The following is a 115,343-nucleotide window of genomic DNA, read 5'->3' on the forward strand; positions in this document are numbered from 1 at the left end:
CCCGCGCCGGGACCGATGTCGACGATCCAGTCGGCGGTGCGGATGGTGTCCTCGTCGTGTTCGACGACGATCAGCGTGTTGCCGAGGTCGCGCAGGGCCACGAGGGTCTCGATGAGACGGCGGTTGTCGCGCTGGTGCAGGCCGATGCTCGGTTCGTCGAGGACGTAGAGCACGCCGGTGAGTCCCGAGCCGATCTGCGTCGCGAGGCGGATGCGCTGCGCCTCACCGCCCGAGAGGGAGCCGGCGGTCCGGGCTAGGTCGAGGTAGTTGAGTCCGACCTGGATCAGGAAGTCGAGTCGGACCTTGATCTCGCGCAACACCTGCGCGGCGATGTGGGCCTCGCGGTCGCTCAGCTCGAGGCGGTCCATGAACGCGCGGGCGTCGGAGAGGCTCAGTTCGGCGACCTCGGCGATGTTGTGCTCGTGGATCAGGACGGAGAGGACCTCGGGCTTGAGGCGACGACCGCCGCAGACCTGGCACGGGACTTCGCGCAGGTACTCGGACCAGCGCACGCGCTGGCTGTCGGTGTCGGCCTGGAGGTACTGACGCTCGATGTACGGGATGACGCCCTCGAAGCCCGAGGAGTAGCTCATCTCGCGGCCGAAGCGGTTCTTCCACTTGACCTTGACCTTGAAGTTGTCGCCGCGGAGCACCGCCTCCTGGACCGACGCCGGCAGGTCGCGCCAGGGGGTGTCGAGCGAGAAGTCGAGGTCGCGGGCCAGCCCGTCGAGCAGCTTCTCGTAGTACTGGTAGAGCCCCTTGCCCTGGGTGGTCCACGGGACGATGACGCCCTCGTTGATGCTGAGCTCCTCGTCGCCGAGGAGCAGCTCCGCGTCGACCGACATGCGCGTGCCGAGGCCCGAGCACTCCGGGCAGGCGCCGAACGGGGCGTTGAACGAGAACGTCCGCGGCTCGATCTCGGTCAGCTGCAACGGGTGGTTGTTCGGACAGGAGAGCTTCTCGGAGAAGGTGCGCCAGGCGTCGTCGCCCTCCTCGTCGACGAAGTTGATCGTCACGAGGCCGTCGGTGAGCTGCAGTGCCGTCTCGAGGGAGTCGGTCAGGCGACCGAGGATCTCGGGCCCGGCGACGAGGCGGTCGACGACGACCGCGATGTCGTGCTTGACCTGCTTCTTGAGGGTCGGCGGTTCCGCGAGCTGGATCGCCTCGCCGTCGACGATGGCGCGCGCGAAGCCCTTGGCCGAGAGCTCCTTGAAGAGGTCGACGAACTCGCCCTTCTTCTGGCTCACGACGGGGGCGACGATCTGGTAGCGGCGTCGCTCCTCGAGCTCCATCAGCTGGTCGGCGATCTGCTGCACCGTCTGACGCTGGATGACCTCGCCGCAGACCGGGCAGTGCGGGACGCCGATGCGCGCCCAGAGCAACCGCATGTAGTCGTAGACCTCGGTGATCGTCCCGACGGTCGACCGGGGGTTGCGGTTCGTGGACTTCTGGTCGATCGAGACCGCGGGGCTCAGGCCCTCGATGAAGTCGACGTCCGGGCGGTCCACCTGACCGAGGAACTGGCGGGCGTACGCCGAGAGCGACTCGACGTAGCGTCGCTGGCCCTCGGCGAAGATCGTGTCGAAGGCGAGTGAGGACTTCCCCGAGCCCGAGAGACCCGTGAAGACGACGAGCGAGTCGCGAGGGATCTCGAGGTCGACGTTCTGAAGATTGTGGACGCGGGCACCGCGGACGCTGAGCGTGGAGTGGTGATCTACCTTGGCAATTGACACCCTTCGAGTCTACGCAGCACCACCGACACCGGACTCCCGAGCGGTGTCTGTGGTACTGCGCTCTCAGCGAAGCGGCGGACTAGATGTGCCCGGCCTTGGCCATCTGTCGAAGTTCCTGCTTGAGTTCGGAGACCTCGTCGCGGAGACGGCCGGCGAGTTCGAACTTGAGCTCCGCCGCGGCGGCCAGCATCTGCGCGTTGAGGTCCGCGATGATCGACTCGAGGTCGTTCGCGCCCTCGGCGGCGATGCCCTCCCGCCGCAGGTTCGGCGTCGGGCTCTTCTTCTTGCCGTTGTCGCGTCCGGCGAGCAGTGCCGCGGTGTCCGCGCCTTCCCGGGCGAGCGCCTCGGTGATGTCTGCGATCCGCTTGCGCAGCGGCTGCGGATCGATCCCGCGCTCCTCGTTGTAGGCGACCTGCTTCTCGCGGCGACGGTCCGTCTCCTCGATCGCGCGCTTCATCGAGTCGGTCAGGACGTCGGCGTACATGTGGACCTCGCCGGACACGTTGCGGGCGGCGCGACCGATCGTCTGGATGAGCGACGTGGACGAGCGCAGGAAGCCCTCCTTGTCGGCGTCGAGGATCGCGACGAGCGAGACCTCCGGGAGGTCGAGGCCCTCTCGCAGCAGGTTGATGCCGATGAGGACGTCGTAGACGCCCTGCCGGAGTTCGCTCAACAGCTCGACCCGCCGCAGGGTGTCGACGTCGGAGTGCAGGTAGCGGACGCGCACGCCGGCCTCGGTCAGGAAGTCGGTGAGCTCCTCCGCCATCTTCTTGGTGAGGGTGGTGACGAGGACGCGTTCGTCGCGCTCGGCGCGGACCCGGATCTCCTCGAGGAGGTCGTCGATCTGGCCGTTGGAGGGCTTCACGATGATCGCCGGGTCGACGAGGCCGGTCGGGCGGATGATCTGCTCGACGATGCCGTCCGCGATGCCCATCTCGTACTTGCCCGGCGTCGCCGAGAGGTACACCGTCTGGCCGACGCGGTTCTTGAACTCGTCCCACCGGAGCGGGCGGTTGTCCATCGCACTCGGGAGTCGGAACCCGTGCTCGACGAGGGTGCGCTTGCGGGAGGCGTCGCCCTCGAACATCGCGCCGATCTGCGGGACGGTGACATGCGACTCGTCGATGACGGTGAGGAAGTCGTCGGGGAAGTAGTCGAGGAGGCAGTTCGGTGCCTCGCCGGCCGAGCGGCCGTCGATGTGGCGCGAGTAGTTCTCGATGCCGGAGCAGAAGCCGATCTGCTGCATCATCTCGAGGTCGAAGGTGGTGCGCATGCGGAGCCGCTGGGCCTCGAGGAGCTTGCCCTCGCGTTCGAGCGACTGGAGCCGCTCCGCCAGCTCCTCCTGGATGGTGCCGATGGCGCGCTGGATCGTCTGCGGGCTGGCGGCGTAGTGGGAGGCCGGGAACACCGACACCGCGTCGAGCTTCTTCACGACGTCGCCGGTGAGCGGGTGCAGGGCGTAGAGGGCCTCGATCTCGTCGCCGAAGAACTCGATGCGGATCGCGAGCTCCTCGTAGACCGGGATGATCTCGATGGTGTCGCCGCGCACACGGAAGTTGCCGCGCGAGAAGTCGACGTCGTTGCGGTTGTACTGCATACCGACGAACTTGCGGATGAGTCGGTCGCGCCCGATGTTCTGCCCGACCTGCAGCGCCGCCATCGCCTCCAGGTACTCCTCCGCCGCACCGAGGCCGTAGATGCACGACACGGTCGACACGACGATGACGTCGCGACGGCTCAGCAGCGAGTTGGTGGTCGAGTGCCGCAGCCGCTCGACCTCGGCGTTGATCGACGAGTCCTTCTCGATGAAGGTGTCGGTCTGTGGGACGTAGGCCTCGGGCTGGTAGTAGTCGTAGTAGGAGACGAAGTACTCGACCGCGTTGTTCGGCATGAGCTCGCGGAACTCGTTCGCCAGCTGGGCCGCGAGCGTCTTGTTGTGCGCCAGGACGAGCGTCGGGCGCTGGACGGCTTCGATGAGCCAGGCGGTCGTCGCGGACTTGCCGGTACCTGTGGCGCCCAACAGGACGACGTCGGTCTCGCCGGCGTTGATGCGCCCGGACAGCTGCTCGATGGCGGCGGGCTGATCGCCGCTCGGCTCGTACTCGCTGATCACCTCGAAGGGGCGGACGGCGCGTGTTGGTTCCATGCTCCGAGTCTACGGAGGGCCACCGACACCACTGCCCCGCTTCGCCCACAGCGGAGCGGGCGACGCGCTCAGACGCCGTCCTGACGGTCGGGCGCCCGTACAGCGGCCGCCGCGGCGCGGTGCCAGACCGCGTCGACCTGGCTGAGGGTGTGCTCGAGCGAGCCGGCGGTGTCGATCACCACGTCGGCGACGGCGGCGCGCTGCTCCTCGGTCGCCTGGGCCGCGATCCGTCGTTCCGCCTCGCCCCGGTCGAGCCCGCGGAGGTCGACGAGCCGACGGGCGCGCTCCCCCTCCGGAGCTGCGGCGACGACCACGAGGTCGAACTCGTCGGCGCGGCCGGTCTCGACGAGCAGCGGGACGTCGTAGACGACGACGGCGCCGGGGTCGCTCGAGGCTTCGGCGATCCGGGCCTGTGAACGCCGCTTGACCTCCGGGTGCACGATGGCGTTGAGGTCGGCCCGCGCCTGGTCGTCGGCGAAGACGATGGAGCCGAGCGCAGCTCGGTCGAGTGCTCCGTCGGGCCCGATCACGTCGGCACCGAAGCGCTCCGCGATGGCGGCCAGTCCCGGGGTCCCCGGCTCGACGGCCTCTCGTGAGAGGACGTCCGCGTCGATGACGACGGCGCCGTGTTCAGCGAGCCGGGCAGCGATGGTCGATTTGCCGGAGGCGATCCCGCCGGTGAGGCCGATGAGGTACATGTCAGCCAGCGTACCCGCGGAGCGTGCAGCGCCTTCGACGAGCGCCCCTCGCACAACGCAGCAGGGGGCCGCCCGAAGGCGACCCCCTGCTGGACACCGACGCTGGTCGGTGCTGGTGGGACTAGTTGCTCGAGAGCTTCTCGCGGAGGGCCGCGAGGGACTCGTCGTCAGCGAGCGTGCCGCCGCCGGCGGAGTCGCTCGAGAACGAGGAACCGGCCGACGAGGACGCGGTCGACGAGGAAGCCTGGTTGGCCTCTTCGACGGCTGCGGCAGCGACCTGCTTCTTGTGCGCTTCCCAACGAGCCTGGGCGGCAGCGTAGTCCTGCTCCCACTTCTCGCGCTCGGCGTCGAAGCCTTCCTTCCACTCCTGCGTCTCGGCGTCGAAGCCCTCGGGGTACTTGTAGTTCCCGAGCTCGTCGTACTCCGTGAGCATGCCGTAGAGGGCCGGGTCGAACTCGGTGCCCTCGGGGTCGACACCCTCGTTGGCCTGCTTGAGGCTCAGCGAGATGCGGCGACGCTCGAGGTCGATGTCGATGACCTTGACGAAGACCTCTTCGCCGACCGAAACGACCTGCTCGGCGAGCTCGACGTGCTTGCCGGAGAGCTCCGAGATGTGCACGAGGCCCTCGATGCCGTCTGCGACGCGGACGAACGCACCGAACGGGACGAGCTTGGTGACCTTACCCGGTGCAACCTGGCCGATGGCGTGGGTGCGGGCGAAGACCTGCCACGGGTCCTCCTGGGTCGCCTTGAGCGACAGCGAGACGCGCTCGCGGTCCAGGTCGACCTCGAGGATCTCGACGGTGACTTCCTGACCGACCTCGACGACCTCGCTGGCGTGCTCGATGTGCTTCCAGCTGAGCTCGGAGACGTGGACGAGACCGTCGACGCCGCCGAGGTCGACGAACGCGCCGAAGTTGACGATCGAGGAGACGACGCCCTTGCGGACCTGTCCCTTCTGGAGGTTGTTGAGGAAGGTGGTGCGGCTCTCGGACTGCGTCTGCTCGAGGAGCGCACGGCGCGACAGGACCACGTTGTTGCGGTTCTTGTCGAGCTCGAGGATCTTCGCCTCGATCTCCTGGCCGAGGTACGGCGTGAGGTCGCGGACGCGGCGCAGCTCGATGAGCGAGGCCGGGAGGAAGCCACGGAGGCCGATGTCGACGATGAGGCCGCCCTTGACGACCTCGATGACCGAACCGGTGACGACGCCGTCGGATTCCTTGATCTTCTCCACGTCGCCCCAAGCACGCTCGTACTGTGCGCGCTTCTTCGACAGGATCAGACGGCCTTCCTTGTCCTCCTTCTGGAGAACGAGAGCCTCGATCGTGTCGCCGACGTTGACGACCTCGGAGGGGTCGACGTCGTGCTTGATGGAGAGTTCACGCGAGGGGATGACACCCTCGGTCTTGTAGCCGACGTCGAGGAGGACCTCGTCGCGGTCGATCTTCACGACGGTGCCCTCGATGAGGTCGCCGTCGTTGAAGAACTTCAGAGTCTTTTCGACCGCTGCGAGGAAGTCCTCAGCAGATCCGATGTCGTTGATTGCGACCTGCTTGGGGGCGGTCGTTGCGCTTGTCATGTAGTAATTGCTCCAGGTGGACAATGATTCAGGCCGGCCTCGCGCACGGCTCCGGATCCGTGGATGACCACGGACGTTGATCGAAGCGATGCTGTTGTGTGAACCGATCCGGGGATCGGTGTCGCTCTGCGAGACGGGCAGGCGGATAGGACGTCACAATTGTGACAGTCCAGTCTAGCGATTTTCCGGGTGTGCAGGCAAGCCGCGGTCGGAGAGGATGTCCCGCAGCGCTGGATCGAGCGTCGGGTGCTCGAACCGGTAGCCCGCCTGCAGCAACCGCTCCGGCATCGCCCAGCGACTCTTCAGGACCAGCTCGCTCTCGGTCCGCAGGATGGACATCCCGGTCTCCAGCAACCAGCGGGGCGCGGGGAGGCCGACCGGCATCCCGAGCGCGTACCGCAGAGTCCGCATGAATCCGCGGTTGTCGGTGGGGTTCGGGGACGTCACATTGACGACGCCGTCGAGTTCGGGACGGCCACGGGGGAACCGGACGATGCCGACGACGTCGTCAAGATGGATCCAGCTGAACCGCTGCCGTCCGCCCGGCGTCCCGAACAGGTGATCCGTGCCGGCGGCACGACGCGATCGGGAACTGGGCCAGTGACCGTCCAGTTGGGGTCCGCCGAGGCCGAGACGCGCCAGCCAACGGAGCGGGGTGAGCGCTCCGCCGTCGCCCAGGACGATCGCGATGCGGAGGGCGACCCGTCGTGTCCCGGGCAGCTCGTCCGCGAAGAACGCCTGCTCCCAGGCGGTCGCGACGTCGACGGAGAACCCGGAACCGATCTCGCCGTCGTCCTCCGTCATCGGGCGGTCGTCGGCATGCCGGTAGATCGTGGCGGTCGACGAGTTGATCCACAGCGGCGGAGGCGAGGCGGCTGCACGCACCGCCCGCGCCAGCTCCGTCGTCGTGTCCACGCGGGACCGGAGGATCTCGGCGCGGTTCGACGGGGTGTAGCGACAGTTCACACTCTTCCCGGCGAGGTTGACCAGGAGGTCCGCGCCGTCGACCAGCCGGGCGATGCCCGTGTGGTCACCCCACCGCGCGTCGGCGGCACCGCGCCCGATGACGGAGACGGTGGCGCCGTCGGCCCGGAACGACTCGACCAGACGACGCCCGATGAACCCGGACGCGCCGGCGACGACGATCCGTTCGGTCGTCATCCGAGCATCGCCGACCGCAGCGTGTCGAGCCCGACGCCACCGAGGTCCAGTGCCCGACGGTGGAAGTCCTTGATGTCGAAGGCGTCCCCGGCGCGGCGGGCCGCGTCGTCGCGGAGCTGTTCCCAGATGCGCTGGCCGATCTTGTACGACGGCGCCTGGCCGGGCCAACCGAGGTACCGGTTGACCTCGAACCGGACGAATTCCGGCGACATGTTGACGTTGCGACCCATGAAGTCGAAGGCGTACTCGGCGGTCCAGGTCCCGCTGCCGTCCGGGAGCGGCTTGCCGAGGTGCACGCCGATGTCGAGGACGACGCGGGCAGCGCGCATCCGCTGACCGTCGAGCATGCCCAGGCGGTCCGCCGGGTCGTCGAGGTATCCGAGCTGTTCCATCAGGCGCTCGGCGTAGAGCGCCCAGCCCTCGGCGTGGCCGGAGGTGCCGGCGAGCTGTCGACGCCAGAGGTTGAGCGTCTTCCGGTTGACGACGGCCTGCCCGATCTGCAGGTGATGTCCTGGCACACCCTCGTGGTAGACGGTCGTGAGCTCGCGCCACGTGTCGAACTCGGTGACGCCGGCGGGGACGGACCACCACATGCGGCCAGGGCGTGAGAAGTCGTCCGTCGGGCCGGTGTAGTAGATCCCGCCCTCCTGCGTCGGCGCGATCATGCACTCGAGCGCACGGATCTCCTGCGGGATGTCGAAGTGCGTGCGCCCCAGCTCCTCGACCGCACGGTCGCTCGTCTCCTGCATCCACCGCTGGAGCGCGTCGGTGCCGTGCAGCTTGCGCGCCGGATCCTGTTCGAGGAAGGCGACCGCCTCCTCGACGGACGCGCCGGGGAGGATCTCGTTCGCGATCGCCTCCTGCTCCGACACCATGCGCGCCAGTTCCTCGATGCCCCACTCGTAGCTCTCGTCGAGGTCGACCGTCGCGCCGAGGAAGCGGCGGGACTGCAGCGCGTAGAGTTCGCGGCCGATGGCGTCCTCATGGGTTGCAGCAGGCAGCAGTTCGTGCGCGAGGAAGTCCGCCAGACGGTTGTAGGCGACGGCTGCGGCGCCGGCACCCGTCGAGAGTTCGGCGGCGAGGGACGCCGGGAGCTGGCCGTCCGCCGGACCGGCGTTGGCGGCGAAGCCGATGAAGAACCCGTCGTCGGCGCCGGTGCGGAGGACCTGCTCGTACACCTCGGCCACCTGGCGGCGTGCCGGGGTGATCCCCCGGGCGATGCCCTCGCGCAGGGTCTCGATGTACCCGTCGACCGCGTCCGGCAACGCGCCGAGGCGGGTCCGGATGGTGCTCCAGTCGTCGACCGTCGCGGTCGGCATCAGGTCGAAGACGTCGCGCAGCTCCTGCGACGGCGACGCGATCACGTTGAGGTCGCGGTATTGGAGACCGGCCTCCGACGAGGCGAGGTCGAGCTCCAGCTCCGCCGAGAGGTCGGTCTGGGTGACGCGGTCGACGGCGTCGACCGGTGCGGCGGACCGCAGCTCGCGAAGCGTGCGCGACGCGGCTTCGATGTACGCCTCGTGCCCGGCCGGCGAGTAGTCGCCGTACCGTCCGCCGACGTCCGTGCGGCCGATGTAGGTACCGACCTCCGGCTTCAGCTGGACGAGGGTCTCCACCCAGCTCTCGGCGATGACGTCGATCGGTGTGCTCTGACGAGGTTCTTCGTGGGACATGACGTCGAGCCTAGTCCGCACCCGTCCGGCGCCGGGTGCGGACCCGCAGCGCGCTCAGTGGGCTGCGGCGTCCCAATCGTGCCCGCGGCCGATCTGGACCTCCAGCGGCACCGACAGCTCGGCGGCACCCGCCATCTGTGCTCGGACGATGCGCTCCAGGGCGTCCCACTCCCCTTCTGCGACCTCGAAGATCAGTTCGTCGTGCACCTGCAGCATCATCGGCGAGCTGAGGGATTCGGAGCGCAGCTCTGACTCGATGCCGATCATGGCGCGCTTCATGATGTCGGCGGCCGAACCCTGGATCGGGGCGTTCAGCGCCTGACGTTCGGCGTTCTCCCTGACCAGTCGGTTGGGGCTCGAGAGCTCGGGGAAGAGCCTCCGACGACCGAAGATCGTCTCGGTGTAGCCGTCGAGCTTCGCCTGCTCGACGACGTTGCGCAGGTAGTCGCGGACCGCACCGAAGCGCTCGAAGTAGTCGACCATGAGCTGCTTCGCCTCAGCGCTCGAGATCCGCAGCTGCTTCGAGAGCCCGAACGCGCTCAGACCGTAGGCGAGTCCGTACGACATCGCCTTCACCTTGTTGCGCATCGCGGGCGTGACGTCCTCGGCGGCGACGCCGAAGATGCGCGCGCCGACGAAGCGGTGGAGGTCCTCGCCGGATTTGAACGCCTCGATGAGGCCGGCGTCGCCGGAGAGGTGCGCCATGATCCGCATCTCGATCTGCGAGTAGTCGGCGGTCAGCAGGGTCTCGTACCCGGAGCCGGCTTGGAAGGCGGCACGGATGCGGCGTCCCTCCTCGGTGCGCACGGGGATGTTCTGCAGGTTCGGGTCGGTCGAGGAGATCCGACCGGTGCTGGTCCCGATCTGCACGTACGTCGTGTGGATGCGGCCGTCGGGCGTGATCGCCTTGTCGAGCGTCTCCACGATCTGGCGGAGCTTCGTCGCATCGCGGTGTTCGAGGAGAAGCCCGAGGAACGGATGCGGGCTCTTCTCCTGGAGATCGGCCAGGGCGCCGGCGTCCGTCGAGAAGCCCGTCTTGTTGGCGCGTGTCTTCGGCATGGCGAGCTGGTCGAAAAGGACCTCCTGCAGCTGCTTCGGTGATCCGAGGTTGACCTCGCGGCCGATCTCCGCATACGCGTTGCTCGCGAGCTCCGCGGCCCGGTTGCCGAGCTGCTCGGACAGGCCGCTCAGGATGTCGTGGTCGACCGTCACGCCGGTCAGCTCCATGTGGGCAAGCACCTGGAGGACCGGCAGCTCCATGTCGAGCAGGACGCCGAGCGACCCGGCGTCGAGCGCCGTGCGGGTGGCCTCGGCGACCCGGAGGGCGTACCAGGCGGTACCGCCGGCCCCCACGGGGTCGGTTTCGGGGACGAGCTGGTTCGGGTCGGCGACGGGCATCGTCTCGTCGAGATACCGCGTGATGAGGTCGGCGATGGTCTTGTCGCCGCCGCTCGGACGCAGGAGCCAACCGGCGACCGCGGTGTCGTAGCCGAGTCCGCCGACCGTCAGGCCGGCGCGCGTGACCGCCTGGAGCTGTGGCTTGGCGTCGTGCATGATCTTCGGGGCGTCGCTCGCCAACCATGCTTCGAGCGGGGCGTAGTCGGCTTCGCCGGGACGCCAGGCGAGCGAGACGATCTCCGTGGGCGTCGCGAGGCCGGCTGCGACCGGCAGGCCTCCGTCGAGGTCGAGGTGGAGACCGATCCCGGCGGGATGTGCGGCGACGGCACGGGTGATCCACGCCTCGAGCTCTTCGTCGAGCAGCTCCTTCTGCGGTGGCATGACCACGCCGCCCGCCTGCGGTGCGGACACATCCGTGTTGGCCTCGAGTCCGTCGAGTTTGAGGACCCGATCGAGCAGCGTGCGGAACTCGAGCCGCCCGAAGACGGCCGCCACCGCGTCCGCGTCGATCGGTCGGCGTTCGAGGTCCTTCGGTCCGACAGGCAGTTCGACGTCGGTGAGGAGCCGGTTGAGGCGGCGGTTGCGGACCGCGTTCTCCTTGTGCTCGCGGAGGCTCTCCCCCACCTTGCCGGTGATCTCGTCGGCGCGCTCGAGGATCTGCTCGAGGGAGCCGAACTGGTTGAGCCACTTCACGGCGGTCTTCTCGCCGACCTTCGGGATGCCCGGGAGGTTGTCGCTCGTCTCGCCGACGAGCGCCGCGATCTCCGGGTACTGCTCCGGCCGGATGCCGTAGCGCTCGAAGACCTTGGCGCCGTCGTACCGGGTGAGCGCGGAGACGCCCTGGCTCGACGGGTACAGCAGGGTGACGTCGTCGGTGACGAGCTGGATGGTGTCGCGGTCGCCGGAGACGACGAGCACGCGGAAGCCGTCCTCAGCGCCCTGCTTGGCGAGGGTGGCGAGGATGTCGTCGGCCTCGTAGTCCTCTTTGCTGATCGTCGTGATGTTCATCGCCTTGAGCGCCTCTTCGAGCAGCGGCACCTGCCCCTTGAACTCCGGCGGGGTCTCGCCGCGTGTGCCCTTGTACTCGGGGTACTCGCGGGTGCGGAAGGAACGGCGCGAGATGTCGAACGCCACGGCGATGTGGCTCGGATTCTCGTTCTTGAGCAGGCTGATCAGCATGGAGATGAAGCCGTGGATGGCGTTCGTGTGCTGACCGTCGCGGGTTTGGAAGCTGTCGACCGGCAGGGCGTAGAACGCCCGGAATGCGAGCGAGTGGCCGTCGACGACGAGGAGGGTAGGCTTTTCTGATTCCGACACGCGCCCAGCCTACAAGCCGGTGCCGACACGGCTCAGGCCCGATCCGAAGGTGGACATGACGAACGAGACCGACGACGCACTCGAGTTCCTGCGGACGAGGGGCAGTGGCGCACTCGCCGCCAAGATGGGCATCGAGTTCACCGAGTTCACGGTGCAGCGATCCGTCGCCACCATGCCGGTGGAGGGCAACACCCAACCCGCGATGCTGCTGCACGGTGGGGCGTACGTCGTGCTCGGCGAGTCCCTCGGCTCGATGGCCGCCAACCTCTTCGCGGGCCCGGGCAAGCTCGCGGTCGGTATCGACATCAACGCGACGCACACCAGATCCGCCACCGAGGGCATCGTGACGGGTGTCTGCACGCCGATCCACCTCGGTCGCTCGCTCACCGTGCACGAGATCGCCGTCACCGACGAGCAGGGACGACGGTGCTCCACGATCCGCATCACGAACCTCATCAAGGACGCACCGACCGGCTGACGAGTCCGGCACCGGACACAGCAGAGCGGCCCGCCCCCGAGGGGACGGGCCGCTCTTGCGACGAGGGAGGAGCGCTACTTCTTGGCGCTGAGCTGCTCGATGATGGCCTGCGCGACATCGTGCATGGTGAGGCGGCGATCCATGGAGGCCTTCTGGATCCAGCGGAACGCCTCGGGCTCGGTGAGGCCCATCTTCTCGTTGAGGAGGCCCTTCGCCCGGTCGACGAGCTTGCGGGTCTCGAACCGCTCGACCATGTCGGCGACCTCGGCCTCGAGGGTGATGATCTGCTGGTAGCGCGAGAGGGCGATCTCGATCGCGGGAAGGAGGTCGTTCGGCGTGAACGGCTTCACGACGTAGGCGAGGGCACCTGCCTCACTCGCCCGCTCGACGAGCTCCTTCTGGCTGAAGGCCGTGAGGAGGACCACCGGGGCGATGTGCGCCTTACCGATGCGCTCGGCCGCGGAGATGCCGTCGAGCTGAGGCATCTTGACGTCCATGATCACGAGATCCGGACGGAGTTCCGTCGCGAGGGCGACAGCGGTCTCGCCGTCGCCGGCCTCGCCGACGACCTCGAAACCGTTGTCGCGGAGGATCTCGACGATGTCGAGGCGGATGAGGGATTCGTCCTCAGCGACGACGACGCGCCGTGGGGCTGCGGGAGGGGTCTCTTGCTCGGTCACCCTCAAATCCTACGGTACTCTGATGCAGGTTGCTGTTCGCCGTGCGGCGGACGCGCCGGTGTGGCGGAATGGCAGACGCGGAGCACTCAAAATGCTCTGTCGAAAGACGTGTGGGTTCGAGTCCCACCACCGGTACCGCGATGAGTGGGAAAGCCCTCCGGGCCACTCAACATGCTTTGTCGAAAGACGTGTGGGTTCGAGTCCCACCACCGGTACCGCGATGAGTGGGAAAGCCCTCCGGGCGCACTCAACATGCTTTGTCGAAAGACGTGTGGGTTCGAGTCCCACCACCGGTACCGCGAACGAGTGGAGTCCCAGTTGGGTGCACTCAACATGCTCTGCCGACACAGCTTGCGCAAGCCCCTGCGGGAGGTGTCGGCGACGCCGTAGCGTACCGTCGAGAGCACGGCGTACCTCACGTCGTCCGACACGATGGGACCCGACACCATGACCGCAGAGCACACCGACCCACGCCAGGACGTCCACGACGCCAGCACCGACGACCGGCTCCAGGGCATCCTCGTGCAGGTCGCGGCCGACCGGTCCCTCACTCCCGACCTCGACGTCCGGGCAGCGCTGGCGGACCGTCTCAGCGACCAGGGCATCGACGTCGACGCCGCCGAGCTCGACCGTCTCGTCGGCTCACTCCCGGGTCAGCCCGGCGAAGAGCCCGGACCGTTCCTCACGGACGGCGCGACCTCGGCCGACGACGCGAACTGATCAGAAGCCGCGCTCGACGGCGGCGGCCGGACCGTCGGCCTCCGTCGTCAGCTCCGGTCCGCCGACGGCGTCGCCCGTCCACGTGTCGACCCGCCAACCGGTGGTCGTGTCCCCGCCGACGATGATGACGCCCGTGTTCGTGATGGGGTGCGTGCCGATGAAGTGTCCGTCGACGTTCGCCCCGCGCAGCCCGAGCCAGGACCGGAGCATCGCTCCGTGGCTCACGACCACCACGCTCTCCAGTCCGGAACCCTCGAGCTCCTCGATCACGGCGTCGAAGCGCGCGAACACCTCGTGGCCGTTCTCGCCGCCCGGCATCCGGGTGTCGAGGTCGCCCATCGCCCACGCCACGATGGTGTCGATGTAGACCTGGACGGCCTCGGGCGACCCGAGCATCTCGTTGTCGCCGGCGCTGATCTCCCGGAGTCCGTCACGGACGGTCACGGGAAGCCCGCTGACCTCGGCGACGGGTGCGGCGGTCTGTTGCGCCCGCACCGCGGTGGAGGCGTAGACCGCGTCGATCCGCTCCCCCACGAGCGCTTTGGGGAGGGCGGCCGCCTGCGTCTCGCCGAGGTCGGTGAGGACGGCGCCGGGGATCGCGGTGTCGAGCAGGCCGGCGACGTTGGACGAGGTCTGACCGTGTCTGATGAGGATGAGGCGCATACCTCCAGGGTAGGCGAGCGACCGGACGGCGGTCATCTCCCGGTGCGGAGTGTGCCGGGATCAGCTGCGCGGGGTCCACTGCGGTTCGGCGCTCCCCAGGACCGCCGCCGGGGACGCGTGGTCGTCGAAGGCGCTGAGCCCGGGGCGGGCCGTCGTCACCGCACCGTGGGTCACCAGGCACCGCGCTCCCGGGAGGTCCGACGGCGGGCGTCCCTCGGATCGTGGCAGTCGCTGGAGCGCCGCACCGACGCGGGCGAGCGACACCGACGACCGGCCGGCATCACCGCCGCCGACGACCGCCGCCACGTCGTCGACGATGGCCGCCGCCAGCAGGTATCCCGCGCTGTGGTCGAGCGCCTGAGCCGGCAGGGCACCCGGGGCGCCGTCCTCCCCTTCGACCAGCGCGATGCCCGTGGCGGCCTGGACCAGGCTGTCGAAACCGCGTCGATCACCCCAGGGCCCCGTCGTACCCCAGGCGTCGACGGAGCCGGTGACCAGACCGTCGCGACCTCGCAGATCGAGGCGCTCGAGGGCGTGTGGTCGGTACCCCGTCACCAGGATGTCGGCCTCGTCGCTCAGCGTCTGCAGTGTCGCGAGGCCGCGCGGTGTCGACGCGTCGAGCGTCGCCGTCCGCTTCCCCTGGCCGCTGTCGGTGTGCTGCCACGGGATCTCGGGGACCTGCGGTGGATCCACGCGCAGGACGTCCGCGCCGAGAAGCGCGAGGGTCCTCGTGGACACCGGACCGGCGATCACCCGCGTCAGGTCGAGGACGCGGAGGCCGCGCAAGGGTTGCCGCCTCGTCGGCCGCACCCGCGAGGCGATCGTCGAGCCGACGGAGCCGCCATGACGCCTGACGAGCGGTCCATCACCGACGGCGGCCTGTGGTGTGGACGACCACTCGGCAGCGCTCCGGACGGCGACGAGGAGTGCGCCGACTCCCGCGGCCTCCGATTCCAGGTCGAGAGCCGAGCGGGAGGCGATCGCCGAGGCGAGCTCTGCGCGGGTGGCCTCGTCGCCGATCCCGAGCATGGCGCTCAGGCGGCGACGATGGTGGGGGTAGTTCGCGTGCGTGCGCACCCAGCCGTCGGCCGCGGCGAAGAAGCCGGACAGTGGCGCGAACGCGTCCACGGCTGCTCCGTCGATCCGCAACAGGCGGTCGCTCTGGTAGGCCGCGGCGATCCGCTCGAGGTCGAGAGCCGTGTGCATCGGCTCGTATCCGAGGGCGATGCGGAGTCGGTCGGCGGCATCCTCCACGGCGCCGACGGCGACCGCGGCGAGCTCCAGGACCGCGAATCGGGAGGCCAGGAGTCCCGCCGACCCGGTCGCCTCACGGTCGACGCCTCCCGGCTCCAGGCCCACTGCGCTGCGGAGGGTGTCGTCGACGAGGACGGAACGGTTCATGGGGATCAGGCTAGACCCACGGCGCCCGGAATCGCGGTGCCACCGCACCCCCGGCGGACGACGAAGGCCGTGGTCCCCGTACGGGAGGACCACGGCCTTCGCTGCTGTCGACGACTAGAGGACGTCGCCCACCTTGTGGACGCGGATGTCGTTCGTCGTCCCGGGGATGCCGGGAGGGGAACCGGAGATGATGATGACCGGCTCACCGACGGCGGCCTTGCCCGTGGCGACGAGGACCTCGTCCACCTGGGCGACCATCTGGTCGGTGTGCGTGACGCGCTCGACGACGAAGGACTCGACGCCCCAGTTCAGCGCCATCCGACGACGGATGGCCGGGTCGGGCGTGAACGCCAGGATCGGGATCCGGTTGCGGAGACGGGCCATTCGGCGGACCGACTCGCCCGACTCCGTGAAGACGCAGAGGAACTTCGCCTCGACGAAGTCCGCCACCTCGACGGCCGCCAACGTGATCGCTCCGGCCTGGGTGCGCGGCTTCGTGCCGAGCGGCGGAACGCGGTCGAGACCGTGGATCTCGGTCGACTCGACGATCCGGGCCATGGTCTGCACCGTGATCACCGGGTAGGCGCCGACACTCGTCTCGCCACTGAGCATGACCGCGTCAGCACCGTCCAGCACCGCGTTCGCGACGTCGGAGGTCTCCGCGCGGGTCGGGATGGGGCTGGAGATCATCGACTCGAGCATCTGCGTCGCGACGATGACCGGCTTCGCCATGCGGCGGGCGAGCTCCACCGCGCGCTTCTGCACGATCGGGACGGCCTCGAGCGGGAGCTCGACGCCGAGGTCGCCACGGGCGACCATGATCGCGTCGAACGCCTCGACGATGCTCTCGAGGTTCTCGACGGCCTGCGGCTTCTCGATCTTGGCGATCACGGGGACCTTGCGGCCCTCCTCCGCCATGATCTCGTGGACGCGGTCGATGTCGGCCGCGTCGCGCACGAAGGACAGGGCGATGAGGTCGGCGCCGAGACGCAGTCCCCATCGGAGGTCCGCTTCGTCCTTCTCGCTGAGCGCGGGGACGTTGACGGCGACACCGGGGAGGTTGATGCCCTTGTTGTTCGACACGGGGCCGGCGACGATGACGCGAGTGGTCACGACGGTGTCGTCCGCTTCAACGACCTCGACCTTGACCTTGCCGTCGTCGATCAGGAGGAAGTCGCCCGGCTTGACGTCCTGGGGCAGGCCCTTGAACGTCGTCGAGGAGATCTCCTTGGTACCGAGGATGTCCTCGATGGTGATCTTGAAGATGTCGCCGACGGCGAGGTCGTACGGGCCGCCCTCGAACTTGCCGAGGCGGATCTTCGGGCCCTGCAGGTCGACCAGGACGGCGACGGCACGGCCGGAGTCCTCGGTGGCCTTGCGCACGTTGGCGTAGATGGCCTCGTGCACGTCGTAGCTGCCGTGGCTCAGGTTCATCCGGGTGACATCGACCCCCGCATCGATGATGGCCCGGATGTTCTCATAGCTGGAGACTGCAGGCCCCAGCGTTGCGACGATCTTGGCTCGTCTCATGTGTGTGTGTTCTCCATGGTTTCTGCGCACGAGGCGCTTCGGTACTCACTGCTCGGCATGATGCGTCCGACGCTTGTCGTCCGCCTGAAAGCCTAGAGGGAGATGGGCTGGTCCGTGGGACGGACCGGGAAGGGAAGCTGGGTCTCACCCTCGAGGTACTGGTCGACGGCCGACGCCGCAGCGCGGCCCTCGGCGATCGCCCAGACGATGAGGGACTGGCCACGACCGGCGTCACCCGCGACGAACACGCCGGGCTGGTTGGTCTGGTAGTCGTGCTCCCGTGCCACGTTGCCGCGCCCGGTGAAGGGGAGCTTGAACTGCGACTCGAGGGTCTCGCCCTCCGGGCCCGTGAACCCGAGTGCGAGCAGGACGAGGTCGGCGGGGATCTCCCGCTCGGTGCCGCTCTTCGGCACGCGACGGCCGTCGACGAACTCCGTCTCGGCGACGCGGATCGCCCGCACCTCGCCGGCCTCGTTGGCGAGGAACTCGACGGTCGACACCAGGTACTCGCGGTTGCCGCCCTCTTCGTGCGCACTCGCGACCTCGAAGAGCGTCGGCATCATGGGCCACGGCTGGTGCTCGGGCCGCTCCCCCGCCGGCTGCGTGCCGATGGCGAGGTTCGTGACGGAGGCGGCACCCTGACGGTGCGCCGTGCCGATACAGTCGGCACCGGTGTCGCCGCCGCCGAGGACCACCACGTGCTTGTCCTCCGCCGTGATCTGGTCGGAGACCATGTCGCCGGCGCCGACGCGGTTGGCCTGCACGAGGTACTCCATCGCGAAGTGGACCCCGGAGAAGTCACGACCGGGGATCGGGAGGTCGCGCGGCACCATGGCACCGGTGGCGATGACGACGGCGTCGTAGCGGGCGCGAAGCTCGTCCCAGCTGATGTCGACCCCGATGTTCACACCGGCGCGGAACCGGGTGCCCTCGTCCTGCATCTGCTTCAGCCGGATGTCGAGGTGCTTCTTCTCCATCTTGAAGTCGGGGATGCCGTAGCGCAGCAGACCACCGATGCGGTCGTCGCGCTCGTAGACCGCGACCGTGTGCCCCGCACGCGTCAGCTGCTGGGCCGCGGCGAGGCCGGCCGGACCGGAACCGACGACGGCGACCGTCTTGCCCGTCAGCCGCTCCGGCGGGTGGGACTCGACCCACCCGTTGGCGAACGCCTGGTCGATGATCGACACCTCGACCTGCTTGATGGTCACGGCGGGCTGGTTGATGCCCAGCACGCACGAACTCTCGCACGGCGCCGGGCAGAGACGACCCGTGAACTCCGGGAAGTTGTTCGTGGCGTGCAGCCGCTCGATGGCCGAGCGTCCCTCGCCTCGCCACATGAGGTCGTTCCACTCCGGGATGAGGTTGCCCAGCGGGCAGCCCTGATGGCAGAACGGGATGCCGCAGTCCATGCAGCGACCAGCCTGCTTGCGGACGGTCGCGGGGTCGCTCTGCTCGTAGACCTCTTTCCAGTCCATGATGCGGACCGGCACAGGCCGGCGCTTCGGGAGCTCGCGCTCCGGTACCTTCAGGAATCCCTTGGGATCAGCCACCGGTCACCTCCAGGATTCGGTTCCATACGATGTCGCCGTCGGGGTCGAGCCCCTCGTCGAGTGCGGTCTGTCGGGTCGCCAGGACTGCCGCGTAGTCACGCGGCAGGACCTTGACGAAGCGGGCGAGTGAGTCCTCGATGTCGGCGAGCAGGCGCCCGGCCAGCGGAGAACCGGTCTCCACGACGTGCCGCTCGAGGAGGTCGCGGACGATCTCGGCGTCGGCACTGTCGAGTTCGGACAGGGTGAGCTCCCCCGATGCGAGGGAGTCGCGGTTGACCTGGTCGCGTTCGAGGTCGAACACGTAGGCCGTGCCGCCGGACATGCCCGCGCCGAGGTTCCGGCCGGTCTGACCCAGGATGACGGCGAGACCACCCGTCATGTACTCGAGCGCGTGGTCACCGACGCCTTCGACGACCGCCGTGGCGCCGGAGTTGCGCACCAGGAACCGCTCGCCGACGATCCCGCTCAGGAACATGGTGCCCTGGGTCGCGCCGTAGCCGATGACGTTGCCGGCGATCACGTTCTCCTCGGGCGCGAAGGCTGCGCGCTCGGATGGCCGGACGACGATCTGTCCACCGGACAGGCCCTTGCCGACGTAGTCGTTCGAGTCGCCGATGAGCCGCAGGGCGATGCCGCCGGGGAGGAACGCACCGAAGGACTGCCCGGCCGAGCCACGCAGGGTGATGTCGATGCTCCCTGCCGGGAGCCCGTTCTCGCCGTGTCGTCTGGTGACCTCGTGGCCGAGCATGGTGCCGACCGCCCGCTCCGTGTTGCGGATGGGCAGGTCGACCGAGAAGTGGCCGCCGTGTTCGAGCACGTCCGAGGCGGCCGTGATGAGCTGCTGGTCGAAGTGCTTCTCGAGCTCGTGCTCCTGCGGCCGGCGGTTGATCCGCGGCTCGTCGTCGGCGAAGACGGGACCCACGAGGACCGGGGCCAGGTCGAGCCCGGACGCCTTCCAATGGTCGATCGCCCGGTCGGCGTCGATCAGTTCGTTGTGGCCGATCGCCTCCTCGAGCGTCCGGAACCCGAGCTCGGCGAGGTACTCGCGCACCTCCTGGGCGATGAACTCGAAGAAGTTCACGACGAACTCCGGCTTGCCGGTGAACCGCTCGCGCAGCACCGGGTTCTGCGTCGCGACGCCGACCGGGCAGGTGTCGAGGTGGCACACGCGCATCATGACGCACCCGGAGACGACGAGCGGTGCCGTCGCGAAGCCGAACTCCTCCGCGCCGAGCAGTGCGCCGATGACGACGTCGCGTCCGGTCTTCATCTGACCGTCGACCTGCACCACGACGCGGTCGCGCATGTTGTTGAGCATGAGGGTCTGCTGCGTCTCAGCGAGGCCCAGCTCCCACGGTGTGCCCGCGTGCTTCAGGGAGTTCAACGGGCTCGCGCCGGTTCCGCCGTCGTGACCGGAGACGAGGATGACGTCCGAGAGCGCCTTCGCGACGCCCGCGGCCACCGCACCGATGCCGGACTGGCTCACCAGCTTGGTGTGGATCCGGGCTTTCGGGTTCGCGCGCTTCAGGTCGAAGATGAGCTGCTTGAGGTCTTCGATGGAGTAGATGTCGTGGTGCGGCGGCGGCGAGATCAGCCCGACGCCCGCCGTGGCGTGCCGCGTCCGCGCCACCCACGGGTAGACCTTCGTCGGCGGCAACTGCCCGCCCTCACCGGGCTTCGCGCCCTGGGCGAGCTTGATCTGGATGTCGTCGGCGTGCGTGAGGTACATGCTCGTCACGCCGAACCGGCCGGAGGCGACCTGCTTGATCGCGCTGCGGCGCGTCGGGTCGAGGAGCCGGTCGACGTCCTCGCCGCCCTCACCCGTGTTCGACTTGGCACCGATGCTGTTCATCGCGATCGCCAGCGTCTCGTGCGCCTCGCGCGAGATGGAACCGTAGCTCATCGCCCCGGTCGAGAACCGCTTCACGATCGACTCGACCGACTCGACCTCGTCGAGCGGGACGGGCGGGCGGGCACCGGCGCGGAGCGTGAACATCCCGCGGAGCGTCATGAGCTGCGCCGCCTGGGAGTCGACCATGTGGGTGTACTCGCGGAAGATGTCGTACCGGCGCGTCTTGGTCGCGTGCTGCAGCTTGAAGACCGTCTCCGGGTTGAAGAGGTGCGGCGAACCGTCGCGACGCCACTGGTACTCGCCGCCCGACTGCAGGCGCTCGTGGGCCGTCGATGCGGCGTCCTCGGGGTAGGCGTACCGGTGACGCTTCGCGTTCTCCTCGGCGATCACCTCGATGCCGACACCGCCGAGCTTCGTCTCCGTACCGGTGAAGTAGCTGTCGACGAGCTGCTGGCTCAGGCCGACGGCCTCGAAGGCCTGTGCTCCGGCGTAGGAGGACACCGTGGAGATGCCCATCTTCGACATGATCTTGAGTACGCCCTTGCCGAGCGCCTTGATGACGTTCTTGACGGCCTGCTCGCGGGTGACGCCCTGGATGAGGCCGCTGCGGACGAGGTCCTCGCAGCTCTCCATGGCCAGGTACGGGTTGATCGCGGAGGCGCCGTAGCCGATGAGCAGCGCGACGTGGTGGACCTCGCGCACGTCGCCGGCCTCGACGACGAGCCCGACCTTCATCCGGTTCTCGGCGCGGATCAGGTGGTGGTGCACGGCGGCGAGCGAGAGCAGCGACGGGATCGGCGCGAGGTCGGAGTTCGAGTCACGATCGCTCAGGACGATGAACTCCGAGCCGGCGAGGATCGCCTGGTCGACCTCGTCGCACATCTCGCGCAGGCGCGTCTCGAGTCCGGCCGAGCCGTCCTCGACGCGGTACAGCGCCTTGACGGTCGTCGTCAGCGGGCTCGCCGGGTTCGGGTCGATGTGCTGGATCTTGGCGAGCTCGTCGTTGTCGATGACCGGGAAGTCGAGGACGACCTGCTTGGCGTGCTCGGGGCCCCACGAGAGGAGGTTGCGCTCCGGGCCGAGCCCGAGCTTCAGCGAGGTGACGACCTCCTCGCGGATCGAGTCGAGCGGCGGGTTGGTGACCTGGGCGAACTGCTGCACGAAGTAGTCGAACAGGAGCCGAGGGCGGTCGGAGAGCACCGCGATCGGGGTGTCCGACCCCATCGCGCCGAGCGGCTCCGCACCGTTCTGGCCCATGGGCTGCAGGAGGATGCGCACCTCCTCCTCGGTGTACCCGAAGGTCCGCTGACGGCGAGTGACGGATGCCGGCGTGTGCACGATGTGCTCGCGCTCCGGCAGGTCGCTCAGGTTGATGCGTCCGGCGTCGAGCCAGTCGCCCCAGGGCGCCGAAGCCGAGAGCTCGTCCTTGATCTCGTCGTCCTCGATGATCCGCCCGGCCTCGGTGTCGACAAGGAACATCTTTCCGGGGCGCAGGCGGCCCTTGCGCTTGACCCGGCTCGGGTCGACGTCGAGGACGCCGATCTCGCTACCCAGGACGACGAGGCCGTCGGTCGTCTCCAGCCAGCGACCGGGACGCAGGCCGTTCCGGTCCAGGGTCGCGCCGACGAGTGAGCCGTCCGTGAAGGTGAGGGCGGCCGGACCGTCCCACGGTTCCATCTGCATGGAGTTGAACTCGTAGAAGTCGCGTCGCTCCTGCGACAGCCCGGTCTGCTTCTCCCAGGCCTCGGGCACCATCATCATCATGGCGTGCGGGAGGGACCGTCCGGTCAGCGTCAGCAGCTCCAGGACCTCGTCGAACGAGGCGGAGTCGCTCGCTCCGGGCGTGATGATGGGGAGCAACGGGCGGATGTCGCCGATGAGCTCGGACTCGAGCTGCGACTGCCGCGCGCGCATCCAGTTGCGGTTGCCCTCGACCGTGTTGATCTCGCCGTTGTGCGCCATCATGCGCAGCGGCTGGGCGAGCGGCCAGGACGGGAACGTGTTGGTGGAGTACCGCGAGTGGACGATGGCGAGCTTGGTCGCGAACCGCTCGTCGGACAGGTCGGGGTAGAACGGTTCGAGCTGGAGCGTCGTGACCATGCCCTTGTAGACGAGCGTGCGGCTCGACAGGGAGATGAAGTACGCCCCGAGCTCGCGCTCCGCCCGCTTCCGGAGCCGGAAGGCGAGTCGGTCGAGGGCGATCCCGGTCGGCGTGGAGGCGCCGGACCCGGTGACGAACAGTTGCTCGAACGCCGGCATGGCCGCACGGGCGAGCTTCCCCAGCTCGTCGGGGTCGACCGGCACCTCGCGCCAGCCGAGGACGGTGAGTTCCTCCTCCGCGGCGATCGCGGCGATGCGCGTCTGGAGCTGTGCGCGCTCTGAGGCGTCGGTGGGCAGGAAGGCGATGCCCACGGCGTACGCACCGAGCGGCGGCAGGTCGAATCCGGCGACGCCGCGCAGGAAGGCGTCGGGCATCTGGGTGAGGATGCCAGCGCCGTCGCCGGTCCCGGCGTCGGATCCGATCGCGCCGCGGTGCTCCAGGTTGCGGAGCGAACCGAGCGCCGCGTCGATGATGCTGTGCGAGGCCTCGCCCGTCAGGGTCGCGACCATCGCCAGGCCACAGGCGTCCTTCTCGTTCGCCGGGTCGTACATGCCCTGCTTGGGCGGAACCGAGCTGAACGAAGCGTACGGTGCATGCGCCATGGAATTACCGTCCTCACGAAAGGGGATCAGAAGGGGGACGTCGCTGGCCCTGGGACGAAACGGGTGATGGATCCCCTGCTGAGCCGGGATCCACCGGGCCGACGAGGGTGCGTTCAGCCTAGGAGCGAGAGCCGGTCTTGCTTGTGGCGACCGTGGCTTCGGACGACGGAGTGGATGACGCAGTGCGGTCTGATCCGTCGGCATCGTCGTCGGCGGAGGCACTGCGCAGCCCCAGGTTCTCCGCGTCGGTGTCGTAGTAGTCTACCGCAGCCTTCGGATCGGCCCAGGAACGGCCGGGGACGTACGGCGACGGCTCGGCACCCGTGTGGCGACGCGACTGGATGACGATGATCGCGAGTCCGACGACGATCGCGAGGATCGCGGCCCAGACGTTGGCGCGGATGCCGAAGAGGTACTCGCTCGGGTCGATCCGGATGGTCTCCCAGACCGTGCGACCGGCGCCGTACCAGATGAGGTAGACACCGAACAGGCGGCCCCACTGCGGGTTGAAGCGGTGTCCGATCCAGAGGATGACGGCCACCCCCAGCAGGTTCCAGATGATCTCGTACAGGAACGTGGGGTGGAACAGCGTGCCGGCGGGCAGACCGATCGGGAACGCGGGGTTGCTGGCCTCGATCTCGAGGCCCCAGGGCAGGTCCGTGGGGAGCCCGTAGAGCTCGTGGTTGAAGTAGTTGCCGAGGCGACCGAACGCCTGGGCGAGCAGCAGGCCGGGCGCGAGGGCGTCGGCGAAGGTCCAGAACCGGATCCCGGTCATGCGGCAGCCGATGTAGGCGCCGACCGCTCCACCGATGAGCGAACCGAAGATCGCGATGCCGCCCTCCCAGATGTAGAGCGTCCGCAGGAGGTCGGCACCCGGGTAGAAGTAGTCGCCGGGGTGGGTCAGGACGTGGAAGATCCGCGCACCGATGATCCCCAAGGGGATGGCCCACAGGATGATGTCGAGCACGATGCCCGGCTCGGCACCGCGCTTCGTCAGCCGGCGGGAGGTGAGGATGGTGGCGGCGATGATCCCGGCGATGATGCAGAGCGCGTACATGTGCACCGTGAACGGGCCCACGCTGAAGGTCGCGATGTCCGGGTTCGGGCTCGGGATGCTGAGGGGTGCAATCACTGCAGTGGTCGCCTTTCGTTACGAACTCTGATCGAGTGTACGGCTTTCAGCATCGCGGACGTGGTGAGGATACCCTCAGCGGGCGGTGCCGGCCGCGAGTGAACGGGCGACCTCGGTGATCGCCGGGACGCCGCCGTCGGCGAGAGCCTTGACGAAGACGGAGCCGACGATGGCTCCGTCGGCGTACTCGAGGACCGAGCGGACCTGCTCCGCGGTCGAGATGCCGATGCCGACGCACGCGTGCTGTGCCCCCGCCGTGCGGAGACGACCGACGAGGGTCTTCGCGGCCGCGTCGAGGTCCTGCCGGGCACCGGTGATGCCCATCGTGGAGACGGTGTACACGAAGCCGCGGGAGCGCTCGGTCACGAGCGACAGGCGCTCGTCGCTCGAGGTCGGTGCTGCCAGGAAGACCCGGTCGAGACCGTGGCGTTCACTGGCGTCCAGCCAGTCCGCCGCGGCGTCGGGGGTGATGTCGGGGGTGATGAGCCCGGCTCCGCCGGCCGCGGCGAGGTCGGAGGCGAAGCGCTCGACGCCGTACTGCAGCACCGGGTTCCAGTACGTCATGACGAGGATCGGGACGTCCACGGCGGCGCGGATGGCGCTGATCGCCGTGAAGACGTCGCGCAACCGGAACCCCTCCGCGAGGGCGGTCATGGTCGCAGCCTGGATGACCGCTCCGTCCATCACGGGGTCGGAGTAGGGCACGCCGAGCTCGAGTACGTCGACGCCGTTCTGCGCGAGCGCGATGGCGGCGTCGATACTCGTCTGGAGGTCGGGGAACCCGACGGGGAGGTACCCGATGAGGGCGCCGCGGCGGTCGACGGCGGCGGCGTCGATCGCCGAGGCGACCGGTGAGACCGTCGTGTGGTCGGTGGCCGGGGCGGTCATGCGTTCCGCCCGGCTTCGTCGAGGAGTCCGAAGTAGGTGGCAGCCGTCTCGACGTCCTTGTCTCCGCGCCCGGAGAGGTTGATCAGGATGGTCGCCTCGGGGCCCAGCTCCTTGCCGAGGACGATGGCCCCGGCAAGTGCGTGGGCGGACTCGATCGCCGGGATGATCCCCTCGGTGCGGCTCAGGAGCCGGAAGGCCTCCATCGCCTCGGCGTCCGTCGCGGGGACGTACGTCGCCCGCCCGGTGTCGGCGAGCCAGGCGTGCTCCGGTCCGACGCCCGGGTAGTCGAGGCCGGCGGAGATGGAATGGGACTCGACGGTCTGGCCGTCGTCGTCCTGCAGGACGAAGGTGCGGGCACCGTGCAGGACACCCGGACGACCGCGGCCGATGGACGCGGCGTGCCGAGGGGTGTCGACGCCGTCGCCGGCAGCCTCCACTCCGTAGAGCGCGACCTCCGCGTCGTCGAGGAAGGCGTGGAAGATACCGATGGCGTTGGAGCCGCCACCGACGCAGGCGACGACCGCGTCGGGAAGTGAACCGTTCAGCTCGAGGAGCTGTGCGCGGGCCTCTTCTCCGATGATCTTCTGGAAGTCGCGGACCATGACCGGGAACGGGTGTGGGCCCGCCGCGGTGCCGAAGATGTAGTTCGTGGTCTCGACCGACGCGACCCAGTCGCGGTACGCCTCGTTGATGGCGTCCTTCAGGGTCCGCGACCCCGTCGTGACGGGGATCACGGTCGCGCCGAGGAGCCGCATGCGGGCGACGTTGAGCGCCTGGCGCTCGGTGTCGACCTCGCCCATGTAGATGGTGCAGTCGAGGCCGAAGAGTGCGGCCGCCGTGGCCGTGGCCACACCGTGCTGACCGGCCCCCGTCTCGGCGATGACGCGGGTCTTGCCGATGCGCTTCGTGAGGAGCGCCTGGCCCAGGACGTTGTTGATCTTGTGCGAGCCGGTGTGGTTGAGGTCCTCGCGCTTGAGGAAGATGCGCGCACCACCGGCCGATGCGGCGAAGCGTGGCACCTCGGTGATGATCGACGGGCGGCCGGCGTAGTCGCGGAGCAGCGTCGTCAGCTCGGCCTGGAAGCTCTCGTCGGCCTTGGCGGCCTCGTAGGCCGTCGCGAGCTCGTCGACCGCGGCGATGAGCGCCTCCGGCATGTAGCGTCCGCCGAAGTCGCCGAAGAACGGACCTGCTTCGTCTCGGAGGTGCGTCGGTTCCGCGTGGGCGGGGGTGGCTGGTGACATGGTCATGCGGTGGCTCCCAGGAACTGTTCGAGGGTGGCGACGGGGTCGCCGGTGACGAGCGCCTCGCCGACCAGGACGACGTCGGCGCCGTCACGTCGGTAGGCGGCGACGTCGGCGGCGCGGAGCACAGCGGACTCGGCCACCTTGACGGCGTCGGCGGGGAAACGGTCGGTCAACGATCCGAAGAGGTGTTGGTCGAGTTCGAAGGTGCTGAGGTTCCGCGCGTTGACACCGATGAGCCGCGCGCCGATGTCGCTCGCTCTGGCCAGCTCGTCGGCGGAATGGGTCTCGACCAGCGGGGTCATGCCGAGCTGCACGACGAGTTCATGCAGCGACGACAGGGTGGCCTGATCGAGTCCGGCGACGATCAGGAGGACCAGGTCGGCGCCGGATGCCCGGGCTTCGAACACCTGGTACGGCAAGGAGATGAAGTCCTTGCGCAGGACCGGGATGCGGATCGCGGCACGGACGGCCTCGAGGTCCTGCAGCGAACCGCCGAACTTCCGGCCCTCGGTCAGCACGCTGACCGCGCTGGCACCACCCTGCTCGTAGAGCGAGGCGAGGAGCGCCGGGTCGGGGATGTCGGCCAGCGCGCCGCGGGACGGACTGGACCGCTTGACCTCGGCGATGATCTTGACCTGGTCGGCCGGGGCGAGCGCAGCGAGGGCGTCGATGGCCGGAGGGGCGTCGACAGCAGCGGCTTCGACGACTGCAGCCGGACGGCCCGCGAGGCGCCCGAGAGCGTCCTCCTTCGCGCCGGCCATCAGGTCGGCGAGCATGTTCAGTGCTCTTTCGCCACGGTCTTGGACCCGCCGACGCCGTAACCCGCCTTGGAGAGGACGCCGCCCGTGATCCACCCGAGGAGGAGGACGCCGGCGGAGGCCCAGACGAGGACGGGCATGTCGAGCCAGAAGAAGACCGTACCGGCGGCGAACGCGACCAACATGATGATCACGGCCGTCCAGGCGGCGGGCGAGTGTCCGTGGCCGGGGTCCGAGGGGTCGGTGCTCATGGTTCTCCTTCTGTGCGAGTGCGGGTTCCAGTGTACCGGCAACCGGCGCGCGGTTCCGTGCGTGGGCCACGAGTTCCCAGGTGGCCCGGGGTGCCGTCGGGGGTCGGCGGAGCGGTCAGCGCGTCGGGTCGTCGCCGCGGCTGAGGTCGTCCCAGGCGCCAACCGGGTCGGCGCTCGGGGCCGTCTCGACCTGCGTGAACCGGACGGTCTGGTACTTCTTCGACGGACCGGGCCACCGGCGGTGGGTGAGCACGGTCGCGAGCCCGGCGAGTGCGAGCACGACGCCGAGCACCAGGGTGATCGCCGGCCAGGCGGTGAGCGTGGTCGCCGCGACGAGGTCGATGGTCGACTGGCTCCCGGCGACGCCCGTGGCCTCGGTCACGGCCGCCGCGCCCGCGGTCGCCGGCGAGGCGAGCACGGCGATCGACGAGATCATGACGCAGGCGCCGATCACGGCCTCCAGCAGGCCGAGGATGATGCGGAACACCGGCCCGGCGATCGCCAGCGCGGCGACGAGGGCGAGACCGGCGAGGGCGAGTGCGGACAGGGCGGGAGCGGCGACGGAGCCGACCACGTCGAGCGCGCCGGAGTGTGGGCCGACGCCAACGAGGCTGATCGAGAGCCAGGTCTGGGTCCACGCCGCGAGGATGAGCGCGTCGGCGAGGACGGCGGTGACGAGGAGCAGGGTCTTCAGGCGGCGCTGACGACTGCGCAGAGCTCGTGACTCGAGCTCGTCAGCCTCGGACGGTTCGTCGCGCCTCGGCGGCTCCACCGGCCCGGACTGGGGTGCTGCAGTGCTCTCGGTCATGCTCCAACTCGATTCATGGTGTCGGCGATGGCGCTGCGACGACGTCGAGGCTCCGGCCGTCGAAACAGCTGCGTGTGCCCGTGTGGCAGGCAGCGCCGTGCTGATCGACCTCCACCAACAGGGTATCCCCGTCGCAGTCGTAGGCGAGCGCCCGGACGAACTGCACGTGTCCGGAGGTGTCCCCCTTGCGCCAGTACTCCTGTCGTGAGCGGGACCAGTAGGTGACCCGACCCTCGGTCATCGTCCGGCGGACGGCCTCGGCGTCCATCCAGCCGAGCATGAGCACCTCGCGGGAGTCCCACTGCTGCACGATCGCGGGGAGCAGGCCCTGCGCGTCGAAGGTGAGCTGCCCGATCGCGGTCTCCGGATCGGCGCCCACCGGGATGGTGATGTCCGCGCTCATGCCCGCACCGTCCAGCCGGCGTCGGCGAGTTCCTGTTTGACCTGCCCGATCGTCAACTCGCCGTTGTGGAAGACGCTCGCAGCGAGGACGGCGTCGGCCCCCGCGGCGATCGCGGGTGGGAAGTCGGCGAGGCGGCCTGCTCCCCCTGACGCGATGACCGGAACCCGGCTGATCTCGCGCATGGCGCTGATGAGCTCGGTGTCGAACCCGGCCTTGGTGCCGTCGGCGTCGATCGAGTTCACCAACAGCTCGCCCGCACCGCGGTCGATCGCCTCGGAGGCCCAGGCGAGCGCGTCGAGTTCGGTCTCACGTCGGCCGCCGTGTGTCGTGACGATCCATCCGGATGCGCTGCCGGCGTGTCGCTTCACGTCCAGGGAGAGGACGAGGACCTGAGCGCCGAAGCGGTCGGCGATCTCCCCCAGCAACTCCGGTCGGCCGATCGCGGCGCTGTTCACGCCGACCTTGTCCGCCCCGCTGGCCAGCAGCCGGGAGACGTCCTGGGTCGAGCGGACCCCGCCGCCGACCGTGAGCGGGATGAAGACCTGCTCGGCGGTCCGGCTGACGAGGTCGTAGGTGGTGTCGCGTTCGGCGACGGTGGCCGTGACGTCGAGGAAGGTCAGTTCGTCCGCGCCCTGCTCGGCGTAGCGCTTCGCGAGTTCGACGGGGTCGCCGGCGTCGCGGAGGTCGAGGAAGTTGACGCCCTTCACGACGCGCCCGTCGGCGACGTCGAGACAGGGGATGACTCGGGTGGCGAGTGACACGGAGGCCTCCGCAGAGCGACTGGGACGGGTGGTGAGGGACGGGCGATTCAGAGTCGGGCGGCGTGGATGGCCGTGACGAGGATGGCGCGTGCGCCGAGCTCGTAGAGGCGGTCCATGACGTCGTTCGCGTCGCCGCGAGGGATCATGACCCGGACCGCCACCCACTCGGGGTCGCGGAGCGGCGAGATCGTCGGCGACTCGATGCCACCGGCGACGGCGGTCGCCTGCTCGAGCAGCCGGACCGGGAGGTCGTAGTCGACGAGCACGTACTGCCGCGCGACGAGGACGCCCTGCAGTCGGCGGATGAGCGTCGCGGTGGTGGGCTTCGTCTCCGGCGACGCGATGAGCACGGCGGTGGAGTCGAGGATCACCGGGCCGAAGATGCCGAGGCCGGCCTTCCGGAGGGTCGTGCCGGTGGACACGACATCGGCCACCGCGTCCGCGACCCCGAGCTGGACCGCCGACTCGACCGCACCGTCGAGGTGGACGAGCGTCGCATCCACACCGGCGTCGCGGAGGAAGTTGCCGACGAGGCCGGGGTAGCTGGTGGCGACCGTCTTCCCCGCGAGATCGGAGAGCTCGGAGAACTCGTCGGCCGGACCGGCGAAGCGGAACGTCGACCCGCCGAAGCCCAGCTCGGCGAGTTCAGTCGCGGCGGAGTGCGAGTCCAGGAGCAGATCGCGCCCCGTGATGCCGATGTCCAGGGCGCCGGAACCGACGTAGGTCGCGATGTCGCGCGGACGGAGGTAGAAGAACTCGACGTCGTTCCGTGCGTCGACGACGTGGAGCTCCTTGGCGTCGCGACGGGTCGCGTAGCCGGCCTCCTGCAGCATCTCGACGGCGGTCTCGGACAGCGAGCCCTTGTTGGGCACGGCGACTCTCAGCATGGGGTGACTTTCGTGTTGTGCGATGGTGTCTCGACAGGGTGATCAGGAGGCGCGGCGGATGCGCCGCGACGTGCTCCTACAGATGTCGGTAGACGTCGGCGGGGGTGAGCCCCTTCGCCACCATCATCACCTGCACGTGGTAGAGCAGCTGGGAGATCTCCTCGGCCGTCTCGGTGTCGCTCTGGTACTCGGCCGCCATCCAGACCTCGGCGGCCTCCTCGACGATCTTCTTCCCGATGCCGTGCACACCCGTGTCCAGTTCGCGGACGGTGCCGGAACCCTCCGGCCGGGTCTCGGCCTTCAGGCGCAGCTCGTCGAACAGCTCGTCGAAGGTTTTCACGTGCTCCAGGGTACCGGTTCCGGGCGGCGGCGCGCACCGCGGACCCGCTGGACCGGCCCGCTGCGTCAGTGGGTGTGCGTCGACGCCTCGGCGGCGGCCCGGAGCAGCGCGATGTTCGAGGCCGGATCGGAACCGCTGTAGACGGCCGACCCCGCGACGAAGGTGTCGGCACCGGCGGCGGCCGCGATCCCGATCGTGTCCGCGGAGATCCCGCCGTCGACCTGGAGCCAGACGTCGAGACCGGTGCGTGCGACCTCGGCTGACAGCGCCTGCAGCTTCGGCATGGTCTCCGGCATGAACGACTGTCCGCCGAACCCCGGTTCGACCGTCATGACGAGCACTTGGTCGAACTCCGGCAGGAGTTCCAGGTACGGCTCGATGGGCGTGCCGGGCTTCACCGCGATCCCGGCACGCGCCCCGATGGAACGCAGGCGTCTGGCGAGGGCGACGGGGTCGCCGGTGGCCTCGGCGTGGAACGTCACCGAGAACGCCCCGAGCTCGGCGTAGCCGGGAGCCCATCGATCGACGTCCGAGATCATGAGGTGGACGTCGAGCGGGACCGGAGACACGTCCTGGATGCGACCGACCATCTGCGGACCGAACGTGAGGTTCGGGACGAAATGGTTGTCCATGACGTCGACGTGGACGAGGTCGGCGCTCGCGATCCGCTCCAGGTCGGCCTGGAGGTTCACGAAATCGGCGGACAGGATGCTCGGGTTGATGCGCGCGGACATGTGCTCGAGCCTATCGATCGACGGTGGGTCCGGCCGACTCCGCGGGCTTGCGGAGCAGCGCGATGTACATGGCGTCGGTGCCCTGTCGGTGCGGCCAGAGCTGGACCGCGCCACCGGGCGCCGCGGCGTCGAGCGGTTCGGTCGTGACCTGGTCGAGCACCGCGGAGGTGTCGAGTCGCTCCATCCCGGGGTGGGCTCGCAGCGCGCTCTCCACGATCAGTGCCGTCTCGCCGACGTGCGGCGAACACGTCACGTACGCCACGATCCCGCCGGGAGCGAGCGCGGTGATGGCGGCGTCGAGCAGTGAGCCCTGCAGTCGGGTGAGTTCGGAGACGTCCTTCGGGGTCTTCCGCCACCGCGCCTCCGGTCGTCGTCGCAGCGCGCCGAGCCCGGTGCACGGGGCGTCGAGGAGGATTCGGTCGTAGCTCCCGGGATGCTCCGCAGCGAGCTTCGTGCCGTCGGCGGTCGAGACCGACACCTCGAGCGGGACACCTGCGAGGGCGCGTTCCACGAGACGGGCCCTCGCAGGGACCAGTTCGTTCGCATCGAGGCGTGCCTCCCCGGCGAGAGCCTCGGCGGCCAGGAGTGCCGCCTTGCCACCCGGGCCCGCGCACAGGTCGAGCCATCGCTCGCCGGGCCGCACCGGTACCGCCCGCGTCAGCGCGAGCGCGGCGAGCTGCGAGCCCTCGTCCTGGACGCGGAGGCGGCCGCCGCCGGTCCCGACGAGCTGGACCGGGTCGCCGCCGGGGTTGCGGAAGCCGTATGGGGAGAAGCGGTTCGGCTCGGCGTCCTCGGGCCGATCGGCGAGCCCCGGGAGCGCGATGAGGTTCACCTGCGGGGCGAGGTTGTCCGCGGCCAGCGCCTCCTCGAGTTCGTCGCCGCGGTCCTGCAGGTCGAGCGCCTGCCTGATGGCCCGAACGACCCACGACGGGTGGGCGGTGCTCACTGCCAGGCGATCGGTGTCGTTCGTGACCTCACCCAGCAGGATCCGCTCCCACTCGGCGGGTTCGGTCCGCGAGATGGTGCGGAGGACACCGTTGGTGAAGCCGGCCGCCGACCGCGAACCGGCGGACCGGGCGAGTTCGACGGACTCGTTCACGGCGGCGTGGCCTGCGACGCGCATGGAGAGCAGCTGATGGGCACCGAGCCGCAGGACGTCGAGGATGGCGTCGTCGATCTCGGTCACGGGACGCTTCGCCGCGTGCGCGATGACGCGGTCGTAGTACCCGCGTCGGCGAAGGGTGCCGTACGTCAGCTCGGTCGCGAGGCCGGCGTCCGCCGGACTCAACTTCGCCTCGGCCAGCCGGTGTGGCAGGAGGAGGTTCGCGTAGGCGTCCGAGGTGCTGACGGCGTGGATGACGTCGAAGGCCACTCGGCGTGCCGGCTGCACGGTCGCCGAGTCACGCGGACGCGTGGGACGCTGGCGTCCGCGGCGGGGTTCCTCGTCGCGGGGCCGTCGGTCGCGGCGTCGCTGGCCCTCGGGCTGCTGGCCGCTCACGCGGTGACCAGCCGATCGGTTCCAGCGGACGCGCCGCGCCACCAGTCGGCGGCGGGCATCGCCGTGCGCCCGGCCGGCTGCACCTGCAGCAGTTGCAACGGTGTGTCCGCCGTGCCGACCAGGACGAGGCCGTCGATGGACGCGATCGTCCCGGGCGCCGGTGGGTCCGTCGGCATGGTCGTCGCGGGGACGGCACGGTGCACCTTCAGCCGTGACTCGTCGAGGAGGGTGAACGCGCCCGGTTCGGGCGTCACCCCGCGGATCTGCGACCACACGTCGGCGACGGGGCGGTCCCAGACGATCCGACCGTCCTGGCCGTCGAGCTTCGGCGCGAGCGACACCTCGCCCTGCTGCGGGGCCGCGACCGCGGTGCCGGCGGCGATGGCGGCGACGACCTCCGCGGTGAGCGGTGCGCCGAGCTCGGCGAGGCGGTCGAGGAGCTCCCCCGAGGTCTCGCCCTCGCCGATCGGCGTCTCCACCGTCGCGAAGACGTCTCCGGCGTCGAGAGCCGGCACGAGCTGGAAGACCGATGCACCGGTGACCGCGTCTCCGGCCATCACGGACCGCTGGACGGGAGCCGCGCCGCGCCAGGCCGGCAGCAATGAGAAGTGCAGATTGATCCAACCGTGTGCCGGCGCGGACAGGAGGGGTTCGCGGACGAGTCCGCCGTACGCGACGATCACGCCGAGTTCCGCACGGAGCGCGACGATCCGCGCGGTCGCGTCGTCGTCGAGACGTGCAGCGCGGATGACCGGGAGCCCGAGCCGTTCGGCGGCCGCTGCCACCGGTGACGGGGTCAGGATCCGCTTGCGGCCGAGCGGGGCGTCGGGTCGAGTGACGACGGCCGCGATCTCGTGCCCGGCCGAGACGAGGGCGTCGAGCGTCGGGACGGCGACGGCGGGGGTGCCGGCGAAGACCAGCCTCATGCGGTTCGGACTTCGTGGACGGGGTGGATCATGACAGCATCTCCGGATCGTCGAATCGTACTCTGAGTGTAGGCGGGGCTTTCGGCGCCCGCCTGCCGGGGGTCGGCCGTCGACGCTTCGCCGCCTGCGCGACGACGGTCGCCCGCAACTGCTCGGCGACCGCCCTGGCGTGGCCGTAGTCGACCCGCAGGATCGCGACGCTGTCCCCCGCTTCGTCGACGGTCGGGCCGAGCACGCGGCTCCGGTACTCGGCGGGCAGTGCGGCGAGAGCGGCATCGACGGCGTCGCGGGTGCCGGTGAGGGTCGCGCTCCGGACCGCGGGAGGGAACCCGAGCTCTCTGCGCTCGGCGAGTTCCTCACTCGCGAACCGCGGTTGCTGCCAGAGGGCGAAGGCGTTCGCCACGGGGGCCTCGACGCCGATCAGGAGCACCGGCGCGCGTGGAGCGGCCAGAGCTGCGGCGTTCGACCACCACCGCAGGCAGTCCTCGGCGACGCGGAGCGACTCCCGCGCCAGCATGCGGTCGGCGTCGACCAGGAGGACGGCGGCATAGCCGCCCGCGGCGACGGGCTCCGCGCCTCGGGTCGCGATCACCAGCGCCGGCTCCGGGCCGACCTCGAACTTGGGGGCGTCTCCGTCCGACACCACGACCCGGTACCGGGGGAACGCCCGGCCCAGTTCCTCGGCGGTCCGGCCGGTGCCGGCGGCCGTGACGCGGAACGCGGTGTCGTGACAGGTCTCGCACGACCACCCAGCCGCGAGGTGACCGCACCAACGGCAGGAGGGCTGCGAACGGGCTGTGGCGAGTTGGAGTGGACCGTGGCACACCGAGCAGTGGGCCCTCGTCCCGCACCGTCGACAGGCGAGGTGCGGCGCGTACCCCGGCCGCGCGACCTGGACCAGCACGGGTCCGTGATGCAATGCCTCGTCGACCGCGCGCCACGCGCTCGACGGGATCCTCGCCTGGCTCGTCATGGCGTCGTCGCCGCTGGCCCGGCACACGACGACTCTCGGTCGTATCGGCGGGGTGGGTGCGACCTCGTGCAGCCAGCCGAGTTCGACGAGTCGCTGCGTCTCGGTACTGCGCGAATGCGCGGCGAAGACAAGGGCGGATCCGCTCATCTCCTGCCGGGTCAACGCGACGTCGCGGGCGTGCACATAGGGGGCGAGCTGCTCCTGATGGAGGGGGTCGCCGTCGTCCCAGAGGGCGATGAGTCCGAGGTCGTGCGCCGGTGCATAGACGGCCGACCGGTTGCCGACGACGATCCGCGGCACCGGATGCAGTCCGTCCAGGTAGGAGCGGTAGCGAGCAGCGGGGGTCTGCTTGGCGTCGGCCCTCGCGACCGCGGCACCGACACCGAGGTCGTCGAGCGCCGCAAGGAGGTGTTCGACGTCCCGGTAGTCGGGGACGCACAGGATCGCGCTTCTGCCCTCGGCCAGCTGGTTCACGGCGAGAGCCGCCAGCGTGAAGGACCAGTCCGGGAGCCAGACGCCCGCGCTCGTCGCGGTCAGGGTGGGGATCGCGCTGATCGCGTACCGCTCCCCCGGCGCGAGCCGGTCGAGGGAGCCGGGGGCGAACCCCGGGACGGTGCGCCGCTCGACCGACGGAGGCTCCGGCGGGGCCGCGGCGGCCCAGGTCTTCTCCACCCGGACCTGTCGCGGCGGGATCGCGAGACGCAGGACGTCCATCGCGCTGCCGGCGCTGCGATCCGCGACACGGCGAGCGAGCGTCCACAGGGTCGGGGTCAGGACCGGTACCGACGACACGACCGAGCTCAGCGGGCTGAGCGCCCCGCCGAACTCGCTCGAGTCGGCGAGGTCCACGATGAACCCGTTCGCCGACCGCCCGGCCGAGCGCAACGGGACCGAGACGCGCGCGCCGAGCACGGCGTCATCGGCCAGCTCGTCGGGAATGGCGTAGTCGAACAGATGGTCGAGCTGTGGCAACGGGGAGTCGAGTACCACCCTGGCGACCCTCGCGCCGACCACGGCTACAGCCCGGCTGCTGACCGCAACGCCTCCACCCGGTCGAGACGCTCCCACGTGAAGTCGGGGAGCTCGCGGCCGAAGTGCCCGTACGCCGCCGTTGCGGCGTAGATGGGGCGGATGAGGTCGAGGTCGGCGATGATCGCGGCCGGACGGAGATCGAAGACGTCGCGGATCGAGCGCGTGATGTCCGCCTCCGGCACATGGGCCGTCCCGAAGGTCTCGACGTAGAGCCCGACCGGCGCGGCCTTGCCGATGGCGTAGGCGACCTGCACCTCGAGACGTTCGGCGAATCCGGCGGCGACCGCGTTCTTCGCCACCCAGCGCATGGCGTATGCGGCCGAGCGGTCCACCTTCGACGGGTCCTTCCCGCTGAAGGCTCCACCGCCGTGTCGAGCCGCTCCGCCGTAGGTGTCGATGATGATCTTGCGTCCGGTGAGCCCCGCGTCGCCCATCGGGCCACCGACGACGAAGATGCCGGTCGGGTTGATCAGGTGCGTCACGTTCGAGCTGTCGAGTTCGACCGTCGCGAGGACCGGTTCGATGACGTGACGCTGGACGTCGCGACGCAGCTGCTCCGTGGAGACACCCGGATTGTGTTGCGTGGAGACCACGACCGTCTCCACAGTCTTCGGGAGGAAGCCGTCGTATCCGATGGTGACCTGGGTCTTGCCGTCCGGGCGCAGGTAGTCGAGCTGGCCGGACTTGCGGACCTCGGCGAGTCGCTCCGCGAGACGGTGTGCGATCCAGCTGGGCAGCGGCATGTACTGCGGCGTCTCGGTGGTCGCGAACCCGAACATGATGCCCTGGTCGCCGGCGCCCTGGAGGTCGTAGGCGTCGACACTGGACTGCTCGCGGGACTCGAAGGCATGGTCGACTCCGGCGGCGATGTCCGCGGACTGCGAGCCGATCGACACGCTCACGCCGCAGGAGTCGCCGTCGAATCCGATGTCGGACGAGGTGTAGCCGATGGACCGGATGCGCTCGCGGACGATCGTCGGGATGTCGACGTAGCCGCTCGTGGAGACCTCACCGGCGACATGGACGAGACCGGTGGTGACGAGCGTCTCGACGGCGACTCGACTGCGCGGATCCACCTCGAGGAGCGCGTCGAGGATGCTGTCCGAGATCTGGTCGCAGATCTTGTCGGGATGCCCCTCGGTCACGGATTCGGAGGTGAACAGGCGCAGCTCGGTCATGCGGTCTCCCGTCGGAAGTGGTGATGCGATGGTGGAGGGATCGGCCGTCGCGGTGTTCCGGGGCCGGACCGTTCATCACTCTAGTCGAGGCCTCGGACACGTCGTCCGTCCATGACGCAAGGCGTCGCGGTGGTGGGAACGGGCCCGACACGACGAATCCGCCGGTCGTCTGGCGCCCGGCGGATTCGTCGTGGTGAAGCGGTTATTCGGCGATCGGCTTGATCTGGAGCTTGTCCTCGTTGATCTCGTGCATCGCGATCGAGAGCGGCTTGTCCTCGACGGACGAATCGACCAGCGGCCCGACGTTGTCGAACAGGCTGCCCTCGTGGAGGTCGGCGTAGTAGTCGTTGATCTGGCGCGCGCGCTTGGACGCGAAGATCACGAGTGCGTACTTGGACTCGACCTTGGTGAGCAGAGAGTCGATGGGCGGATCGATGATGCCCTTGAGCTTGTCAGCCATGCAGGTTCACACTCCTCGTGTGGTTGTGTTCGGGGAAGATCGGATCGATGCGGGGTGCGCGTCGGACGTCAATCCCCGTGAATCTTCATCAAGTCTACGACCTCTTGGGCCGCGCGGGCCACGTCGTCGTTGACGACACGGTGGTCGAACTCGTCCGCGGCGGCCAGTTCGACCTTCGCGGTGCGCAGTCGGCGCTCCCGTTCCTCCTCGTCCTCGGTGCCTCGTCCGACCAGTCGACGGACCAGTTCGTCCCAGCTCGGGGGCAGCAGGAACACCAGGGTCGCCTCCGGCATCGCCTCCCGGACCTGCCTGGCACCCTGGATGTCGATCTCGAGCAATGCGCTGTCGCCGGCCGCGAGCGCTCGCTCGATCGGCTCGCGTGGCGTGCCGTAGCGGTACGCGTTGTGGACCGTGGCGTGCTCCAGCAGGCGGTCGCCCTCGATGAGGCCGTCGAACTCGTCGTCGGTCACGAAGTAGTAGTTCACCTCGTGCTGCTCCCCCGGCCGGGGCTTGCGTGTCGTGGCCGAGACGGAGAGGTGCACCTCCGGGTAGTGGTCGCGGATGTAGGCGGCCACCGTCCCCTTGCCGACGGCCGTCGGGCCGGCGAGCACGACGAGTCTGCTGCGCGCGGTGCCCGGGTAGCGTTCTGCGATGAAGGCGCGGAGGCGATCCCGCTGCAGTCGGCCGAGACCGCCGAGGCGCTTGACCGAAGAGATGCCGAGCGATTCGAGGATTCGCCCCAGTTTGGTGACGCCGACACTCGGGATGCTGAGGAGGTACTCGGTGATGCGGATGCCGCCCTCGATACCGTCCGGATCGGCGGTCGCGGCGTCGAGCACCTCCAACGGGGTGCGGGCGCCGGAGGCGATGGACGCCTTGACGGTCGCGCGGGCGCGGCGTTTGCGAACGGCCTCACGCGAGGCTGCGGCCCGATCGACCTCCGGCATGTTCCTACTGGGCTGGTCCTGCTCCTGGTCAACCACGGGCGCTCCTCACGGCTGCGACGGAACGTTCGACGGCGTCCGCGATCCCCGACGGTCCGGCCGCGAGGATGCTCCGGGACTCGGAGACGATGACGCCCGGCGCGAGGTCGCCGTAGATGGATCCGAGGTCGGCGACCGAGGCCCCCTGGTGGCCGAACCCGGGTGCCAGGATCGGGAGCGTGGTCGTCGGCGGTACCTCCGTCAGGCCGAACTCCTCGAGACGGAGCGTGGCTCCGATGACCGCACCGATCGAACCGGTCGCCCCGGGGTGGTGCCGTGCGTTCCAGTGGTCGATCTCCTCGAGCATCGACGCCGCGACGGTGAGGCCGGCCCTGTCCTCGGCGAGCTGGACGTCGCGACCCTCCGGGTTCGAGGTCGCCGTCAGCACGAACACGCCCTTGCCGTGCTGCTCGGCGAGCTCGAGTACCGGCTGCAGTGAGCCGAAGCCGAGATAGGGGTTCACGGTGAGGGCGTCGACCTCCAGCGGTGAACCGGGGGTCAGCCACGCTTCGGCATAGCCCTCCATGCTCGTCCCGATCTCACCGCGCTTGGCGTCGCCGATCACGAGGAGCCCGGCGTCGCGTGCCGCGGCGAGGACCCCTTCGAGGGCGATGTACCCGGCCGACCCGAACCGTTCGAAGAACGCCACCTGCGGCTTGACGATCCCGGCGCGACCCGCTGCGGCCTCGACGACGGCGAGGCCGAAGGCCCCCGCGCCGGCGGCGGTGTCGGGCAGTCCCCACGCCTCGAGCAGGAAGCGGTGCGGATCGATGCCGACGCAGAGTCGGCCCGACCGGACGAAGACCTCGTCCAGTCGGGTTCCGAAGGAAGCCGTCACGAGCGCGCAGCCCGATCGAGTGCGTACTCCTGGAGCGAGCGGACCTCGAAGCCCCCGCCGAGTGCCTCGAAGGAGCCGACCGCTGCGGTGAGCTGCGCGATCGTCGTGAAGAGCGGCTTGTCAGCCGCGACAGCAGCCGCGCGGATCTCGTAGCCGTCCGCGCGAGCCGACCGGCCACTCGGGGTGTTGATGACCATGTCGACCTCGTCGCGGTTGATCAGGTCGACGATCGAGTCGTCCTCGCCCGCGGCCGTGGTCTCGCTGTACTTGCGCACCGTCCGGGCACTGATGCCGTTCCGGTTCAGTACCTCGGCCGTGCCGTCGGTCGCGAGGATGTCGAACCCGAGCTGTTGGAGGCGCAGCACCGGCAGGATGATCGAACGCTTGTCGCGGTCGGAGACCGAGACGAACACCGTTCCGCTCGACGGCAGGCCGCCGTAGGCCGCCTCCTGGCTCTTCGCGAACGCGCGCGGGAAGTCCTTGTCGATGCCCATCACCTCGCCGGTGGAGCGCATCTCCGGGCCGAGCACACTGTCGACGATCTGGCCGTCCTTCGTGCGGAAGCGCTTGAAGGGCAGCACAGCCTCCTTGACCGACACCGGGGAGTCGATCGGCACGCGGGAGCCGTCGACCGGGGGCAGGAGCCCCGAGTCCTTGAGCTCGGCGACCGTCGCACCGGTCATGATGAGTGACGCGGCCTTCGCCAGCGGGATGCCGAGCGCCTTCGACACGAACGGCACGGTGCGGGACGCACGCGGGTTCGCCTCGATGACGTAGAGGATGCCGGCGCCGATCGCGAACTGGACGTTCAGGAGACCACGCACGCCGATCCCCTGGGCGATCGCGAGCGTCGCGTTCCGCACGCGGTCGATCTCGGCGCGACCGAGCGAGACGGGCGGGAGGGTGCAGCTCGAGTCGCCCGAGTGGATACCGGCCTCCTCGATGTGCTCCATGACGCCACCGATGTAGAGCTCCTCGCCGTCGAACAGGGCGTCGACGTCGATCTCGATCGCGTCGTCGAGGAAGTGGTCGACGAGCAGCGGCTGGGCCGGGCCCACGATGCCCTGGTCCTCGATGCGCACGAAGTAGTCCGTGAGCGAGGCGCTGTCGTAGATGATCTCCATGCCGCGTCCGCCGAGCACGAAGCTCGGGCGGACGAGGACCGGGTAGCCGATCTCCTCGGCGACGCGCAGCGCACCCTCGATCTCCACCGCGGTGCCGTTCTTCGGTGCGACGAGGCCGGCGGCGTCCAGGATCTCCTGGAACTGGCCGCGCTCCTCGGCGAGGTCGATGGCGGTCGGCGTGGTGCCGAGGATCGGGACGCCTGCGGCCTCGAGCCCCTTCGCAAGCCCGAGCGCCGTCTGTCCACCGAGCTGGACGACGACACCGACGAGTTCGCCCGACTCGCTCTCGGCGTGGATGACCTCGAGGACGTCCTCGAGCGTGAGCGGCTCGAAGTAGAGTCGGTCGCTCGTGTCGTAGTCCGTGGAGACCGTCTCCGGGTTGCAGTTGATCATGATGGTCTCGAAGCCGGCGGCCTGCAGCGCGAAGGACGCGTGCACGCAGGAGTAGTCGAACTCGATGCCCTGGCCGATGCGGTTCGGGCCGGACCCGAGGATGACCACCTTGCGGCGGTCGCTCGCGACCACCTCGGTCTCCGTGTCGTAGCTCGAGTAGTGGTACGGGGTGAGGGCCGGGAACTCGCCGGCGCACGTGTCGACCGTCTTGTAGACCGGGCGGACTCCCAGGATGTGCCGGACCTCGCGCACCTCCTGCTCGCCGAACCCGCGCAGCTGACCGATCTGCGCATCCGAGAAGCCGTGGTTCTTCGCGGTACGGAGCACCTCGGTGTCGAGGCGTTCCGCCGCGGCGATCCAGTCGGCGACGTCGTTGATCAGGACGATCTGATCGATGAACCACGGGTCGATCTTGGTGGCCTCGAAGACCTGCTCTGCGGTGGCACCCTTGCGGAGCGCCTGCTGCACGACGACGATGCGGCCGTCGGTCGGGGTCTTCATGACCTCGAGCAGTTCCTCGACGCTGCGGGACTCGTCGCCCCAGTGGAAGCTGGAACCGCGCTTCTCGAGCGACCGCAGCGCCTTCTGCAGGGCGGTGGCGTAGTTGCGTCCGATGGCCATCGCCTCACCCACCGACTTCATGGTGGTCGTGAGCGTCGGGTCGGCGGCGGGGAACTTCTCGAACGCGAAGCGCGGGACCTTCACGACGACGTAGTCGAGCGTGGGCTCGAAGCTCGCGGGCGTGACCTTCGTGATGTCGTTCGGGATCTCGTCGAGGCGGTACCCGATGGCCAGCTTCGCCGCGATCTTCGCGATCGGGAAGCCGGTCGCCTTCGAGGCGAGGGCACTCGAGCGGGAGACGCGCGGGTTCATCTCGATGACGATGATGCGGCCGTCGGCCGGGTCGACCGCGAACTGGATGTTGCAGCCGCCGGTGTCGACGCCGACCGCGCGGATGATGTCGATACCGATGTCGCGGAGCTTCTGGTACTCGCGGTCCGTCAGCGTCAGGGCGGGGGCCACCGTGATGGAGTCGCCGGTGTGCACGCCGACCGGGTCGACGTTCTCGATCGAGCAGACGACGACGGTGTTGTCGGCCGTGTCGCGCATGAGCTCGAGCTCGTACTCCTTCCAGCCGAGGATCGACTCCTCGAGGAGCACCTCGGTGGTCGGGCTCTGGTGGAGGCCGTCGCCGACGATCCGACGGAGCTCCGTCTCGGTGTATGCGAATCCCGAGCCGAGGCCGCCCATGGTGAACGAGGGGCGCACGACCAGCGGGTAGCCGAGGTCCTCGGCGTAGCCGACGGCCTCCTCGACCGTGTGGGCGATGTACGAACGGGCCACGTCCGCGCCCGCGTCGAGCACGAGCTGCTTGAAGATCTGGCGGTCCTCGCCCTTGTTGATCGCCTCGAAGTTCGCGCCGATGAGCTCGACGTCGTACTTCTCGAGGATGCCGTGCTCGTGCAGCTGGATCGCGGCGTTCAACGCCGTCTGGCCGCCGAGGGTCGGCAGGATCGCGTCGGGCTTCTCCTTCGCGATGATCGTCTCGATGACCTGCCAGGTGATCGGCTCGACGTAGGTCGCGTCGGCGAAGTCGGGGTCGGTCATGATGGTCGCCGGGTTCGAGTTGACGAGGATGACCCGGACGCCCTCCTCGCGCAGCACGCGGCATGCCTGGGTGCCCGAGTAGTCGAACTCGGCGGCCTGCCCGATGACGATCGGCCCGGAGCCGATGACGAGGACGCTGTTGATGTCGTCGCGCTTGGGCACTAGTTGTTCTCCTTGGTGCTGGAAGTGGTGGCGTGGCCGGTCACGAGGTCGCGGAACCGGTCGAACAGGTAGACCGCGTCGTGCGGACCCGAGGCGGACTCGGGGTGGTACTGGACCGAGAACGCGGGGATGTCGATGCAGTTGATGCCCTCGACGACCTCGTCGTTCAGGCTGTAGTGGCTGACCTCGGCGAGACCGAACCCAGCGGGCGTCTCGTGTCTGCCCTCGATCGGCAGGTCGACCGCGAAACCGTGGTTCTGCGAGGTGATCTCCACCCGACCGGTCGCCTTGTCGAGGACCGGCTGGTTGATCCCGCGGTGACCGAACGGCAGCTTGTAGGTCTCGAAGCCGAGCGCGCGCCCGAGCAGCTGGTTGCCGAAGCAGATGCCGAAGTACGGCACGCCCGCGCGGAGCACGTCCTGCAGGAGGGCGACGTGCGCGTCGCTCGCAGCCGGGTCACCGGGGCCGTTGGAGAAGAACAGTGCGGACGGTTCGAGCGCGAGGACCTCGGCCGAGGTCACCGACTGCGGCAGCACCACGACGTCGAAGCCGCGAGCGGCGAGGTGGTTGAGCGTCGACGTCTTGACGCCGAGGTCGAGGACCGCGACGGAACCGACGCGCTCGCCCACCGCCGGCACGGTGTACTGCTCGGTCGTGGAGACCTGGCTCGACAGGTTCAGACCGGCCATCTGCGCGCCGGCCCGGACGAGACTGAGCTGCTCGGCGCCGGACAACTCGAAGTCCTCGCCGGAGAACACGCCGCCGCGCATGGAACCGGCGGAACGGATGTGCCGGGTCACCGCGCGGGTGTCGATGCCGCTGATGCCCACGACGCCGTCCTGGACGAGTTCGTCGTCGAGCGAGCGGTCCGCTCGGAAGTTCGAGACGACGCGCGACGCGTCACGCACCACGTATCCGGCGACCCAGACGCGGGCGGACTCCATGTCCTCGCGGTTGACGCCGGTGTTGCCGATGTGCGGCGCGGTCATCAGGACGATCTGTCCGGCGTAGGACGGGTCGGTCAGCGTCTCCTGGTAGCCGGTCATGCCGGTGGCGAAGACGACCTCGCCGAGCGTGCGGCCGGTCGCGCCGTAGGCGTGCCCGACGTAGCGGTTACCGTCCTCGAGGACGAGTACCGCTGGACTGGGTGGGGTGAAGGAGGTCATGGTCAAGCCCTCTCGTGAGGCGGTGGGGTGGAGTCGTCGGCCGAGGTGATGTCGGCGACGGTGTCTGGGGTGCCGGTCGGCCGGAATCCGGCGTCCGCGGCGGGGATGAGGCTCGTGACGGTGTCGATGATGCGGGCGCGGTCCGCCTGCTCGAGGACGCGGAAGGTGCTGTCCGCGATCACCGTCGGGACGGGGCGCCAGCTCAGGCGGATGAGCCCGCCCGGCTCGACGACGCGGTCGATCGTGAGGTTGGTCTGGTCGACGCCGACGATGCTCGTCGCCGGGATGAACGTCGGCCGCTCCCCCGGGACGTCGACGACGACTCCGGCGGCACCGAGCTCGAGCGTGACCCGGGATCGGTAGCGCAGTCCCTGCAACGCCAGCCGTTCGAGCGGCTGGTCGTGCTTCGACGTCGCGACGTAGAGGACCTCGACCGTCAGTGACGGGACCGGCCGCGGGTCGGGGAGCTCCGCGAGGGGACCGACCTGGGCGTCGCGCGCGACGCGGCGTCGCCAGGCGAGGGCCATGAGGGCGAGGATACCGAGGAGGACGAGGGCGACGAGGACGGCCGCGAGGATCCGCCCGTCCATCAGTGCTCGACCTCCGCGGATCGCGCGGCACGGCGTGCTGCGGCCGCGACCTGCTCCGTCGGGAGCACGGCGCCGTCCAGGACGGTCGCGTAGCCCCGGTGGAAGGTGGCGACGACGCGCCCGGGCAGCTCCAGTCCGAGGTAGGGCGAGTTCACGCCCTTGCCGGCAAGGTCGGCCGTGCCGAACGGACGGGTGGCGGCGGTGTCGTAGAGCACGACCTCCGCCGGAGCGCCGGCCTCGACCGAAGCCCCCTGCCCGGTGATCCGTCCGATCCTCGCCGGCGTCGCCGAGAGCACCCGGGCCACGTCGTTCCAGTCCAGGAGCCCGGTCGCGACCATCGACGCGTGCACGACGGAGAGGGCGGACTCGAGGCCCACCATGCCGTTCGCGGCGGCGTCCCACTCGCAGTCCTTGGCCTCGACCGGGTGCGGTGCGTGGTCCGTCGCGACGATGTCGATCGTGCCGTCTGCGAGGGCCTCGCGCAGTGCCTGGACGTCCTCCGCGCGTCGCAGGGGTGGGTTCACCTTGTACCGGGCGTCGTAGCTGGACACCAGCTCCTCCGTGAGGAGCAGGTGGTGTGGCGTGACCTCGGCCGTGACGGGGATGCCCCGGGCCTTCGCCCAGCGGATGACGTCGACGGAACCGGCCGTCGAGACGTGGCAGATGTGGAGGCGCGAACCCACGTGCTCGGCGAGGAGCACGTCGCGGGCGATGATCGACTCCTCGGCGACCGCAGGCCACCCGGTGAGCCCGAGTTCGCCGGAGAGGGCGCCCTCGTTCATCTGCGCACCGACGGTGAGCCGGGGCTCCTGCGCGTGCTGGGCGATCACGCCGTCGAAGGCCTTCACGTACTCCAGAGCGCGACGCATGAGCAGCGGGTCGGACACGCAGAGGCCGTCGTCCGAGAAGACGCGGACTTTGGCACGCGAGGAGGCCATGGCGCCGAGTTCGGCGAGTCGTTCCCCGGCGAGTCCGACCGTCACGGCACCGATCGGCTGCACCGTCGCGTAGCCGGCGCGCTCACCGAGCGACTGCTCCTGCTCGACGACCCCGGCCGTATCGGCCACCGGCGAGGTGTTGGCCATCGCGAACACCGCGGTGAAGCCGCCGGCGGCTGCGGCACGCGTGCCGGTGAGCACCGTCTCGCTCTGTTCGAACCCGGGTTCCCGGAGGTGCGTGTGGAGGTCGACGAGCCCGGGTAGCGCGAGGAGGCCGTCCGCGTCGACGACGGTCGCGCCGACGGCGCTCAGCCCGGTGCCGCGTTCCGCGATCCGACCGTCGCGCAGGAGGAGGTCGGTGCGTGTCCCGTCGGCGAGCGTCGCTCCGGTGATCAGGGTGACGTCGTGGTTCGAAGTGTGCTCAGACACGGGTGGATTCCTCTCGATCGCCGGACAGCAGCAGGTACAACGCGGCCATCCGGACCGACACCCCGTTGGCGACCTGTTCGAGGACGGTCGACCGGGGTGAGTCGGCTGCCCCGGACGAGATCTCCAGACCGCGGTTCATCGGCCCGGGGTGCATGACAATGCTAGCCGGATCGAGGCGGGCGAGCCGCTCGTCGTCGAGCCCCCAGCGCCTGGAATACTCCCGGCTGTTCGGGAAAAAGGCGGCGTGCATGCGTTCGGACTGGATCCGGAGCATCATCAGCACGTCGGGACGCTGGGCGATCGCGTCGTCCAGGTCGTAGCGGACGGTTGCCGGCCAGGGGCCGAGGTCCACCGGAAGCAGTGTCGGCGGGGCGACGAGGGTGACCTCGGCGCCGAGCGTGTCGAGCAGCCAGACGTTCGAGCGGGCGACCCGGGAATGCAGGATGTCGCCGACGATCGTCACCGCCACCCCGTCGAGCGCGCGACCGCGGGAACGCTCGCCGTGGAGGCGCTTGCGCATCGTGAACGCGTCCAGGAGGGCCTGCGTCGGGTGCTCGTGCGTCCCGTCCCCCGCGTTCAGGATGCCGGCGTCGATCCAGCCGCTGTCGGCGAGGGTCTGCGGCGCACCGGAGGCGGAGTGTCGGATCACGACGGCGTCGGCATGCATCGCGGCGAGGGTCTGTGCGGTGTCCTTCAGGCTCTCGCCCTTCGAGACGCTCGACCCCTTCGCGCTGAAGGTGATGACGTCTGCGGACAGCCGTTTGGCGGCAGCCTCGAACGAGATGCGCGTGCGGGTCGAGTCCTCGAAGAAGAGGTTGACGACCGTCTTCCCACGGAGGGTCGGGAGCTTGCGGACCTCGCGGAACTGTGTCTCGGCCATGTCCTCCGCGACGTCGAGGATCTCGATCGCCTCGTCGCGGGTGAGGGTCTTCGTCGACAGCAGGTGCCTCATTCGCTGCTCCCCTCGATCGTCACCGAGTCGTCGCCGTCGAACTCGGTGAGCCGGACGAAGATGCGCTCCGCCTGCGAGGAGGGCAGGTTCTTCCCCACGAAGTCCGGTCGGATGGGGAGCTCGCGGTGCCCGCGGTCGACGAGAGCAGCGAGCCGCACGACGCGCGGGCGGCCCAGGTCGGTCAGAGCGTCGAGGGCGGCACGGATCGTGCGTCCCGAGTACAGGACGTCGTCGACGAGGACGACCGTGCGCCCGTCGATCCCCTGTGGCGGCAGCGTCGTGGGTTGCGGTGCACGGGTCGGGTGCTTCGCCAGGTCGTCGCGGTACATCGTGACGTCGAGTGCACCCGAGACGATGGTCGCGCCCGAGATCGAGGAGATCGTGGCGGCGATCCGCTTCGCGAGGATGACCCCGCGCGTCGGGATGCCCAGGATCACGAGGTCGTCTGCTCCGCGGTTGGACTCGAGGATCTCGTGGGAGATCCGAGTCAACGCCCGCGCGATGTCAGCTTCGTGCAGCACGGTACGTGCGCTCATCGCCGACTCCCTTCTCCGCCTCTCTGGACGGTCTTAAAGGTTGTCTTGGTCAACACCCGAGCCTAGCAGTCGGATCAGGCCTCGTAGAGCTCCAACGGGAGGCCGTCGGGATCGAAGAAGAACAGCATCTTCCGCGAGGTGTGCGGGTCGATCCGGACGTCTTCGACGCGGACACCCAGCTCCACCAGACGGGCGTGGCCGGCGTCGACGTCGTCGACCGCGAAGGCGAGGTGCCGCAGTCCGAGCGCTTCGGGTCCGGATGCGCGTGCCGGCGGGTCCGGGAAGGAGAACAGCTCGATGAGGTATTCACCGTTCAGGGCGAGGTCGCCCATCCAGGAGTCGCGCTCGGCCCGGTACACCTCGGTGAGCAGCTCGCAGCCGAGCACCGAGGTGTAGAAGCGCTTCGAGCGCTCGTAGTCGCTGGCGATGATCGCGATGTGGTGCACGCGCTTCAGCGGCAGGGCCGGACCGGTCTCGTCGCTCATCGTCACCGCGGGTTGATCTGCGAGATCTTGCCGAGTAGGCCGTTGATGAAGCCGGCCGAGTCGTCGGTCGACAGCGTCTTGGCCGCCTCGACCGCTTCGTCGATGGCGACGCCGTGCGGCACCTCGTCGTTGAACAGGATCTCCCAGATCGCGATCCGGAGGATGGCCCGGTCGACCGTGGGCATCCGCGCGAGCGTCCAGCCCTGCGCGTAGGTCTCGATCTGTTCGTCGATCTCCTCGGCGTGGTCACCGACGCCGTCGACGATCTCTCGCGCGTACAACCACGAGGCCTGGCGGTCGGGCTCGCTGACAGCGCGAGACGCTTCTGCGGACAGGACTTCAGCGAGGGTCTGCTGACGGACGTCGGCCTGGTACAGCAGATCGAGGGCGCGCTTGCGCGCCTTGGTACGAGCGCTCACTCGTTGACGCGACCGAGGTAGTCACCCGTGCGGGTGTCGACCTTGACCTTGGTGCCGGTCTCGAGGAAGAGCGGGACCTGGATCTCGTAGCCGGTCTCGACGGTCGCCGGCTTCGTGCCACCGGTCGAGCGGTCGCCCTGGAGCCCTGGTTCCGTGTAGGTGACCTCGAGGATGACCGACGCGGGGAGCTCGACGTACAGTGGGTTGCCGTTGTTGAGGGCGACCGTGACGTCCTGGTTCTCGAGGAGGAAGTTCTTGGTGTCGCCGACGACGACGGCGGGGATGGTGATCTGGTCGTAGTCGCTCTTGTCCATGAAGACGAAGGAGTCGCCGTCCGCGTACAGGTAGGTGAAGTCGCGGCGGTCGACGTTCTCGACGTCGATCTTCGTGCCGGCGTTGTACGTCTTGTCGACGACCTTGCCGGTCATGATGTTCTTCATCTTGGTGCGGACGAACGCGCCACCCTTGCCCGGCTTGACGTGCTGGAACTCGATCACCGTCCAGAGCTGCCCGTCGATGTTCAGGACGATGCCGTTCTTGATGTCAGCGGTAGAAGCCATGCGCGAGAATGTCCGTTCGTGGAAAGTGTGCGGCCGGATACGACCCAACGAACGAGTGTAACCGCTGCGAGGACCCGTGACCAACGCGCCCGTGGTGGACCAGGACGCCTCGCACGTCACTCGGCGCTGCGGCGGACCACGAGGTCGAGGGCGAGGCGGTACGAGTCGAAGCCGAAACCGGCGATCACGCCGGTCGCGACACCGGAGATCACGCTCGTGTGACGGAACGCCTCGCGGGCGTGTGGATTCGAGAGGTGCACCTCGACGAGCAGGAGGCCCGCCTTCGTGACCATGGCCGCCGCATCCCGGAGCCCGTAGCTGTAGTGGGTGAACGCAGCGGGGTTCAGGATCACGGACGTGCCGGAGTCGACGGCCTCGTGGAGCCAGCCGATCAGCTCGCCCTCGTCGTCCGTCTGACGCAGGTCGATCCGCGTCCCGTCGCCCGCGTCGGCCTCGAGCACGGTGCGCAGCGCAACGAGGTCGGCCGAGCCGTAGACATCGGGTTCACGGCTGCCGAGGCGGCCGAGGTTCGGTCCGTTGAGGACGAGCACGGTGGTCATGAGTCGAGGGTATCCGTTCGGGACGAGCGCTCACGGAGCGCGACGGCGTCGGTCAGGAGCCGATCTCCTGGTAGGCGGCGAAGAGCAGCGAGGTCTCGGGCCCCTGGAGGACGGTCGGCTTGGCGAGGTCGTCGAGCACGATGAACCGCAACATCGAACCACGCGTCTTCTTGTCGCGCTGCATCGTCGCGAGCAGGGTGTTCCAGCGACCCACCGGATAGGCGATCGGCAGGCTGAGGAGCTCCAGGACGTGACGGTGGCGATCGACGACCTCGTCCGACAGTCGGCCGGCGAGGCGGGACAGCTCGGCGACGTACATCATGCCGATCGCCACCGCGGCACCGTGTCGCCACTGGTACCGCTCGGCGTGCTCGATGGCGTGCCCCAGCGTGTGCCCGTAGTTGAGGATCTCGCGCAGGCCCTGCTCGGTGAAGTCCTCGCTGACGACGTCGGCCTTCATCCGGATCGCGAGCTCGATGCAGCGGCGGAAGGCGGGCGTGTCGGGGTTGGTCGCGGCGTCGACGTCGGCCTCGATGAGGTCGAGGATCTCCGGGTATCGGATGAACCCGGCCTTGGCCACCTCGGCGAACCCGGCGAGGATCTCGTTCTTCGGGAGGGTGTCGAGCGTGTCGAGATCGCAGACGACGGCGGCCGGGGCGTAGAAGGCGCCGACGAGGTTCTTGCCTTCCGCGGTGTTGATGCCCGTCTTGCCGCCCACGGCCGCGTCGACCATTCCGAGGACCGTCGTGGGGACCTGCACGAGCCGGACGCCGCGCAGCCAGGTGGCGGCGACGAAGCCGGCGAGGTCGGTGACCGCGCCACCGCCGAACCCGATGACCGCGTCCGAGCGCGTGAAGTCGGCCTGCCCGAGGACTCCCCAGCAGAACGCGGCGACCTCGACCCGTTTCCCGGCCTCGGCGTCCGGCACCTCGGCGAGCAGTACCTGGTACCGGTCGCTCAGGGTCTCGCGCAGCTTGGCCGCCTTCTCGCCCAGCGTCGCCGGGTGGACGATGAGGACCCGTTGCACGCCGCTCCCGAGGGCGTCGACGAGCACGTCCTCCAGCCCTCTCCCGATCGTGATGGGGTACGGGGAGGATCCCGTCACCTCGATGACGGTCCGTTCGGTCGGGGTGGTCGGTTCGGTGCTCATGCAGGCTCCTTCACCCAGGCGACGAGCTCGTCGACGATGCCTGAGATGGGTCGGTGCGAGGTGTCGAAGGTGACATCCGCGAGTCGTTCGTACACGGGACGCCGGGCGGCGGCGATGCGCGACCACGCGCCGGGGTCGTCGCGGAGCAGTGGACGCTTGTCGAGGTTGGCCCGTGCCAGCACGGCCTCCTCGGTGACCGTCAGCAGCACGACGCGTGCATCGGCGAGCTCACGCTGCGTGTCCTCGTCGAGGACCGCTCCCCCGCCGAGCGACACGATCGCCGGCTGCTCGAGCGCGCCGGCGACCGCCGCCCGCTCCAGGGCGCGGAAGTGCGCCTCGCCGTGTTGCTCGAAGATGCGCGCGATCGCGCCGTGCTCGCCGGACACGACGCTGTCGGTGTCGACGAACGGCAGGCCCAGGCGCTTCGCCAACTGCTTGCCGACCCGGCTCTTCCCCGACCCCATCGGTCCGATGAGGACGACGGGGAGTCGGAGATCGGCGGCCTGCTCAGGCATCGGCGCTGGAGGCGTGGTCGCCTCGCGTGCGCAGGTTGGACGGGATCGCTGCCAGGTATCCGTCGAGGTTGCGCTTCGTCTCGGGGACGGAGTCGCCACCGAACTTCTCGAGGACCGCTTCGGCGAGGACCAGGGCCACCATCGCCTCGGCCACGACACCGGAGGCCGGGACCGCGCAGACGTCCGAGCGCTGGTGGTGCGCGGTGGCGGCCTCGCTCGTCGCGACGTCGACGGTGCGGAGCGAGCGCGGGACGGTCGCGATCGGCTTCATGCCGGCGCGGACACGGAGGACGGTGCCGGTGGTCATGCCACCCTCGGTGCCGCCGGCGCGGTCGCTCTGTCGTGCGATGCCGTCGTTCTCCTGCACGAGCTCGTCGTGGGCCGCGGAACCGCGACGCGTCGTCGTGAGGAAGCCGTCGCCGACCTCCACACCCTTGATGGCCTGGATGCCCATGAGCGCTGCTGCGAGCCGTGCGTCGAGTCGGCGGTCCCAGTGGACGTAGGAGCCGAGTCCCGGTGGGAGTCCGTAGGCCAGGACCTCGACGATGCCGCCGAGGGTGTCGCCGTCCTTCTTGGCCGCATCGACCTCGGCGACCATGCGCTCCGAGGTCGCCTTGTCGAAGCAGCGCAGCGGATCGGCGTCGAGCGCGTCGACGTCGGCCGGGACCGGCAGCGGGCTGTCTTCGGGAACGCGCACGGGCCCGATCGACAGCGTGTGGCTGACCAGGGTGATGCCCAGCTCGCCGAGGAAGGAGCGCGCGACGGCACCCAGGGCCACTCGCGCAGCGGTCTCGCGTGCGCTGGCGCGTTCGAGCACGGGACGCGCCTCGTCGAAACCGTACTTCTGCATGCCCGTCAGGTCGGCGTGCCCGGGACGCGGACGGGTCAGCGCGGCGCTGCGGCCACGCGACTTGTCGGAGATCTCGGTCGGCTCGGGGCTCATGACCTCGGCCCACTTCGGCCATTCGGTGTTGCCGATGCGGATCGCGATCGGGCTGCCCATGGAGAAGCCGTGGCGGACGCCGCCGGACAGGTTGAGCTCGTCCTCCTCGAACTTCATGCGGGATCCTCGGCCGTAGCCGAGCTTCCGTCGGGCGAGGTCGGCGCGGACGCCGTCCATGGAGATGGGGACGCCGGACGGGAGTCCCTCGAGGACGGCGATGAGTTCCGGGCCGTGAGACTCTCCGGCAGTGAGCCAACGAAGCATGGTCCTATCCTTCCATAGAGCCGGGACGCGACCGTGCGCCTTCGGTCGACGGCCCGGCGGGTGTGCAGGCGGGCGACGGATGCGTGTGGAGCGGTCAGTGCGAGGCGACCGGCGCCCCGGTGTGATCGAGGTGGACCGTGTCGAGCATCGCCCGGAGCACCGTCGTCTCGTCCTCGATCGGCAGGAGCGGATCGCCGAGGACGAAGATCCGGACCTGGAGCAACGCCTGGTGCACGAGCATGGACAGTCCGCTGAGGACTGACCCGCCGGCCTGCGACCACGCCCCCGCGAGCACACTCGGCCACGGGTCGTACGCGACGTCGAGGAGGAGCGCGCCTGGAGCATGGGACAGGACCGGACCCGGTTCGGTGAGGGCGCCGCCGGGAAGGGTGCTGATCACGAGTGGTGCGTCAGGCGTCTCACCGTCGAGCGGCCCTGAGGCGAACCGCAGCCCCAGCCGGCCGGCGAGGTCCTCGAGTGGTCGCGCCTGGGCCGGTCGTCGGAGCGCCACGTGGACGTGCTCGGCACCGAGGTCCGCCGCGGCCATGATCGCCGAGGACGCCGTCGCTCCCCCGCCCAGGACGACAGCGGAGGCGATCGCGTCGACGCCGGCCGCCCCGATCGCGCGGACGATGCCGCCGACGTCGGTGTTGAACCCCTCGATCCGACGGGATCCGTCCTCGGCTCGGCGGAGACGCAGCGTGTTGACCGCCCCGGTCTCGGTTGCAGCGCGGTCGGCCACGTCGGCCAGCTCGAGCGCGCGATGCTTCAGGGGCATGGTCAGTGAGAGCCCGCGCCAGTCCGAGCCGAGGTCGTCGAGGAAGGCCGAGAGGTCGGCCGCCTCGAGTTCGTGGCGACCGTAGTCCCAGTCGAGCCCGAGCACCCGGTAGGCGGCCTCGTGCAGTGCCGGGGACTTGGAGTGGGCGATGGGCGCGCCGAGCACGGCGAGCCGCGCCTGCCCGTCCTCGCCGTGACCCGCCCCTGTTCCACTCATGTGCGCCACGCTCCCGCTACTGGTACTCGGGGTGCTCGTCCATCCAGGACAGCCACTTGTCGACCGCGGCCTCGTGCTCCTCCTGGGTGGTGGAGAAGATCGTCTCACCGGAGTCGAGGTTCCAGGTGACGAAGTAGAGCCATGGTCCGTCGGCCGGGTGCAGCGCGGCGTCGATCGCGAGGTCGCCCGGGTTCGAGATCGGTCGCACGACCATGCCCGGGTGGACGTAGGTGTTGTACGGGTTCGAGGCGTCGGCGCGCTCGGCGTCCGTGGTCGACACCCGGTGGGTGTTGCCCGTCCCGTACGCGACCGTGGCGTCGGACTGCAGCAGACCGCTCTCCCACTGGGCCGGGTCCAGCCGGTTGAGGAAGACCCGCGACACCTTGTAGTAGTCGTCGCGGAGGCCGGCCTCCTTCTGGATGAGCGAGGCCAGGACGATGGTCTTCCAACGGTCCTCGGGCTTCACCCCGGCGTCGTCGAGCGCCTGGAACGACCGGTTCACGAGGGTCTGGAGGACCGCGTGCGCATCGCCGCCGTCGGGGAGGCTGTAGGTCGCCGGGAAGAGGAACCCCTCGAGCGAGGTCGCCTCGGCGGGCAGGCCGAAGGACGCGACGTCGGCGGCCGCCGCCTGGAGTTCCTCCAGCGGGATGCCGGTGCCCTCCGCGATCGACGGCAGGGCGTCCTGCTCAGCGGTACCCTCGGGGATGACGAAGGTGTCCTCCATGCGGTTCGCCTCGTCGGTCAGTGCGGCAAGGGCGGATTCGGCGCTCATCTTGAGCTTCAGCTTGTAGGCGCCCGGGAAGAACTCCGGCTGGGTGGGCTGTGCGAGGAGGAGGTCGTAGAAGGCGTCGAACGACTTCGTGACCCCCGCGTCGTGCAGGCTCGTCGCGATGTCCTCGCCGATGTCGCCCTCGTTGACCATCACGACGGCCTCGCCGCTGCCGGCACCCTCGTAGTCGTTCGGTTCCTCCCAGCCGAGGACCTTGCGGATCTGCGGCTCGTAACTCGTCCACACGACCGCGGCGCACGCGACGAGACCCCCGACGACGACGATCGACACGATGAGTGCGATGAGTCCGCGTCGGCCACGTCGGCGCTTCGGCGGTTCCCCGCCGGCCAGCGCACGACGGCGCCCCCGATGGATCGGCTGCGGCCCACTGTCGTTCGCCGTGTCGTCCTCGGCGAGCAGGTCCTCGAACGCGGGGATGGTCGTGGTCCTGGCCCGGGGCGCTGAGAAATCGGTGTCGTCCGACTCGGGCGCACGTGAGGTCGGCCCGCTCAGGGGTGTGTCGCTCGCGGCAGGCTCGCTGACACTGGAGTCACCCGACGACGCCGTCGTGGGGTCGGCCGACGACGCAGTGCTCGGGGCCGGTTCGGCCGTGTCGCTCGTGGCGTCTTCCTCGACGGGCTCGGACGGCGTCGAGGCGGCTTCCGCGGCCTCACGCTGCTGACGTGCCTCGCGTCGGGACAGTGGCACCGGCTGCTCCCCCGCGGCGTTCCGTTCGGACGTGAAGAGGTCGGCGAGCGGATCGTCTGCTGGGTTGTTCTGAGGTGTCAGATTCGACACAGGCACGTCCTGTTCACGGGTCGACGGGGCTTCCGGGGGGTCGCCCCGAACCGCGTTCGGCGTCGAGGGCGTACTGCAAGAGTATGACGGCCGCCACCTGATCGACAATCGAGCGGGTCTGCTTCTGTCGTTTCCCAGCGGAGCGCAAGGCGCTGTGGGCGGTCACCGTCGTCAGCCGCTCGTCGACGAGACGGGCCGGGACACCGGTGATCGATCTGAGCCGGGCCGCGAACTCCCGGGCGTCCTGCGTGGACGCCGTGTCCTTCCCCGACAGGGCGATCGGGAGACCGACGACGAGCTCCACCGCGCCGAGTTCTTCGGCGATGACCGCGATCGCCCGGATGTCGGCATCGCCGCCGAGGTCCCGTGGGACCGTCTCCACCGGCGTGGCCAACAGGCCGTCGGGATCGCTTCTCGCGACCCCGACCCTGGCCTTCCCGACATCGATCCCGAGTCGGACTCCGCGGCGGAACTCGTCCGTCACGTCAGGCGATCTCGCGTGCGATCGCTGAGAGGGCGTCGCCGAGCGCGGTGGCGTCGACGCCGCCACCCTGTGCGAGATCGTCCTTCCCACCACCGTTGCCGCCGAGGACACCGGCAGCGACCCGGACGAGGACGCCTGCCTTGAGTCCGGCGTCGCGGGCACCCTGGTTCGTCGCGACGACGATCGCGGGCTTCCCGCCGACGACCGCGCCCAGGGCAACGACCGCCGGGCTCGCGCCGAGCTGCTCGCGGAGCTGCGTGACGAGCGTCCTGACGTCGTTCGGTGACCCGAGCTCGCCCAGATGCTCGGCGACGAGCGACACCGGGCCGACGTGGTGAGCGGTCTGCGCCAGTGCTGGGAGGCGTTCGCTCAGCCCGCGAGCTTCGAACGCGGCGATCTTCTTCTCAGCGGCCTTGAGGTTCGCGACGAGTTCGGCGATGCGGTCGGGCAGCTGCTCCTTCGGCGTCTTGAGGCTGCCGGAGAGCTGTGAGACGAGCGCCCGCTCGGCGGCGAGGTCGCGGAATGCCTCGAGTCCGACGAGCGACTCCACCCGACGGTTCGTCGAGCCGACTGACGACTCGCTGATGAGGTTGATCAACCCGATCTCGGCGCTGGAGCTGACGTGGGTGCCCGCACACAGCTCACGCGACCACGGTCCGCCGATGTCGACGACGCGGACGGTCTCGCCGTACTTCTCGCCGAACAGCGCCATGGCGCCGAGCGCCTTCGCGTCGTCGAGCGCCATCTCGCGGGTGCTCACCTGCAGGTTGTCGCGGATGGCGTTGTTGGAGATCTCTTCGATCTCCGACTTCGTCGCCGGCGACAGCGGCTGGTTCCAAGTGAAGTCGAGCCGCAGATACCCGGCCTTGTTCGACGAACCGGACTGGTGGGCGCTGTCGCCCAACACCTGTCGCAGGGCGGCGTGGATGATGTGCGTGCCGGAGTGCGCCTGCTGCGCGCCGCGGCGGTAGCTCGCGTCGACGATGGTCGTCGCCGGTGCGTCCACGCCGACCTCGCCCTGGCTCACCTGCACCTTGTGGGCGATGAGACCCTTGACCGGCTTCTGGACGTCGAGCACCTCGAGCTCGTATCCGGGACCGACGATGACGCCCTGGTCGGCCTCCTGCCCGCCGGACTCGGCGTACAGCGAGGTCTCCGCCAGGATCACCTCGGCGATGTCACCGGCGACCGCGCGCTGCACCGGGTGACCACCCACGATGATGCCGAGGATGCGGCTCTCGGTCTCGAGCTCGGTGTAGCCGGTGAACACGGTCTCGCCCTTGGCGCGGATGTCGCTGTAGACCGAGAGGTCGGCGAGGACGCTCTTCTTCGCCTTCGCGTCGGCCTTCGCCCGCTGGCGCTGCGCGGTCATGAGCGAATCGAACGCGTCGCGGTCGACGGAGAGGCCGGCTTCCTCCGCGATCTCGAGGGTCAGGTCGATCGGGAACCCGTAGGTGTCGTGCAGGAGGAACGCGGAGTCGCCGGCGAGGGCCGTCCGGCCCGTGCCCTTCGTCTGCTCGAGCGCGAGGTCGAGGATGGTCGTCCCGCTGGCCAGTGTCCGGAGGAAGGTCTCCTCCTCGGCGTAGGCGCTCTGCGAGATCCTGCCGAAGTCGGTCTCGACCTCGGGGTAGGCGGCCTTCATGGCGTCGCGCGACGCGGAGAACAGCTCGGGGAACGTCGCGGTGTCGACACCGAGGAGGCGCATCGCACGGACGGTGCGTCGCATGAGGCGGCGGAGGATGTACCCGCGTCCCTCGTTCGACGGGGTGATGCCGTCGCTCATGAGCATGAGCGAGGAACGCACGTGGTCGGCGATGACGCGCATCCGGACGTCGTCGTCGTGGTCGGCCCCGTAGCGACGGCCGCTCAACTCGGCGGCGCGATCGAGGACCGGGCGCACCTGGTCGATCTCGTACATGTTCTCGACGCCCTGCTTGAGGAACGCGACCCGCTCGAGCCCCATGCCGGTGTCGATGTTCTTCTTCGGGAGTTCGCCGACGATGTCGAAGTCGACCTTGCCGCGGACGTTCTCGATCAGGTACTGCATGAAGACGAGGTTCCAGATCTCGACGTACCGGTCGTCGTCGGTCGCCGGGCCGCCGTCGGCTCCGTACGCGGGACCGCGGTCGAAGAAGATCTCCGAGCACGGGCCGGCCGGTCCGGGCTGACCCGTCGACCAGTAGTTCGTGTCCTTGTCGAGCCGCTGGATGCGGTGCTCGGGGAGCCCTGCGACGCGCTTCCAGAGGTCGATCGCCTCGTCGTCGTCCTTGTACACGGTGACCCAGAGGTCCTTCTCGTCGAAGGCGAGGCCGCCGCTCGACTCACTGCCGGTCAGGAGCTCCCACGCGTAGGTGATCGCCCCCTCCTTGAAGTAGTCGCCGAAGGAGAAGTTGCCGTTCATCTGGAAGAAGGTGCCGTGCCGGGGCGTCTTGCCCACCTCTTCGATGTCGTTGGTGCGGATGCACTTCTGGACGCTCGTGGCGCGGTCGAACGGCGCGGGGACGACGCCCGTGAGGTACGGCACGAACGGCACCATGCCGGCGACCGTGAAGAGGAGCGAGGGGTCGTCGCTGACGAGGGAGGCGGAGGGGACGACGGTGTGCCCCCGATCGCCGAAGAAGGTGAGCCAGCGGGAGCGGATGTCAGCGGTGTCCATGGTGTCCGTACGTCAGGGGTGTGCGTGTCGATGTTCGTGCGCTGCGGCGATGCCCGTCCGGGCGTGCCGCTACGGCTTGGTGAGGTCTTCTGCGGCGTCCTCGACGCGCGCGACGACGGTCTCCGCCGTGTCGCGCAGCTGCGCCTCGCGCTCCTTGTAGGCGTCGCCGACGGTGTCGGTGAACTCCCTGACGCGTGAGTCCAGCTCGGAGAAGAACCGCTTGCCGGACTGTGTCTTGTTGATCTCGTGGGCGACGACGAAGCCGGCGCCGATGCCGACGATCAGCCAGAACACGTTCTTCATGGGGAACTCCTCATCTGCGGTGCGACCACCCGGGCGTCGCCGGGCGTACCAAGCATCCATCGTAGTCGAGCGCGGTGGACCGATGGCGTCGTACAACGACGAAGAGGCACCGGCCGGAGCCGATGCCTCTTCGTGTGGTGCCCTGAGCCGGGCCGCAGTCCTAGCGGGCTGCGTAGTACTCGACGACGAGCTGCACTTCACAGGTCACGGGGACCTCGGCGCGCTTCGGACGACGCTCGAGACGTGCCTGGAGCTTGTCGAGCTCGACCGAGAGGTACGCGGGCACCTTCGGCAGGACGTCGACGTGACCGCCGGCAGCGGCGACCTGGAAGGGCTCGGTGCCCTCGGAGCGCGGCTTGACGTGGATGAGCTGACCCGGCTTCACGCGGAAGGACGGGCGGTCGACGAGCTGGCCGTCGACCATGATGTGGCGGTGCACGACCATCTGACGAGCCTGAGCCGTGGTGCGGGCGAAGCCGGCACGGAGGACGAGCGCGTCGAGACGGGTCTCAAGGATCTCGACGAGGTTCTCACCCGTCAGGCCCTGGGTGCGACGTGCCTCCTGGAAGGCGATCTTGAGCTGAGCCTCGCGGATGCCGTACTGGGCGCGCAGACGCTGCTTCTCGCGCAGACGGACGGCGTAGTCGCTGTCGGCCTTGCGCTTGGTGCGGCCGTGCTCACCGGGAGCGTAGGGACGCTTCTCGAGGTACTTGGCGGCCTTCGGGGTGAGGGCGATGCCGAGTGCCCGCGAGAGGCGGGTCTTGCTGCGGGTACGTGACTTGGTAGACACGGTTTCCTTTCGATGAAGTCTCAAACGATGAATGACCGGCGCGAAGACGCGTCGGTGATCCGGAATCACACCGGACAAAGTCAGAGGGGTCCGCCGGGGCTGTTCGGCTACAGAACACGCCCGTCGAACACGGTGATCGAGCAGCCGCGCAGTCACACCGGTTCTAGGCGGATCAATACTAGCACGACGTGCCCCGGTCGCCGGGCCGCCGCGAACCGAGGATCACTCGCCCCGGACGATCTTCCGGAGTTTGTCCAACCGCGCCGAGATGTCGCGTTCGTGGCCGTGATCGGTGGGCTGGTAGTACCGGACGTCGCGGAGCTCGTCGGGCAGGTACTGCTGGGCGACGACACCGATCGGGTGGTCGTGCGGGTAGCGGTAGCCCTTGCCGTGTCCGAGACGCTTGGCGCCCGCGTAGTGGGCGTCGCGCATCGGCTTCGGCACGCGTCCGAAGGCTCCGGCCCTGACGTCGGCGATGGCCTGGTCGATGGCGACGTAGGCCGCGTTCGACTTGGCGGCCGTGGCCAGGTACACCACGGCCTCGGCCAGCGGGATGCGACCCTCGGGCATGCCGATGAACTGGACGGCGTCGGCGGCCGCCACGGCGATGGGCAGCGCCTGCGGGTCGGCGATGCCGATGTCCTCGGCCGCGGAGATGATGATGCGGCGGGCGATGAAGCGCGGGTCCTCCCCCGCCTCGATCATCCGAGCGAGGTAGTGCAGCGCGGCGTCGACGTCGGATCCGCGGATGCTCTTGATGAACGCGCTGATGACGTCGTAGTGCTCGTCGCCGTTGCGGTCGTATCGGAGCAGGGCGCGGTCGACCGCCTGCGAGACGAGCTCATCGGTGATCACGGGACCGCGGGGCGCCCGCGTCGCGGTGTCGGAGTCCACCCCGCCTTCGTCGTCTTCATCATCCTCATCGCCGACGTCGAGGAGGCCCGCGTCGTCGAGATCGAGCTCGTCGGGGTCGACCGGAGCGCCGAGATCGGAGTCGGCGGCGATCGCGGCCGCCTCCAGTGCCGTCAGGGCTCGTCGGGCATCGCCGGATGACAACTGGACGATCGCGGCGCGGGCCTCCGGCGTCACGGTGAAGCGACCGGCCAGGCCTCGCGGGTCGGTCACGGCGCGGTCGATGAGGATGCCGAGGTCGTCGTCGCTCAGCTGTTCGAGCGTGAGGAGCAGCGAACGCGACAGCAGCGGGGAGATGACCGAGAACGACGGGTTCTCGGTCGTCGCGGCGACCAGGATGACCCAGCCGTTCTCCACGCCGGGGAGCAGGGCGTCCTGCTGGGCCTTCGTGAACCGGTGGATCTCGTCGAGGAAGAGGACGGTCGAGCTGCCGTAGAGGTCGCGGCTCGACATCGCCTCCTCCATGACCTGCCGGACGTCCTTGACGCCCGCCGTCACGGCCGAGAGCTCCACGAACCGGCGGCCGGAGCTGTGCGCGATGGCCTGCGCCAGGGTCGTCTTCCCGGTGCCCGGTGGGCCCCAGAGGATGACGGACACGGCCGCCTGCGTCCCCTCGTTGTCGCTCGCCAGGCGGACGAGCGGCGAGCCGGGACGGAGCAGGTGCTGCTGGCCGGCGACCTCCTCGAGGCTGCGGGGCCGCATGCGCACGGCGAGCGGAACCGGTGCGCCGGCGATGCCGGGTCCTCGACTGAACATTCCACCAGGCTAGCCGCAGCCTGCGACACGCGGACCCGCTGCAGAACGGGGTCGCCGCCGTCGTGCGTCGTTTGGTCCGCGCGGAGCGCTCCCCGTAAGGTTCTCCTGGGCAGTCCGCCGCGGGCGTGGTGCCAGATGACAGCGCGATGCCGCCGCTCGGCCGACGGCACCTGGAGGGAACGACGTGGCAACGAGCAAGGGTCCGGACAAAGAGGCACGCGCAGCACGCGCACGACTGCGCGCCTACAACGCCCGGCGCACCGTGCACGAGCACCGCTCGAAGCGCCGCGTCCGCGACAACGTGATCGCCGCGGCGGCGCTCGTCGTCATCCTGGCCGGTGCCACGGCTGCGCAGGTGTTCTTCTTCGCCGGCGGTCCGGGCACCCCGGTCGCGACGCCCACGGCTTCCGCCGAGGCAGGGGCCTGCGGTGTCACCGGGGCCACGGACGGCGCGAACACCGGCGAGGTCCCCGCGAGCACCATCGCCGAGGACCGCGATTGGAGTGGTGAGATGACGATCAACGACGTCGTCATGAACCTCACCCTCGACGGCGCCTGCGCGCCGCAGGGCGTCTCCTCCTTCATCTCCCTCGCCCAATCCGGCTTCTACGACGGCGTCACCTGCCACCGCCTCACGACGAGCGGCATCTACGTCCTGCAGTGCGGCGACCCCGACGGCACCGGCACCGGTGGCCCCGGCTACAGCTACGGCCCGGTCGAGAACGCACCGACCGACGACGTCTACCCGGCCGGCACCATCGCCATGGCACGCCAGGGAGGGAACGGCTACAGCAACGGTTCGCAGTTCTTCCTCGTGTACCAGGACTCGACCATCCCGTCCGACGCCGCCGGCGGCTACACCGTGCTCGGTCAGATCACGAGCGGTCTCGACCAGCTCGTCTCGGGTGTCGTGTCCGGCGGCGTCGCAGACGGCAGCGGTGACGGTGCTCCAGCGGTCCCGGCCACCATCACCTCGGTGACGGTCCAGTAGCGCGTGCAGTAACCTGCACCAGACGGAACCGACCGGCGCAAGCGGTCGCCCCGAGCAGGACTCGGGGTAATAGGCTTGTGGATCGATCACGATCGCCACGAACGGCGGTCAACACACAGCAAGGGTGATGCGCGTGACCAGTCCAGAGATCGAACCGTGGGGCCGTGTCGACGACGACGGCACCGTCTACGTCCGTGAGGCCGACGGTGAACGAGCGGTCGGACAGTACCCCGACGGTTCCAAGGAGGAGGCGCTCGCGTACTTCGAGCGCAAGTTCACGGACCTCGCCGGACAGGTGACGCTCCTCGAGCAGCGCGCGAAGCGTGGTGCGCCGGCGACGGACGTCGCGAAGGCCGTGAAGTCGATCACCAAGCAGGTCGAGTCCGCCAACGCGGTCGGCAACCTCCAGGCGCTCCTGACCCGCCTCGCGGCGCTCGACGGCACCGTGAGCGAGCTGACCGAGGCGCAGAGCCAGGAGACCAAGGCAGCCCTCGAGGAAGCGGCACGTGCGCGTCTCGCGATCGTCGAGGAGGCTGAGCAGCTCGCGCAGCAGGATCCGGCACGGGTGCAGTGGAAGCAGACCTCGGCGCGACTCGACGAACTCTTCGCCGAGTGGCAGCGCCAGCAGCACGACGGTCCGCGCCTCGCGAAGAACGACGCCAACGACCTCTGGAAGCGCTTCCGGACGGCGCGCGCGACGATCGAGCAGCACCGTCGTGCGTTCTACACGGAGCTGGACTCGGTCCACAAGGAAGCACGCGCGATCAAGCAGAAGCTCGTCGAGCGCGCCGAGGCCCTCATCGCCAAGGGCGCCGAGGGCATCCCCGCCTACCGCAGTCTGCTCGACGAGTGGAAGGCCTCCCCGCGCGCCGGGAAGCGCCAGGATGACGCACTCTGGGCGAAGTTCAAGGCCGCGGGCGACGCGATCTACGGCGCGAAGGCCGAGATCGACGCGCGCGACAACGAGGAGTTCCAGGGCAACCTGGATTTGAAGCTCGCGGTGTTGGCGGATGCCGAGCCGATCCTGGCCGACACGAATCGGGACTCGGCGCGCAAGGCGCTCACCGACATCCAGCGTCGGTGGGACGAGATCGGCAAGGTCCCGCGCGAGCAGGTCCGCGTCGTCGAAGACCGTCTCCGCAAGATCGAGACCCACGTCAAGCAGCTCGAGGACGAGCACTGGAAGCGCAACAACCCCGAGACGAAGGCGCGTACCGAGGGGCTCGCGAGCCAGCTCGCCGACGCCATCGCCAAGCTCGAGGACGAGGTCGAGGCGGCACGAGCCTCGGGTGACGCCGACCGGCTCACCGCGGCCATCGAGGCGCTGGATGCACGCAAGGCGTGGCTCGGGGCGATCCGCTAGGCGGATCCGCTCCACCAACCGCGTGACGGTCGCGGTTCTCCACAGATCCGTCGACGATCCTCCTGCTGCCGGACGGCTACAGGAGGATCGTCGTATGTCCACGGCACTCCAGACGTCCTCCCCCATCGAGCCAGACTGCGCGACGGATCCCTAGGCCTCCACGAGCCGCCTCCCCGCCTACCTCCAGCCACCTGAGCTCTCCGTCGCCGAGCTCGCCGCCGCGCGGCTCGACGGCGAGCTCTTCGCCTTCGAAGACGGCTACTGCAGTGTCGACGAACCCGACACCGTCAGGCTGCGCGCGGCGGTCCTCGAACAGCTGCCCGGGCTGGCCGGCGCGGTCATCGCTGAGACGAGTGCCGCCTGGCTGCACGGCGCGGCGCTCATCGCGCCGAGGGTCCACACGGGCTTCGTGTCGATGGAACGGCGCAGCGCGCGTTCGCCCCGGTTGCGTCTGCGTCAGGTGTCACTCCGCCCCGACGACAGCGAGCGGTGTGGCGCACTGCGGGTCACGACCCCCACGCGCACGGTCGCGGATCTGGCACGGCGCACCGGGGCCGAAGCTGAGGAGGCCATGACGACGATCCGCAACTACTTCCTGCTCGGGCTCACCAGCCCTGAGGAGGTCGTCGCCTGGGTCCGCTCCGTCCCGCGGGTCCTCGGCGGCACACGGATCGTCCGTGTCGTGTCGAGTGCCACCGAGGTGATGCTCCCCGGCCTCGAGCCGACTCGGAGCGAACTGGCGTCCTGGTCGCTCCCGCTCAGCCGCCGTTGACCCGGTAGACGTCGTACACGGTGTCGATCCGCCGGACCGCGTTCAGCACCCGGTCGAGGTGGGTGGTGTCGCCCATCTCGAACACGAAGCGGCTGATGGCCAGGCGGTCGCTCGAGGTGTTCACCGTCGCCGACAGGATGTTGACGTGGTACTCGGACAGCACACGCGTCACATCCGACAACAGTCCAGCTCGATCGAGTGCCTCGACCTGGATCTGGACGAGGAACACGCTCTTCGACGACGGCGCCCACTCCACATCGATCATGCGCTCGGGCTCCTGCAGGAGGCCTTGGACGTTGTGGCAGTCCGAACGGTGGACGGAGACGCCGGAGCCCCGCGTGACGAACCCGACGATCTCATCACCCGGCACCGGGGTGCAGCACTTCGCGAGCTTGACCAGGATGTCGGGAGCACCGAGCACGAGGACCCCGGAGTCGCTGTTCTGCAGCCGCTCACGGCGGCTCCCGCGCACCGGGACGGTGTACTCGGCGTGCTCGCTGTCGGCGTCCTTCTGTAGAAGCGCAACCACCTTCTCGAGCACGGACTGCGTCGAGACGTGGCCCTCGCCGACGGCCGCGTAGAGCGCCGTGACGTCCTCGTAGCGCAGCTGCGCCGCGACCTCGGCGAACGAGTCCTGGTTCATGAGCTTCTGGAGCGGCAGGTTCTGCTTGCGCATCGCCCGCGCGATCGCGTCACGGCCCTGCTCGATGGCCTCGTCGCGTCGCTCCTTCGTGAACCACTGGCGGATCTTGTTCCGCGCCCGAGGGCTCTTGACGAAGTTCAACCAGTCCTGGCTCGGACCGGAATCGGGGTTCTTCGAGGTGAAGACCTCCACCACGTCGCCGGTGTTGAGCGAGCTCTCCAGCGGCACGAGCCGCCCGTTGACCCGAGCGCCCATCGTCCGGTGGCCGACCTCCGTGTGGACGGCGTAGGCGAAGTCCACCGGAGTCGCGCCGGCGGGCAGGCCGACGACACGCCCCTTCGGGGTGAAGACGTAGACCTCCTTCGCACCGATCTCGAACCGCAACGAGTCGAGGAACTCCCCCGGGTCCGCCGTCTCCGCCTGCCAGTCGGAGATGTGGGCGAGCCAGGCCATCGAGCTGTCGGGCTCGGCGGAGGACGCGGTCTTCCCGCTGTTCATCCGCTCCTTGTACTTCCAGTGCGCGGCGACACCGAACTCGGCCCGCTGGTGCATCTCGTTCGTACGGATCTGGATCTCGACGGGCTTCCCGCCCGGTCCGACGACGGTGGTGTGCAGCGACTGGTACAGGTTGAACTTCGGCGTGGCGATGTAGTCCTTGAAGCGCCCCGGGACGGGGGTCCACCGCGCGTGGATCGACCCGAGGACCGCGTAGCAGTCGCGGAGCGAGTTGACGAGGACACGGATGCCGACGAGGTCGTAGATGTCGTCGAACTCGCGGCCGCGGACGACCATCTTCTGGTAGATCGAGTAGTACTGCTTCGGACGACCGGCGACCTTGCCGCGGATCTTCTGCGCCTTGAGATCCTCGTTCACCGCGTCGATGACGTGCTGCACGTACTCCTCGCGCTGCGGCGTCCGCTGCTTGACGAGCGATTCGATCTCGGCGTAGAGCTTCGGGTACAACACGGCGAAGGACAGGTCTTCGAGCTCCCACTTGATCGCCTGGATCCCGAGGCGGTGCGCGAGCGGTGCGTAGATCTCAAGGGTCTCCGTGGCCTTCTTCGCCGCCTTCTCGGCCGGGACGAATCCCCAGGTCCGGGCGTTGTGCAGCCGGTCGGCGAGTTTGATGATGAGGACGCGGATGTCCTTCGACATCGCGACGATCATCTTCCGGACCGTCTCGGCCTGTGCGCTGTCGCCGTACTTGACCTTGTCGAGCTTCGTGACGCCGTCGACGAGCATGGCGACCTCGTCGCCGAAGTCCGCATGGAGTTGGTCGAGCGAGTAGTCGGTGTCCTCGACGGTGTCGTGGAGGAGGGCGGCGACGATCGTCTTCGGTCCGATGCCGAGGTCGGCCAGGATCTGGGAGACGGCGACCGGGTGCGTGATGTACGGCTCGCCGCTCTGGCGCTTCTGGCCGGAGTGGGCCCGCTCGGCGACCGTGTACGCACGTTCGATGAGCGCCAGGTCGGCCTTGGGATGGTGCTGCCGCACCGTCCGCATCAGGGTGTCGACGGCACCGGCCGGCTGCGCCTTCGAGAAGATCCGTGGGACGAGACGGCGCAGGGAGGCCGTCGAGGATGTCGTGGTGTCCGCCATCTCAGGCCTCCCTGCGCTCGTGCACGCGGTTGTCGGTCGCTGTCAGGGTCAACGCGCCAGCGGCGCGTCTGCTTCCGTGCGTTCGCCCTCGGCGTCATCCGAGGTCTGAGCGCGCTCGCGCGCCTGCAGCACGCGCTTGTCGTGCTTGGCGATGCGGGGCTCGTTGTGCCGGAAGTTCGCGTAGAGCGGTGCGGCGACGAAGATCGTCGAGTACGTGCCGACGAGGATACCGACGAGCAGAGCGAGCGAGATGTCGCGCAGCGTGTCGGCACCGAGGACGAAGGCACCGAAGAACAGGATCGCCGCGACCGGGAGCGCCGCCACCACGCCGGTGTTGATCGAGCGCACGAGGGTCTGGTTGACCGCGAGGTTGACCGACTCCCCGAACGTCCGGGCCGCGCCGTCGGCGTCGAGCGTCGTGTTCTCGCGAATCTTGTCGAATACCACGACGGTGTCGTACAGCGAGAACCCGAGGATGGTGAGGAAACCGATCATGGCGGCCGGCGTGATCTCCCAGCCCGTCGCGGCGTAGACACCGGCCGTGATGATGAGGTCGTGCATGAGGGAGAGCAGCGCGGCCGCGGACATCTTCCAGGTGCGGAAGTACAGGGCCATGAGGATCGCCGCGAGCACGAGGAACACGATGAGGCCGACGATCGCCTGCTTGGAGACGTCCTGACCCCATGACGGGCCGATGAACGAACTCGTGATGTCGGACTGTTCGACGCCGTAGGCCTCGGCCAAGGCAGCCGACACCTGCTGGGTGACCTTGTCGTTCTTCAGCTGGTCGGTCTGCACGCGGACCGAGTTGCCGCCGACGACGGTCACGTGGGTGGTCGCACCGCTGACCACGGACGCGACCGCGTCTTCAGCCAGCGTCTGATCGGTGCTCTTGACGTCGGCGATCTGGAACTGCGAACCGCCGCGGAACTCGATGCCGAAGTTGAATCCGCCCTTGACGACCGGGATCAACACCGAGAGGACGACCGCGATGATGGCGATCGTGTACCAGATCTTGCGCTTGCCGACGAAGTCGTAGGAGCGCTTCCCGGTGTAGAGCTCGTTTCCGAACCGTGCGAACGCACCCATCAGGAGTCCTTCCCATCGGTCGGCAGATCGTCTGCTCTGGTGTCGGAGCCGCCTCCGACGAGGGCGGCCTGCTTGCGCTCGGCGATCGTCTGGCGCTTGGCCGCCTCACGGCTGCTGGACGCGGCCTTGGCGCCGGGCACCGAGACGGGCTTCCGGAACTCTGCACGACCGCGGTAGATGGCGCCGAGCGCCGACGGGTCGAGCCCGGTGAACGGCTTGCCGCTGTTGAAGAGCTTCGTCTGGCCGAGGAGCTGCATCATCGGGTGGGTGAACAGCAGCACGACGATGACGTCGATGATCGTGGTCACGCCGAGGGTGAGGGCGAAGCCGCGGACGTTGCCGATCGCGAGGACGTACAGTACCACGGCGGACAGGAGGTTGACACCCTTCGCCGCGTAGATGGTGCGCTTGGCGCGTTTCCAGCCGGCTTCGACGGCGGACTCCAGACCGCGGCCGTCGCGGAGTTCGTCCTTGATGCGTTCGAAGTACACGATGAACGAGTCCGCGGTGAAACCGATGGCGACGATGAGGCCTGCTATCCCGGCGAGGGAGAGCCGGAAGCCCTGGCGCCAGGACATCAGCAGGATCACCACATAGGTGAGCACCGCTGCCGCGACGAGCGAGGCGATGGTCACGGTGCCGAGGAGCCGGTACTGGAACAGCGTGTAGATGACGACCAGGATGAGCCCGATCAGACCGGCGATGAGGCCGCTCTCCAGCTGCGTCGAACCGAGGGTCGCCGAGATGGTGTCCTGGCTCTGCACGACGAAGCTGATCGGCAGGGCGCCGAACTTGAGCTGGTCGGCGAGGGTCTTGGCGGACTCCTCGGTGAAGGAGCCGCTGATCTCCGGCTTGCCGTCCGAGATGACGGCGAGCGACTGCGGTGCGGAGATGACATTGCCGTCGAGCACGATCGCGAACTGGTTCTGCGGGCTCTGCAGCGAGGTCAGGCGGCCGGTGACGTCGGCGAAGAGCGCGGTGCCCTTCTCGTTGAAGACCGGGTACACCGCCCACTCGCCCGTGCTGGCACCCGACGACGTCGTCTTGATGCCGGCGCTCGCGTCGGACAGGTCTTCTCCGGAAACCTCGACCGGGCCGAGGACGTACTTGAAGGTGCCGTCGACGTCGCACGTGATGAGCGGCTCGGCAGCGGGCGCCGCGGTGGCGTCGAGCGAGTCCGCGTTCGCGGCGCAGTCGTAGGCCTGGAAGGCGGCGTACAGCGCGGGCGTCACCTGCGACAGGTCGCTCGCGTTCGTCGGCGACGCGGTCGGCGTGCTCTCGAGGCCCGGATCCGGCGTCGGATACGGGGTCGAGGCGCCGTCCTCACCGATGAAGGTGTTGGACGGCTGGCCGGGAGTCAGCTGCTGCGAGGTGAGGACCGGACGGAACTCGAGCTTCGCGGAGCTCTCGATGCGGTTCAGCGTCGCTTCGTCGGGGGTTCCCGGGATCGAGACGACGACGTTCTGACCCTGCGTCGTGATCTCCGCCTCCGACACGCCGGACGCGTCGACGCGCTGGCGGATGATCGCCACGGCCTGGTTCAGCTGCTCGTTGGAGACCGTCTGGCCGGACTCCAGCTTCGGCGCGAGGATGATCTGGGTGCCGCCCTCGAGGTCGAGGGCCAGCTTGGGCGCCCATGAGCTGTTCCCCCAGAGGACCCCGGCCGCGTTGATAGCGAACAAACCGATGAGGATTACGCCAAGCCAGGTGAGCGAACGCCACGCTTTCTTGACCGGAGTCGACTTTGCCAAACTCGGAACTCAGCTTTCTCTGCCGGCGGTGGCACGACGGCCACCACCCGGGAAGGGGTTGGGACTAGTCGTCGCTCTTCTGCGGCTTCGAGGTGTCCTCGACGCGCTGGCCGAATTCGGGCTTGGAGAGGTCGAGCGAGGAGGCGTCGTCGGGGATCGACTCGACGACGGGGGCCTCCTCGGCGGTCTCGGCGACCGTCGGTGCGACGACCGCACCCGCGTAGCGGGGGTCGATGGTGACGATGACGCCGGGGGCGATCTCGACATCGGCCTTGCGGGAGTCGCGGTCCATCGAGATGAGGGTGCCGTAGACACCGAAGCCGGTGAGCACCTCGGCGCCGGGGACGAGCTTCTGCTCCGTCACCGCGGCTTGCTTCTTCCGCTTGTTGTTGCTCACCATCATGAACACGATCATGACGCCGGCGAGGCCGAACAGGACGAGGGTCATTGCATCCACGATGGGAACCTTCCAGAGGAGATTGAGGGCGGGAGACGTTGGGAACGCACCGCCAAAGGGAAATTATAGGCCATCGAGGGTCGAGCCATGCTGAGAAGGTGTTCTGCCGAAGTGCCGCCAGGCGGCCGGCGTCGCCACGCGGCCCCGTGGCGTGCGCGTGATGAGGCCGATCCGGACGAGGAACGGCTCGACGACGGACTCGATCGTCTCCGCTTCCTCGCCGACCGAGACCGCGAGTGTGCTGAGCCCGACCGGGCCTCCGGCGAAGCGGTCGAGCATGCCTTCCATGACCGAACGGTCGAGTCGGTCGAGACCGAGGGCATCGACGTCGTAGAGCTCGAGAGCGGCACGCACGGTCTCCAGATCCGCGCGGCCACCGTGTACGAGCGCGTAGTCCCTGACCCGGCGGAGGAGTCGGTTGGCGATGCGCGGCGTACCCCGACAGCGTCCGGCGATCTCGGCGACGGCCCGACCGTCGATGTCGAGCCCGAGCATGTCGGCGGTGCGGTGCAGCACCTGCTGCAGTTCCGGCTCGTCGTAGAACTCGAGGTGGGCGGTGAACCCGAAGCGGTCGCGGAGCGGGTTCGGCAGCAGGCCGGACCGGGTGGTCGCCCCGACCAGGGTGAACGGCGCCAGCTCGAGGGGGATGCTCGTCGCGCCGGCACCCTTGCCCACCATGATGTCGATGCGGAAGTCCTCCATGGCGAGGTACAACATCTCCTCCGCAGGGCGGGCCATGCGGTGGATCTCGTCGATGAAGAGGACCTCACCCGGGGTCAGCGACGACAAAACCGCGGCGAGGTCGCCGGCGTGCTGGATGGCCGGACCGCTCGTGAGCCGGAGCGGTTTCCCCGTCTCGTGCGCGACGATCATCGCGAGGGTCGTCTTGCCGAGCCCAGGTGGGCCGGCCAGCAGGATGTGGTCTGGGGTGCGGTTCTGCATCCCGGCGGCCGTGATCAGGAGTTGCAACTGACCGCGCGCCTTTGACTGTCCGACGAACTCGGAGAGCGACCGCGGACGGAGCGCCCCCTCGAACGCCAGTTCCGCATCGGACTCGGAGGCTGGATTGGTGAGGTCTTCTGGAGCGTCCGTCACGAGGTACGGCCTCCGGCGTGCGCCGGGCCGAGTCTGCCGAGGGCCAGGCGGATGAGCGACGGCACGGTCGAGAGGTCGTCCGCACTCGCGGAGGCGGAGGCCTCGACGACCGCCTGCGTCGCCGTCTTCTCCGGCCAACCGAGCCCGATGAGCGCCGTCACGACCTGATCGGCGATCGCTGCCGCGTTCACGGTGGTCGCCGGAGCTTCAGGCGTCGTCCTGGTGACGCGGAGCTTTCCGGCGAGCGAGACGGTGATGAGCTTCGCCGTCTTCGGCCCGATCCCGGAGACCTTCCGGAACGGGGCGTCGTCGTCCGCGGAGATGGCGGCGGCGATCTGCTCCGGCGTCAGCGCCTCCAGGACGCCGAGTGCCGACTTCGGGCCGACCCCGGTGACGCTCACCAGGAGCTCGAACACGGACAGCTCCTCGGCGGATCGGAACCCGAACAGGGAGAGCGAGTCCTCCCGCACGATCAGTGTCGTCGAGAGGAGTGCTTCGGTGCCGACCCGGAGTGAGAGGGCATGGGCCGGCGTGACCTGGACGGCGAATCCGACGCCGCCCACCTCGATCACGACGAGGTTGCCGACCGCGCTCAGGACGGTGCCGCGGAGGGAGGAGATCATGCTTCCAGCCTAGGGCTCCGCGCTGCCCGGGCCCGGACGGCCGCCTCGCGCGGAGCGCCGCCGCGTTCCGCAGCCGCCCACGCACGCTGGGCCGGGGTGAGTGCTCCACTCCCCTGCGGAGGTGCGCCGACGGGTGTCGCCGCAGTCGACACGACTGGTCGCCAGGCGTGGCAGATCGCGAGCGCGAGCGCATCTGCGGCGTCCGCGGGCTTCGGGAGTTCGTCAAGACCGAGGATCCGCGCGACCATGGTCTGCACCTGGAGCTTGTCCGCCCGGCCGTAGCCGGTCACCGCGGCCTTGACCTCGCTCGGGGTGTGCAGGCCGACGGGGATCCCGTTCGCGGCCGCAGCGTGCAGGGCGAGCCCACTCGCCTGAGCGGTGCCCATGACCGTCCGGACGTTGTGTTGCGCGAACACCCGCTCGACGGCCATCGCGGTCGGCGAGGTGCGCTCGATCGCCTCGGCGATGCCCTGCGCGATCATGAGGAGTCGCTGCTCGAGTGGGGCGTGCGCATCCGTCCGGATGACGCCGTACTCGACCATCGTGGCCTGCCGACCCGGCAGGACGTCGACGACCCCCACCCCGCATCGGGTCAGGCCGGGATCGATGCCGAGGACGCGCAGAGTCATGCTCCGACCCTAAGCGCGGGCGATGCGCCCAGCACTCCGCGAGGACGGAGTGTCGTACATCCGTTCGAACGAGCTCCGCTCGGCACGGACGCCGGACTACTCGTCGTCGGCCTCCAACTCGGCCTGCACCTCGGGGGTGAGGTCGAAGTTGCTGTAGATGTTCTGGACGTCGTCGTTGTCCTCGAGGGCGTCGATGAGCTTGAAGACCTTGCGCGCCGTGTCGGCGTCGATCTCGACCTTGAGGTTCGGGACGAAGGCGACGTCGGCGGAGTCGTAGTCGATACCGGCCTCTTGCAGGGCGGTCCGGGTCGCGACCATGTCGCTCGGCTCGGTGACGACCTCGAAGGTTTCGCCCTCGGTGTTCACCTCTTCTGCGCCGGCATCGAGGACGGCGCCGAGGACGTCGTCCTCGGTGGTGCCCTCGGCCTGGACGACGATGAGGCCCTTGCGCTGGAAGTTGTAAGCGACGGAGCCAGGGTCGGCCATGGTGCCGCCGTTGCGGGACATCAGCGTCCGGACATCGGCTGCTGCACGGTTCTTGTTGTCGGTGAGGCACTCGACGAGCAGGGCGACGCCGTTCGGCCCGTAGCCCTCGTACATGATCGTGGTGTAGTCGACGACCTCACCGGTGAGGCCGGCACCGCGCTTGACGGCGCGGTCGATGTTGTCGTTCGGGACCGAGGTCTTCTTCGCCTTCTGGATGGCGTCCTGCAGCGTCGGGTTGCCCGCGAGGTCTGCGCCGCCCATCTTGGCCGCGACCTCGATGTTCTTGATGAGCTTGGCGAACGACTTCGCGCGACGGCCGTCGATGACCGCCTTCTTGTGCTTGGTCGTCGCCCACTTGGAGTGTCCGGACATGTGCTCCCTAACTGCGTGAAAAGAACCTGACCAGTCTAGGCCAGCGGCCCGGAACTCGCGATCACGCCGGGACGGGCCGCGGGACCGGGCGCCAGCGCTTCAGCGGGATCGCTCGACCTTGTCGAGGAAGTAGGCGTGGAAACGGGTGTCGCCGGTGACCTCGGGGTGGAAGGACGTGCCGAGGAGGTTCCCCTGCTCGACGGCGACCATCCGACCGTCGGGCAGCGAGGCGAGGGGTGTCACCGCCGGACCGGCGGCTTCGACCACCGGTGCGCGGATGAACACGGCGTGCACGGGCGGTTCGCCGAGGACCGGGATCGACAGGTCCGTCTCGAAGGAGTCGAGCTGCGACCCGAAGGCGTTGCGCCGGACGGAGACGTCGAGCCCGCCGAGACTCTGCTGGCCGGCGATCCCGTCGAGGATCCGGTCGGCCAGGAGGATGAGCCCGGCGCAGGTGCCGTACACGGGCAACCCGGCGGTGATCGCTTCGCGCAACGGTCCGGCGAGGTCGAAGGAGCGCGCGAGCTTGTCCATCACGCTCGACTCCCCGCCGGGGAGGACGAGTCCGTCGATGCCGGTCAGTTCCGAGGGGCGCCTGATGAGGCTGACGTCCGCCCCGAGGCCGGTGAGGACGGCCGCATGCTCGCGGAAGTCCCCTTGCAGGGCGAGGACGCCGACGCGTGCCGACGCGGTCACGACGTCACCTGGTTCAGGGCGGACGCGGGGCTACCAGCCACGCTCGGCGAGGCGGTGCGGTGCCGCGAGGTCGGCGACGTTGATGCCGACCATCGCCTCACCGAGACCACGGGACACCTCGGCGATGACCTGAGGGTCGTCGAAGAAGGTCGTCGCCTTGACGACGGCCGCCGCCCGCTGAGCCGGGTTGCCGGACTTGAAGATGCCGGATCCGACGAACACGCCGTCGGCACCCAGCTGCATCATCATCGCGGCGTCGGCCGGCGTCGCCACACCCCCGGCGGTGAACAACACGACCGGGAGCTTGCCGGTCTCGGCGATCTCCACGACGAGGTCGTACGGGGCCTGGAGCTCCTTCGCCGCGACGTACAGCTCGTCCTTCGACATCGACGACAGGTGCGCGATCTCGGAGCGGATCTTGCGGATGTGCTTCGTCGCCTCGGACACGTCGCCGGTGCCGGCCTCACCCTTCGAGCGGATCATCGCGGCACCCTCGTTGATACGCCGCAGCGCCTCTCCCAGGTTGGTGGCGCCGCACACGAACGGCACGTCGAAGCCCCACTTGTCGATGTGGTTCACGTAGTCGGCCGGGCTCAGGACCTCGGACTCGTCGATGTAGTCGACGTCGAGCGCCTGGAGGACCTGGGCTTCGACGAAGTGTCCGATGCGAGCCTTCGCCATGACGGGGATGGACACCTCGGCGATGATCGATTCGATGAGGTCCGGATCGCTCATGCGAGCGACGCCGCCCTGGGACCGGATGTCCGCCGGGACGCGCTCGAGGGCCATCACGGCGACGGCCCCGGCGTCCTCCGCGATACGGGCCTGCTCGGCGGTGACGACGTCCATGATGACGCCGCCCTTGAGCATCTCCGCGAGTCCGCGCTTCACGCGGTTCGAGCCGTGCTGTCCAGTGGTCGTGCTGCTCTCGGTCATGATGGCGAGCGTACCGCCGGGTGGCCTGACGGTGCTCCGTCCACAGGCCGGAAATTGGACTTGGGTGGACCGGTCCAGATGGATCGGCCGACGACGGATCAGGCCGAGGTCGGCCAGGCGTCCGCGATCGCCTGTCGGACATCGCCGAGCAGCTGCGGGAGCGCCTTGGTCTGGGCGATGATCGGGAAGAAGTTGGCGTCCGTCGCCCAGCGCGGCACGATGTGCTGGTGCAGGTGCGCCGCGATCCCGGCGCCGGCCACGGCACCCTGGTTCATGCCGAGGTTGAAGCCGTCGTTCCTCGAGACGGACCGGACGACCCGCATCGCCGTCTGCGTCAGGGCACCGATCTCGGCGACCTCCTCCGCCGTCGCGTCGTCGTACATCGCGACGTGGCGGTACGGGCAGACGAGCAGGTGCCCGGAGTTGTACGGGAAGAGGTTCAGCAGCACGAAGGCGTGCTCGCCCCGATGCACGATGAGCGCTGACTCGTCGTCGAGCGTCGGCGCGATACAGAACGGACAACCGTCGTCGGATGGCTGGCCCTGCTTGATGTAGACCATCCGGTGGGGCGTCCAGAGACGCTGGAACGCGTCCGGGACGCCCACCAGGTGGGAGGTGTCGATCGACTCGAACGACTCCGGTTCGGTGCCCGGGGTCATGCCGGCAGATCCGCTGCGGTGTTCACCTGCAGTTTCGCGGCGATGGCGGCGCGGATTCGGCGCACAGCGTCGGCGACGGGGACACCGTTCTCCTGAGAGCCGTCGCGGAATCGGAAGCTCACCGCGCCGTTGGCCTGGTCCTCCTCGCCGACGATCAGCTGCAGCGGCGTCTTCGCCTTGGTGTGGTTGCGGATCTTCTTCTGCATCCGATCGTCGGAGGCGTCGAGTTCTGCACGGACCCCGGACGAGCGCAGCTCAGCGACGACTCCGCCGAGGAACTCCTCGTACTGCTCGGAGACGGGGATGCCGACGACCTGCACAGGGGCGAGCCACACCGGGAAGGCACCCGCGTAGTGCTCGAGCAGGATCGCGAAGAAGCGCTCGATCGAGCCGAGGAGTGCGCGGTGGATCATCGCCGGACGCTTGCGCGTGCCGTCCGCGGCCGTGTACTCCAGCTCGAACAACTCGGGCAGGTTGAAGTCGAGCTGCACGGTGGACAGCTGCCACGTCCGACCGATCGCGTCGCGCGCCTGCACCGAGATCTTCGGACCGTAGAAGGCTGCGCCAGCGGGGTCGAGGACGAGCTCGAGACCGGACTCGACCGCCACCTGCCGGAGGGTCTCGGTCGCTTCGTCCCAGACCTCGTCAGTGCCGACGTACTTGTCGGGGTCCTTCGTCGAGAGCTCCAGGTAGAAGTCGTCGAGACCGTAGCCGCGGAGGGTCTCCAGGACGAACTGCAGTTGGCGGCCGACCTCGTCCTTGACCTGGTCGTCGGTCACGTAGATGTGGGCGTCGTCCTGCGTGAGGCCACGGACGCGCGTGAGCCCGGAGAGGGTGCCGCTCTTCTCATACCGGTAGACCGTGCCGAACTCGGCGAGCCGCAGCGGCAGTTCGCGGTAGCTGCGCCCCCGAGCCCGGTAGATCAGGTTGTGCATCGGGCAGTTCATGGGCTTCAGGTAGTAGTCCTGCCCCTGGCGGGTGACGTGACCGTCGGCGTCGACCTCCTGATCGAGGTGCATCGCCGGGAACATGCCGTCCTTGTACCAGGCCAGGTGCTGGCTGACCTCGAACAGGTGCCCCTTCGTGATGTGCGGGGTGTTCACCAGCTCGTAGCCGGAAGCGAGCAGGCGCTCGCGCATGTAGTTCTCGATCTCGTTGCGGATGATGCCGCCCTTGGGGTGGAACACCGCGAGACCCGAGCCGATCTCCTCGGGGAAGCTGAAGAGGTCGAGCTCGGCACCGAGCTTGCGGTGGTCGCGCTTGGCCGCCTCCTCGATCCGCGTCTGGTAGGCGCGCAGCTCATCCTTGGTCGCCCAAGCGGTGCCGTAGATCCGCTGCAGCTGCGGGTTCTTCTCGCTCCCCCGCCAGTACGCCGCGGCGAGACGCGTCAGGGCCCAGCCGTTGCCGATCATGCGCGTGTTCGGCAGGTGTGGACCGCGGCAGAGGTCCTTCCAGACCGTCTCCCCCGTCTTCGGGTCGACGTTGTCGTAGATGGTCAGCTCCGCGCCGCCCACCTCGACGTTCTCGTCATCGGCTGCCGATCCGCCCTTGAGGCCGATCAGCTCGAGCTTGTAGGGCTCCCCCGCGAGCTCCTCGCGAGCCTCGTCTTCGGTGACGACGCGTCGCACGAAGCGCTGGCCCTGGCGGATGATGCGGTCCATCGTCTTCTGCAGCACCTTGAGCGCCTCAGGCGTGAACGGTGCGGCGACGTCGAAGTCGTAGTAGAAGCCGTCGGTGACCGGCGGGCCGATGCCGAGGTTCGCGTGCGGGTCGACCTGCTGCACGGCCTGCGCGAGCACGTGGGCTGCGGAGTGGCGGAGGATGTTGAGACCGTCGGGCGAGTCGAGGTGCACCGGCTCGACGGTGTCCGTCTCCGTCACCGTGGCGGCGAGGTCCTTCAGTTCGCCGTTGACGCGCATGGCGACCACGGATCGGTCGGTGAACAGTGCGAACCCGTCACTCACGGATGATCTCTCTTTCTCAGGTGAAACCTTGGCCGTGCAAGCCTATCGTCGTCCACGACGAGGAGACGCTGCCGTCGGTCGGCGGCCGTGGTTCGTGCTCGGCCGCATCGCTAGAGTGAAGGCCTACGACGTGACGGGGGTGGCGCTGATGACGGCTGTGCAGAGGAGCGGGGCTGCGACGGCGCTGTTCGCCGCGCTGCCCGTGGTCGCGCTCGTGCACATCATCGCCCTCGCCTCCGGTCAGGAATGGCTGTCGCTCCTCACCAAGCCGTTCATCATGCTGGTCCTCGCGCTGGCGCTCGTGTGGTCGGTTCGACGACTTTCGGCCGCTGCGGTCACGGCGCTCGTCGCGATCCTCTGCAGCTGGCTGGGCGACGTCGCCCTCATGGTTCCGGGCGAACTCGCGTTCGGCGTGGGGATCCTGTTCTTCATGCTCGCTCAGGCCGGCTATGTGGTGCTCTTCGTGCGGCATCTGCGCATCAGGAACCGTCCGCCGGTCTGGGCGCTCGTGTACCTGGTGTGGCTCGTCGCCGGCATCGCGCTCCTCAGTCAGCAGGACATGGGGGCGCTGTATCCAGCGGTCGTCGTCTATGCCGTCGTGATCGGGGCCATGGCGGCGTCTTCCACGATGACGACGCCGACGATCGCCGTGGGCGGTGCGCTGTTCCTGGTCTCCGACTCGTTGATCGGGCTCGACCGCTTCGTGCCGGCGGTGACGATCTGGGCGGCAGACGAGATCATCATGGCGACGTACGCCGCGGGCCAAGGCCTCATCGTGTGGGGCGTCGCGGAGGTCCTGCGTCGCCGAGAGCGGGCGGTCCTCGCCGTTTGAACGGACGTCCGGGCGTGCGACGGGTGGTCTGCGCAAGAGGTGGTCTGTGCAACGACGAAGGGCCCGAGCTGTTCGCTCGGGCCCTTCGTGTTCCTGTGGGCGATACTGGGATCGAACCAGTGACCTCTTCCGTGTCAGGGAAGCGCGCTACCGCTGCGCCAATCGCCCAGGTGAGTGGTGTTGCCAGCGAGGTGGCGACGGGATTCGAACCCGTGTGGACGGCTTTGCAGGCCGCTGCCTAGCCTCTCGGCCACGCCACCACGTGTGATGAAACACACTGTCGAGCGGAACGCTTGCACGTTCTCACTGACACTCGAGCGGATGACGAGATTCGAACTCGCGACCCTCACCTTGGCAAGGTGATGCGCTACCACTGCGCCACATCCGCATTGCATCCCGTTTCCGGGTGCTTGGAAACTCTAGCCGATGTTGAGGGCGCTCGTTGACACCTCGGCGCGGGCGAGTCGGCCCAACCCTTGATGTTCCGCGGAAAATCGGGCCGAAATTCCGTCTTCCTCGGCGCGTCGGCCAGGCGGGGGTGGCTGGGCAGTGGGTGGAGCCACTCACCGGCGCGCCTGCTGGCTCCAGTCGTCGTTCGCATCGGCGAGGTGCGGGTAGATCTGGAGCATCCGAATCGGCTCCACCTCCCAGACATCGTCGTCCCAGGTGCGCCGGCCGTCGCCGTCAGGGTGGTACTCCGGGTGATCGCGGAGCCGTTCCTCGGCGTTCGATGCCGCGATGGCCCGCCGCGTGTGTTCCGAGAGTGGGCGGATCGCCCCGGCGTCCGCGAGCCACTGGACAACGGAGTCCATCACCGCCGGCATCGCCCCCATGCCCCTCGAGTCGTCCATCAGGGAGGAGTGCGTCCGATCGGGCATGACGAGCCAACCGTTGGTGTCGGGCGTGTCACCGCGGCTGGCGACCTGTCGTCCCCACGCTCTGGCCTCGACGATCTCACGGAGGAGGTACTGCTCGCACTGGGCGAACGCCACCCGGCCCGACCGGCTGAGCGCCGGGTACGGGACGGCGGCGTGGCCCGGGTCCGTGGGATGCCGTCGCGGTTTCGCGTTGCTCGACCGCCACCAATCGCCGATGCGGCTCATGCCACACGTCCGTCGCGCCATGGCGACGAGCGCCGCTGCGGCCCGGTGGTCTCCGCCATGACTCGCTGAAGCATGGTCCCCTTGCGTTGCCTGCACGTGCTCGAACGACGAAAGCCCCCGGGGGTCCGGGGGCTTTCTGTGGTGGGCGATACTGGGATCGAACCAGTGACCTCTTCCGTGTCAGGGAAGCGCGCTACCGCTGCGCCAATCGCCCGGGTGGCGTGTGTGAACACGACGCCGGGATGTTGCTGGTGGAACTGTGTTGCTGAGGTGAGGTGGCGACGGGATTCGAACCCGTGTGGACGGCTTTGCAGGCCGCTGCCTAGCCTCTCGGCCACGCCACCATGTGTGACCGAACACACTGCCGAGTAGGATTCCTGCCGGAACAACACCACTGACACTCGAGCGGATGACGAGATTCGAACTCGCGACCCTCACCTTGGCAAGGTGATGCGCTACCACTGCGCCACATCCGCATTGCCCGCATCACTGCGTGCTCGAACGACTCTAGCCGAAACCGGGACCGATGTTCAAACCGGCGCGTGTACTGGGTCGACAGCGGTGCGGATGTGCGTTCGTCCCCCGGCATCGGCTAGTATCGTGACTCGCGGCTGTTCGGCATCTCTCCGGTGCGGACGACCTGCGGGCGATTGGCGCAGTTGGTAGCGCGCTTCCTTCACACGGAAGAGGTCATCGGTTCGAGTCCGGTATCGCCCACATCATTTGCTCGTCGCCAGAGTCGCTCCATCTCCATGGCCGCGACTCACTCTGCGAGATCAGGCCGTTCCGGTCTGGCGGACCCGGTCCGGCGCGACGACTCCAGTGCATCACTCGGGAAGAAGTGTCGTTCGACGGGTGCACCGTCGGCGTGGGCCAGCGCTGCAGCGCGGATGTCGCGGTCGCGGCCGGTCAGACGCTGCGTCTCCTGTCGTCGGAACTCGCCCCACGACGGCACCATGAAGGTCTCCAACTGCACGTCGGACTCCTCGCCGCTCCGGTACAGGGCCCATCTCGAGGCACCGGTCCGGCGACGAGAGGACTCGACATGGCCCATGGCCTTCTGGAACGCCGCGAGCGAGTCGGGATGGACCGCGTAGGAGATCTGCACGAGGACCGGCCCGTCGGTCGGCTGTGGCTCGAACACGAGCGTGGGTGTGGGCCAGGACATCGAGATGCTGCGGTCGACGGTCCCTGTTCCGGGGAGCAGGGGCAGCACCCGCACACTGGCCGCCACCAGCAGGAGCAGGACGGCCGAAGCGCTGTAGGCGAGCGACGTCCCGAGCCACTGCGCCACGATGCCCCAGCCGGTCGAGCCGATGGCCATCGCCCCCATGAAGACGAGGATGTAGATCGACGCGCCACGCGATCGCACCCACTGCGGCAGGGTGAGCTGCAGGGCGGCGTTCAGCACGGTCAGCGTGCCGATCCAGGCCAGCCCCGCGAGGACCAGGAGCACCAGCGTCGGGACGACGGGCAGGACAGCCGCTGCGAGCGACCCCGTCGCGAAGAGGACCGCGCTCACCGCGATGACGAGGTTGTCTGAGAACCGACGGCGAGCGAGCGGCAGGGCGAAGATGCCCAGCACCGCGCCGACGCCGAGCGCGCCGAGCAGGACGCCGTAGCCGCTCGAGTCGAGTTGGAGTCGCTTCGCGGTGAGGGGCAGCAGCGCCCAGAGCGCGCTGGCCGGCAGGGCGAAGAGCGCGGAACGCAGCAGGATCCGGCGGACGAGGTGCGCGGACACGACGTACCGGACCCCCGCTCGCAGGGCCGCCCCGAACGGCTCGCGGTCGTCGAGACCGGTCTGCGCCGGCCGCTTCCACCAGATGAGGGCGATCACGGCCCCGACGAAGCTCAGCGCGTTGACACCGAACACGACGGGGGCTCCGAAGGCCGACAGGACGACGCCGGCCAGGGCGGGACCGACCGCGCGGGCTCCGTTCACGGTGACACCACCGAGCGCCGACGAAGCTGCGATCAGGTTGCGCGGCACGAGCTCCGGCTGGATCGCCTGCCATGCGGGTGAGGTCAGGGTGGAGGTGATGCCGAGCAGGAAGGTGAAGGCCAGGATCGTCCACGGCGACAGCGCGCCGATCCACGCCACGACGGTGAGTCCGGCCGCGAGGACCGCACTCGCCGCCGACCCCCAGATGAGCAGCCGTCGCCGGTCGAGCGAGTCGGCGAGGACCCCTGCCGGCAGGGCGACCAGGATGGCGGGCGCGAGGCTCGCGGTCTGCACGAGCGCGATGACCGCTGCGCCGGCTGCGGCCTCGACCAGGACCCACTGGGCCCCCACGGTCTGCATCCAGGTGCCGATGTTGCTCCCGAGCTGGGCGAACCACAGCACCCTGAAGGCGGTGATCGCCATGGGAGCCCATGCTGACGGTTGCGACGATGGAACTGCGGAGGGTGACGACATGGTCGAACGATAGGACGCCGTCGCGACCGGGGCATCGTCGGTTTGTCGCAATCATCGAACGGTGCATCACCGTCGCGTGGACGGCCGCCGGCGTCGCTCCGTGGAGGATCATCGTCGAATCGTCAAGGTCTGCGGCCGCCGTATCGTGCTGGCTACCGTGGATCCATGGCCATCACGGAACTGATCCTCGTCCGCCACGGTGAGAGCGCCGGGAACGTCGCCGCACTCGAAGCCGATCGCTCGGAATCCCACCGCATCGCCGTTCCGAGCCGTGACGCCGACGTCCCGCTCTCAGCACTCGGGCTCGAGCAGGCGGCTGCGGTGGGGAGACGTCTCGCGGCCCTCACACCCGCCGACCGGCCGGACATCGTGTTCAGTTCGCCCTATCGGCGAGCGCACGAGACGGCCGTGGTCGCCCTTCGGGCCGCAGCGCTCGACGCCGATGAGCTTCGTCCTGTCGTCGACGAGCGGCTGCGTGATCGCGAACTCGGTATCCTCGACACCTTCACCTCGATCGGCGTCGACGCCGAGTTCCCGGAAGAGGCCGCTCGACGACGGTTCCTCGGCAAGTTCTACTATCGACCGCCAGGAGGTGAGGCCTGGACGGACGTGGCCCTCCGCCTCCGCTCGTTCATCGGCGACCTGGACCGGCACACCGACCGCACGCGGGCCCTGGTGGTCTGTCACGACGCCGTCATCTCGCTCTTCCGCTACATCTGCGAGGGGTGGGACGAGCGTCGCGTCCTGGAGGAGGCCGCTCTCCGTCCGACGCCGAACGCGTCCTTCACCCACCTCGTCCACGACGGACGGGCGTGGAAGGCGCGGGCGGCGAATGCGACTGCGCACCTGCAGCAGGCGCAGGTTCCGGTCACCGAGCACTCGGGGGTGAACGATGTCCGAAGCTGACCCCACCACGCTCACGCCCGAGGTCCTCGCCGACTGGCCACTCCCCGATCCCGGATCGTCGAAGGACGACCGTGGGTCGGTGCTCGTCGTCGGCGGCGCGCGGATGACGCCCGGGGCGGTCGCCTTGGCGGGCCTCGCCGTTCTCAGGGTCGGGGCGGGTCGGATCACGCTCGCGGTCGGTGCGTCGGCAGCGTCCCCACTCGCGATCGCCTTCCCGGAGGCAGGCGTGATCGGGTTGGCGGAGACCAGCGGCGGAGCCGTCCGGGGTGACGGGGCCGGCCCCCTCGAGGACGTCCTGGACGTCGACTGTCTGCTGCTCGGTCCTGGCCTCGACGACGCGGACGAAGCCGTGGCACTCCTCGACGGTGTGCGCCCGCTCCTTGGCGCCGACACCGTGGTGGTCCTCGACGCCTTCGCGCTCGGTGCCCTGTCACACGCCCCCGACTTCTCGAAGGGGCTGGAGGGCCGCCTTGTATTCACTCCGAACGTGACCGAGGCCGCGATCCTCCTCGACGTGGACGAGGCCGACCCGGACACGTCGGCGCTCGAGCTGGCGCGACGGTTCGGAGCTGTCGTCACCTGTCAGGGCAGGGTCTCCGACGGTGAGCGGGACTTCATCGCGCCCGGCGGGAGTCCGGCCCTCGGGACGGCGGGGAGCGGTGACGTCCTGGCCGGTGCGATCGCCGGGCTCGCGGCACGCGGACTCTCCGCGCTCGCGGCGAGCTGCTGGGGTACCGTGCTGCACGCCGCCTCCGGCGATCGGCTCGCCGACCGGATCGGCCCCCTCGGAGCCCTCGCCCGCGAGTTCGCGGACGAGTTCCCGACGCTCCTCCGAGAGCTCGGGCGACCCGTCACGGGGCGGTCCTAACCGACAGCGGGCCAGCGCCAGCCGGTGATCTCGGGTGCGTCCTCGCCGAACTCCCTGGTGTGCGCTCGGGCTCGGACCCGGGCGTCCTGCATCTCCTGACGGAGACCCGCGAACCGCTCGCCGAGCCCCGGCGTCCGGTCGATCGCGTCGCACACGAGCGAGAACCGGTCGATCTCGTTGAGCATTACCATGTCGAACGGTGTCGTGGTGGTCCCGTTCTCGAGGTACCCGCGGACGTGCAGCTGATCGTGCCCGTGGCGCTTGTACGTCAGCCGATGGATGAGCCACGGGTACCCGTGGTAGGCGAAGACGACTGGACGGTCCGTCGTGAACACGCTGTCGTACTCGGCGTCGGAGAGGCCGTGCGGATGCTGATCCTCGCTCATGAGTCGCATGAGGTCGACCACGTTCACGACCCGGACGGACAGCTCCGGGATACGTTCGCGCAGGATACTCACGGCGGCCAGCGTCTCGAGCGTGGGGACATCCCCGGCACAGGCCATGACGAGGTCCGGGCGCTCCCCCGCACGCTCTGAACCGGCGAAGGGCAGGATGCCGAGCCCGCGGGCGCAGTGCGCGCGAGCGTCGTCGATGCCGAGCCACACGGGTTCCTGGTCCTTGCCCGCGACGATGACGTTGATCTCGTCCGTGCTCTGCAAACAGTGCTCCGAGACGGCCAGGAGGGTGTTCGCATCGAACGGCAGATACACCCGGATGACATCGGGCTTCTTGTTGACGACGTGGTCGATGAACCCGGGGTCCTGGTGGCTGAAGCCGTTGTGGTCCTGACGCCAGACGTGGCTCGTGAGGAGGTAGTTGAGGCTCGCCACCGGGCGCCGCCACGGCAACTCACGTGAACCGTTCAGCCACTTCGCGTGCTGGTTGAACATGGAGTCGACGATGTGGATGAAGGCCTCGTAGCAGGTGAACAGGCCGTGCCGACCGGTGAGCAGGTAGCCCTCCAACCAGCCCTGGCACTGGTGCTCGCTGAGCATCTCCATGACCCTGCCGGCGCGGGCGAGATGCTCGTCGCCCGGGACGGTCTCGGCGTTCCACTGCCGTTCGGTCACTTCGAAGACCGCCTGGAGTCGGTTACTGGCGAGTTCGTCGGGAGCGAAGATCCGGAAGGTGGTCGGGTTACGCCGGATCACCTCCGTGAGCCACGACCCCAGGACACCCGTCGCCCCGGCGTCGCGACCACCCGGGGCGTCCACCACGACGGCGGCGTCGTCGATCGCGGGGAGGTCGAGTTCCGTGCGCAGCAGACCTCCGTTGGCGTGCGGGGTCGCGCTCATCCGGGCCTCCCCGAGCGGAGCGAGTTCCCGCACGAGCGGAACCACCGCACCATGTTCGTCGAAGAGCTCCTCAGGCCGGTAGCTCCGCATCCAGGACTCCAGGATCCGCGTGTGCTCCTCGGTGTCCCGAGCGTCGGCGAGCGGGACCTGATGCGCGTGGAACGTCCCCTCGACCCGGACGCCGTCGATCACCTCCGGGCAGGTCCAGCCCTTCGGTGTGCGCAGCACGATCATGGGCCAGACCGGCCGTCCGGTGTCTCCGGCGGCGGCCCGGGACTTGATGGCCGCGATGCGGTCGAGCACGACGTCGAGGACCTCGGCGAACCTGCGGTGGACCTCCATCGGATCCTCGCCGTCGAACCCGCCCTCGACGAAGAACGGTTCGTGTCCGTATCCGCGCAGGAGACTCTCGAGTTCGGAGCGTGGGATGCGCGCCAGGACCGTCGGGTTCGCGATCTTGTAGCCGTTCAGGTGCAGGATGGGCAGGACGACGCCATCCTGGACCGGGTCGATGAACTTGTTGGAGTGCCAGCTGGTCGCGAGCGGTCCGGTCTCCGCTTCACCGTCGCCGACGACCGCCGCGACGAGGAGATCTGGGTTGTCGAAGGCCGCGCCGTACGCGTGGCTCAGGACGTACCCCAGTTCGCCACCCTCATGGATGCTGCCGGGTGTATCGGGCGCCGCATGACTCGGTACCCCGCCGGGGAAGCTGAACTGGCGGAAGAACCGGGTCAACCCGGCCTCGGTCTCGGCGACGTCCGGGTAGATCTCGCTGTAGGTGCCGTCCAGGTAGGCGCTCGCCAGGATCGCCGGCCCGCCGTGCCCGGGCCCGGCGATGAACATCGCCGACTGGTGGCGCTCCGCGATCACGCGGTTGAGATGCGCGTACGTCAGATTCAATCCCGGAGCGGTCCCCCAGTGGCCGAGGAGCCGGCGCTTCACATGAGCGGCTTCGAGCGGGCGGCGGAGGAGCGGGTTGTCGAGCAGGTAGATCTGCCCGACGGACAGGTAGTTCGCGGCGCGCCACCAGGCGTCGACCTGTTCGATGCTCCGCTCGGACACCGGCTCGCTCGTGCCGCGAGACCGCCAGCTGTCCGTCGTCGACCCGTCCCGTGCGTTGTGCGTCATCGTTCCACGATCCCAGGTCGAGCGACCGGGGGCCAGGGTGGTGCGTCGCTCCTGCGAGCGTGCTAAAGCGTCGGCGGGCGGTGCCGACCGGTACCGGCCGTCGCGCCCCACCAGTCGAGGTACGCGCCCGCGGTGTCCGGCAGCGCCGGGCGGAGGCTACGACCGGCGGGGAGGCGCGTCCGGGAGGGATCCAGCCAGGCCGCGGCCAACGCGGCGTGAAGCGTCGACGGGTCGTAGCGGACCATCGTCTCCGGGCGCAGTTGGTCCATCTCCGCTGCATAGCGCGAGTCGACGACGAGCGGTCGGCGGCCTGCCTCGACCCAGTCGAGCATCGAGCGTGACGCGGAGACATGGCCGTGCGCGGCCAGGGGGATGCCGGGGCGCGAGATCTGCGCGGTGAACGCCGCATCGTCGAGATATCCGGTCACCTCGAACGAGACTTCGGCGGCGCGTGCTTCCGCCTCGAGGTCGAGCACGTCGTCCTCGTGCCCGGCCGAGGGGGCGCCGATGGCACGGACGACGACGTCGGCGACCTGGTGACCGGTGGCACGGAGAACCTCCGCCGCACGCGAAGCCGCCTGGATCGCCGACGAATGCCCCTTGCCCGGGTAGATGAACCCGGCGATGAGGACGGTGAGTGGGCGCGGTCCCGGCAGCGATGCATCGTCGGCCGAGACCGCCGCCGTACCGATCCGGGAGCCGAGCGGGATGGCGTGCGGAACGGTCGCGGCACTGACACCGAGGAACTCTTCAGCCAGCGCCTGTTCGTGCCGGCTGTTGACGGCTGTCGCATGGGCGGCGGCGATGAACCGGGCGTACGCGGCGATGCGGCGGTCCAGCATCCTGCCGTCGGAGGTCTGCGGGACGTCGTGGAGGGTGACCGTCAACTCGGTGGCGTCCGCGAGACGCTCGACGGCGTCCGCCGCCTCTTCGGGCGACCGGCCGAAGAGACGGTCGGTGACGTGGACGTGGGCACGGTCCACGCGGTCGAGCAGAAGCACGGCGTCGGCCGGGGTCGAGGCGTACATCCGTTCCGCGCGAGGGTCTGCGTGGACGACAGCGTCGGCGACGTCGATCGCGTACTGGACGACGCCGTGGTGCTGTGGGCCGACCATGAGGAGACGGGGTGGGGCTGCGATCACCTGCGTCATCGTGGTGCAGTGGGGGGCCCGCGTCAAGGGTCGCGGGCACTCTCTTCGTCGGACCTATGTTCGGAGGACGGCGCCCGTATCGTGCCGACCCGTCCGCGCGTCTCGCGCCCGCATCCGTACAGGGGATCCCGCCATGCAGTCGACCGTGATGTCGCACGCCACCGATCGAGCTGCCGACCCGGCATCTCGTCCGATCCGCGTCGTCTCGATCCCGGCCGCGCACCCCTACGTCGGCCGCATCACCGCCTCGCCCGACATCGACGTGCTGAGCGATCCACCGGTCGACGGAGCGCCATCGGGCGTCTGGTGGCCGCCCGCCGCCCTCGATCCGGACTGGATCCACGACCACGCCGTCGATGCCGACGTGCTGCACATCCACTTCGGGACGGAGTCGTTCCCACCCGGACACGTGACCGCGTGCACCGAGGCGGCGCACCAGGTCGGCTGGTCGGTCGTGTACACGGTGCACGATCTTGAACACCCGCAGCTCGACAACCAGGCCGCTTATGACCGGCAGCTCGACGAGCTCGTCCGTGGAGCAGACGCCCTGATCACCCTGACCCCTGGCGCCGCCGCCGGCATCCGGGAACGTTGGGGCCGCGACGCCGTCGTCATCCCGCACCCGTCGCTCCTGTCGGATGACGTCACGGTTCCGCTCGTATTGCCGTCGGCGGAGACGCGGGTCGGCGTCCACCTGAAGGACCTGCGTCCCAATGTCGACGCGGTCGGTGCCGTCACCACCCTCATCGACGCGGTCGAACGCCTCCGCCGCCGTGGAGCGGACGTCGTCGCGGAGGTCCGGATGCACCATGCGGTCCGCGATCCGGAGGCACGCGAGGCCGTCCGACGGCTTGTCAGCAGCTCGGAAGCGGCGCTGCTCATCGAGCACGAGCGTCTCGACGACCTCGGACTCGCCATCGCACTCAGCCGCCTGGACGTCTGTCTCCTCCCCTACCGGCACGGCACGCACTCGGGTTGGCTCGAACTCTGCTGGGATCTCGGCGTGTCCGTCGCCGTCCCGTCCGGAGTCGGGGCGTACCTCGATCAGCATCCCGACGGCACCGTCTCCGCTTACGACCTCGGGGACGGAGCATCACTCGAGCGTGCAATCGGCGCGCTGCTCGACGCGGACGGCACGACCCGTGCCGGCTCCTCCGACCGGATCACGGCCGTCGCCGAGCGCCGCGCCCGGCGCGACGTCGACGACGCCGTCAGCACAGCAGCGCACGCCGAGCTGTACCGCCGCGTCATCGCCGAGCGCGCCTCGTGACGGCCGGTCCACGACTGCGCGTCGTCGTCATCGCCCCGCTGCGCTTCCCCATCCGTCGCCCGCACGCCGGCGGGCTCGAATCCGCCGTGTGGTCGGAGGTCAACGCACTGCGCGCACGAGGTCACGAGGTGACGTTCATCGGCGTCCGGGGGTCCGACTTCGTCGAGCGCGGCAGCGTCTTCGAACTGCCGGAGTTGCGGTGGCCGCGCTGGTCCTCCCCCGACGACGAGCGGTATCCCCCCGGTCACCTGACCCGATCCGTCCCGGCATTGCGCCGCGCGCTCGAGGCGATCGCCGCTCGGCCAGGGCGATACGACGTCGTGTCCAACCACTGCCTGGACGCGCTCCCGGTGGAACTGGCACCAGAGCTGGGCGTCCCCATGATCACCACCCTGCACACGCCGGTCGACGAGGCCGTCGCCGCTGCCGCGAACCGGGCCGGTTCCGACGGCAGCCGGTTCCTGGCGGTGAGCGAGTTCACGAAGCGCACCTGGGCGACGGCCGGTGTCGAGTCCGAGGTGCTCCTGAACGGCATCGATCCGGATGCCTGGCGGGCAGGCCGAGGCGGTGACGACCTCGTGTGGTTCGGACGGGTCGTCGCGGAGAAGGCTCCGCACCTCGCGGTCGACGTCGCCCGTCGACTGGGGCGACGGCTCGTCATTGCCGGTCGCGTGGGCGATCCGGTGTACGCCGAGCGCGTGCTGTCGCCGCTGCTGGGACGTGACGTCCGACATGTCGGGCCGCTCGACCCGACGCGACTCGCCACGCTCGTGGGGCGGAGCGCGGCAGCGGTCTCGACGCCGGCATGGGCCGAGCCGTTCGGTCTCGTCGCACCGGAGGCGCTGATGACCGGGACCCCGGTGGTCAGCTTCGCCGTCGGCGGCGTGCCCGAGATCGCCCAGGCGAGCGTCGGTATGCAGGTCGTCGCACCAGGAGACCTGGCGGCCATGGCGGACCGCGTGGACGGGTTGATCCGGCAGTCGGAGCTCGACCGGGGGTTCCGCGCCTCGATCCGGGCATCCGCCCTCGCGCGGTTCTCACTGAACGCCAGGGTGGGCCGGCTCGAGGAGCACTTCGCCGCGCTCCTCGGCGACTCGCCCGTGCTCGGTTCCGGTCGCGTCGACGAGTTCACCTCGTGAGGCCCCGCATCGGTTGGTACGTGCATCACCACGGACGGGGGCACGTGACGCGTCTGCTCGCTGTCGCACCCCACCTCGACGCCGACATCGTCTGCTTCAGCTCGTTCCCGGCGCCGATGGGACTCCCCTCGAACTGTTCCTGGGTGGTGCTCGACCGGGATGACGACGTGCCGGAAGGTGCGTCTCCCCCGGACGACTGCGATCCGACCGCGGAGGGGCTGCTGCACTGGGCGCCGCTCGGTCACGCCGGTCACCGTGCTCGTCTTGCGACCATCGCCGCCGCCCTCGCGCAGCAGCAGATGGACGCGATGGTGGTGGACGTCTCCGTCGAGGTGGTGCTCCTCGCACGCCTGCTCGGCGTCCCCACCGTCGTCATGGCACAGCCGGGCCACCGCGACGACGAACCGCACGCGCTCGCCTTCCGCGCGGCGTCGACGATCATCGCCCCATGGCCTCACGGTGTGCTGCAGCTGGAGCACCTCCATCCCGTACGGGACAAGGTGGTGTACACCGGCGGTATCAGTCGCTTCGAGGGTCGCGAGCGGACGGCCGCGGTAGCCGGGCGCAGTGGAGTGCTCCTCCTCGCCGGTGCCGGCGGCTCCTCGGTGTCGCAGGAAGCCGTGGAGGAGGCCGCCTACGCCAGCGGTCGCGACTGGACCTCGCTCGGCACCGGTGCCGGGTCCGTCTGGACCGACGACCCGTGGGACGCCCTCTGCCGGGCGGAAGTGGTGGTGTCGTGGGCCGGTCAGAACGCGGTCGCCGATCTCGCCGCGGCCGGCGTCACGGCCGTCGTGGTCCCACAGGAGCGCCCGTTCGACGAGCAGGTGTCCACCGCCCGTGCCCTCGAAGCGGGCGAGTTGGCGGTCGTGCGGTCGTCCTGGCCCGACGCCGCGGACTGGACAGGCATCCTCGACCGGGCCTCGGAGCTCCGTCCCGACTGGTCTCGTTGGCAGGTTGCGGGTGCCGCCCGACGAGCAGCGGAGGCCATCGAAGCGGTCGCGGCCGGCGATCCTGCAGGGGGTGGGCGATGAGGACGTCTGTCGTGACCCTGTGCTCTCGCCCCCGACTCGGACACCTCGAACGGCAGCTCGAGGCCGTCGGGGCGTCCATACCGACCTCGGGCGACGCGGTGGAGCGACTCGTCGTGTGGATCGGCGACGACGCACCCCCGACCCTCGACGCGGAGCTGACGGTCCACCTTCCACCGGGGTCCGACGGACTCCGTCTCGCGGCAGGCCGGAACGCCGGTGCAGCGCTCGCCATCGACCGTGGTGCAGACCTCATCGTGTTCCTCGACGCGGACTGCGTCCCCGGGCCGGCCCTGCTCGACCGATACCGTGAGGCGTCCGATCGCCACCCGGGCACCGTCCTCTGCGGCCCGGTGACCTACCTGCAGCCAGGCGTGGACGTCACCGACCGCCGCGCATTGGCGGCGGCGACGGCACCGCATGCGGCGAGACCGAACCCGGACGACGGCGCGGAGCGCGTCGCCTCCGAGGACGAGTACCCGCTGTTCTGGTCGTTGTCCTTCGCGACGAGTGCGTCGACCTGGTCCCGGAGCGGAGGCTTCGACGAGGGGTACGAAGGGTACGGCGGTGAGGACACCGATTTCGCGTTCGCCCTGAGCGCCGCGGGGACGCCCCTCGTGTGGGTCGGAGGCGCCCACGCCTATCACCAGCACCACGAGACACAGCGCCCGCCATGGCAGCACTTCGACGACATCCTCCGGAACGGCGCACGGTTCGCCGACCGATGGGGAACCTGGCCGATGACCGGTTGGCTGGAGGCGTTCGCTCAGGCCGGCGCGGTCCGGCGGGCGGGTGACGACTGGGTCCGCGTTCAGCCGACCGGCCCGAACAGCCCGTCGACCGCGGCCACCAGCGCGGTCGCGACGGGCTCCGGCGCGTAACGGTCGACGGGGCAGTGCCGTCTCGTCGGCCACTGCCAGGGGCGTCACTCGTCAGCGACGAAGCGCTCCCGGTGAACCGCCACGCAGCCGGGTGCTGCGCTGGAACCACCGGACGGCGGGCAGGTCCTCGGGCCAGTGCACACGCAGGGTGGTCCAGCCCCGACGCATCCGGAGGGCGAGCGAACCGGCATCGGTGAACGGGCGCATCGAGATCCCCATCCCGAGCGACCGGTCGTAGCGCACACGTCGGTGGAGACCCAGGTGTGTCGACACGTCCAGATCGTCGTGCAGTTCCGCATCCTCGCGGTGCACCGCCTCGGCGATCTGGCCCCACGTCGTGCGCCGGATCGCACAGTTGGACCCGAAGATCGGGACCTGGGCGAGGGCGGCCCCGACGAAGAGCCGGTACGCCCCGAGGTAGAGGCCGGCGAGCGGTGCACGGAGCAGGCGCGGACCGTCGATGAAGACGGCGGGGCCGGTGAGCGCTTCCAACTCCGGATCCATCGCGAACGCGTCGGTGATCCGGGTCACCCAGTCCGGTGGCGGCACGCAGTCCGCGTCGAGTCTCGCCACGACCGTCGCGGTCGCGTGGTCGAAGCCGGCTGCGTTCGCCGCGGGGATGCCGGGCATCGGCTCATCGATGAGGACCGCGTCGTACCGCTCGGCGATGGCCGCGACCTCGGCGCGATCGCGGCTGCCGTTGTCGACGACGATGATCGATGCGGGTCCGGTGTGCTGCGCGCGCAGCGAGCGCAGGCATCGTCGGAGGAGTGCGGCGTCGTCCTTGACCGGAACGACCACGTCCACGGTCACGAGCGGGTGGGCCGCGGTCTCGAGCGTCTCGACCGTCATGCGTCTCGCCCATCCGCCAGCAGCTGTGCCTCCGCGAACACCCGCGGGTGGGCGAGGATGCGGAAGTGGCCGCCGGTGTCGAGTTCCACGTTCTTGGCGCCGTCGAGTCGGCTGCCGCCCGGGATGTGCGGATCGAAGCGCCCGTAGACGGAGACGATCCTCGGATTGACGGTCGCCTCTCGGGAGAGCGCGAGGATCGTCGGGTCGTCGGGGGTGAAGATGCGCAGGCTCGGGAGGAGCATGAGCCTCGCGTACCGCGATCCGGCGAACGGCGCCGCGACCGCGAGCATCCCGGAGATCCGGGCTCCCCCGCCGCCGAGCGACATGACGTACTTGCCGACGAGCCCGCCCTTGCTGTGCGCGAGGAGGACGACGTCGCCGAGCCCGTTCGCCTCGAGGTAGTCGGCGACGAGTCGTGCCGCCACCGGGACCGAGCGGTCGTTGCGTCCGAGCGGGTCGATCACGTGTACCGGGTGTCCGTCGTCGTGGAGTCGGCGGATGAGCGGCTCGAGGAACCGCCAGGTCTCATAGACGCCCGGGAGGACGACGATCGGTGACCGGTCGCCGGACAGGAAGTCGTGCGGGTCGGTGCGGCTGACGAAGGCCCGGACCTGCCAGACGAGTGCGTAGGTGTAGTCGCGCGCCCACCACCCGAGGGTCCGCAGCGCCGAACGGATCACCGACGATCCCCGTTCGCGCGGCTCAACCGTCTCCCCGCAGGACCTCGGGGCATCGCTCTGTTCCCATGTCCTCACCGTAACCGGACCACCCGGCCTGCCCCTGGACCTTGACAGCGGCCGGACCGGGCCCGGGCGGATCGGGACCGTGGATGCCCGGCGTGGCTCACCTCGGGTGCGGTGCGCTGATAATCTGGCAGCTGCGGTGGCCTCGGGGTGTTCGTGTGCCCGGACGATCGAGGAGTGCAGTGGGAGAGATCGACGGAGAGTTCGGCCGCGTCCGGGACGCGCTGGAGCGTCCTGCGATCCGGCTCCTGAGCCGACCGACCGCACCCGCGGTGGTCGCGATCTTCCGCACCACGTTCGGCCGCGACATCCAGTTCGTCGCAGCGGACCGCTTCCATCTGCAGGTCGAGGAGTACCTCGGCGAACTCGCGGCACGTGGTGCGCGGATCCCGGCCGGCGGCGACGAACGCGGTGGCGGACGGACCCTCTGCCGGGAGTGGGTCCACGACCAGTGGCTCGTCCGGACGAGCACCGACGACGGCGAGGAGCAGTACTCGCTCACCTCGCACGCGCTCGAAGCGGTCTCGCTCGTCGACGGCCTCGCGCACGACCGCGCCCTCATCAGTGAGTCGCGCCTGACCATGATCCTCGACTCCGTGCGCCGATGGGCGCTGCAGGCCGACCCGGATCGTGACGAGCATCTGCGTCGCATCGACGCGCAGCTCGCCGAGCTCCAGGCGGAACGCGAACGGGTTGCGGCCGGCGGCACCGTCGTCGCGGCGAGCGACGACCGGATGCAGGACGGTTACGCCAACATCGCCGACCTCATCCGTCAGCTCCCGAGCGACTTCCGCCGGGTCGAGGAGTCCGTCATCGCGATGCACCGCCGGATCGTCGAGGACTTCCGGAACGACACCCGTCCGATCGGCGAGATCCTCGACGACTACCTCAGGCGCACCGACGAGCTGATGACGGCGACGGCCGAGGGTCGGGCCTTCGAGGGCGCTTTCGAACTCCTCCGCAACGACGATCTGCTCCAGGACCTCAAGCGCGACCTCTCCACGATCCTCGACCACCCCTTCTCGGCCAGGCTCGGGCCCGCGGAGCTCCGTGGCTTCCGGGGTGCCGTCGGGATCATCCGACAGGGGATCGACGACGTCCTCGCGCAGCGTCGGCGGCTCACCGCGACGCTCCGCGACCACATCGTGCATCACGACGTCGTGCAGGACCGCGAACTCGACACGACCCTGCGAGCACTGAACCAGCGCCTCGGCATCTGGATGCGGACCGCGGGACCACGCGCCACCGTCGACCTGCCGCTCCTCCCGGAGACCATCGACATCGAGCACCTGCGCGAGCGGTTCTACGATCCGGACGTCGAGGTCGCTCCGCCGCCGATCGCGACGTCCGTCGAACGGACCGACGGCGCGGCGATGTCGCTCGACACCCTCCGGTCGCAGGGCGGTCCGCTCCTCGACGAGCTCCGGGCCGGACTCCTCGACGCGGTGACCTCCGGTGCCGAGGATGCCCATGCGGCGTTCTCCGGGCTCGATCCGGAACTCCGACGACCGGTGGAGCTGTTCGGCCTCGTCCACCTCATGACCCAGCTGGGCACGTACGACGAGCAGGCACCACGCCGCCGCTACGAGACGGTCCGTCCGGACGGGACGACCACCGCGTTCGAACTCCCGGCCTTCCCGCTCGGTGAGGCCGGTGTCGCAGCGCTGACGCGAGCCACGACGACCACGACCACTGCTCCGGCCGACCAGGCCCGGCGCGGAACGGAATGACATGACCTCCGAGACGGATCCCACCGTGACGGCGACGACCGACCCGACGTCGGACGACCTGACGACGGACGGACTCGACGCCTTCGCACCCGCCGAGGCGCCGGTCGCCGGCCCGGATGACGACTCCTTCGCCCTCTTCGAAGGGGACGAGGGACGTCTCGACGCCGCTCAACGTCGTGCGCTGGTCGCTCTGCTGAAGCACCGCTACGTCAGCCCCGCGCTCCAGCCCGCCGAGTGGCGGACGGTCCTCGAGTCCGAGTCGCTGCTGCGGTCCCGCCTCAACGAGCTGTTCCTGGAGCTCGAGGTGGACCGCTCGGCCGAGGTCGCCTTCAAGCGTCAGGCGGGCTCGGAGAGCGGGCGGCGTCCCTTCCCGACCCTGCTGCACGACACCAGCTACAGCCGCGAGGAGACGATCCTGCTCGTCTACCTGCGGACGCGTCTCCGGACCGAACTGGCCAACGGCGCACGAGCCGCGATCGTCGAACACGACGAGCTGCTCGGCTTCGTCGCGAGCTTCCGCCCCGAGCACGCCACCGACCGCGCCCGTGACGACGGACGCGTCGAACGCGCGATCGACAAGCTGCTGACCGCGCGGGTCCTGCTGCGGACCAAGGACGCCCGCCGCCACCGGATCGCGTCGGTGGTGGAGACGCTCCTCCCCCTCGAGCGTCTCCAGGAACTCCTGGAGTGGCTCGAAACGCAGACCGCAGCGGTCGATCCAGCCTCGGAGCAGCCGCGACCCGATGCCCACGCGGACTCGGACTCGGACGACGAGCCCGACGGCACCGCAGCCGAGTCGCAGGACTCCCCCGACGACCGGACACAGCCACCAGCAGCAGAGGACGACCGATGAGCCGCTCCACGGACACCGACACCCTGCTGGACCTCGTCGAGCAGTGGCGTATCGAACGGATGCAGGTCATCAACTGGGGTGGGTTCGACGGGTACCGATCGGTCGACTTCGCCTCCCGCGCGACGCTCATCTCCGGCGCCTCCGGAACCGGGAAGAGCTCGCTCATGGACGCGTACCTCGCGGTCATGATGCCGTCGGACGTGCCGTTCAACGGAGCCTCCAACGACGCGGCGGTCGGACGGGCGCGGAATCCAGACCAGCGCAACCTGCTCACGTATCTCCGCGGCAAGGTCGACTCGGCACGGGACCCGCAGACCGGGGCGATGCGCGACATCAACCTGCGCGGCACGGATCAGCTCACCTGGGGTGCCGTGGCGGTGACGTTCCTCAACGACGACGACCGTCGCTTCACCGTCGTGCGCGCCTACCTCGTACCCCGACGTGCGCTGCGCACCGGTGACCTGTCGATGACGATGGCGACCGTCGACGGGCCGTTCGAGCTCACGGACCTCGAGGCATTCGTGCCGAAGCGGTTCGACGCCGGTGAGCTCCAGAGTCGCATCCCCGGATTCGTCGTCCGTGACACCTACGCGGAGCTGTCCTACACCCTGCACACCCGTCTCGGCATCGGTGCCGGAGGCGACGGTGGTCGGGCGATGCGTCTGCTGGCCCGGATCCAGGCGGGACAGCACCTGCCGACGGTCGACGGCCTGTACAAGTCGATGGTGCTGGAGCGTCCGAGCACGTACGACGCGGCCGACCGGGCGCTGTCGCACTTCGAGGCGCTCGACGAGGCGTACCTCGCGATGGAGACCGAGAGCCGCAAGGCTCGGGTGCTCGAGCGGCTCGGCGAACTGCGTCGTGACTACGAGGACGGGCACCGGGCGGCTGCCGACCTCGAGCGCCTCGGCTTCACCGAGGACGGCACGACACCGTTCACCGTCTGGCGCAGTCGCGCACACGAGGCACTGCTCGATGAAGCGGTCTCCAGGAACCGGCGGGAGAAGCTCGAGGCCGGAGCCACGTTGGAGGCGGCGCGGGCACGAGCCGCTGCGGCGGGTGTCCGTGTCCGTGAACTCGAGCGTCAGGTGTCGGAGCAGGGCGGGAGCGCGCTGCGGCGTGCCGAGGAACGCCGTGAGGCCGCGGAGGCGACGCACGCCGAGGTGGCGCGAGCCAGGTCGCTGTTCGACGAGCGCACCGAGGTCCTCGACGATCCGATCGAGGACGAAGCCTCGTTCCGGCGTGCGCTCGGCCGCAGCGAGGACTTCCTCGCCGACGACGACACCGCGCTCGACGCCATCGAGACCGATCGCGCCCAGCTGCATCGCGAAGCGTTCCCCCTCGAGGAGCGCAACACCGAACTCCGCCGTGAGCTGCAATCGCTTCGCGGCCGTGACGGCGCGGTCCCCGATCGACTCCACCGGGCGAGACTCGCCCTCGCTGAGGCTGCCGGACTCGACCCGGAACAGCTGCCGTTCGTGGCCGAGCTCATCGACGTCGCTCCCGCCTATGCCGCCTGGCGTCCCGCGATCGAGGTCACCCTGCACGGTCTCGCGAGGACGGTCCTCGTCGACGAGGAACACCTCGATGCGTTCGGCCGCGCGATCGACGCGGTCCGGATTCCGGTCCGCCTGCAGTTCGAGGGTGTCCCGCTGCATGAGGCGTCCTCCCCAGACGCGGGTGACCCCGCGTTCATCTCCGGCCGTGTCACGTACCGCACCTCGCCGTTCAGCAGGTGGATCGAGCAGCGCGTGACCTCGGACCGGATCGACGCGCGGTGCGTCGAGTCTCCGTCGGAGCTCTCGGGTGGCGGTCGCCGCGTGACCGTGAACGGCCAGCTGCGTGACGGCCGCCGCGGCTCCCACGGCGACACGGGCGGTGCACCGATCCTCGGCTTCACCAATGAGGCGCGGATCGCGTCGATCGAGGCGGAGACGGCCGAGATCCGTGGGCGCCTCGAAGTCATCGCCGGTCGACAGGCCGGCATCCAGCAGCGGTTGTCGCGTCGTGAGGCCGAGCGGGCCGCCCACCGGTATCGTCTCGACACCGAGTGGGCCAGGATCGACGTCGCTGGTGCTGCTGCGCATCGCGACGCAGCCGCGGCCGAGCTGGAGCGTCTGCTCGACGCCAGTGACGTCCTGCAGGAGCTCCAGGGCTCGGTGGCGGCCGCCCAACGTGAACTCGACGCCGCCAACGCCGAGCGGTTCCCGGCCGAGGACCGTGTCAGACGCCTCGACGAGGAGCACGGGGTCCTCGTCGATCAGCAGGACGCGGCGACGACCGTCATCGACCGTTTCGAGCGCTCCGAGGTCGAGGAGGTCTCCCCCGCCGACATCGATCGGATCGAAGCCGCCCTCGCGGCGGTGGGCGGTGTGCCGTCACTCGGCGGGTTCGGCGATGCGATGAAGCGGCTCCGCGCCCGGCTCGGCGACGAGTTGTCCTCGGCCGTCCGCCAGGCGGAGCAGGCCGCGCTCGCACAGGTGCACGTGTTCGAGCAGTACCAGTCGATCTGGCACGACCCCAACCTCGGCACGACGCTCGAGTCCTACGGCGACTACCGGGCGATCCTCGACGGCATCCTCGGCACCGGTCTCCCCGAGCGCCGCCAGGAGTGGCGCCGCCGGCTGTCCCAGTGGAGCGGTGAGGACCTGGTCCCCCTCAGCAGCGCGTTCGACAGCGCCGTCGAGGAGATCGAGGACCGCCTGGTCCCGGTCAACGACATCCTGCGCGACCTGCCGTTCGGACCGGCGCACGATCGTCTGAAGATCGTCCTCCGTCGGGTGCATCGCGAGGAGGCCTCCGCCTTCCGGCGCGAGCTGCGCGCGCTGTCGAGCGAAGTCACCGCGAACCTCGGCGACGACGAGTTGGAGGCCCGGTTCCAGCGGCTCCGCCGGTTCATGGAGTCGATGCGCGACACGGGTGCCGGGTCCCAGTCGACCCGCGACCAGGTGCTCGACGTGCGCCGTCACGTCGAGATCACCGCCGTGCGGTACGACACGTCTGGGCAGGACGTCAGCGTCTACTCCTCGCTCGGCGACAAGAGCGGTGGCGAGACCCAGGAGCTCGTCGCGTTCATCGTCGGCGCTGCCCTGCGCTACCAGCTCGGTGATGAGGACCGCCCGCGTCCGAGGTTCGCGCCGGTGCTGCTCGACGAGGGCTTCATCAAGGCGGACTCGGAGTTCGCCGGCCGCGCGGTGGTCGCCTGGCTGCGGCTCGGCTTCCAGCTCGTGATCGGGGCGCCGCTCGACAAGGTGACCGCGCTCGAGCCCTACATGGATCGGCTCCTGTCGATCCGGAAGGATCCGGAGACCCGACACGCCTGGGTCGCCAAGATCGAACGGTCGGCTCCGGTCGAGCCGCTCGAACGCGTCGGATAGACAGGAGACCCGCCGACCCGCCACCATGCGCGGTGATCGATCCCTCCGGTCGCGGCGCTGAGCTAGGTTGCTGGGATGAGCGAGTACAGCGGTGATGGAGCCTCCGGTCAGCCTGTGCGCGCGACGGGGCAGGCTGAGGCACGACCGTCGCGCCCGTCGGGTGTGCGCCCGACCGCGGTGCTCCTCGACTTCCACAACACCTTGGCGGTGGTCCGGTCGGTGGACGACTGGATCGACGAAGCGAGCGACCTGCTCGCGGGTGGGCCTGCACCGGGGGCGATCTCACGTGAGCGGATCCGAAACGTATGGGTTGAAGCCAGACGGGTGTTCCCGGCTCTCGACTGGGACCTCGACCCCACCGCGCATCGGCACGCCTTCGTCTCGACCCTAAGCCATGACGACGCGATACCGATCGACGTCGCCGAAGCGCTGTACGCGGTGATGCCGAACCAATGGAAGTTGAACGCAGGCGCATCCGACTTCATCGCCCGGGCCTCCGCAGCGGGGACGCGTCTCGGGATCGTCTCGAACATCGCGCTGGACATCCGCCCCGCTCTCGAACGCTGGGGCATCGCCACTGCATTCGACGCGGTGATCCTGTCCTACGAGGTCGGTTGCGTGAAACCCGATCCGCGGATCTTCCGACTGGCCGCGGACGCGCTCGGCGTCGATCCGACGGACTGCCTCATGATCGGCGACTCAGCGCACGACGATGTCGGCGGTGCCGCCTTGGGAATGCCGTGCCTGATCGTGCCCCCGGACGGGACGTGGCGAGCGTTCGCCCTGGCGAGCCCGTCGTGAACGATCATCGGCCGGTCCCCTCTCTTCGTTAGCCTGGGCGGGTGAGCGTGGTGCCGGCAGTCGGGTTCGATCTGGACGGGACGTTGTTCGATCATCGCGGTTCCGCGCGAGTCGCAGCGCGGAGCTTCCTCCGGTCGCTGGGCATCGCTCCGACGTCGGTGGCGCTCGAATCATGGTTCGCAGCCGAGGACGAACACTTCGAACGCTGGCGATCCGGCCTGGTCAGCTTCGCCGAGCAGCGTCGAGAGCGTCTGCGCACCGTGCTGCCGTTGTTCGACGTCACTCCGCCGATCGAAGAAACCGAGCTGGACGCGCTGTTCGACGAGTATCTTCATGCCTATCGTGAGGCATGGCGGATCTTCCCTGACAGTCTGGAGACGCTTCACGGATTGCGATCCCGTGGCTACCGAGTGGGCCTCCTGACGAATGGGACACAGGCTCAGCAACTCGACAAGTTACAACAGACCGGTATCGCCGAAGCCTTCGACGTGATCTGCACATCCGAGCGCATCGGCGTGCAGAAACCTAATCCGAGGGCCTTCCACATCCTCGCCGCAGAGCTGGGCGTTGAAACATCAGCGTGCCTGTTCGTGGGCGACAATCCCGCGCAGGATGTCGAGGGCGCCCGCGCCGCAGGGATGCGCGGGTTGCTCGTTGACCGGTATGAGAGACACGCAGCCGGCATCCAAGACCTCATCGATCACGAACTCGCCGCCCTCGCTCGGGCGCTCCGGTAGCGCAGTAAGCCGCTCCAGCAGGGTGGTCGCTGCTCGGCGAAGACGCCGCACAGGGATCCTGCACGAGCTCGGATCTCGTCTCTGTGTCGGCCACCGTGAGAGCCATACCGATGCTCCGAAGTGCCGAGACTGGTGGCCCCAGTGTGAAGGCCGCAGCCCCATCGGGCTCACGAGGCATTGCTATGGTGAGGGAACTTCAGACCGGGGGTCGGGTTGAAGCACAGGGGGGCCATGCGTATTCGCACGACACTATTCATCTTCGGAATCACGGCGCTCACATTCACCGGCTGCTCGGGCACTGCGTCGCCGGCACCTGGTCAGCCAACTACCGTGGAGGATAGGCCGAGCAGCGCTGCGGCGAGCGTCTGTGGCGCATCCGCGGCTGAGGCAGAGAACACGCTGACGACTGCTCCGACGAATCGGTGGGAGTTGGTCGGTGCGATCGCGGCTACTGCGGAAAACAGCGACAGCGGTCCATTCGTCGTGAAGGAGAACGGCGAACGCTACTGCTTCGCGCGTACTGCGTACGGAGCGCTCGGAGCTGCGGTCGGCTACACCGCCTTGGTATCAACATCGGACCGTGAACTCCTGTCGCGGCTCATCCCCTTGGTGATTGCTCCAGGTGTCGGCAGAGACGCCGCGCTGACGTCACCGGGCGATCTCGCAAATCCGGCGCTTGGTGCACCACAGGTTGTCGCATTCGCCATCGATGAATACGACGCAGACTTCGCCCTCGTCGATATCGTGTGGCGGGATGCCGCGCAGGGAGATGCCTTGGTCAGCGCGCCGACCTCGCTGCAGTGGATCGAGGGCGACTGGAAGATCGTTCTGAACGATCGCGCTCAACCACCGTCGCCGTCCATCGTCATCGACGACCTCGAAGGTCATATTCCGTGGTCGGCCAACTAACGCCACCGTGACTCGAGAACACATCGCTCGGATGACCGCTCAGAGCCAGATGGCCACGATCGGCGTCACGCGGTGGGCCCGTCGGCCACCGTATGCTTCGGTGCTGCCTGGGTGGAGTTCGCCTACTCCGACCACGTCAGCGTCTCATCGGACAGGGAGCCCGTGACTGAACCGACTACATCACCGCCGGCCGCCTCGCCTTGGACACCTGCGGTACCAATCCCAGGAGGAGTCGTCGCGCTCTCCTACGTGCTCATCGCCGTCGCCTGGTTCCCGCTCGTGGGCTCCGTCCTCCACTGGATGAACTGCCGCGTGCCTGCCGACGTCGACGATCTGCGACCGCTCTACTCTGCGTCGATGACCGCTATCGTGGTCCTCTGCTGGTTCTGGGTGCAGCATCGCTCGACGATGCTCGAGACAACACGCGTTCGAAGCTTCGTCATCCTCGCGGCAAGTATCCTCGCGGTCGGGTTGGTGCCCATCGTTCTCGTCGTCGTCAGCCCGTTGACGCCGTATATCGAGACGGCCCGCCGTGAATGCGGATCTGCGGATGACGGTCTCGTCGGGCTGGTGCTCTACCTGCCGTTGCTGTCATTCCTGGTTGCCCAGCTGATCAACCCTGCAGGGTCGAAGGCTTCCCTCACCCGTTGGATCATCACCGCCGCAGTGCTCACCGGGCTCTGGGCGGCGTACGCACTCATTGTGCAGCCATGGCCACCAGCTGGATCCTGAAGCAGGGCGACGATGCGAAGTGTCACCACCGACCTCTCGAGAAGTGTCACCGATGTCGTGATGCAGAGCTGTCACTGATGCCTTGCGACGTGACGGCCAGTCTCATCTTGACATCCCTCAGAATCGAACATATGTTCGAATCATGTCCGACCGGCCCCCTGCCCCGCCGATCCGCATCGGTGAGGCCGAGTGGATCGTGATGCGGGAGGTGCCCGACCGGCCGGCCGGTCTGGTGAAGTACTTCGCGCCGAGCGGCGCACCGGCCTACTTCCGCTGCGTCACCTGGGCACCGCGGTCGGAGGACCGTCGGTTGATCGGTCGGTTCGCGACGCTCGCCGAGGCGGAGCGTGCCGTGCCGGGTGGACGACGGTCCGCCGCACCGGCCACTCCCCGGTCCGCGGACGCCTGGGAGCGCGGGCAGGCGCCGTGGGACGCAGCGCCGCGACGGAGCGACCGGTACGCCTGAGCGACCGGTCGCAGGTCGGTCAGCGCCACCCGTACCGCGAACGGAGCCCAGCGGCGACGCGGGCGAAGCGATCACGCGGGACCTGAGCCGCCTCCCGCCGCATCCCGTCGGGGTGCACGCGGAAGACGCGGTCGAGGTTCGCCCAACTCGGACGGCCGGCACTGTCCCATCCGCCGGTGCCGAGCGGCACGAACTCACCGTCCTGCGAATGATCCTTGCTCGTCAGCTGCACCGCCAGTACCCAGCCTCCGGTCGAGCGCGCCACGATGAGCACCGGACGGTCCTTGCCACGTCCGTCGCGCTCCTCGTACGGCACCCAGGTCCAGACAATCTCGCCGGGATCGGGATCGCCGTCGACGGCGGGGGCGTAGTCGATGGACACGGCGCCGACCGCCCGCGGATCGACCTCGACCGTCGCCGTCCCGCCTGAGCGTCCGGGTGAAGCGGCGGTGGTGGTCGATGGCGTCGCGAGGCCGGCGGTCCGCACCGCACTCGAGGCGGCGCGGGTGGAGGGGCCCAGGAGTGCGTTCGCGACGCGGCGGATGATCGAGGTGAAGGTTGACACGCCGTCACCCTATCGTCCGCGGCTCCCACCGCAGGGAACGCCGAACGGGCGCCGTCCTGGTGGACGACGCCCGTTCGGCGAAGCAGAGGCGGTCGAGGTCAGTCGACGAGGGCGTACCCCTCTTCGCCGTGCACGGAGGTGTCGACGCCGGCGATCTCGTCCTCGTTCTTGACGCGGAAGCCGATCGTCTTCTCGATCGCGAAGCCGATGACGAAGGCCACGATGAAGGAGTAGACGAGGACAGCGAAGGCGGCGATGGCCTGGACCGCAAGCTGCTCGATGCCGCCGCCGACGAAGAGGCCGGTCTCGGTCGCGAAGAAGCCGAGGTACAGGGTGCCGATGAGGCCACCGACGAGGTGGATGCCCACGACGTCGAGCGAGTCGTCGAAGCCGAGCTTGAACTTCAGCTCGACGGCGATGGCGCAGACGGCGCCGGCCACGATGCCGAGGAGCAGTGCCCAACCCGGAGTCAGGTTCGCGCACGCCGGGGTGATGGCGACGAGACCAGCGACGGCACCGGAGGCGGCGCCCACCGAGGTCGCCTTGCCGTCCTTGAACTTCTCGACGACGATCCAGCCGATGATGGCGGCAGCGGTGGCCCCGACGGTGTTGACGACGATGAGTCCGACGTTCGCGAGCTCGTTCAGCCACTCGGCGCCGGCGTTGAAGCCGAACCAGCCGAACCACAGGATGGCGGCTCCGAGGAGGGTGAGCGGCACGTTGTGCGGCTTCGTGATGCCCTTCTGGAAGCCGATGCGCTTGCCGAGCACCAGGGCGAGGGCGAGTGCTGCGGCTCCGGCGTTGATGTGCACCGCGGTTCCACCCGCGTAGTCGATGACGCCGATGCCGGCATCCTCACCGAACAGCGTGGTGCCGAGGTTCATGATCCAGCCGCCGCCCCAGACCCACGCGGCGATCGGGAAGTACGCGATGGTCGCGAAGAGGCCGGCGAAGATCATCCAGGAGCCGAACTTCGCGCGGTCGGCGATGGCGCCGGAGATCAGCGCGATCGTGATGATCGCGAAGGTGGCGCCATAGGTCGCCCCCACCAGGTCGGTGTTCGCGGTTTCGCCGCTCGCGAGGGCGGTCATCCCGAAGTCGGAGAACGGGTTGCCTGCGAACTCCAGCGGGCTGCCGACGGCCGACATGTTGAAGCCGTAGAGGATCCACAGCACGCTGATCAGGCCCAGTGCGCCGAAGCTCATCATCATCATGCTGACGACGCTCTTCGCCTTCACGAGGCCGCCGTAGAAGAATGCGACGCCGGGGGTCATGAACAGCACCAGAGCGGTTGCCGTGACTCCCCAAGCGATACTGCCTGTATCCATTGGATCTTCCTCACACATCGTGGTCTTGCAACGGGTGCCCGAGATGGTGAGGACTGGCTGAGCTCGGTCTCGCCGTCCGACTCGGTGCAGCGACCAGTCTGCGGAACGGAGGTTTCCGCACGACTGTCAGCGTGTTTCCGATGTGTTACGCGAGTGCCGCCCAGGTAAACAGCGTGTTTCGTGACCCGGTGCGACGGGTCAGTCCATCGAGGTGAGGGCGATCATGCGCGACATCGCGCGCAGGTACTTCTTGCGGTATCCGCCGTTGAGCATGTCTCCGCCGAACACCTCGTCGAGGGCCGTGCCGGTCGTGACCACGGGGATCTGTGCGTCGTACACCCGGTCGATGAACGCGACGAGCCGGAGCGCCTGGCCCTGGTCGGTCAACTCGTGGACATCGCGGAGCGCGATCAGGTCGACGCCGTCGAGCAGTCCGATGAATCGTGAAGGGTGGACGGCGGCGAGGTGGGTGATGAGACCGTCGAAGGTGTCGACCGTGACGTCTCGGTCGGCGGCCGCCGCCTCCGCGGTACGGGCGTCGAAACGCTCCTCGGAGCTCACCACGGCGTGTCCCTCGATGCTGCGGCGGCGGTAGTCGGTGCCGTCGATGCGGAGGGTCTCGAAGTTGGCGCTCATCGCCTGGATCTCGCGGAGGAAGTCGGCTGCGGCGAAGCGGCCCTCCCCCAGGGCGTTCGGCGGCGTGTTGGAGGTAGCCGCGATCCTCGTCCCGGTCGCGACGAGTTCACCGAGCAGTCGGGTCATGACCATCGTGTCGCCCGGGTCGTCGAGCTCGAACTCGTCGATGCAGATGAGCGTCGCGCCCGTCAGCTGCGCGACCGCCGCCGCGTAGCCGAGCGCACCGACGAGGGCCGTGTACTCGATGAAGGTGCCGAAGTACTTCTTCCGACCGGGTGCATCGTGCCAGAGCGCCGCGAGGAGGTGCGTCTTGCCGACGCCGAAGCCACCGTCCAGGTAGATGCCCGGCTTGGCCGCCGGTGCCTTGGGCTTCCGCCGTCCGAAGAAGCCGCCACCGCCACCGGCCTGGGGCGCGAAGAAGCCGCGGAGCTTCTCGACCGCGGCCGCCTGGCCCGGGAAGTCGGGATCCGGACGGTACGAGTCGAAGCTCGCCTGTTCGAACTGCCGGGGTGGCGTCAGGCTCGCGACGATCTCGGCACCACTGACCGTGGGGACACGGTCGGTGAGGCTGCGGAATCCGGTCGGGACGGAAGGCGTGGTCACGGCAAACCTCTGGCTCTGCATGGGTGCTGGGGTTACGGCGTCTGACGCATCGGTGCGGTTCGGTGGTGCGGACGGCGTACTGTCGAAGGGACAGGCTTCCAGCCTAGATGCACGACACCCGAGCCCCACCGCAGCCAGCTGCACGACCGGAGGTACCCATGACCGTCGACGCCGATTCGACCTCGACCAAGTTCACCGCCTACGCCCACCCCGAGCGCCTCGTCACGGCGGAGTGGCTCGAAGCGCACCTGGGTGAACCCGGTCTCGTCGTCGTCGAGTCCGATGAGGACGTCCTCCTCTACGAGACCGGCCACATCCCCGGCTCGGTGAAAGTCGACTGGCACACCGACCTCAACGACCCGGTCGAGCGCGACTACATCGACGGAGCCGCCTTCGCCGCACTGCTCGGATCCAAGGGGATCTCGCGAGAGGACACCGTCGTCATCTACGGCGACAAGAACAACTGGTGGGCCGCCTACGCCCTGTGGGTCTTCAGCCTCTTCGGACACGAGGACGTCCGGCTGCTCGACGGTGGACGCGACAAGTGGATCGCGGACGGCCGGGCGATCACCCGCGATGAAACAGAGCGCGAAGCCGTCGAGTACCCCGTGGTGGAGCGCGACGACTCGGCCCTCCGCGCCTACAAGGACGACGTGCTCGCCCACCTCGGCAAGCCGCTCATCGACGTCCGCTCCCCCGAGGAGTACAGCGGTGAACGCACCACGGCGCCCGCCTACCCCGAAGAGGGTGCGCTCCGCGCCGGTCACATCCCGAGTGCGCAGAGCGTCCCGTGGGGCAAGGCGGTCGCCGACGACGGCACCTTCCGGCCGGCCGAGGAGCTGGACGCGATCTACCGCGACGGCGCAGGCCTCGCCGAGGGCGACGAGGTGATCGCCTACTGCCGCATCGGCGAGCGGTCGAGCCACACGTGGTTCGTCCTGCAGCACCTGCTCGGGTTCGACAACGTCCGCAACTACGACGGGTCCTGGACGGAATGGGGTAGCGCCGTGCGCGTGCCGATCGTCCAGGGTGCCGAGCCGGGCGACGCACCGACGCGCTGAACTCGTCCACCCACCGCCCTTCCGCACGGCTGCACTGTGCGGGAGGGCGGTCCGCTGTTCCTGGCTGCGATACTGGAGTGACCATGACCGATTCCCTCCTCGCCCCGAACCTCGCCGAGATCCGAGATGAGTTCCTCGCCGTCGAGGAACGCTCACGGCTGCAGCTGCTCCTCGAATTCAGCGACGAGCTGCCGGACCTCCCGGAGCGCTACCGCGACCACCCCGATCTGATGGAGCGGGTGCTCGAGTGCCAGGCGCCCGTGTTCTTCTTCGTCGAGGTCGACGAGGACGGCATCGTGCACCTGTTCGCGACGGCCCCCGAGGAAGCGCCGACCACTCGTGGCTTCGCGAGCATCCTCGTCCAGGGGCTCGCCGGACTCACCGTCGACGAGGTGCTCGCCGTCCCCGACGACTTCCCGCAGATGATCGGACTCTCCCGAGCGGTGTCGCCACTGCGACTGCGTGGGATGTCGGCGCTGCTCGGCCGGACGAAGCGCCGCCTCCGCGAACTCGCCTGAGTCGTCGGCCCGTCGGTCAGTGCCCGGGCGGTAGCGGCACGAGCTCGTCGAGCCAGTCCGAGACCGCGGCGGTCCAACGCTCCGGGTCGTAGTTCCAGAGCTTCGTGTGACGTGCGACGGTGAACGGGACGAACGTCACGATGTCCGGTCGTGCGAGGGCGAGCGCCCGCGACGGCCCTGCCGGGACGTAGCCGTCGTCGTCACTGTGCATCAGCAGGATCGGCAAGGCGAGGTCGGCGGCGTTGGCGACGTAGTCGAGCCGACCGAGATCGATGCTCGTCGCCTGCCCGGTCAGAAGGCGTCCCCACCGGCGGCTGATGGCGAGCAGGGCGACCCGACCGACCACGCTCGGGATCCGGTTCTCGCGGGCCTGGTGCTGCAGGACGTCTACCCAGTCGATGACCGGCGAATCGAGCGCGACGGCGCGGAGGAGTTCGGGGTGCGCCGTCCGCCGTGAGGCCTGGAGCACGATCGCTCCGCCCATGGACCAGCCCATGAGTACGACGTCGGCGGCGCCCTGTTCACGCACCCAGCCGATCGCGGCGTCCACGTCGCGCCACTCCTCGTCGCCGAGCGCGTATCGGAAGTCCAGCGCGGGCGGAGCGTCGCCGTCGTTGCGGTAGGAGACGAGCAGGCACGAGTATCCGGCGTTGCGGAAGCTCGGCACCGCTCGGAGCGCTTCGGATCGTGTGGTCCCCCGGCCGTGCACCAGGACGGCCCAGCGGGTGGACGGTCCGTCCTCCGGGTGGATCGCCCACGCCGGCGCCGGCCCGAGCGGGGTCGGTACGAGCACGTCCTCGTGGGCGAGGCCCAGTTCCTCCGGGCGGCGGAAGAACCACCCGCTGAACTCGGCCTCCTGGCCGACGCGGAGTGCGTCGACGCCGCCGCCGAGGAGCGTCCGGACCACGGTGTGCTGCCGCACCTCGAGGATGTCGCCCAGCTGCACGTAGGCGGCCCGTCTCGTCACCCAGCTGCCGTAGCGGCCGGGGACGACGGTGTCCGGCGTCGCGACGAGTTCGACCGTCCCACCGGCACGGTCCAACCCGACGATGCGAGCCTCACTCGGGCGGTCCCGAGCCGGGACCACCACCTTGCGGGCGATGGTCGCGACGACGGCGAGTCCGAGGGCGCCGACGGCGGCAGCGGCTCCACCGGCGATGACGATCGCATCCGTCGCCGAACCCCGCCGTCGAATGCCGGTGCTCGCCGCTCCTCGACCGCCTGCCTGCGACCCGGGTCCGCGTCTCCGCCCGGCGTGCCTCTGCCCATTCATCGGGATGTAACTCTAGTCTTCACTCGTGGTAGAGAGTCCGACGACGGCAAAGGTTCCCGAAGAGTTCGCCCGAGCGGTGGACGCTGTTCGCGCTGCAGCCGTCCGGCCCGATCTGAGAGTCACGGAGATCCCCGCGCCGAGCAATCTCGCGCCGTTCGCCATCGCCCTCGCGGCCGACGTCTCACCGAGTCGCCACGATGCCGACTCCGACCTCGGTACGGGGCGGTTCGTCCTCCTCTACGACCCGGACGGCTCTGACGCCTGGGGTGGACGCTTCCGCGTCGTCTGCTTCGCCCAGGCCCCACTGGAGACCGAGATCGGACTCGACCCGTTCCTTGCCGAGGTCGCCTGGTCCTGGCTCGTGGACGCCCTCGACACCCGCGGCGCCTCCTACCAGGCGGCGTCCGGCACCGCGACGAAGATCATCTCGAGTGGTTTCGGGGAGCTCGCCCGGCAGGGCGACGGCGCACAGATCGAGCTTCGAGCGTCGTGGACACCGCTGGAGAGCGACGTCGCGGCGCACGTGGAAGGATGGGGAGAGCTGCTGTGCATGCTCGCCGGCTTGCCTCCGACCACCGAAGGGGTCTCCCTGTTGTCCGTCAAACGAGCTCACCGTGAGTGACGCGGCGCCTGAATCAGCACCGCTCCTCCCCCCGCCCGCGCCCACCGCACCACGGGTTGTCACCGACACCCGCGAGGCCTACCTCGCCTCACTCGAGGTGCTCGCCGCGGGTCACGGACCGTTCGCGCTCGACGCCGAACGCGCGTCGGGTTACCGGTACTCCCAGCGCGCCTACCTCATCCAGGTCTACCGTCGCGGTGCCGGGGTCTTCCTCTACGACCCGCCCGCCATCGGCTCCATGGCCGAACTCGGCGCCCTGATCCAGGGTGAACGCTCGATCCTGCACGCGGCCAGCCAGGACCTCGCCTGTCTGCGCGAAGTGGGCATCGACCCGAGCGAGCTCTTCGACACCGAGCTGGGGGCCCGTCTGCTCGGGCTGCCGCGTGTCGGGCTCGGCGCAGTGGTCGAGGAACTGTTGGGCATCCATCTGGCGAAAGAGCACTCCGCCGCCGACTGGTCGACCCGCCCGCTCCCCGCCTCCTGGCTCGAATACGCGGCGCTCGACGTCGAGCTGCTCGTCGACGCCGCGGAGGAGCTGGCAGCCCGCATCGAGGACGCCGGGAAGAGCGACATCGCGCGCCAGGAGTTCCAGGCGACGCTGGCCCGGGAGGCGAAGGCACCCCGCGCCGAGCCCTGGCGCCGCCTCTCCGGACTCCACGCCGTGCGCGGACAACGCAACCTCGCCGTCGCTCGCGAGCTCTGGGTCGCGCGCGACGAACTCGCGCAGCGCCGCGACACCGCCCCCGGGCGGCTCATCCCCGACGCCTCGATCACTGCGGCCGCGAAGGCCAACCCCACCTCGAAGCGCGACCTCGCAGCGCTCTCGGACTTCCGTGGGCGCGCGAGCCGCACCGAACTCGACCTCTGGTGGAACGCGATCCACACCGGCCAGACCACCGAGGATCTCCCCGGTGCCCGACCGGCGAGCGACACGCTGCCACCCCCGCGCAGCTGGTCCGACAAGAACCCGGATGCGCACGCCAGGTACACCGCGGCACGGACGAAGATCCTCGCGACGGCGGAGTTCCTGACGATGCCGGTCGAGAACCTGCTCACGCCGGAGACGCTGCGCCGACTGGCCTGGACGCCGCCCGAACCGCTCACCGTCGAGACAGTCGCCGCGGCACTCGCCGAGCACGAGGCACGCCCCTGGCAGATCGACGCGACCGCCCGGGCGATCACCGACGCCTTTGTCGAGTCGGCCCAATCCCCGGTGGAGCCTGACCCGGACGCTTCGTAGGAAGCGCTGCACCCGGGTGTCGACCCGTGTCTGCCGCCTAGGATCGGGGCGTACCCCGAGAATGAGGAGGCAACGTGGCCGAACAAGCCGACGTCGTATTCGTTGATGGAGTCCGGACACCGTTCGGACGAGCCGGCGAAAAGGGCATGTACTGGAACACCCGGGCTGACGACCTGATCGTCAAGGCGATCATCGGGCTGCTCGAACGTCATCCTGGTCTGCCGCTCGAGCGCATCGACGAGGTCGCCATCGCGGCGACGACCCAGCAGGGCGACCAGGGGCTCACGCTCGGCCGCACCGCCGCGCTGCTCGCCGGCCTCCCGAAGTCCGTCCCCGGATTCGCGATCGACCGCATGTGCGCCGGAGCGATGACCTCGGTCACGACGCTCGGCAGCGGCATCGCGTTCGGTGCCTACGACCTCGTCCTCGCCGGTGGCGTCGAGCACATGGGACGCCACCCCATGGGGCTGGACGCCGACCCGAACCCGCGGTTCCTCGCCGAGCGCCTCGTCAGTGAGGACGCGCTGAACATGGGCAAGACTGCCGAGCGCATCCACGACCGGTTCCCGCAGCTCACGAAGGAACGCTCCGACCGCTTCGGCATGCGCAGCCAGCAGAAGGTCGCGGCCGCCTACGAAGCCGGACGGATCCAGCCCGACCTCGTCCCGGTCGCGCTCCGGAGCGACAGCGGATGGGGACTCGCCACCGGCGACGAAGGGCTCCGGCCCGAGACCACGATGGAGGGTCTCGCCGGACTGAAGACGCCGTTCCGGCCCCACGGCCGTGTCACCGCAGGCAACGCCTCGCCGCTGACCGACGGCGCCACGGTGAGCCTGCTCGCCAGCGCCTCGACGGCGAAGGAACTCGGCCTCACGCCGAAGATGCGCCTCGTCAGCTTCGCGTTCGCGGGCGTCGAGCCCGAGATCATGGGCATCGGTCCCGTGCCGTCCACGGAGAAGGCTCTGCGGAAGGCCGGTCTGTCGATCGAGGACATCGGTCTGTTCGAACTGAACGAGGCCTTCGCCGTGCAGGTGCTCTCCTTCCTCGACCACTTCGGCATCGACGACGAGGACCCGCGGGTGAACCCGTGGGGTGGCGCGATCGCGGTCGGGCACCCGCTCGCGGCATCCGGCGTCCGCCTCATGATCCAGCTCGCGGCGCAGTTCGCCGAGCACCCCGAGGTGCGCTACGGCCTCACGGCGATGTGCGTCGGCCTCGGCCAGGGCGGCACCGTGATCTGGGAGAACCCATACTTCACCGGCAAGAAGGGACGCAAGTAGATGACCGACTACACGACCATCGACTTCTCGGAACTCGTCACGATCAGCGGCGACGACGAGGTCGTGACGCGCTCCTTCGTCAAGGACGTCACCATGGCGAGCGGACGCACGATCGCGCTCATCACCCTCGACAACGGACGCGACCACACGAGGCCGAACACGCTCGGCCCGGTCACGCTGCTCGAGCTCGACAGCGTCCTCGAGGCGCAACGGACCCGTGCCGCATCCGGCGAGATCGACGGCGTCGCCATCACGGGCAAGCCGTTCATCCTGGCGGCCGGCGCCGACCTGAGCAAGGTCGGCGACATCCCGTCCCGTGAGGTCGCGACCAAGCTCGCGCAGCTCGGCCACCATGTCTTCGGCAAGCTCGAGGACCTCGGCGTACCGACCTTCGTCTTCATCAACGGACTCGCGCTCGGTGGCGGACTCGAAATCGGCCTCAACGCGAACTACCGGACCGTCGACGCCTCGGCGCCAGCGATCGCGCTCCCCGAGGTGTTCCTCGGACTCATCCCGGGCTGGGGCGGCGCCTACCTGCTCCCGAACCTGATCGGCATCGAGAACGCACTCAACGTCGTCATCTCCAACCCGCTCAAGAACAACCGGATGCTCAAGGCGCAGGACGCGCTCGCCTACGGAATCGCCGACGTCATGTTCCCCGCCGCCAACTTCCTCGAGGACTCGTTGCGCTGGGCCGACGGGGTGCTCGGTGGCACCGTGACCGTGCAGCGCAAGAACGTGCCGGGCAAGGTGGAGCGGACGATCAAGTGGCCGCTCGCGATCAGCACCGCCCGCAAGATGCTCGAGAGCAAGATCGGCACGGTCGCGAAGTCGCCCTACGCAGCCCTCGACCTGCTCGAGGCCGCCCGCAGCGGCACGAAGGCACAGGGGTTCGAGCGGGAGGACCGGGCGCTGTCCGAGCTCATCGTCGGCGACCAGTTCCAGGCGAGCATGTACGCGTTCGATCTCGTGCAGAAGCGCGCCAAGCGCCCTGCAGGAGCGCCCGACAAGCAGCTCGCCCGTCGGGTCACCAAGGTCGGCATCATCGGGGCCGGGCTCATGGCGAGCCAGTTCGCGCTGCTCTTCCTCCGGCGACTCCAGGTGCCGGTGGTCATCACCGACCTCGACCAGGGCCACGTCGACGCCGGCGTCGCCCGGATCCACGGCGAGATCGACACGCTCCGCGGGAAGGGCCGCATCTCCCCCGACGAGTCGAACCGCCTGAAGGCGCTCCTGTCCGGCACCACGGACAAGGCCGACTTCGCGGACTGCGACTGGGTCATCGAGGCCGTCTTCGAAGAGGTCGGCGTCAAGCAGAGCGTGTTCGCCGAGGTGGAGCAGTACGTCTCGGAGCAGACGGTCCTCGCGACGAACACCTCCTCGCTCTCCGTCGAGGAGATCGGGGCGAAGCTCGCGCACCCCGAGCGGCTCGTCGGCTTCCACTTCTTCAACCCGGTCGCCGTCATGCCGTTGCTCGAGGTCGTCCGTACACCCCAGACGGACGACGAGACGCTCGCGACAGCCTTCGCCACCGCGGCGAAGCTGAAGAAGAGCGCCATCCTCACCGCAGACGCTCCCGGCTTCATCGTCAACCGGCTCCTGGCGAAGGTCATGGGTGAGGCGGCGCACGCCCTTGACGCCGGCACCCCGCTGCTGACGGTCGAACGTGCCTTCGCGCCCATCGGCCTGCCGATGACGCCCTTCCAGCTCATCGACCTCGTCGGGTGGAAGGTCGCCGCGCACGTGCAGGACACGATGGTCGGAAAGTTCCCCGACCGGTTCTTCGCGTCGGAGAACCTCCACCGGCTCGCAGGCCTGGACTCGGTCGTCGAGAAGGACAAGGGCGGCAAGGTGACCGGCTTCACGAAGCAGGCTCAGAAGGTACTCGTCACGGGCGACAGCCCGCTCACCGAGGACGAGATCCTGCGACGGGTCGAGGACGGCCTCGCCTCGGAGATCAAGCTCATGTTGGACGAGGGCGTCGTCTCAGCCGCCCAGGACATCGACCTCGGGCTCATCCTCGGTGCGGGTTGGCCGTTCCAGGACGGCGGAGCGACGCCGTACCTGGACCGCGTCGGTGCGAGCGAGCGTGCCTTCGGCGACACCTTCCACCACCCGCCCATCCGGGGCGTCCAGGCGTAGTCCGCGCGGTGTCGCGAGAGCGGGGTGTCCTCCACCATCGGTGGACGGCACCCCGCTCTCGTGGTTGAGCCTCGAGCGACGCCGGCCCTCAGCGCCTGCCAAAGCTCAGCGGTTGACGGTGCTCATGTCCGGATACCGGTCGCCGGCCGGGAGACGGAGTGCGTCGAGTCGAGCGAGCGCGTCGGCCGACAGGGAGAGCTCGTCGGCGCCGAGGTTCTCCTCGAGGTACGGGATCCGCTTCGTGCCGGGGATCGGCGCGATGTCGTCACCCTGGGCCAGCAACCAGGCGAGCGCCACCTGGGCCGGTGTCGCATCGAGCGACGCGGCGATCCGGTCGACCTCTTCGACGATCGCGATGTTCGCAGCGAGGTTGTCCCCCGTGAAGCGCGGGTTGGCGCGACGGAAGTCGGTTTCGTCGAGCACGTCGAGCGATCGGATCGTGCCGGTGAGGAACCCACGACCGAGCGGCGAGTACGGGACGAAGCCGATGCCCAACTCACGGACGGTCGGCAGGATCTCCGCCTCGGGGTCGCGGCTCCAGAGCGAGTACTCCGTCTGCAGAGCCGTGATCGGGTGCACGGCGTGTGCACGCCGGATCGTTTCCGGAGCCGCCTCCGACAGACCGATGTACCGGATCTTGCCCTCGGTGATGAGCTCCGAGAGTGCACCCACCGTCTCCTCGATGGGCACACCCGGATCTACGCGGTGGAGGTAGTAGAGGTCCACGACGTCGGTCCCGAGCCGGCGCAGCGATCCCTCGATCGACAGGCGCACGTTCGCGGCGCTGCCATCTGCGCCGAACTGTCCGTCACTGGAATTGCGGATCGTCCCGAACTTGGTCGCGAGGGTCACCTCGTCCCGGCGTGACCCGAGTGCAGCGCCGAGCAGTTCCTCGTTGAGGTAGGGACCGTACATCTCAGCGGTGTCGAAGAAGGTGACGCCGAGGTCCAGGGCGCGGTGGATCGTCGCGGTGGATGCCGCATCGTCGAGGGCGGCACCGGTGTAGAACGCCGACATCCCCATGCAGCCGAGGCCGATCCGGGCGATGTCTGGTCCGGTTGTGCCGAGTGTGATGTGCTTCATCGTGTTGCCACCTGTTCTGTGTAGAGTTCGATCTTGCGATCGATGACCTCCAGCGACTGCTGCATCTCCTCGAGGCGGGCCAGGAACGAGATCCGATGCCGCAGCAGCAGCTCGAGCCTCGCCTCGGCGGTGTCGTCACCGCGCTGAGCCAACTCCGTGTACTCGCGGAGCGTCGCGATCGGCATGCCCGTCGATCGGAGCCTCGTCAGGAACACGACCCAGGACACGTCGCCCTCGCTGTAGCGGCGGTGCGTCGATGAGCTGCGGCCGATCGGACGTGGCATGAGCCCTGCGCGCTCGTAGTAGCGGAGCGTATGGACGCTCAGTCCGGTTCGTTCGGCGACGTCGGAGATGGCGTAGCCCTCGTGGAGAGTGGTCATGTCCACACGATACGACTTCGAGTGCACTCGAAGTCAAGCGCGTCACAGCCCGCGGTCAGGCGCCGTGCGGCCTCGTCGTGCTCCGCTCCGAAGACGTGTCCTGCTCGACGCGGGCGTCAGGCAGTGGGCGGGCGACGGGGATCCGGCTGCCGAGGACCTGTGCCACGACGTCGCGCGCGATCTGCTGCGCTGTGAGGCCCGCATCCTCGAGGATCTGCTCGCGGGACGCGTGGTCGATGAACTCGTCCGGCACGCCGAGCTCGTCGACGGCCGTGTCGACGCCGGCCTCGCGGAGGGTCTGCCTGATGCGGGTGCCGATACCTCCGACGCGGATGCCGTCCTCGATGGTGATCACGAGCCGATGCGCCGCGGCGAGCTCGACGAGCGATTCGGCGACGGGGACCACCCAGCGGGGGTCGACGACGGTCGCACCGATGCCCTGCTGGGCGAGTCGGTCCGCCACGTCGATCGCGATGGGCGCCATCGGGCCGACGGCGACGATGAGGACGTCCGGCTGCTCGGTCGTCCGGAGGACGTCGACACCGTCATGGAGACGTTCGACGGCCGGGAGCTCGGCGGGGGCGCTGCCCTTCGGGAACCGGATGACCGTCGGGGCGTCGTCGATCGACACGGCCTCG

At 69.2% G+C, this 115,343-nt stretch carries 101 protein-coding genes, 9 tRNA genes and 1 pseudogene (2 of these 111 only partly in view); 29 read left to right on the top strand and 82 right to left on the bottom strand.

What is annotated here, in order from left to right; translation table 11 throughout:
• The 7 genes from uvrA to polA form a co-directional block, all read right to left on the bottom strand.
• Positions 1-1,733 carry the 5' portion of an excinuclease ABC subunit UvrA gene (uvrA, locus tag ACQG07_RS08820; protein ID WP_159878819.1) on the bottom strand. It extends 1,159 nt beyond the left edge of the window, so 1,733 of the gene's 2,892 nt are visible here — the first part of the coding sequence; it begins with the start codon at positions 1,731-1,733; its stop codon lies off the left edge, out of view.
• A 79-nt stretch (positions 1,734-1,812) separates the two neighbouring features.
• Positions 1,813-3,879, bottom strand: a complete 2,067-nt coding sequence (gene uvrB / locus ACQG07_RS08825; protein ID WP_056777426.1) for an excinuclease ABC subunit UvrB — start codon at positions 3,877-3,879, stop codon at positions 1,813-1,815.
• Positions 3,880-3,947: 68 nt separating this feature from the next.
• The gene (coaE, locus tag ACQG07_RS08830; protein WP_426738040.1) at positions 3,948-4,577 is read right to left on the bottom strand and encodes a dephospho-CoA kinase; all 630 of its coding nucleotides are present in this window, start codon (positions 4,575-4,577) and stop codon (positions 3,948-3,950) included.
• A 121-nt stretch (positions 4,578-4,698) separates the two neighbouring features.
• Positions 4,699-6,156, bottom strand: coding sequence for a 30S ribosomal protein S1 (rpsA, locus tag ACQG07_RS08835; protein ID WP_056005690.1), 1,458 nt, complete (start codon positions 6,154-6,156; stop codon positions 4,699-4,701).
• A 174-nt stretch (positions 6,157-6,330) separates the two neighbouring features.
• Complete coding sequence (locus ACQG07_RS08840) at positions 6,331-7,317, bottom strand: epimerase (RefSeq protein WP_426738041.1); 987 nt, start codon at positions 7,315-7,317, stop codon at positions 6,331-6,333.
• A complete protein-coding gene (locus ACQG07_RS08845; RefSeq protein WP_426738043.1) occupies positions 7,314-8,990 on the bottom strand; it encodes a DUF885 domain-containing protein in 1,677 nt (558 codons plus the stop codon). The genes ACQG07_RS08840 and ACQG07_RS08845 overlap by 4 nt, the downstream gene beginning before the upstream one ends.
• A 54-nt stretch (positions 8,991-9,044) precedes the next feature.
• Positions 9,045-11,705, bottom strand: a complete 2,661-nt coding sequence (polA, locus tag ACQG07_RS08850; RefSeq protein ID WP_426738044.1) for a DNA polymerase I — start codon at positions 11,703-11,705, stop codon at positions 9,045-9,047.
• 55 nt (positions 11,706-11,760) lie between these two features.
• Here polA and ACQG07_RS08855 point away from each other — a divergent pair, with 55 nt between their 5' ends.
• Positions 11,761-12,183 (top strand): hotdog fold thioesterase, encoded by a 423-nt coding sequence (locus ACQG07_RS08855; RefSeq protein ID WP_079705949.1) that lies wholly within the window; start codon positions 11,761-11,763, stop codon positions 12,181-12,183.
• 74 nt (positions 12,184-12,257) lie between these two features.
• Here the strand turns inward: ACQG07_RS08855 and ACQG07_RS08860 are convergent, their stop codons facing one another.
• A complete protein-coding gene (locus ACQG07_RS08860; RefSeq protein WP_064296913.1) occupies positions 12,258-12,863 on the bottom strand; it encodes an ANTAR domain-containing response regulator in 606 nt (201 codons plus the stop codon).
• Between the two features lie 54 nt (positions 12,864-12,917).
• Between ACQG07_RS08860 and ACQG07_RS08865 the strand changes: the two genes are divergently transcribed.
• From ACQG07_RS08865 to ACQG07_RS08875, 3 genes are all read left to right on the top strand, one after another.
• Positions 12,918-12,998: transfer RNA gene (locus tag ACQG07_RS08865), tRNA-Leu, on the top strand.
• Positions 12,999-13,071: 73 nt separating this feature from the next.
• A tRNA-Leu gene (locus ACQG07_RS08870) sits at positions 13,072-13,159 on the top strand.
• A 151-nt stretch (positions 13,160-13,310) separates the two neighbouring features.
• Complete coding sequence (locus tag ACQG07_RS08875; protein WP_124769355.1) at positions 13,311-13,583, top strand: hypothetical protein; 273 nt, start codon at positions 13,311-13,313, stop codon at positions 13,581-13,583.
• On the opposite strand, the gene ACQG07_RS08880 is transcribed toward ACQG07_RS08875, so the two are convergent.
• From ACQG07_RS08880 to ACQG07_RS09090, 43 genes and pseudogenes are all read right to left on the bottom strand, one after another.
• Positions 13,584-14,246 (bottom strand): histidine phosphatase family protein, encoded by a 663-nt coding sequence (locus tag ACQG07_RS08880; RefSeq protein WP_426738045.1) that lies wholly within the window; start codon positions 14,244-14,246, stop codon positions 13,584-13,586.
• A 60-nt stretch (positions 14,247-14,306) separates the two neighbouring features.
• On the bottom strand, positions 14,307-15,647 hold the full coding sequence (locus tag ACQG07_RS08885; protein ID WP_426738046.1) for a CoA transferase: 1,341 nt from the start codon (positions 15,645-15,647) through the stop codon (positions 14,307-14,309).
• Between the two features lie 114 nt (positions 15,648-15,761).
• A complete protein-coding gene (gene pyk, locus ACQG07_RS08890) occupies positions 15,762-17,177 on the bottom strand; it encodes a pyruvate kinase (protein ID WP_079705946.1) in 1,416 nt (471 codons plus the stop codon).
• Positions 17,178-17,269: 92 nt separating this feature from the next.
• On the bottom strand, positions 17,270-18,727 hold the full coding sequence (locus tag ACQG07_RS08895) for a glutamate synthase subunit beta (protein ID WP_426738048.1): 1,458 nt from the start codon (positions 18,725-18,727) through the stop codon (positions 17,270-17,272).
• Positions 18,720-23,282 (bottom strand): glutamate synthase large subunit, encoded by a 4,563-nt coding sequence (gltB, locus tag ACQG07_RS08900; protein WP_426738049.1) that lies wholly within the window; start codon positions 23,280-23,282, stop codon positions 18,720-18,722. The genes ACQG07_RS08895 and gltB overlap by 8 nt, the downstream gene beginning before the upstream one ends.
• Before the next feature lie 118 nt (positions 23,283-23,400).
• Positions 23,401-24,414, bottom strand: coding sequence for a prolipoprotein diacylglyceryl transferase (lgt, locus tag ACQG07_RS08905; protein ID WP_079002517.1), 1,014 nt, complete (start codon positions 24,412-24,414; stop codon positions 23,401-23,403).
• A gap of 75 nt (positions 24,415-24,489) precedes the next feature.
• Entirely contained in the window at positions 24,490-25,302 is an 813-nt protein-coding gene (trpA, locus tag ACQG07_RS08910; RefSeq protein WP_274499946.1) for a tryptophan synthase subunit alpha, read from the bottom strand.
• The gene (gene trpB / locus ACQG07_RS08915) at positions 25,299-26,549 is read right to left on the bottom strand and encodes a tryptophan synthase subunit beta (RefSeq protein ID WP_426738050.1); all 1,251 of its coding nucleotides are present in this window, start codon (positions 26,547-26,549) and stop codon (positions 25,299-25,301) included. Before trpB ends, trpA begins: the two co-directional genes overlap by 4 nt.
• Entirely contained in the window at positions 26,546-27,322 is a 777-nt protein-coding gene (trpC, locus tag ACQG07_RS08920) for an indole-3-glycerol phosphate synthase TrpC (RefSeq protein WP_079705941.1), read from the bottom strand. Before trpC ends, trpB begins: the two co-directional genes overlap by 4 nt.
• 2 nt (positions 27,323-27,324) lie before the next feature.
• A complete protein-coding gene (locus tag ACQG07_RS08925; protein ID WP_426738051.1) occupies positions 27,325-27,555 on the bottom strand; it encodes a DUF6704 family protein in 231 nt (76 codons plus the stop codon).
• 115 nt (positions 27,556-27,670) lie between these two features.
• Positions 27,671-28,363, bottom strand: a complete 693-nt coding sequence (locus ACQG07_RS08930) for a Trp biosynthesis-associated membrane protein (protein WP_411558387.1) — start codon at positions 28,361-28,363, stop codon at positions 27,671-27,673.
• A gap of 13 nt (positions 28,364-28,376) precedes the next feature.
• Complete coding sequence (hisI, locus tag ACQG07_RS08935; protein ID WP_079705938.1) at positions 28,377-28,766, bottom strand: phosphoribosyl-AMP cyclohydrolase; 390 nt, start codon at positions 28,764-28,766, stop codon at positions 28,377-28,379.
• Positions 28,763-29,527 (bottom strand): imidazole glycerol phosphate synthase subunit HisF, encoded by a 765-nt coding sequence (gene hisF, locus ACQG07_RS08940; protein WP_192004902.1) that lies wholly within the window; start codon positions 29,525-29,527, stop codon positions 28,763-28,765. Before hisF ends, hisI begins: the two co-directional genes overlap by 4 nt.
• A 47-nt stretch (positions 29,528-29,574) precedes the next feature.
• On the bottom strand, positions 29,575-30,414 hold the full coding sequence (gene hisG, locus ACQG07_RS08945; protein ID WP_426738052.1) for an ATP phosphoribosyltransferase: 840 nt from the start codon (positions 30,412-30,414) through the stop codon (positions 29,575-29,577).
• 76 nt (positions 30,415-30,490) lie between these two features.
• Positions 30,491-30,754, bottom strand: a complete 264-nt coding sequence (locus ACQG07_RS08950; protein ID WP_064293847.1) for a phosphoribosyl-ATP diphosphatase — start codon at positions 30,752-30,754, stop codon at positions 30,491-30,493.
• Positions 30,755-30,819: 65 nt separating this feature from the next.
• A complete protein-coding gene (gene rpe / locus ACQG07_RS08955) occupies positions 30,820-31,488 on the bottom strand; it encodes a ribulose-phosphate 3-epimerase (protein ID WP_079705936.1) in 669 nt (222 codons plus the stop codon).
• A 10-nt stretch (positions 31,489-31,498) separates the two neighbouring features.
• Positions 31,499-32,986 carry an RsmB/NOP family class I SAM-dependent RNA methyltransferase gene (locus ACQG07_RS08960; protein WP_426738053.1) on the bottom strand — a complete coding sequence of 496 codons (1,488 nt, stop codon included), beginning with the start codon at positions 32,984-32,986 and terminating at the stop codon, positions 31,499-31,501.
• Positions 32,983-33,912, bottom strand: coding sequence for a methionyl-tRNA formyltransferase (gene fmt, locus ACQG07_RS08965; protein ID WP_274499942.1), 930 nt, complete (start codon positions 33,910-33,912; stop codon positions 32,983-32,985). Before fmt ends, ACQG07_RS08960 begins: the two co-directional genes overlap by 4 nt.
• Positions 33,913-33,940: 28 nt before the next feature.
• On the bottom strand, positions 33,941-35,875 hold the full coding sequence (locus ACQG07_RS08970; protein WP_426738054.1) for a primosomal protein N': 1,935 nt from the start codon (positions 35,873-35,875) through the stop codon (positions 33,941-33,943).
• A gap of 26 nt (positions 35,876-35,901) precedes the next feature.
• On the bottom strand, positions 35,902-37,095 hold the full coding sequence (gene metK, locus ACQG07_RS08975; protein WP_426738055.1) for a methionine adenosyltransferase: 1,194 nt from the start codon (positions 37,093-37,095) through the stop codon (positions 35,902-35,904).
• Between the two features lie 202 nt (positions 37,096-37,297).
• The gene (gene rpoZ, locus ACQG07_RS08980; protein WP_056005756.1) at positions 37,298-37,555 is read right to left on the bottom strand and encodes a DNA-directed RNA polymerase subunit omega; all 258 of its coding nucleotides are present in this window, start codon (positions 37,553-37,555) and stop codon (positions 37,298-37,300) included.
• 68 nt (positions 37,556-37,623) lie between these two features.
• Positions 37,624-38,502, bottom strand: coding sequence for a guanylate kinase (gene gmk, locus ACQG07_RS08985; protein WP_064293842.1), 879 nt, complete (start codon positions 38,500-38,502; stop codon positions 37,624-37,626).
• Positions 38,503-38,530: 28 nt separating this feature from the next.
• Positions 38,531-39,376 (bottom strand): orotidine-5'-phosphate decarboxylase, encoded by an 846-nt coding sequence (pyrF, locus tag ACQG07_RS08990; protein ID WP_192004906.1) that lies wholly within the window; start codon positions 39,374-39,376, stop codon positions 38,531-38,533.
• A complete protein-coding gene (gene carB, locus ACQG07_RS08995; RefSeq protein ID WP_086473290.1) occupies positions 39,373-42,663 on the bottom strand; it encodes a carbamoyl-phosphate synthase large subunit in 3,291 nt (1,096 codons plus the stop codon). The genes pyrF and carB overlap by 4 nt, the downstream gene beginning before the upstream one ends.
• Positions 42,663-43,829 carry a glutamine-hydrolyzing carbamoyl-phosphate synthase small subunit gene (carA, locus tag ACQG07_RS09000; RefSeq protein ID WP_085510883.1) on the bottom strand — a complete coding sequence of 389 codons (1,167 nt, stop codon included), beginning with the start codon at positions 43,827-43,829 and terminating at the stop codon, positions 42,663-42,665. The genes carB and carA overlap by 1 nt, the downstream gene beginning before the upstream one ends.
• A gap of 2 nt (positions 43,830-43,831) precedes the next feature.
• Positions 43,832-44,419 carry a hypothetical protein gene (locus tag ACQG07_RS09005; RefSeq protein ID WP_426738056.1) on the bottom strand — a complete coding sequence of 196 codons (588 nt, stop codon included), beginning with the start codon at positions 44,417-44,419 and terminating at the stop codon, positions 43,832-43,834.
• Positions 44,419-45,786, bottom strand: coding sequence for a dihydroorotase (locus tag ACQG07_RS09010; protein WP_426738057.1), 1,368 nt, complete (start codon positions 45,784-45,786; stop codon positions 44,419-44,421). The genes ACQG07_RS09005 and ACQG07_RS09010 overlap by 1 nt, the downstream gene beginning before the upstream one ends.
• A complete protein-coding gene (locus tag ACQG07_RS09015; RefSeq protein WP_071260160.1) occupies positions 45,779-46,738 on the bottom strand; it encodes an aspartate carbamoyltransferase catalytic subunit in 960 nt (319 codons plus the stop codon). The genes ACQG07_RS09010 and ACQG07_RS09015 overlap by 8 nt, the downstream gene beginning before the upstream one ends.
• A pseudogene (pyrR, locus tag ACQG07_RS09020) lies at positions 46,735-47,280 on the bottom strand (bifunctional pyr operon transcriptional regulator/uracil phosphoribosyltransferase PyrR); the annotation flags it as partial. The gene ACQG07_RS09015 and the pseudogene pyrR, both read right to left, overlap by 4 nt.
• Positions 47,281-47,348: 68 nt before the next feature.
• Positions 47,349-47,759, bottom strand: coding sequence for a VOC family protein (locus tag ACQG07_RS09025; protein ID WP_194644832.1), 411 nt, complete (start codon positions 47,757-47,759; stop codon positions 47,349-47,351).
• 2 nt (positions 47,760-47,761) lie between these two features.
• Positions 47,762-48,178, bottom strand: coding sequence for a transcription antitermination factor NusB (nusB, locus tag ACQG07_RS09030; RefSeq protein ID WP_064293834.1), 417 nt, complete (start codon positions 48,176-48,178; stop codon positions 47,762-47,764).
• Complete coding sequence (efp, locus tag ACQG07_RS09035; RefSeq protein ID WP_056005785.1) at positions 48,175-48,738, bottom strand: elongation factor P; 564 nt, start codon at positions 48,736-48,738, stop codon at positions 48,175-48,177. The genes nusB and efp overlap by 4 nt, the downstream gene beginning before the upstream one ends.
• Before the next feature lie 116 nt (positions 48,739-48,854).
• On the bottom strand, positions 48,855-49,298 hold the full coding sequence (locus tag ACQG07_RS09040) for a type II 3-dehydroquinate dehydratase (protein WP_079002503.1): 444 nt from the start codon (positions 49,296-49,298) through the stop codon (positions 48,855-48,857).
• A 52-nt stretch (positions 49,299-49,350) separates the two neighbouring features.
• Positions 49,351-50,448, bottom strand: a complete 1,098-nt coding sequence (gene aroB / locus ACQG07_RS09045) for a 3-dehydroquinate synthase (protein WP_274499937.1) — start codon at positions 50,446-50,448, stop codon at positions 49,351-49,353.
• Positions 50,445-50,963, bottom strand: coding sequence for a shikimate kinase (locus ACQG07_RS09050; protein WP_274499936.1), 519 nt, complete (start codon positions 50,961-50,963; stop codon positions 50,445-50,447). Before ACQG07_RS09050 ends, aroB begins: the two co-directional genes overlap by 4 nt.
• Positions 50,956-52,170 carry a chorismate synthase gene (gene aroC, locus ACQG07_RS09055; RefSeq protein WP_426738058.1) on the bottom strand — a complete coding sequence of 405 codons (1,215 nt, stop codon included), beginning with the start codon at positions 52,168-52,170 and terminating at the stop codon, positions 50,956-50,958. The genes ACQG07_RS09050 and aroC overlap by 8 nt, the downstream gene beginning before the upstream one ends.
• A 94-nt stretch (positions 52,171-52,264) precedes the next feature.
• Positions 52,265-53,164, bottom strand: a complete 900-nt coding sequence (locus ACQG07_RS09060; protein ID WP_426738059.1) for a shikimate dehydrogenase — start codon at positions 53,162-53,164, stop codon at positions 52,265-52,267.
• A 16-nt stretch (positions 53,165-53,180) separates the two neighbouring features.
• Complete coding sequence (gene mltG, locus ACQG07_RS09065) at positions 53,181-54,731, bottom strand: endolytic transglycosylase MltG (protein WP_426738060.1); 1,551 nt, start codon at positions 54,729-54,731, stop codon at positions 53,181-53,183.
• A gap of 13 nt (positions 54,732-54,744) precedes the next feature.
• Positions 54,745-55,215, bottom strand: coding sequence for a Holliday junction resolvase RuvX (gene ruvX, locus ACQG07_RS09070; RefSeq protein WP_079705923.1), 471 nt, complete (start codon positions 55,213-55,215; stop codon positions 54,745-54,747).
• Between the two features lies 1 nt (position 55,216).
• Positions 55,217-57,871, bottom strand: a complete 2,655-nt coding sequence (gene alaS / locus ACQG07_RS09075) for an alanine--tRNA ligase (RefSeq protein ID WP_426738061.1) — start codon at positions 57,869-57,871, stop codon at positions 55,217-55,219.
• 69 nt (positions 57,872-57,940) lie between these two features.
• A complete protein-coding gene (locus ACQG07_RS09080; protein ID WP_064293826.1) occupies positions 57,941-58,174 on the bottom strand; it encodes a hypothetical protein in 234 nt (77 codons plus the stop codon).
• A gap of 160 nt (positions 58,175-58,334) precedes the next feature.
• Positions 58,335-58,964 carry a 30S ribosomal protein S4 gene (gene rpsD, locus ACQG07_RS09085; protein WP_064293825.1) on the bottom strand — a complete coding sequence of 210 codons (630 nt, stop codon included), beginning with the start codon at positions 58,962-58,964 and terminating at the stop codon, positions 58,335-58,337.
• A gap of 222 nt (positions 58,965-59,186) precedes the next feature.
• Positions 59,187-60,632, bottom strand: a complete 1,446-nt coding sequence (locus ACQG07_RS09090) for a replication-associated recombination protein A (RefSeq protein WP_426738062.1) — start codon at positions 60,630-60,632, stop codon at positions 59,187-59,189.
• A 184-nt stretch (positions 60,633-60,816) separates the two neighbouring features.
• On the opposite strand from ACQG07_RS09090, the gene ACQG07_RS09095 reads away from it, so the two are divergent.
• From ACQG07_RS09095 to ACQG07_RS09105, 3 genes are all read left to right on the top strand, one after another.
• On the top strand, positions 60,817-61,623 hold the full coding sequence (locus tag ACQG07_RS09095; RefSeq protein WP_079705920.1) for a peptidylprolyl isomerase: 807 nt from the start codon (positions 60,817-60,819) through the stop codon (positions 61,621-61,623).
• Positions 61,624-61,756: 133 nt separating this feature from the next.
• A complete protein-coding gene (locus tag ACQG07_RS09100; RefSeq protein WP_369808437.1) occupies positions 61,757-62,986 on the top strand; it encodes a DUF349 domain-containing protein in 1,230 nt (409 codons plus the stop codon).
• Between the two features lie 571 nt (positions 62,987-63,557).
• The gene (locus ACQG07_RS09105; RefSeq protein WP_426738063.1) at positions 63,558-63,758 is read left to right on the top strand and encodes a hypothetical protein; all 201 of its coding nucleotides are present in this window, start codon (positions 63,558-63,560) and stop codon (positions 63,756-63,758) included.
• Here the strand turns inward: ACQG07_RS09105 and ACQG07_RS09110 are convergent.
• The 12 genes from ACQG07_RS09110 to thrS form a co-directional block, all read right to left on the bottom strand.
• The gene (locus ACQG07_RS09110) at positions 63,745-66,000 is read right to left on the bottom strand and encodes a RelA/SpoT family protein (protein WP_079705918.1); all 2,256 of its coding nucleotides are present in this window, start codon (positions 65,998-66,000) and stop codon (positions 63,745-63,747) included. The two genes, ACQG07_RS09105 and ACQG07_RS09110, sit on opposite strands and share 14 nt — an antisense overlap.
• 48 nt (positions 66,001-66,048) lie before the next feature.
• Positions 66,049-67,089, bottom strand: a complete 1,041-nt coding sequence (gene secF, locus ACQG07_RS09115; protein WP_086473302.1) for a protein translocase subunit SecF — start codon at positions 67,087-67,089, stop codon at positions 66,049-66,051.
• Positions 67,089-68,840: a protein translocase subunit SecD gene (gene secD, locus ACQG07_RS09120; RefSeq protein WP_071260131.1), complete on the bottom strand. Its 1,752-nt coding sequence runs from the start codon at positions 68,838-68,840 to the stop codon at positions 67,089-67,091. The genes secF and secD overlap by 1 nt, the downstream gene beginning before the upstream one ends.
• Positions 68,841-68,904: 64 nt before the next feature.
• Positions 68,905-69,288, bottom strand: coding sequence for a preprotein translocase subunit YajC (locus tag ACQG07_RS09125; RefSeq protein ID WP_085510869.1), 384 nt, complete (start codon positions 69,286-69,288; stop codon positions 68,905-68,907).
• Positions 69,289-69,360: 72 nt separating this feature from the next.
• A complete protein-coding gene (gene ruvB, locus ACQG07_RS09130) occupies positions 69,361-70,392 on the bottom strand; it encodes a Holliday junction branch migration DNA helicase RuvB (protein WP_426738064.1) in 1,032 nt (343 codons plus the stop codon).
• On the bottom strand, positions 70,389-71,015 hold the full coding sequence (gene ruvA / locus ACQG07_RS09135; RefSeq protein ID WP_064293816.1) for a Holliday junction branch migration protein RuvA: 627 nt from the start codon (positions 71,013-71,015) through the stop codon (positions 70,389-70,391). Before ruvA ends, ruvB begins: the two co-directional genes overlap by 4 nt.
• Entirely contained in the window at positions 71,012-71,644 is a 633-nt protein-coding gene (gene ruvC / locus ACQG07_RS09140; protein WP_064293815.1) for a crossover junction endodeoxyribonuclease RuvC, read from the bottom strand. Before ruvC ends, ruvA begins: the two co-directional genes overlap by 4 nt.
• 96 nt (positions 71,645-71,740) lie before the next feature.
• A complete protein-coding gene (locus ACQG07_RS09145) occupies positions 71,741-72,502 on the bottom strand; it encodes a YebC/PmpR family DNA-binding transcriptional regulator (RefSeq protein ID WP_079705914.1) in 762 nt (253 codons plus the stop codon).
• A gap of 99 nt (positions 72,503-72,601) precedes the next feature.
• Positions 72,602-73,198, bottom strand: coding sequence for a pyridoxal 5'-phosphate synthase glutaminase subunit PdxT (pdxT, locus tag ACQG07_RS09150; protein ID WP_426738065.1), 597 nt, complete (start codon positions 73,196-73,198; stop codon positions 72,602-72,604).
• Between the two features lie 30 nt (positions 73,199-73,228).
• Positions 73,229-74,134, bottom strand: a complete 906-nt coding sequence (gene pdxS / locus ACQG07_RS09155) for a pyridoxal 5'-phosphate synthase lyase subunit PdxS (RefSeq protein WP_079705912.1) — start codon at positions 74,132-74,134, stop codon at positions 73,229-73,231.
• Positions 74,135-74,232: 98 nt separating this feature from the next.
• Positions 74,233-74,793 (bottom strand): HIT family protein, encoded by a 561-nt coding sequence (locus tag ACQG07_RS09160; RefSeq protein WP_426738066.1) that lies wholly within the window; start codon positions 74,791-74,793, stop codon positions 74,233-74,235.
• On the bottom strand, positions 74,790-76,712 hold the full coding sequence (gene thrS, locus ACQG07_RS09165; protein WP_236555581.1) for a threonine--tRNA ligase: 1,923 nt from the start codon (positions 76,710-76,712) through the stop codon (positions 74,790-74,792). Before thrS ends, ACQG07_RS09160 begins: the two co-directional genes overlap by 4 nt.
• A 193-nt stretch (positions 76,713-76,905) precedes the next feature.
• On the opposite strand from thrS, the gene ACQG07_RS09170 reads away from it, so the two are divergent.
• Positions 76,906-77,589, top strand: a complete 684-nt coding sequence (locus ACQG07_RS09170; RefSeq protein WP_161578516.1) for a lysoplasmalogenase — start codon at positions 76,906-76,908, stop codon at positions 77,587-77,589.
• A 96-nt stretch (positions 77,590-77,685) separates the two neighbouring features.
• Here ACQG07_RS09170 and ACQG07_RS09175 read toward each other — a convergent pair.
• The 7 genes from ACQG07_RS09175 to ACQG07_RS09205 form a co-directional block, all read right to left on the bottom strand.
• Positions 77,686-77,757, bottom strand: a tRNA-Val gene (locus ACQG07_RS09175).
• A 21-nt stretch (positions 77,758-77,778) separates the two neighbouring features.
• Positions 77,779-77,849, bottom strand: a tRNA-Cys gene (locus tag ACQG07_RS09180).
• Positions 77,850-77,905: 56 nt separating this feature from the next.
• Positions 77,906-77,977 (bottom strand) — tRNA-Gly (locus ACQG07_RS09185).
• Positions 77,978-78,152: 175 nt separating this feature from the next.
• The gene (locus ACQG07_RS09190) at positions 78,153-78,692 is read right to left on the bottom strand and encodes a hypothetical protein (RefSeq protein WP_426738067.1); all 540 of its coding nucleotides are present in this window, start codon (positions 78,690-78,692) and stop codon (positions 78,153-78,155) included.
• Between the two features lie 139 nt (positions 78,693-78,831).
• Positions 78,832-78,906: transfer RNA gene (locus tag ACQG07_RS09195), tRNA-Val, on the bottom strand.
• Between the two features lie 59 nt (positions 78,907-78,965).
• Positions 78,966-79,036 (bottom strand) — tRNA-Cys (locus ACQG07_RS09200).
• A 60-nt stretch (positions 79,037-79,096) separates the two neighbouring features.
• Positions 79,097-79,168, bottom strand: a tRNA-Gly gene (locus ACQG07_RS09205).
• A gap of 168 nt (positions 79,169-79,336) precedes the next feature.
• Between ACQG07_RS09205 and ACQG07_RS09210 the strand changes: the two genes are divergently transcribed.
• A tRNA-Val gene (locus ACQG07_RS09210) sits at positions 79,337-79,409 on the top strand.
• 46 nt (positions 79,410-79,455) lie between these two features.
• Here the strand turns inward: ACQG07_RS09210 and ACQG07_RS09215 are convergent.
• Positions 79,456-81,108 carry an MFS transporter gene (locus ACQG07_RS09215; RefSeq protein WP_426738068.1) on the bottom strand — a complete coding sequence of 551 codons (1,653 nt, stop codon included), beginning with the start codon at positions 81,106-81,108 and terminating at the stop codon, positions 79,456-79,458.
• 165 nt (positions 81,109-81,273) lie between these two features.
• Between ACQG07_RS09215 and ACQG07_RS09220 the strand changes: the two genes are divergently transcribed.
• Positions 81,274-82,014, top strand: a complete 741-nt coding sequence (locus tag ACQG07_RS09220) for a histidine phosphatase family protein (RefSeq protein ID WP_274499927.1) — start codon at positions 81,274-81,276, stop codon at positions 82,012-82,014.
• Complete coding sequence (locus ACQG07_RS09225) at positions 82,001-82,882, top strand: ADP-dependent NAD(P)H-hydrate dehydratase (RefSeq protein ID WP_426738069.1); 882 nt, start codon at positions 82,001-82,003, stop codon at positions 82,880-82,882. Before ACQG07_RS09220 ends, ACQG07_RS09225 begins: the two co-directional genes overlap by 14 nt.
• Here the strand turns inward: ACQG07_RS09225 and ACQG07_RS09230 are convergent.
• Together ACQG07_RS09230 and ACQG07_RS09235 are read right to left on the bottom strand one after the other, a co-directional pair.
• On the bottom strand, positions 82,879-85,305 hold the full coding sequence (locus ACQG07_RS09230; RefSeq protein WP_426738070.1) for a phosphoketolase family protein: 2,427 nt from the start codon (positions 85,303-85,305) through the stop codon (positions 82,879-82,881). The genes ACQG07_RS09225 and ACQG07_RS09230 overlap by 4 nt on opposite strands.
• Positions 85,306-85,367: 62 nt before the next feature.
• On the bottom strand, positions 85,368-86,447 hold the full coding sequence (locus ACQG07_RS09235) for a hypothetical protein (protein ID WP_426738071.1): 1,080 nt from the start codon (positions 86,445-86,447) through the stop codon (positions 85,368-85,370).
• 142 nt (positions 86,448-86,589) lie between these two features.
• Here ACQG07_RS09235 and ACQG07_RS09240 point away from each other — a divergent pair, with 142 nt between their 5' ends.
• Genes ACQG07_RS09240 through ACQG07_RS09255 form a run of 4 tightly spaced genes read left to right on the top strand, consistent with a single transcriptional unit; the run spans position 86,590 to position 90,774 of the window.
• Positions 86,590-87,726, top strand: a complete 1,137-nt coding sequence (locus ACQG07_RS09240; protein WP_426738072.1) for a hypothetical protein — start codon at positions 86,590-86,592, stop codon at positions 87,724-87,726.
• Positions 87,723-88,865, top strand: coding sequence for a glycosyltransferase (locus tag ACQG07_RS09245; RefSeq protein ID WP_426738073.1), 1,143 nt, complete (start codon positions 87,723-87,725; stop codon positions 88,863-88,865). The genes ACQG07_RS09240 and ACQG07_RS09245 overlap by 4 nt, the downstream gene beginning before the upstream one ends.
• A gap of 44 nt (positions 88,866-88,909) precedes the next feature.
• Complete coding sequence (locus ACQG07_RS09250; protein ID WP_426738074.1) at positions 88,910-89,896, top strand: glycosyltransferase; 987 nt, start codon at positions 88,910-88,912, stop codon at positions 89,894-89,896.
• Between the two features lie 11 nt (positions 89,897-89,907).
• Complete coding sequence (locus tag ACQG07_RS09255) at positions 89,908-90,774, top strand: glycosyltransferase family 2 protein (protein ID WP_426738075.1); 867 nt, start codon at positions 89,908-89,910, stop codon at positions 90,772-90,774.
• Positions 90,775-90,825: 51 nt separating this feature from the next.
• Here the strand turns inward: ACQG07_RS09255 and ACQG07_RS09260 are convergent, their stop codons facing one another.
• Together ACQG07_RS09260 and ACQG07_RS09265 are read right to left on the bottom strand one after the other, a co-directional pair.
• Positions 90,826-91,626 carry a glycosyltransferase family A protein gene (locus ACQG07_RS09260; RefSeq protein WP_426738076.1) on the bottom strand — a complete coding sequence of 267 codons (801 nt, stop codon included), beginning with the start codon at positions 91,624-91,626 and terminating at the stop codon, positions 90,826-90,828.
• On the bottom strand, positions 91,623-92,306 hold the full coding sequence (locus tag ACQG07_RS09265) for an esterase/lipase family protein (protein ID WP_426738077.1): 684 nt from the start codon (positions 92,304-92,306) through the stop codon (positions 91,623-91,625). The genes ACQG07_RS09260 and ACQG07_RS09265 overlap by 4 nt, the downstream gene beginning before the upstream one ends.
• Before the next feature lie 245 nt (positions 92,307-92,551).
• Between ACQG07_RS09265 and ACQG07_RS09270 the strand changes: the two genes are divergently transcribed.
• From ACQG07_RS09270 to ACQG07_RS09305, 8 genes are all read left to right on the top strand, one after another.
• Positions 92,552-94,099 (top strand): DUF3375 domain-containing protein, encoded by a 1,548-nt coding sequence (locus tag ACQG07_RS09270; RefSeq protein WP_426738078.1) that lies wholly within the window; start codon positions 92,552-92,554, stop codon positions 94,097-94,099.
• A gap of 1 nt (position 94,100) precedes the next feature.
• The gene (locus ACQG07_RS09275; protein ID WP_426738079.1) at positions 94,101-94,952 is read left to right on the top strand and encodes a DUF4194 domain-containing protein; all 852 of its coding nucleotides are present in this window, start codon (positions 94,101-94,103) and stop codon (positions 94,950-94,952) included.
• Positions 94,949-98,329 (top strand): ATP-binding protein, encoded by a 3,381-nt coding sequence (locus tag ACQG07_RS09280; RefSeq protein ID WP_426738080.1) that lies wholly within the window; start codon positions 94,949-94,951, stop codon positions 98,327-98,329. Before ACQG07_RS09275 ends, ACQG07_RS09280 begins: the two co-directional genes overlap by 4 nt.
• 162 nt (positions 98,330-98,491) lie before the next feature.
• Positions 98,492-99,130 (top strand): HAD family hydrolase, encoded by a 639-nt coding sequence (locus ACQG07_RS09285; RefSeq protein ID WP_426738081.1) that lies wholly within the window; start codon positions 98,492-98,494, stop codon positions 99,128-99,130.
• A 41-nt stretch (positions 99,131-99,171) separates the two neighbouring features.
• Positions 99,172-99,867: an HAD family hydrolase gene (locus tag ACQG07_RS09290; RefSeq protein ID WP_159878749.1), complete on the top strand. Its 696-nt coding sequence runs from the start codon at positions 99,172-99,174 to the stop codon at positions 99,865-99,867.
• 231 nt (positions 99,868-100,098) lie between these two features.
• Positions 100,099-100,776 (top strand): hypothetical protein, encoded by a 678-nt coding sequence (locus ACQG07_RS09295; RefSeq protein WP_411558353.1) that lies wholly within the window; start codon positions 100,099-100,101, stop codon positions 100,774-100,776.
• Positions 100,777-101,133: 357 nt separating this feature from the next.
• Positions 101,134-101,508 (top strand): hypothetical protein, encoded by a 375-nt coding sequence (locus ACQG07_RS09300; RefSeq protein ID WP_426738082.1) that lies wholly within the window; start codon positions 101,134-101,136, stop codon positions 101,506-101,508.
• Between the two features lie 142 nt (positions 101,509-101,650).
• Positions 101,651-101,974: a hypothetical protein gene (locus ACQG07_RS09305; RefSeq protein WP_274499913.1), complete on the top strand. Its 324-nt coding sequence runs from the start codon at positions 101,651-101,653 to the stop codon at positions 101,972-101,974.
• A 19-nt stretch (positions 101,975-101,993) separates the two neighbouring features.
• On the opposite strand, the gene ACQG07_RS09310 is transcribed toward ACQG07_RS09305, so the two are convergent.
• From ACQG07_RS09310 to zapE, 3 genes are all read right to left on the bottom strand, one after another.
• Positions 101,994-102,539 carry a type II toxin-antitoxin system PemK/MazF family toxin gene (locus tag ACQG07_RS09310; RefSeq protein ID WP_426738083.1) on the bottom strand — a complete coding sequence of 182 codons (546 nt, stop codon included), beginning with the start codon at positions 102,537-102,539 and terminating at the stop codon, positions 101,994-101,996.
• A gap of 98 nt (positions 102,540-102,637) precedes the next feature.
• The gene (locus tag ACQG07_RS09315; protein WP_064293796.1) at positions 102,638-103,867 is read right to left on the bottom strand and encodes an ammonium transporter; all 1,230 of its coding nucleotides are present in this window, start codon (positions 103,865-103,867) and stop codon (positions 102,638-102,640) included.
• A gap of 198 nt (positions 103,868-104,065) precedes the next feature.
• Positions 104,066-105,127, bottom strand: coding sequence for a cell division protein ZapE (zapE, locus tag ACQG07_RS09320; protein WP_079705894.1), 1,062 nt, complete (start codon positions 105,125-105,127; stop codon positions 104,066-104,068).
• A 137-nt stretch (positions 105,128-105,264) separates the two neighbouring features.
• On the opposite strand from zapE, the gene ACQG07_RS09325 reads away from it, so the two are divergent.
• Both ACQG07_RS09325 and ACQG07_RS09330 read left to right on the top strand, forming a co-directional pair.
• Entirely contained in the window at positions 105,265-106,167 is a 903-nt protein-coding gene (locus ACQG07_RS09325; RefSeq protein ID WP_426738084.1) for a sulfurtransferase, read from the top strand.
• 83 nt (positions 106,168-106,250) lie between these two features.
• Positions 106,251-106,685, top strand: a complete 435-nt coding sequence (locus tag ACQG07_RS09330) for a SufE family protein (RefSeq protein WP_071260092.1) — start codon at positions 106,251-106,253, stop codon at positions 106,683-106,685.
• Between the two features lie 16 nt (positions 106,686-106,701).
• Here the strand turns inward: ACQG07_RS09330 and ACQG07_RS09335 are convergent, their stop codons facing one another.
• Positions 106,702-107,958: an alpha/beta hydrolase family protein gene (locus tag ACQG07_RS09335; RefSeq protein WP_426738085.1), complete on the bottom strand. Its 1,257-nt coding sequence runs from the start codon at positions 107,956-107,958 to the stop codon at positions 106,702-106,704.
• A gap of 25 nt (positions 107,959-107,983) precedes the next feature.
• Here ACQG07_RS09335 and ACQG07_RS09340 point away from each other — a divergent pair, with 25 nt between their 5' ends.
• From ACQG07_RS09340 to ACQG07_RS09355, 4 genes are all read left to right on the top strand, one after another.
• Positions 107,984-108,580, top strand: a complete 597-nt coding sequence (locus ACQG07_RS09340; protein WP_079002473.1) for a DUF3000 domain-containing protein — start codon at positions 107,984-107,986, stop codon at positions 108,578-108,580.
• On the top strand, positions 108,573-109,820 hold the full coding sequence (locus ACQG07_RS09345; protein WP_079705891.1) for an HRDC domain-containing protein: 1,248 nt from the start codon (positions 108,573-108,575) through the stop codon (positions 109,818-109,820). Before ACQG07_RS09340 ends, ACQG07_RS09345 begins: the two co-directional genes overlap by 8 nt.
• Positions 109,821-109,894: 74 nt before the next feature.
• A complete protein-coding gene (locus ACQG07_RS09350) occupies positions 109,895-111,100 on the top strand; it encodes a thiolase family protein (RefSeq protein ID WP_274499911.1) in 1,206 nt (401 codons plus the stop codon).
• Positions 111,101-113,242 (top strand): 3-hydroxyacyl-CoA dehydrogenase NAD-binding domain-containing protein, encoded by a 2,142-nt coding sequence (locus ACQG07_RS09355; protein ID WP_426738086.1) that lies wholly within the window; start codon positions 111,101-111,103, stop codon positions 113,240-113,242.
• 105 nt (positions 113,243-113,347) lie between these two features.
• Here the strand turns inward: ACQG07_RS09355 and ACQG07_RS09360 are convergent, their stop codons facing one another.
• The 3 genes in view from ACQG07_RS09360 to dxs are tightly spaced (at most 55 nt apart) and all read right to left on the bottom strand, a layout consistent with a single transcriptional unit that may run on beyond the window.
• The gene (locus ACQG07_RS09360; protein ID WP_426738087.1) at positions 113,348-114,325 is read right to left on the bottom strand and encodes an aldo/keto reductase; all 978 of its coding nucleotides are present in this window, start codon (positions 114,323-114,325) and stop codon (positions 113,348-113,350) included.
• A complete protein-coding gene (locus tag ACQG07_RS09365; RefSeq protein ID WP_056011194.1) occupies positions 114,322-114,705 on the bottom strand; it encodes a MerR family transcriptional regulator in 384 nt (127 codons plus the stop codon). The genes ACQG07_RS09360 and ACQG07_RS09365 overlap by 4 nt, the downstream gene beginning before the upstream one ends.
• A 55-nt stretch (positions 114,706-114,760) precedes the next feature.
• Positions 114,761-115,343: the end of a 1-deoxy-D-xylulose-5-phosphate synthase gene (dxs, locus tag ACQG07_RS09370; protein WP_426738088.1), read on the bottom strand. Its footprint extends 1,382 nt past the window's final position; the window shows 583 of its 1,965 coding nt (coding positions 1,383-1,965); its start codon lies off the right edge, out of view; its stop codon occupies positions 114,761-114,763.

It is taken from the genome of Plantibacter sp. 2H11-2 (genome assembly GCF_050031945.1).
In the GTDB taxonomy this organism is placed as follows: domain Bacteria; phylum Actinomycetota; class Actinomycetes; order Actinomycetales; family Microbacteriaceae; genus Plantibacter; species Plantibacter auratus.

Bases quoted from the DNA above. Each gene is read 5' to 3' on its own strand.
- uvrB (WP_056777426.1), bottom strand. From the start codon at position 3,879: ATGGAACCAACACGCGCCGTCCGCCCCTTCGAGGTGATCAGCGAGTAC.
- coaE (WP_426738040.1), bottom strand. From the start codon at position 4,577: ATGTACCTCATCGGCCTCACCGGCGGGATCGCCTCCGGCAAATCGACC.
- rpsA (WP_056005690.1), bottom strand. From the start codon at position 6,156: ATGACAAGCGCAACGACCGCCCCCAAGCAGGTCGCAATCAACGACATC.
- ACQG07_RS08840 (WP_426738041.1), bottom strand. From the start codon at position 7,317: ATGACGACCGAACGGATCGTCGTCGCCGGCGCGTCCGGGTTCATCGGG.
- ACQG07_RS08845 (WP_426738043.1), bottom strand. From the start codon at position 8,990: ATGTCCCACGAAGAACCTCGTCAGAGCACACCGATCGACGTCATCGCC.
- ACQG07_RS08855 (WP_079705949.1), top strand. From the start codon at position 11,761: ATGACGAACGAGACCGACGACGCACTCGAGTTCCTGCGGACGAGGGGC.
- ACQG07_RS08875 (WP_124769355.1), top strand. From the start codon at position 13,311: ATGACCGCAGAGCACACCGACCCACGCCAGGACGTCCACGACGCCAGC.
- ACQG07_RS08880 (WP_426738045.1), bottom strand. From the start codon at position 14,246: ATGCGCCTCATCCTCATCAGACACGGTCAGACCTCGTCCAACGTCGCC.
- ACQG07_RS08885 (WP_426738046.1), bottom strand. From the start codon at position 15,647: ATGAACCGTTCCGTCCTCGTCGACGACACCCTCCGCAGCGCAGTGGGC.
- pyk (WP_079705946.1), bottom strand. From the start codon at position 17,177: ATGAGACGAGCCAAGATCGTCGCAACGCTGGGGCCTGCAGTCTCCAGC.
- gltB (WP_426738049.1), bottom strand. From the start codon at position 23,282: ATGGCGCATGCACCGTACGCTTCGTTCAGCTCGGTTCCGCCCAAGCAG.
- trpA (WP_274499946.1), bottom strand. From the start codon at position 25,302: ATGACCGCCCCGGCCACCGACCACACGACGGTCTCACCGGTCGCCTCG.
- trpB (WP_426738050.1), bottom strand. From the start codon at position 26,549: ATGACCATGTCACCAGCCACCCCCGCCCACGCGGAACCGACGCACCTC.
- trpC (WP_079705941.1), bottom strand. From the start codon at position 27,322: ATGCTCGCCGACCTGATGGCCGGCGCGAAGGAGGACGCTCTCGGGCGC.
- ACQG07_RS08925 (WP_426738051.1), bottom strand. From the start codon at position 27,555: ATGAGCACCGACCCCTCGGACCCCGGCCACGGACACTCGCCCGCCGCC.
- ACQG07_RS08930 (WP_411558387.1), bottom strand. From the start codon at position 28,363: ATGACCGAGAGCACTGCAGCACCCCAGTCCGGGCCGGTGGAGCCGCCG.
- hisI (WP_079705938.1), bottom strand. From the start codon at position 28,766: ATGAGCGCGGACATCACCATCCCGGTGGGCGCCGATCCGGAGACCGCG.
- hisG (WP_426738052.1), bottom strand. From the start codon at position 30,414: ATGCTGAGAGTCGCCGTGCCCAACAAGGGCTCGCTGTCCGAGACCGCC.
- rpe (WP_079705936.1), bottom strand. From the start codon at position 31,488: ATGTCCGCGCGCATCAACCCGAGCATCCTGTCCGCCGATTTCGTGAAC.
- fmt (WP_274499942.1), bottom strand. From the start codon at position 33,912: ATGAGGCTGGTCTTCGCCGGCACCCCCGCCGTCGCCGTCCCGACGCTC.
- metK (WP_426738055.1), bottom strand. From the start codon at position 37,095: ATGACCGAGCTGCGCCTGTTCACCTCCGAATCCGTGACCGAGGGGCAT.
- rpoZ (WP_056005756.1), bottom strand. From the start codon at position 37,555: ATGGCTGACAAGCTCAAGGGCATCATCGATCCGCCCATCGACTCTCTG.
- gmk (WP_064293842.1), bottom strand. From the start codon at position 38,502: ATGCCGGAGGTCGATCGGGCCGCAGCCTCGCGTGAGGCCGTTCGCAAA.
- carA (WP_085510883.1), bottom strand. From the start codon at position 43,829: ATGACCTCCTTCACCCCACCCAGTCCAGCGGTACTCGTCCTCGAGGAC.
- ACQG07_RS09005 (WP_426738056.1), bottom strand. From the start codon at position 44,419: ATGGACGGGCGGATCCTCGCGGCCGTCCTCGTCGCCCTCGTCCTCCTC.
- ACQG07_RS09015 (WP_071260160.1), bottom strand. From the start codon at position 46,738: ATGAGGCACCTGCTGTCGACGAAGACCCTCACCCGCGACGAGGCGATC.
- ACQG07_RS09025 (WP_194644832.1), bottom strand. From the start codon at position 47,759: ATGAGCGACGAGACCGGTCCGGCCCTGCCGCTGAAGCGCGTGCACCAC.
- efp (WP_056005785.1), bottom strand. From the start codon at position 48,738: ATGGCTTCTACCGCTGACATCAAGAACGGCATCGTCCTGAACATCGAC.
- ACQG07_RS09040 (WP_079002503.1), bottom strand. From the start codon at position 49,298: ATGACCACCGTGCTCGTCCTCAACGGACCGAACCTCGGCCGCCTCGGC.
- aroB (WP_274499937.1), bottom strand. From the start codon at position 50,448: ATGAGCACCGAACCGACCACCCCGACCGAACGGACCGTCATCGAGGTG.
- ACQG07_RS09050 (WP_274499936.1), bottom strand. From the start codon at position 50,963: ATGCCTGAGCAGGCCGCCGATCTCCGACTCCCCGTCGTCCTCATCGGA.
- aroC (WP_426738058.1), bottom strand. From the start codon at position 52,170: ATGCTTCGTTGGCTCACTGCCGGAGAGTCTCACGGCCCGGAACTCATC.
- ACQG07_RS09060 (WP_426738059.1), bottom strand. From the start codon at position 53,164: ATGAGTGGAACAGGGGCGGGTCACGGCGAGGACGGGCAGGCGCGGCTC.
- alaS (WP_426738061.1), bottom strand. From the start codon at position 57,871: ATGGACACCGCTGACATCCGCTCCCGCTGGCTCACCTTCTTCGGCGAT.
- ACQG07_RS09080 (WP_064293826.1), bottom strand. From the start codon at position 58,174: ATGAAGAACGTGTTCTGGCTGATCGTCGGCATCGGCGCCGGCTTCGTC.
- ACQG07_RS09090 (WP_426738062.1), bottom strand. From the start codon at position 60,632: ATGTTCAGTCGAGGACCCGGCATCGCCGGCGCACCGGTTCCGCTCGCC.
- ACQG07_RS09105 (WP_426738063.1), top strand. From the start codon at position 63,558: ATGACGACGATCCGCAACTACTTCCTGCTCGGGCTCACCAGCCCTGAG.
- ACQG07_RS09110 (WP_079705918.1), bottom strand. From the start codon at position 66,000: ATGGCGGACACCACGACATCCTCGACGGCCTCCCTGCGCCGTCTCGTC.
- secF (WP_086473302.1), bottom strand. From the start codon at position 67,089: ATGGGTGCGTTCGCACGGTTCGGAAACGAGCTCTACACCGGGAAGCGC.
- ACQG07_RS09125 (WP_085510869.1), bottom strand. From the start codon at position 69,288: ATGACCCTCGTCCTGTTCGGCCTCGCCGGCGTCATGATCGTGTTCATG.
- ruvA (WP_064293816.1), bottom strand. From the start codon at position 71,015: ATGATCTCCTCCCTCCGCGGCACCGTCCTGAGCGCGGTCGGCAACCTC.
- ruvC (WP_064293815.1), bottom strand. From the start codon at position 71,644: ATGACTCTGCGCGTCCTCGGCATCGATCCCGGCCTGACCCGATGCGGG.
- ACQG07_RS09145 (WP_079705914.1), bottom strand. From the start codon at position 72,502: ATGTCCGGACACTCCAAGTGGGCGACGACCAAGCACAAGAAGGCGGTC.
- pdxS (WP_079705912.1), bottom strand. From the start codon at position 74,134: ATGACCGAGAGCAGCACGACCACTGGACAGCACGGCTCGAACCGCGTG.
- ACQG07_RS09160 (WP_426738066.1), bottom strand. From the start codon at position 74,793: ATGACCCCGGGCACCGAACCGGAGTCGTTCGAGTCGATCGACACCTCC.
- thrS (WP_236555581.1), bottom strand. From the start codon at position 76,712: ATGCGCGTCAACGGCGAACTGAAGGACCTCGCCGCCACGGTGACGGAG.
- ACQG07_RS09170 (WP_161578516.1), top strand. From the start codon at position 76,906: ATGACGGCTGTGCAGAGGAGCGGGGCTGCGACGGCGCTGTTCGCCGCG.
- ACQG07_RS09190 (WP_426738067.1), bottom strand. From the start codon at position 78,692: ATGAGCCGCATCGGCGATTGGTGGCGGTCGAGCAACGCGAAACCGCGA.
- ACQG07_RS09215 (WP_426738068.1), bottom strand. From the start codon at position 81,108: ATGTCGTCACCCTCCGCAGTTCCATCGTCGCAACCGTCAGCATGGGCT.
- ACQG07_RS09220 (WP_274499927.1), top strand. From the start codon at position 81,274: ATGGCCATCACGGAACTGATCCTCGTCCGCCACGGTGAGAGCGCCGGG.
- ACQG07_RS09225 (WP_426738069.1), top strand. From the start codon at position 82,001: ATGTCCGAAGCTGACCCCACCACGCTCACGCCCGAGGTCCTCGCCGAC.
- ACQG07_RS09230 (WP_426738070.1), bottom strand. From the start codon at position 85,305: ATGACGCACAACGCACGGGACGGGTCGACGACGGACAGCTGGCGGTCT.
- ACQG07_RS09240 (WP_426738072.1), top strand. From the start codon at position 86,590: ATGCAGTCGACCGTGATGTCGCACGCCACCGATCGAGCTGCCGACCCG.
- ACQG07_RS09260 (WP_426738076.1), bottom strand. From the start codon at position 91,626: ATGACGGTCGAGACGCTCGAGACCGCGGCCCACCCGCTCGTGACCGTG.
- ACQG07_RS09275 (WP_426738079.1), top strand. From the start codon at position 94,101: ATGACCTCCGAGACGGATCCCACCGTGACGGCGACGACCGACCCGACG.
- ACQG07_RS09280 (WP_426738080.1), top strand. From the start codon at position 94,949: ATGAGCCGCTCCACGGACACCGACACCCTGCTGGACCTCGTCGAGCAG.
- ACQG07_RS09295 (WP_411558353.1), top strand. From the start codon at position 100,099: ATGCGTATTCGCACGACACTATTCATCTTCGGAATCACGGCGCTCACA.
- ACQG07_RS09300 (WP_426738082.1), top strand. From the start codon at position 101,134: ATGACCGCTATCGTGGTCCTCTGCTGGTTCTGGGTGCAGCATCGCTCG.
- ACQG07_RS09305 (WP_274499913.1), top strand. From the start codon at position 101,651: ATGTCCGACCGGCCCCCTGCCCCGCCGATCCGCATCGGTGAGGCCGAG.
- ACQG07_RS09315 (WP_064293796.1), bottom strand. From the start codon at position 103,867: ATGGATACAGGCAGTATCGCTTGGGGAGTCACGGCAACCGCTCTGGTG.
- zapE (WP_079705894.1), bottom strand. From the start codon at position 105,127: ATGCAGAGCCAGAGGTTTGCCGTGACCACGCCTTCCGTCCCGACCGGA.
- ACQG07_RS09325 (WP_426738084.1), top strand. From the start codon at position 105,265: ATGACCGTCGACGCCGATTCGACCTCGACCAAGTTCACCGCCTACGCC.
- ACQG07_RS09330 (WP_071260092.1), top strand. From the start codon at position 106,251: ATGACCGATTCCCTCCTCGCCCCGAACCTCGCCGAGATCCGAGATGAG.
- ACQG07_RS09335 (WP_426738085.1), bottom strand. From the start codon at position 107,958: ATGAATGGGCAGAGGCACGCCGGGCGGAGACGCGGACCCGGGTCGCAG.
- ACQG07_RS09355 (WP_426738086.1), top strand. From the start codon at position 111,101: ATGACCGACTACACGACCATCGACTTCTCGGAACTCGTCACGATCAGC.
- ACQG07_RS09360 (WP_426738087.1), bottom strand. From the start codon at position 114,325: ATGAAGCACATCACACTCGGCACAACCGGACCAGACATCGCCCGGATC.
- ACQG07_RS09365 (WP_056011194.1), bottom strand. From the start codon at position 114,705: ATGACCACTCTCCACGAGGGCTACGCCATCTCCGACGTCGCCGAACGA.